This window comes from Shewanella colwelliana ATCC 39565, assembly GCF_000518705.1.
Taxonomy (GTDB): domain Bacteria; phylum Pseudomonadota; class Gammaproteobacteria; order Enterobacterales; family Shewanellaceae; genus Shewanella; species Shewanella colwelliana.
Window position 1 is genome coordinate 1 of sequence record NZ_KI912479.1, and the last position, 115343, is coordinate 115343.

The window sequence follows — 115343 nt, forward strand, 5'->3', positions numbered from 1 at the left end:
ACTTTCTATTTGTCTCGTTTTCGATAAAAAGTCCCTGTTTAATTTTTCTGGTTAGCATCAGTCTGTGTGGTTAATGCCAAGCAGCCGTTGGCATTACTCTTTGCACCATATTGGTCGAGTCTTCGACTAATTCACTACCACAACACACTGAATTAGCGCTCGCTGTTAGACGTTTGTCTGATAGACGTTTTGCTAATGTTTCTTTTTTGTTAACTCCGTCATATTCATTATGATAATAATGATTAGGGAGAAAACAGATGAAACAAGCAAAACTATCACTGATAAGCGCTGCAACCTTGTTGGCTTTGAGCTCAACAGCTGTCGCTGGTGATACTGAGTTTAAGTTTGGTGGTTATGTAAAAGCGGATGTGATGTTTAGTGATTACAGCAATGGTGCCCCTGACTCAGGTAACCTATCGCGCCAATTTTACGTGCCAGGAACAATTTATGGTACGCCAGGTAACGGTGAGCAAGTGGTTGACTTTCAGGCCCGAGAATCACGGTTTAACTTTAAGACCAGTACCGATGTTGGTGGCCATAAACTCAGTGGTTTTATTGAACTTGATTTTATGACCCACGCAGATGGTAATGAGCGTGTCTCTAATAGTTACTCTCCACGTATTCGTCATGCATTTGTGAGTTTCGATAATTGGACTGTGGGACAAACGTGGTCGACATTCCAAAACCCAGGTGCATTGCCAGAAAACTTAGATTTTGTTGGTGCAGCCGAAGGTACGCCGTTTGTGCGTCAAACCCAGGTTCGTTATACCAATGGCGGCTTTCAGTTTGCCATAGAAAACCCAGAAACCACATTAACACCAAACGGTGGTGGCTCGCGAATGACGAGCGGTAGTGGCATGGTGCCAGATTTTGTCGCCCGCTATAACTTTAAGACTGAGGGAGGCGCTAAATTTACGGTTGCAGGTTTAGCGCGCCAACTGAATATTGAAAATGCAAGTTATGACTCGCAAACCATGGGCTATGGTGTGAGCTTTACGGGTGTGATCCCTGTGGGAAATGATGATATTAAGCTGTCAGCGACTGCTGGTGATGGTATGGGCCGTTATATGGCGCTTAACTATGCCAATGCCGGTGTATTAGATGCTAACGGCGATATCAAGACTATTAGTTCTTATGGAGGCTTTGCCTCCTATCGTCACTGGTGGAATGATAAGTGGCGCTCTAGCTTCACCCTGTCAGGGTTTAAGGCTGATAATGATGTCGCCTTAACGGGTGGATCGGTTAACGAGGAGTCTTACTCTGGATACATCAATTTACTGTATTCACCCGTTAAACCTATGACGGTTGGTGTTGAATATATGTATGCCGAGAACACTAAGCAAAATGGTGATAAAGGTGAGTTAAATCGAGTGATGTTCTCAGTGAAGTACGTACTTTAGAAATAATAAAAAAGGAGGCGTAAGCCTCCTTTTTTATACCTAACTTTGATTAAAGCAGGTTATTGTCACGTACATATTGTTCGAACTCAGTACAACCGCCGACATGAACTTGGTCTACAAAAATTTGCGGCACAGTTTCAACTGGCTTACCAACCGTTTTTTCAAGATCGGCCTTACTGATCCCTTCTGCGTGAATATCGACATATTTAAATTTAAAATCATCACGAGCTTCAACAAGTTGCTCTGATAACTGGACAGCTCTAACGCAGTACGGACAGCCTGGACGGCCAAAGATTACAACAAACATATAAGCTCCTGAAAAAGTAGTTCGGCTCTTTATACCATAGGCTTGAGCTGATTGCATATTCAGAATCAGACAAACTTATTCTCGCTGTGATACCGACCTTGATAATCAAAGAATCGTTCGACTAACTCCCAGCCTTTCTTGCCTTTTTTTAATAGAAGTAGATCGGGTTTTCTGAAGCTGGATTCAGCAGAAATAACATCCTCAATGGCCTTAAAATGTGGTTGCTTATAGCCTGGGGTACGCGTATGAGTGTGGACAAAAATCCCATAGAAGGCGCGGATTTGAGCCGGTGTTTCAAAATTAAAGTAACAGTTAAAATCATTTCCCTCACTATCGATATAGCGGACTTTTAATTTGTCCTTCTCTTTTTCTAACAGCATATCCTGGCAGCGAAATAGGTGGTGATGTTTCTGCTGTAATACCTCTTTCAGGCGCTTGTCTGGGTCTACCAGTACGCAGTCACAGTGCTGGCAGATTTTGGCTGCAATATCATTTTCCTCTCCACAATTTGGGCAAGATTTAGAGCGAAAGCGAAAGTCGCATTGCTGCTTACCATGACTTGTTTCAAGCACTGCTTGGCAACGTCGGCCAAAGTGTTCAATGAGGTCACCGTCATCATCGACTAATCCCCAAAACACATTGGCAAATTGGCACACAGGGCAGTGGACTTGTACTGGCACACTTTTGCTATTTGGCCGCACTTGGCCAACTTCAGGAAAAAATAGATCGTAGCCATTTGCGGCATAGTCGATGATTAAACAATCATGTTTACCTTCACAAATTCGCAGCCCTCGACCGACCATCTGTTGAAATAGGCTGACCGATGCCGTCGGCCTTAATATGGCAATGAGATCGACATGGGGGGCATCAAAGCCTGTGGTCAGAACAGCAACATTAACCAAGTATTTAAGCTGACGTTGTTTAAAGCGATCAATGATAAGGTCTCTATCATCAGATGAGGTTGTGGCAGTAATTAATCCCGCTTGCTCACTGTCTAGTAGTGCCATGATCTCTTGCGCATGCCTAACGGTCGCGGCAAAGATGATAGTGCCTTGCTTATGTTGTGACAGTTCCACAATCTGTCTAGTGATAGCTTGGGTAGCCCGGCCTGCAACATTAAGGAGTGCGTTAACTTCCTGTTCGCGATACTCACCACTGTTTGAGGCTTGAAGATCACTGAAGTCGTACTGCGCGGATAGACCATCAAACAGTTTAGGTGTGGTTAAAAAGCCTTGTTTAATCAGCGGCCTCATTGGTAGCTCGAAAATACACTGTTCGAATGCGGGTTTGTCGGCATTTCCCATTTTGCCATGATAGTGGTGGCGATAAATCCAACCAGAGTCTAATCGGTAGGGCGTAGCGGTAAGGCCCAATAGTTTAAGCTGTGGGTTTTGTTGTATCAGGTGCTTTAGGAGTTGTTGATATTGGCTATCATCGGTTGCAGAGACCCGGTGGCATTCATCAATGATCACAAGCGAGTAGGGTTCATTAAACGCTTGTGGACTCTTTACCGCCGATTGAATGCTTGCAACCACCGTTTTATTGGTGGTTGATTTCTGCTTGAGTCCAGCTGAAAAGATACTCGCTTCATTAGTCAGTAGGCCGACTTTCTCTGCATTTTGGGCCACCAGCTCTTTGACATGGGTGAGCACTAACACTCGACCTTTCGCAATGCGAGCAAGCTCGGCAATGACAATACTCTTGCCTGCACCAGTCGGTAGGACGAGAACCGCCGAATCATTGCTGACTTTAAAGTGGTTGATAGCGGCATCAACCGATTGTTGTTGATAGTCTCGAAGTTGCACGTGGATTGATTTAATAGCTTAATATGAGCTACAGAATAACAGTGTGCTTTGGCGACGACCAGCAGTGGTGGCATAAAAAAGCCCCTCATTGGAGGGGCTAATAGAATCATTTTTGTTTCATCGCTCAGTGATTATTCGCTGCGGTTAAGTCTGCTTTCAATCAAGGTGTCGATAACCGCAGGATCAGCCAAGGTTGATGAGTCACCTAAGTTGGTCACCTCATTGGCTGCAATCTTACGCAAGAAGCGGCGCATAATTTTTCCTGAACGAGTTTTAGGTAACCCACCTGCCCATTGAATAAGATCTGGTGTTGCCAATGCGCCAATCTCTTTACGTACCCACTGGCGTAGTGCTTGACGAAGCTCTTCACTCTCTACAGTGCCCTTAGTTAGCGTGACGTAAGCGTAGATGCCTTGACCTTTAATGTCATGGGGGTAACCCACAACGGCGGCTTCAGCAACATGCTCGTGAGCCACCAAGGCGCTTTCAACTTCTGCGGTCCCTAAGCGGTGACCCGATACGTTAATCACATCATCAACACGGCCCGTGATCCAGTAGTAACCGTCTTCATCTCGGCGGGCACCGTCACCGGTAAAGTACATGCCACGGAAGGTTTTAAAGTAAGTTAAGGCAAAACGGTCATGATCGCCAAACACGGTACGCATCTGGCCTGGCCATGAATCGAGAATGACTAAGTTACCTTCGGTCGCGCCGTCAACGATGTTCCCCATGTTGTCGACCAATGCAGGCTGTACACCAAAGAATGGGCGGGTGGCAGAGCCAGGTTTTGTGTCGGTTGCGCCCGGCAGAGGACTGATCAGAATGCCGCCCGTCTCAGTTTGCCACCAAGTATCGACAATTGGGCACTGTTCGTGACCAATGACCTCATGGTACCAACGCCATGCTTCAGGGTTAATGGGCTCACCTACCGAACCCATTATGCGCAAAGAGCTGCCATCGAAGTTATCAAATTGCTCTTTGCCTTCAGCCATCAAGGCACGAATAAGCGTGGGAGCTGTATAGAGAATATTGACCTTATGACGGTCGACCATTTCACCTAAACGGGCAGGGGTGGGATAATTAGGTACGCCTTCATGGATAAGTACCGTTGCACCGTTTGCTAGTGGACCGTACACCATATAAGAGTGCCCCGTGATCCAACCGACATCGGCGGTACACCAGTAGACTTCACCCTCTTTGTAGTCAAAGACATACTCATGTGTCATCGACGCATAAACCATGTAACCACCCGTGGTGTGTAACACTCCTTTAGGGTTACCGGTTGACCCTGAGGTGTAAAGCAAGAAGAGGGGATCTTCCGCGCCCATCTCTTCTGGGATACAGTGCTCAGAAGCGGTATCCATTAGTGAGTTCCACTTAATATCACGACCTTCTACCCAGTTGACATCGTTGCCTGTGCGTTCATACACAATTACCTTTTCTACGCAGGTAACATCAGGATGCGATAATGCCTCATCGATGTTGGCCTTGAGCGGAATGATGCGTCCACCACGTATACCTTCATCGGCGGTGATAACCACTTTTGATTTACCATCGATAACTCGCGATGCGATAGAATCTGGTGAGAAACCACCAAATACCACAGAATGAATAGCACCTATGCGGGCACAAGCTAACATGACAACTGCGGCTTCTGGCACCATTGGCATGTAAACTGTCACCACATCACCACGGCGTACGCCTTGGCTACGCAGGGCATTAGCAAACTTACACACTTCAGTGTGAAGCTCGCCATAGGTTAGGGTACGTTGATCGACTGCGTCATCGCCTTCCCAAATGATAGCAACTTTGTCGGCACTTTTTTCTAGGTGTCTATCAAGGCAGTTAGCTGAGGCATTCAATGTGCCGTCATAAAACCAATTAATAGAGAGATTATGATCATCAAAAGAGGTTTTTTTCACTTTAGTGAAAGGCTTTATCCAATCGATGCGTTGGCCATGCTCTCTCCAGAAACCTTCAGGATTTACCACTGACTCCTGATACATTTTTTTGTATTGTTCTTCATTAATGTGTGCTTGGTTTGCTATGTCACTTGGAACTTTATAGAGAGACTGCGTACTCATCTGGAATCCTTTATTTCAATTGTGCGTGGTCAAAGTATGGAATGCTTAGGCTAGTGAGCTCTATTAGACCTTGGTCTAGTAAAAAAATATCCTTTATTTTTAGACTGTTGTGAATATATTAGCACTAGATTTACAAGCCCATTTAGCGCAGAATAATTAAAAAACAGGAAAATCGATGAATCTGACCATCATTGTGGGTGTGATTGCCGTTCTCTATGTCTCCTTGCTGTTTCTACTAGCGTGGGGGGCGGAGCGTTGGTTTGGCGGCATTACCAAGAAAATTCAAACATGGATTTATGGGTTGAGTTTGGCGGTATATTGCTCATCTTGGAGCTTCTTGGGCACTGTCGGTCAGTCGGCCCAGGATTTATGGTCGTTTCTGCCTATCTTTCTTGGGCCGATACTCATTTTTACCTTCGGCTTTGGGCTGTTGCGAAAAATGGTCATCGTCTCTAAGGCGCAAAACATCACCTCGGTGGCAGACTTTATTGCCGCACGTTATGGTAAGTCACAAACGATTGCCGCTATCGTTACCCTTATCGCGCTGTTTGGCATCATGCCCTATATTGCGTTGCAGCTTAAAGCCATGGTGTTCAGTCTAAACCTATTTCAGCCAGACGATTCGCCTTACGACGGGGCGCGTGTCTCGTTAATTGTTACCGCTCTGCTGGCCATATTTGCCATCTTATTTGGCACACGAAAACTAGATGCTACAGAACACAACCCGGGAATGATGTTGGCGATTGCCTTTGAATCCTTGGTAAAGCTTGGCGCATTTCTACTGGTGGGGATAGTGGTCAGTTTTGGGGTGTTTGATGGTTTTGGCGATATCTGGCAGCAAGCCACTGAACGTGATTTGATCAGCCACCCCGAGTTGAGGCTCGAGAACCTGATGCCGCAATTATTGGTTGGGATGGCGGCATTTTTATGTATGCCGCGCCAATTTCACGTGATGATGGTGGAGTGTAGCGATGAAAACACCTTACTCAAGGCGAGATGGATGTTTCCGCTCTACCTGCTGTTGTTTGGATTGTTTGTTGCCCCGCTAGCGCTGGCTGGCAAAATTGTTTTGGGTGATAGCGTCGCTGCTGACACCTATGTCATCAATTTACCTCTGGCATTAGAGCAGCCTGTGGTGGCGGTGATCGCGCTACTTGGTACCTTATCGGCTGCAACAGGTATGGTTATTGTGGCCGTGGTGACGATTAGTGTGATGGTGAGCAATGAGTGGCTGGTGCCTCTGATGCTGCGCTCCGGTAAAATCCGCCAGAAAAACTTTAGCCAATTTTCACAGTTTCTCCTAAACGCACGGCGAATCGCTATCGTGCTGATTTTAGGCTTGGGTTATTTTAGTTACCTCAGTTTTATCGACAGCGACTCGTTATCAGCGCTGGGGATGCTCTCTTTTGGTGCCTTTGCGCAATTAGCCCCCGCCCTGATTGGTGGTATGTACTGGAAGCATGGTAACCGCGGTGGCGTGTATTTAGGTCTAATCGTTGGCTTTGGGCTGTGGTGTTACATCTTAGTGCAAGGGATAAGCGATACTCATGGCCTATTTGGTAGCGAGTTGCCGCTGCTTGATTCGATTAACCCCAATGTACGGGATATTTTAACAGCGTTATTGGCTAACCTGGCTTGCTATATTCTTGGTTCACTCTGGTTTAGGGCAGGGGTATCCGAACGTATTCAAGCCAGTGCATTTGTGACGCCCGGTCAGCTTAAAAACAACGCCAACCGCAAAAGCTCGCCTATTTCGCAGCAAGATCTCTTGATCTTGGCCAGCCGATTTGTCAGTCCCACTCGAGCTTACGAAAGTTTTTCCCGTTTCTCTGAAGAAGCAGTGAGAAGTGATAGTTGGCATAAAGTGGCGCCACCCGAGTTAATTGCCCACACCGAACATATGCTTGCTGGGGTTCTCGGGGGCTCTAGTGCATCTTTGGTGATGGACTCAGTGTTACAAGGGCGAGATCTGGCTCTTGATGAGGTATTTAACTTAGTCGATGAAGCTTCATCGAAAATCATTCTCAGCCAAGATATGTTGCGAGGCGCTATAGAGCACGCATACGAAGGGATGAGTGTGGTTGATAAAGAGCTAAACTTGGTGGCTTGGAACTATAAATACGCTGAACTATATGATTACCCAGAGGATTTTCTTCAGGCCGGAATGCCAATTGCCGATGTAGTGCGATTTAATGCGAAGCGAGGTTATTGCGGCGTTGGAGAAATAGAGGAGCAGGTCGCTAAGCGGGTTGAGCATATGCGTAACGGCAGTGCCCATGTGTCTGAGCGGGAACGCCAAGATGGTAAAGTGATCAAAATCCAAGGTAATCCAATGCCAAGTGGTGGTTTTGTCATGACCTTTACCGACATTACCCAATATCGGGCCCAAGCCAAGGCGCTGCAAGAGGTGAATGAGAACCTTGAGGCGCGCGTTAAAGAGCGCACCTATGAGCTGGCACTGCTCAATAGCCAACTGCTTGAAGCCAAGGCGCAAGAGGAAAATGCCAACGCGTCTAAGAGCCGATTTTTAGCCGCCGTCGGCCATGATTTAATGCAGCCATTGAATGCGGCAAGATTATTTACTGCGTCCCTAGCGCAATATCCAAATTTGGATCAGGAAGGGCGAACCACTCTGTCTCACGTCAATAGCTCATTAAAAATCGCCGGTGAACTGTTAACCGACCTTTTGGATATCTCAAAACTTGACTCCGGCATGGTCGATGTTAATCAAAGGGACTTCTCGGTAGCGGATCTGCTCGATGGACTAGCCGTAGAGTTTGATGCCATGGCGAAAGACTACGCGATCAAATTTTCTATGGTGCCAAGCAATGTCACTATTAGCTCAGATCTCTCCTTATTGCGCCGCGTATTGCAAAACTTTCTGACCAACGCTTACCGTTATGCCAAAGGTAATCGAGTGTTACTTGGCTGTCGTCATCGTCCGGGGGCGTTGGAGATTCAAGTTATTGATACTGGTTGTGGCATTGATGACAGAGAGGTGAGCGAAATCTTTAAGGAGTTTAAGCGCTTAGACAACCCACAGAGTAAAAGTGTCAGCGGCCTAGGGTTAGGTTTGGCGATAGCTGACCGTATTGCCAGAGTATTGCAACATGATATTCGTGTGGTATCTAAATTGGGCCAAGGTTCTTTGTTCTCAATCATAGTGCCTCTTGGCGAGAAGACCAACCTTGCCGCGCCCAAGAAGTCAAACATGGTGATGCAGCCGCTCGCGGGCGTAAAAGTCTTATGTATTGATAACGAAGAGGCGATTCTTGCTGGTTTAGAAAGCCTACTGAGTCGTTGGCAATGTGAGGTTATCTGCGCCACTGATTTGGCAGATGCGCGCATAAAATTGGGGTTAAAAGGGGTTGCTCCAGATATCGTGTTGGCCGACTATCATTTGGATAATGACCAAAATGGTGTGGATGCAATGGACGGTATCCGTGCACTTTATGGAGAGCACCTGCCTGGTATTTTGATCACAGCCAATACTCGTAAAGAGATTGTCGATGATGTGCAGCAGCGAGGCTACCATTACATGGCGAAGATGGTAAAGCCGGCCGCATTGCGCGCACTGATCTCGAGTTTAGTTAAATAGTTAAATGACAATTATTTGTAAGGTATAGCGCCTATTTTAAGGCGTATGGAGTCTAGAGTGAATCAAGTATTGTGTGATGGCATGCCCATCACTCCGAGTAAAATCGTCTGTGTGGGACGTAATTATGTTGAGCATATTAAGGAACTCAATAACGACGTTCCCGAGCAGATGGTGCTGTTTGTTAAACCTAATTCGGCAATTTCCTCGGTACTCATGAGTCAGCACCAAGAACCACTGCACTACGAGGCCGAACTCTGTTTCATGGTGGCAGATGGCGCTTTTAAGGCTGTCGGCTTAGGGTTAGATCTTACTAAACGGCAATTACAAAGTGAGCTAAAAGCAAAAGGCCTGCCGTGGGAGCGCGCCAAGGCGTTTGATGGTTCTGCGCTGTTTAGTGAGTTTGTCACTATTGCCCAAGATAGCGATAAACTCTCCTTTACCCTGCATGTGGATGGGGCGTTGCGTCAACAGGGGGATATTGGGTTGATGATCCATAAACCCGATGCCATTTATAAAGAAATCAGCGAGTTTATGACACTCAACGATGGAGATATTGTAATGACTGGTACCCCAAAAGGCGTTGGAGTGATTAATCCTGGCGAGCAGTTTGAGATGAGGCTCCAATTGGATCAACTCCCCCTCGTTGAGCATTCATGGTCGGTGATCTAAACCTGGTTAACACTATCATGGCCTGAGCTGCAATAAAAAGGGCGGTCAATGACGATTGACCGCCGATAGAGATATTTAGTCGTTAGGGTGAAAGTGGCCTCGTTGTGAGCCCTGTCCCCGCATTGTCTAACGCACCGTAAAAGTAGGATGATTGATCGCCGCGCTGCAGATCATGAATGTTCTCATTACCTAGTCCCACGCCCACTTTCAATAATCTCGCAATATCGCCAAATGCTGTGCGTCTGCCACTTAAGCCTGGTCCTCCTGCCGATGAGTAACTCGAGTAGGCGGCCTTAAGCGTGAAACCAAACTTGCCAGGTTCAGCGAGGAAGCGTCCCACTTTTTTGAGCATGCCAGAGTTACGAGGGAAGAATTTACCCGCGACAGCACCGCCAATGGCCCCCGTGATACCTCCAATGATCACGCCTTGTGCAACGGGGAGAAAGAGGTTTTCAACGCCGCCACAGCCAGTGGCACATGCAATGGCCTGTTCAAGCCCTCCAGCCGCTGCACCAACTAGAGCTCCTGCGGCAACGGTACCGGCAAAGGACGTTATGCCGCCTGCAAAGAAGAGTGACGGTGCAAAAGCTACTGGAATTGCGGCGCCTACCAGCGCCCCTAGCACCAGTCCCGTGCCGGCCGCCTGCCAAAATGCGCCAGTATCGACGGTTTTACCCTGAGACAATGCAATGCCGCCAAAGGTGGCAAATCCGGCCGCAGCCCCAAGCCCGCCAAAGGCTGCAATCGCCCCTAAACCGCCACCTGCAGCGATAGCCGCTAATCCTCCTGTTGCCACCACCACCACCACGATTAACACCACTACAGCAATGATAGCGATGACGGTGAGGATTTCTGCGGCATGATCGGCAATCCAGTTTCCTGCATCCTCAAAGGCACCAGGTAATGTATCGGTAAAGAAATCGCCCACCGACGACCAGAAACTCCTACCCGTTGGGTCGACGAACTGTATCGGGTTGCCTCCAGAGAAGGCGTAGCGGTTAAAGGTGCGTGGGTCATTAAGGTCGGCTACCACTGTGTCGGCACTCATGAAGCGGCCCAGCTCAGAGTCATAATAACGAGCTTTGAAATTGTATAAGCCGGTATCGTCATTGAACTGTTGCCCTTGGAAGGTTTGTAACACTTCACGTGGGCCAGCGTTTGCACCTTGCCAATCGATAGGATCACCATAGGGGCGATAATCTCGTTGCGCCGATATTTCAGCGTCTTCGTCTGTGACGATGTTTACGCTACCAAGATGATTTGCATGGTAATAAAATCGCTGTTCACTGTCTAAATCTGTGCTTGTATCGCCTCTGGCAATACTTGGCGATGTTGAGATAGCGATCACCAAGATTAAGGCAATTTTTTGCGGATTATCCCGACAGGTATTAACACATGCCCAGAGCTGTTGACGAGTGGTTGCACTCATTTTGAAATAGCCCCACAGCAACAATAGCAAACTAGCTATACTGGGAATGCCCGCCATGTACAGCTCGCTATAGTCAGGAGCGTGGGCTGCGCTAATGAGCTCAACATGCGTTTTAGGGGTAATCACGGTGGCAACCAGTAATGTGCCTGCGTGTATGTGCCTTGAAACGTGAGTTTTTCCCTCTTCATAGAGTCCGTCAATGTAAATGGTTTTCTCGTTCCTATCTTGTTTAACAATTAGGGCGCCGCTAGCATCATAGCGATTGATCTCAATGGTTCGTCCTTTTTTGTCAGTGGAGCGAACCAGTCGATTCTCATTGTCGTAACCATAGCCTTTTTCACCCTTAGCAATGACATTGCCTCTGCCATCATACTCAATGGCAAATGCACGGGTGATGCTCGCCAGATCGATGCCCGCAATGGCCTCAACACATGGGTCAAAACTGTGTTTATTGGCTTTCTTCCCTTTCGCCGCCTTGCCTGTGGTTGTGGTGCCAAGTTGCGCGGCGCACACTGCACGTTGTGGGGAGAGGGGGTCATGACTAAAGTAGAGATCGCCTTTTTTCACAAGGTTACCGACGGCATCATAGGCATAGGTTTCTTCGCCGTAGTTACCATTGGCTTTAATTAAGCGATTGGCTTCATCGTATTCAAATGATTGATTGTTGCCCGAGGCCAGATTGTTCATCGACAGCACATTATTGGCCGCATCATATTGATAGGTCAGCTCTTGCAGTGTAATGCCAGCTTGAGTCTGGGTTTGCGAAGCTAACATGCGCGCCATCACATCGTAGTGATAGTTGGTGTTGACGCCGTTACCAAAGTCAAACTCTGTAATGCGTTGCGAAGCGTTGTACTTAAACCCAGCGGCAATGGGCTGATTGTCATCGTCGGTGATTTCGGCCAAATTGTTGCCAGCATCGTAGCGATAATGCGCTACAAACCCATCGGGATAGATAATTTGGCGAATACGATTCATCGAGTCATACACAAGCCCGGTGACATAGGTTTTATTATCGACAGTACGTCGACGTTCAATGACGCGTCCGCGAGTGTCGTAAAACAGTTCCATGGTGCCAGACATGTCGATCACTTTGACCAGCTGTCCCAAGGCGTTAGGCATATCACCCGTGCCATAAATAAACTGTTGACGTGTGCCGTCGGCAAATTGCTTTTCGACGAGCTGACCATTTGCCGAGTAGTGCATCACAGTGGTTTTACCATCTGGGGCCGTTTCATGGGTTAACCGGCCTTCGGCATCGTAGCCGTATTGATAGGTTCCGCTGTTGGGGTCAACTAACTTGGTTTTTCTGGCTAAGCCATCATATTCAAGCAGTGTTTCATGGCCCAGAGCATCAATTACGGTTAACAAGCGCCCTGAGCTATCGTATTTGTATTGGGTCGTTTGAGTTTGTCCATCAACGCTTAACACGATGAGTTCAGGGTTGCCTGCGGGATCAACGGTCGATTGTGTGGTGTTGCCACGGCCGTCAAGAATATTAATTTGGAACCCCTCATAACTCATTTGAATTTGTTGATTGAGTGGGTCGGTTATCTTGACGATGCGACCCAAGTCATCCCGCTCAGAGGTGAGCATTTCAGGTGTATCGCCATCAAAGTAGGGCAGTGATGATGCACTCGCTTGGCCATCATTGCCAAACTCCACCACCATGACAATCGGCACACCATCAGCACCTTCTTGCTCGGTGCGGTAGACTTTACCGAGTGCATCGAAATAGGTCTTTTCTTCAAATACTTCACTGGTCCCTGCATTTTCTGTACTGAGTTGTGTGTAGAATTGCGCGTTGGGATCGCCTATCGGGGAATATTGATAACTGACAGTACCAAAGGGAGAGGCTTCATCGCCAGGGGCGGTTATTTTTACCTTACGTCCAAAGGTATCATAGTCTGTCGTGGTGGCATTGCCGTCTGCATCGATGTCGACTATCAGGGTACCAAAGCCTGAGTCATATAGGCTGCGCCTGATATGGCCCAATGGGTCGGTGGCCTGTACGCGAAAACGGCCCGTGGCATCATAAGCAAATTGGGTTGTTTGGCCAGTTCTGTCAGTTACTGTGGTGACATTGCCATATTCATCATAGGCAATTTGGGTTTCAACAAATTGATCGTCTTTAATCCACTCCTTACTCGAAATGGGCAAGCCTTGTGCATTGTATGCGGTGATGGCTTGAGACATCTGATTGTTGTTACCATCGAACGCTGTCACTTTGCTGATTGACGCCCAAAAGCCCAATGGGATGCCTGTGCTCGTTTGATGCCATTCATATCGCGCGGTGCTTTCATCGCCGATAACTTCTTCGCGAAGATCGTTATATACCGACAAGGGCTGCATAAAGGCATCATAGGTGCGGTCTACCCAAGAGGTGGTCGTCAAAGCTCCCGTATTGGAAAAGCGCTGGGTTTTGGTTGATTTCAACATCACTTGTGTAATACCCGTGCCGCCAGCACGCACTAAGGTGTCTGATTCACTTAACGCGCGCAGCACATTTTGCGAATCAAATGAACGAATTTCGTAGGGCTGGAAAGTACGGTTAGTATCTTGGTAAAAATAGGTTTCTGTGGCAAGACCAGCAGAGGGGTGTTGTTTCACCACGCTGAAGCCTAAAAATCCTTCACTGGTGTACTGGCCACCTTGGTAGTCAAGTTGGGCACTAAAACTGTTGCCGCGGCCATCTGCGCGTATCACTTGTCTGACAAGCGACAAGGTAACAGGCAGTGTTTGGACACCATTGTTAGTGTGGGTAAATTGTGTAGAGGGCACCCAAGTGATCTCTGTTGTTTGTCCCAATGCAGACACCGCACGCGTGAGCTTACCTGAGCGCAAATTATCACCCAGTAAAATACGATTGGTTTCGGCTTCTTTTGCCACGATAAGGTCGACAATGCCATTACCATCGACGTCGGCCATGGTTGATCCGGTTGCTTTGCCATCGCTGTCTACAAACTTAACATTGCTGCTTTGCAATAGGCTCGACATTGTCGCATCAAACTGCCATGAGGTTCCTGTATTGCGATACACTTGGCTGTCGCTGCCACCTTTGGCTCGCATATAATCCACAAGACCATCATCGTTAAAGTCGATAGGGATTAACCCTTGGCTGCCAAAGTCGCTGTCTAGTGCAAATAAAGACTGGCTTGTCATGGCGTCGGTATAACCCGAGTCGAAATGCCAACCAGCTCCGTTACTGAGATAGACCGCTTGTTTATTTTCTATCGAGCGAATGATGTCGGCTAAACCATCGCCATTGACATCCATAAATGAGTAGCCTTCATAGGCATTTTCAACCACAAATGCACCCGCTGCGCCATCTTGATTTGTTAACACGTTGGCCAGGGCACCCGATAAGCTATCACTTTGATACCAACCTAAATGTTCGTTGCCGCCATTCAGGAAAATGGCTCTGATAATACGTGGGGTTTCGGCTAAGAAGGTCGATTGGTCAAACTTGAGTGACCAGATGATATCGACACGGCCATCGGCATTAACATCAGCGAATTCAACGCCTGTTGATTCGCCCAGTTCACCCACAAGCGAGAAAGGTTCGGTGGCAGGCGAAGAGTAGTTTGGTGAGCTTTCACAAAATGGGGCCGCCGTTTCCCCCTCTTCAAGCGTTAAGCAATCATCAGGATCTGTCTCTTCATCGCCGCTACAATAGGGCGCAGAGCAACCTGCTGGTGCGGATGAGCCAAAACTAGAACAAAGCGGTGCCCGACAATCGGTTGAGGCGCCGGCATCCACCAGTGCAATGGAGAGCGCAGACAAGTTGGCTAAATTACTGCTCCAAGCGCTGCTCTGCTGCCAACCGCTACCTGTATTAAGCCAGACTTCTGTTCGAGTGGGGGTTGCGACTAAAATATCGACTCTGGCATCACCATCCACATCTAAAAAGCGCACGCCAGTGTCGATCCCCTCATTATCGACAATACTCGCGTCTGCATTGATAAGCGAATTGCTCCATAGGCTGCTGTTACTGAAATCGCCTTGGCCATTCCCCAAGAATACGGCAAGACCATTGTTAATGATGTCGGCAAAGCCATCGCCGTTCACATCCATCAGCTGTGCCCCTGTGCTACTTGCCTCGGCATCAGCTAAGTCAACAGGGAGATTAACTGGGCCATTGATGGCACTCCAGTTTAAGTCACGCTCACTGTAACTGAGCGTGCGTAGAGTGATTGCCGACACTTGGTCTCGGCCAATGAGTTGTACCGTACTTAATAGCGATATACCCTGCTGATATTGAGCGTAATCAAGACGGTATGCTCTAACAAATTGTCCCTCAGCATAGATTGATACCTGCTTTAGTCTGAGGTTTTGTGCTTCGCGAACACCGCGGTTGTAGGCGACCTTGATGTCGGGTCTGGGTTCATATTCAAAGGTCACGCGGTTAGCGCCGGTATCATTGGTTGGCGCGTAACCTGTGTAATTGATTTCGCTAAGAAAGCGGGACTGGTTTTCACTGTCGCAAGCAGCCCCGGCAATGGTTAATTCGCATTCACTGCTGTAGCCATAGGTAATGGTGTTTCCTGAGGGGTCTTGAACAGTATCAATGAGCCACGCTTGACCATCAATACGGCTGCTGGCAACGCTACCAAATAGATAGCTAACGCCTTGGCCATCATACATCTGCCAGCCGTCTGCTATCTTCTTAAACGGGCGATAAACACTTTCAATGCGTGCGCGGTAAACACCGTCATTGTCTTCATCATGCAGTTCACCACCAGCACCCGCTAACGAGTAGGAAAACCTATCATTATTAGTGCCGTCGATAATGGCGTTGACACTGGGCGTCCCGTTTCCACGCCAACGTTCAATGCTACCTATGCCCATTGCCCAACCTTGTCCGGCAATCCCACTCCCCCCTAAAGAGCTGTAGGTCAGGCTTAAGTTGGGCTTCATTCCACGCCTGCCTGTGGGGACATCTATAGCGATACGATCGGAGACCGAACCCATAGCACCTGAGATCCCAACACTATTGGGTTGTCCAAAAGCTTTGGGTAATGGCACCTGTATGTCACTGGATGTGTTGATGTTTGCCCCTGCCGAGAAGGAGATGAGCATTGCCAGTAATGCGCCGCGTTTAAACTTGGCGTGGTGCGGTGGAAAGCGCGATGGACTGAAGGAGGCAATAGGAGTGACATGGTGATGATTGTTGGCGACGATTGATGATCTAGCCATTAGGGTTGCCTTTAATGTTGGCGTTAACGTATGACTAAAAAGTATAGAAGAGGGAACTTAGGCTGGATGAAAAATGAACAACTATTTTGGCAATGCCTTTGCCTGCAGCGGCTTAGCAGTGAAAATACCATCCCTAATGGTATGACAGGCTGGCACGGTTAGGTATGGCAAGGGGGCAGATAAAGGTCATTGATCGCCAGTATTTCTCCTAGTTGACCTGCGATTGAACTTCTATATACTCAAATAACAAACACCTTTGTAAAAAATATAAAACAAAGCTTTCGCCGAGCAACTTAGGAGCCTTAATGTCATTACCGCGCTGCAATTCTTACTACAACGCCACCATCAACCAAGAAACTGATTTCGACCAACTACAAGGCGAGGTAGATGTTGACGTCGTTATTATTGGCGGTGGGTTTACTGGGGTAGCCACCGCCGTTGAGCTGTCGGAGCAAGGCTATAAAGTGGCCATTGTTGAGGCGAATAAAATCGGTTGGGGCGCAACGGGGCGTAATGGTGGCCAGGTCACTGGCAGCCTATCTGGCGACGGGGCGATAACCAAGCAACTGCGTAATCAAATTGGCACTGAGGCAGAGGATTTTGTGTGGAACCTGCGCTGGCGAGGTCACGACATTATTAAAAACCGCGTGGCCAAATATGGTATCGATTGCGATCTTAAATTTGGCCACCTGCACACGGCTTATAAATTTGCTCATATGGGCGAAATGCAAAAGACTTTTGATGAAGGCGTGAACCGCGGCATGGGCGATGAACTGATTTTATTATCAAAAGCCGATATTCCTCAGTATTTAGACACGCCGCTTTATCATGGTGGCTTACTCAATAAACGCAATATGCATCTGCATTCGGTCAACCTATGCATTGGCGAGGCGAGGGCCGCAGTGGGCAATGGGGCGCAGATTTTTGAACACTCAACAGTGCTTGATATTATTGAGGGTGATCGTCCAGTGGTGAAAACGGCCAAAGGGCAGATCACTGCTAATAGTGTGGTACTGGCGGGTAATGCTTACCATAAGTTAGCGCGCAAAAAATTAAGTGGTTTACTCTTTCCAGCATCGCTGGGTAACTGTGCCACGGTTAAGTTAGACTCAGCCCTGGCCAAGCAACTCAATCCTCATGATGTCGCCGTGTATGACAGTCGCTTTGTGCTCGACTATTACCGTATGACTGCAGACCATCGCTTAATGTTTGGCGGTGGGACTAACTATTCTGGCCGCGATTCAAAAGATGTGGCGGCAGAGCTTCGCCCCGCGCTAGAGCGCACTTTTCCCCAGTTAAAAGGGGTAGAGATTGAGTTTGATTGGACTGGCATGGCGGGCATTGTGGTTAACCGTATTCCACAGCTTGGTAAAGTATCTCCCAATGTATTTTACTGCCAAGGCTATTCCGGTCACGGCGTGGCAACTTCGCATATTATGGGGGAGATCATGGCCGCAGCAGTGGTGGGGCAGCATAAAGAGTTTGACCTGTTTGCCAACATGAAGCAGATCCGCCTGCCTGTCGGCGAATGGTTGGGTAATCAAGGCATGGCGATTGGTATGCTGTATTACCGCATGATGGAGAATTTTCGCTAATTGACGCGATAGCTCGATCTTCGAATGAAGGTGTTGGCATTTTTGTGGTTTAACATTTGGCTGAATTAGTGTTGGTAGAGTGTCTTTGAAATTTGTATCTTCACTGTAACTAATCGCCTGTCCGGCGAGGAATGTGCAGATACTGCTGCTACACGGAGAGTTTGGCAACAGCCATATGCTTGCGAACGAGAGACAGGGATTGTCGAACTGGCTTTTAGATAGGGATATCGTTGTGAATCCTCCGTGGAGGCTCGACGATGGCATCTGAAGTGAATGGATTCACAAATGCCGCGATGACATGGATGTCAGAGAGCGGCCATGCCATCAACGTTCGCACCCGCATCTACACAGGGTCATTTTGTCTCTTCGATTTAGCTTCATTTCATGCGAGTAGCTAGTTAAAAAGCTAACTCGGTTTTGGACAGAAATGTGTTGGCCTTCGAATGAAGGGGCTGGCATTTTTGGCTTATAACATTTGACGAAGTTGTTTTTATTTATTGATGGTAGCGTTGACTTTCATTGTTTTGAATTGCTTGCAGCAGGCTATTCGTGCAGGTACTTCTGTGACACGCCGCAAGTACGTTCCCTGTAGGCTCTGCCGTGACATCCATGTCACGGAAGGCCACAGCCGCACCTACACCCAGTTTCCATTCTCTTCGATTTAGCCTTATTAGTATGACTTAGGCAATCACAAGTTAAATCGTTTTTGGACAGAAATTGGTTAGAGTCAAAGCTCTTAAAGTGATGATTCTTATTAGGGAAAGTATGGCAAGCTGATATACGGTAACGCTACGTTACGCGGCAAATAATAGCAGGCTAAAATGTGTGAGGCACGAACAACAGCCAGCTGTTATTTGTCCATTTTAACGCCTTGTTAGTTGCTGATTACTGACTTACTCGTCGTTATTTTTTTCTTGTTTTTTCTTTTGTTCTAAGGCTATAGCGGCGCCAATTGCAATCCCAATCCCAATCCCTAGAGCTAGATTTCCAAGAGCTACACCAATACCAGAACCAATAGCGATCCCTATACCAAGACCAAATGCTACTGGATTCTTTTTAGTACGACAATCTTTGTTCCAATTACCCATTTGAATTCCCTAAGCAACTAACGCCCTGTTAACAGAAAAAAATAGTTGGTTAAAATTAGCGACGAAGGAGCAAAACCAACTGTTTTTTGTCCTTTTTTAACAGCTTGTTAGCTCTCTATTGCTTATAGGTATCAATATCTATAAGTGCCCCGATTTCACCGAGAAAGCTTATTGTACTTGGCTCAAAGCCTATTGCAGGAGTTGAATGTTTTTCATTAACTGAAAACCATAATACAACTTCAAGCCTAGGAACCAAGTTATACGTTTCAATTACACGTTTAAGCTTGTCTTTTATTGGCATAAGAGTATCAGTAATAGATTCTGCCATAGAAAATACGTCAATGTACTCGTTAACTATATTCTCCGTAGATAACTCCCAAGAATTTTTAGCCGGAAGTTTATTAGGAACTTTGGATCCTTTTATCTTCACAGACGTTGGCAATATGCCTAAAAGTTCTGTGACAACATCAGGCTCAAAGTCATCACCATCAAGTGCGAAATAAACCCTACCTTCGTTTGTTGCCAAACTTGCCTCCTACTCCTAGAGAGCTAACGCCCTGTTCTAGGGAATCCCCAGATAATTTCTTTTACAATCAATTAGTAGACACGCATGGTGCTGTTTGATCTAATCAATTTCGCCAAAAACAAACTAGAACAACACCATGCGCGACATTACAATACTACATGACTCTCTTAGCAATCAATGCTCTTCCATCCACAAAAAACGTCTTAATTCTCTTATGGTTGCCACTAAATCATTACTAGATTGCTGCCAGTCATTGATGCCGAGTTTAAGCGCCTTGAAGACGCTGGCGAGCTCAGTGATATCATCGAGGCGGCTGAGACTCGAGTGATTGCACACCAGCTTTTACAGTAATAGGGGCTGCCCCACTGTACCAGTATACATAGTGGTATCGTTTTTGGCCGAGTAGGACAGCGTTATCGAGTCCAGTAAAATCACTTAACATCCCTTGCTCAAAAAGTGCTGTGCCCAATACGCCCGTTTTGCCATGAACGTTTTGCTAAGCGTGGCATTTATAATCTAGATAGTAGTATTGCTCTGCTTGTTATTTGCTAAGCTTTGTTTATGTCGTTGTAAGAGCATTGGCTTACAAGCCTTTGCTAGGTTGCACTGTTTTCTCTAAATTGAATCTTGGCCTTAAAGTAAGGGAAACGTTTGAAAATTATATTTGCTTGCTGCGCTTTATTGCTGGTGCTGATAACTCAGGCTGCCTGCGCTGCTGATAGTCCGCTACAGACAAGCTACCGGTTTGCGTCTATTGAGTATTTGATAGAGCAAGAAGTGGCGCATGAAGTGATCCCTCAGATTTATCGAGGCTTAGACATTAAGGTCGATATATTACCTTTGCCTGGCAACCGTGCTCAATACGCTGCAGTGTCGGGAAAAATGGATGGCGAAGTAATGCGAATATGGAGCTATGGGGAAGACAACCCCAGCATGTTACGCGTGCCAACCCCCTATTATTATCTTGAAACCATGCCTTTTGTGCGTGCTGATAGTGGTATTTTGATCCGTGAACCCAAGGATCTGCAACCATATCGCGTGGTGAAAGTGAGGGGGGTTAAGCATACCAATAATATTACTGAAGGCCTGCCATATGTGAGAGACGTTGACAGTACCAAGATGATGTTTGAGTTATTGCAGAATCATCAGGCTGATGTTGCATTGACGAATAATCTAGATGGGCAGATCATGATACAGCGCTACCATTTTGACGATATTGCCGTTATGCCAAATCATCTGGGTCGCCTTGCGCTTTACCATTATTTGCATCCTAAGCATGCTAGCTTGCTACCTGTGATTGATGCAGAGCTGAAACGTCTTAAAGCGTTGCCAACCCTTAATAATATCATTAAGGCGGCTGAGATCCGTGTTATAGAACGACAACTCTTATTTGAATAACCTTCCTTTGTGGATGCCAAGCCATCTCGTGAGTCAGATGCCCGAATAACGACTTTGGGGTCAATCAGTATTCATCGCCCTAACCTAACTCTTTTCTGCTGCCTCACTCTGATATAGCGCCACTATTAAGGTAATTTCGCAGCTAGGAAATCGACCATTAATCGTACTTTTGGTGATAAATGACGATTATGAGGGTAGAGCGCCCATACGCCTTCGTTGGGTTCTTGGTATGAATTTAACACAGGCACCAGTGCGCCAGTTTCTAGATCATGACTTATGTAGTAATTGGGCAACTGTGCTAAGCCTAATCCTTTTAGCGCCGCGTCTCGCAGGCCGTGACCAGTGTTGCATTGTAGTGTGCCCGCCACTTTAATCTGCCGTTCACTCCCTTGGTCAATGAATCGCCAATAGTCATGATTACCCATTAAACAGTTGTGTTGACTCAGCTCTGATAGCGTATGAGGTTCGCCAAAACGTTTAAGGTAGGCTGGGGAGGCGCACACAAAGTTTATTCGCTGGCTAATGCGTTTTGCCATTAGGGTCGAATCTGCCAATTTTCCAATTCTAATAGCAAGGTCGATACCCGCATCAATCAAATTAACTTGCCGGTTTGTCAGCTCCACATTGATATCCACACTGGGGTAATTAAGCATGAAGTCATTGACGATAGGCAGTATATACTTTTCCCCGTAAGCCACTGGCGCGGTTATTTTTAGTAACCCTTGAGGCGTACCTTTTAAGCTGCTTAGGGCTCGTTCTGCTTCATCTAAGCCGTCGAGCACCTGCCGACAATGACGGTAGTATAGGGAACCTTCTTCGGTTAGCGATACTTTTCGTGTCGTGCGATACAAGAGCTTGGTATCTAGCCTGCGCTCCAATGCGCCGACTTGGCGGCTAACTTGCGCAGTGGAGATCCCAAGCCGTTTAGCCGCAGCAGTAAAGCTATCTGTTTCTGCGACCGCAACGAATTCACATACTCCTTCCCAACTTTGCATTGTTACTGTCTCGTAAAAATCATTTGCAGATTGACTAGATTATCATTCATATAGAAACAAATACAATAGGTGTCATCGTAAGACCAGAAATACTCAGTCAATTGCCACACCGGTTGCTCACAAAGCGACTAAATTGTAGGTGGCGCATCTACATCATCGAGGGAGTTAGAACCATGTCAGATAAATTTATTAAGTCAAAAGCCGCTATTGCTTGGGGCCCAGGTCAGCCGCTATCGGTAGAAGAGGTGGATGTAATGCTGCCTCGTGCTGGTGAAGTGTTGGTGAAGATTGTGGCAACAGGTGTTTGTCATACCGATGCATTTACCCTCTCGGGTGATGATCCCGAAGGCGTTTTTCCTGCTATTTTAGGTCATGAGGGTGGCGGTATCGTTGAGATGGTGGGTGAAGGTGTCACTAGCGTAAAAGTGGGGGATCACGTCATTCCGCTTTACACCCCAGAATGTGGTGAGTGTAAGTTCTGTAAATCGGGTAAGACCAACCTGTGTCAGAAAATCCGTGAAACTCAAGGTAAGGGGTTAATGCCCGATGGCACCACTCGTTTCTATAAAGATGGTGAGCCTATTTTCCATTACATGGGTTGCTCTACGTTCTCTGAGTACACGGTTTTACCTGAGATCTCATTAGCAAAGGTGAACCCTGAAGCCCCGCTTGAAGAGGTATGTTTACTAGGCTGTGGCGTAACAACCGGCATGGGTGCTGTATTGAATACCGCCAAGGTTGAGCCGGGTGCGAGCGTGGCGATATTTGGTATTGGCGGTATTGGTCTGTCTGCCATCATTGGAGCCACCATGGCAGGTGCTACGCGCATTATTGCCGTTGATATTAATGACAGTAAGTTTGAACTGGCACGCCAACTTGGTGCCACAGATTGCATCAACCCAAAAGACTATGACAAAGCTATTCAAGAGGTGATTGTTGAGCTAACCGATGGTGGCGTTGATTACTCTTTTGAATGTATTGGTAATGTCGATGTTATGCGCAGCGCGTTAGAGTGTTGTCATAAAGGCTGGGGCGAGTCGGTTGTTATTGGTGTGGCCGGTGCAGGGCAAGAGATCTCAACGCGTCCATTCCAGTTAGTGACAGGCCGCGTGTGGCGTGGTAGTGCCTTTGGTGGCGTAAAAGGGCGCTCAGAGCTGCCTGAGATTGTTGAAAAATACTTGCGTGGCGATTTCAAGTTGAGCGATTTCATTACCCACACTATGCCGCTTGAAGAGATTAACAGCGCTTTTGATCTGATGCATGAAGGCAAGAGTATTCGCTCTGTGGTGCACTTTGATAAATAACCGTTAAGCGTTAACCCCGAGCGCGACCGGTGAAATGTTGGTCGCGCAAGGTTAGGGACAGAAAATGACGATAGAAAATATTAGTAGTACTAAGAGTTTTGCCGGGTGGCATAAACAATATCATCACCAGTCGGGTGTGCTTAATTGTCAGATGCGCTTTGCGATTTACTTGCCACCTCAGGCGAGTGAGCGCAAGGTGCCTGTGCTGTATTGGTTATCAGGCTTAACCTGCACCGATGAGAACTTTATGCAAAAAGCGGGGGCTATGCGCATTGCCGCAGAGCTTGGCATCGCCATTGTGGCGCCAGATACCAGTCCGCGCGGACAAGGTGTTGCCGATGACCCTTCTGAGAGTTATGACTTGGGCTTAGGCGCAGGTTTTTACCTGAATGCCACACAAGCGCCATGGCGTGAGCATTATCAGATGTATGACTATGTTGTGCAGGAGTTACCTGAACTAATTGAACAACATTTTCCTGTCAGTAATGTCAGAGCCATTGCTGGGCATTCGATGGGCGGCCATGGCGCGTTAGTTGCTGGTTTACGTAACCCTGAGCGTTATCAGTCGATATCGGCATTTAGCCCGATAGTTAATCCGATAAACTGTCCATGGGGTCACAAAGCGTTTTTAAACTACTTAGGTAAAAACCGCGATAGTTGGATGCAGTACGATGCTTGTGAGTTGATGAAAGCGTCAAGCAGCGATATACCAGTGTTGGTGGATCAGGGAACAAGTGACAATTTTCTTGAAGAACAGCTTAAGCCCCATGCGTTAATCGAGGCGGCAGCGATAAATGAATACCCGTTAATCTTGCGTATGCAGGAGGGCTATGATCATAGCTACTACTTTATCGCGAGTTTTATTGAAGAGCATTTACGCTTTCATGCTAAGCACATGGGATAAGGGTTATCTGGTCATTAAAAAGCCGAACTAAAGTTCGGCTTTTTTGTATCGGGTACACGATAAACGATAGGTTTTAGCGGTTAAATTTCCACTCTGTCCATCTCAAGTTGTTGTAGCGCTATCACAGCTTGGGTGCGGTTGCGTACGCCAAGCTTTCTAAAAATTGCCGTAGCATGGGCCTTAATGGTGGCTTCAGAGACGCCTAAATCGTAGGCTATCTGTTTGTTTAGCAAACCTTCTGCAAACATCTGCAACACTTTATATTGCTGAGGCGTTAGGTCGGCAAGTTTGGCTGCCATCTGATCGGTGGCATCTTCATCTATCTGCTGCAGCTCCACATTGGCAGGTAACCAGATATCTCCGTATAACACGGCCGTGAGTGCATCGGCCAAGGTTTCCATTGATGATGATTTGGGAATAAACCCAGCACTGCCGTAATGCACCGCTCGACTGATTGTCATGGCATCTTCATGGGCTGAAATTACCACTACGGGTAACTCAGGAAAATGTGTGCGCAGATGAATGAGGGTCGAGTAGCCGTGGGACCCTGGCATCTGCAGATCCAATAACACTAGATCGTATGGGGCGTCAGTTTGCTCTAACAAGGTTTGCAGTGCGTCAGCACTATCTGCTTCAAACCAGTTGGTTTGCGCAAATGATCCACTTAATGCTTGCCGTAGGGCGTTTCTAAAAAGTGGATGATCATCGGCGATGATGATATTTAAATTTTCTAGCTTCATTGCTTTTTGATTATCTTTGTTGCACGTGAAGGTGAACACAATGTAACAGATAACAGGCTTAATATTCTACGGATTTTGATTGCGCTGAGGATAAATTTTAAAACAACATCTCAACCATCAGACTTAAGTCTAATGGTTGAGATGTTAAATGGGGAGTGGTTTTGCTAGGAGTCGGTCACCGCGTGATTAGCTGGATGCTAATGTGTTTAAGCACCCGTCCAGACTTTAGTCGGTTTACGCTCCTCATCGACGGCAACAAAGGTAAATACACCGCGAATAGCGTGTTCACGCAAGTCTTGATACATATCTTCGACAAAAATATTAACTTCGACTTTTAGTGAGGTGTTACCCACATGGATAACTTTGGCGATGATCTCTGCTAAGGTGCCCGCAGGAATCGCCTTATTAAAATCGATTCGGTCAGAACTTACTGTGACTAGAGGTTTGCGGCAAAATCGAGTGGCAGCAATAAACGCCGTTTCATCCATCCAAGCTAAGGCTTCACCGCCAAATAAGGTGTTGTGGTGGTTAGTGATTGAGGGAAATATCGCTTTAATAACGCGAGCTTCTGATTGCTCAATACGAGCGCTAACCGCGTCAGAAAATTGAGGCGGTGTTTGAGTTAGGGGCATACGGCAACCTATAGGTTATGCATTAAATACATTTCAAGGTTTAGACACTAAACACTTGCTGGGTATACAAGGACAAAAGGCTTCGATTAAGAAGCCTTATATTGGGATCACTAAGATTAAGCGAGCTTATTGATACGATGACGAGAGGCTTTGGCGAGTTTGCGCAGCAAAGTTTCAGACTCGCTCCAGTTTAAGCATGCATCAGTGATGCTTTTGCCATAAACCAGTGGTTCGCCTGCTACCACTTTTTGATTACCCTCTTCGATGAAGCTCTCAGCCATGATACCGGCAATGGCTGTTGAGCCATTTTCCATTTGGCGAATAATCTCATCAGCGACAACCAGTTGTTGTTGGTGCTGCTTTTGACTGTTGCCGTGGCTAAAGTCAACCACCATACGGTGAGAAACACCTACAGCGGTAAGCTGATCTGCAGCGGCTTCAATGTCGGCTTCATGGTAATTGGGTTGCTTGCCACCACGTAAAATAATGTGGCCATAGGGGTTACCACTGGTGCGGTACACTGCCATGGCACCATCTTTATCTGGCGAGTAGAAGATATGTGGCTCTTTAGCGGCGCGTACAGCATCGATAGCAATATTGATATTACCGTCAGTACCGTTTTTAAAGCCTACAGGGCAAGACAGCGCTGACGCCATCTCTCGGTGAATTTGGCTTTCAGTGGTGCGTGCACCCACTGCACCCCAAGTGATCAAGTCGGCTATATACTGGCCGTTTACCATGTCTAAGAATTCAGTCGCAATAGGCAGCTTAAGCTCGGTGATCTGCTGCAGCAGATGACGTGCTAGACGCAGACCCTTGTTGGCGTTAAAGCTGCCATCAAGATCAGGGTCGGATATCAAGCCTTTCCAACCGACTGTGGTGCGTGGCTTCTCAAAGTAGACGCGCATCAAGATACATAAATCATCTTTGAGCTCGTTATGTAGCACAGCTAAACGTTGAGCGTAATCAATCGCGGCATCAGTATCATGGATAGAGCAGGGGCCAATGATCACTAGAAGGCGCTTATCGTCGCCCGTAAGAATTGCTTCAACTTCTCGTCGTTGTTGTACTAAGTAGTCGGCGGCGTCTTGAGTAAGCGGGTATTCAGATGCGAGTTTTGCAGGTGAAATGGCCTTACATAGTAATGTGGTGCGTAGTTCGTCTGTTTTAATGGTCATTCAGTATACCGAGCATGTGTCTTGGCATTTCGCCTTATTGCCTCGGATTATAACCAATAGTTTGATGCTGCACAGTGCCTAAAACATGAAAATTACCAGTATTTGTAGACAACTGTGCAGTTGGGCGAAGATTTTTGGCTAATTTGGCTACCAAATTTGATGCCAATTTAAAACATGTGACGAGCCAACCCGGTTTTGTCGAGGATCTTGGTAGCGATCTCTTCAACTGAGTGATTGGTCGTATTAACAAAGGGAATTCGTTCCCGTTTGTACATCATTTCGACCTCTTTGACCTCAATACGACATTGGCGCAATGACGAGTAGCGGCTGTTTTCCATGCGGCTTTGACGGATCTCATGCAAGCGGACTGGATCGATCGTTAGACCAAATAGTTTGTGTTTATTCTTTTTTAACGCCTCTGGCAGTTTTAAGTTGTCCATATCATCTTCGATAAAAGGATAGTTTGCGGCTTTTATCCCAAACTGCATTGACAGATAGAGGCTACTTGGGGTCTTACCACAGCGTGAAACGCCCAATAACACTAGGTCTGCCTTGTCTATATGTTTGAGTGTTTGGCCATCATCATTTTCCATAGCGAAATTAATCGCATCGATACGAGCCTCATAACTATGATTGCCTTTACCGTGGGTACGATGCACCACAGGCGAGGCTTTGACACCGAGTTGATCCTCTAATGGGGCGACGAAAGTGTTCAAAAAATCATAATCTATGCATTCGCTACTATAGATGATGTCTCTGATCTCCGCTTTTACAATAGAATGGAATACAAGTGGTCGTTCACCTGTTGTAATAAAACAATCATTTATTTGGGCCTTCACGGATTCAGCTTTCTTAACTGTCTCTACAAATGGAATGGTAAGCGCTTCAAATTCAACTGGAAATTGAGATAGAACGGCGTGACCAAAAACCTCTGCTGTGATCGCCGTCCCATCTGAGATATAAAAGACTTTACGTAACATTCTGACCTCTTGTAGTAATAAAATTACAAATAAAATTATACATTTACGCGTGTTGTTAGGGAGTGTAAAATGCCGCTGCCCTCGTGTGAAGGGCCACACTGAAATAAACTTGCGGAGATAGAACTGTGCAGCAATATGTACTCTGGTATCAAGAATTAGGCATGGGTGACGTCAACAAGGTCGGCGGTAAAAACGCTTCTCTTGGGGAGATGATCAGCAATCTAGCTAATGCAGGTGTTCAAGTGCCTGGTGGCTTTGCGACCACCTCTTTTGCGTTCAATGAATTTCTTGAACAAAGCGGACTTAACCAGAAGATATACGACATTCTAGACGCTCTAGATGTAGATGACGTGAATGCACTCGCTACAGCCGGTGCACAGATCAGACAGTGGGTTATCGATACCCCATTCCATAGTGAATTCGAGCAGGTTGTACGTGAGTCGTATGACAAGCTTTCTTCAGAAACTCAAGATGCATCTTTCGCCGTGCGTTCATCAGCAACCGCTGAAGATATGCCAGATGCTTCTTTTGCCGGTCAACAAGAAACATTCCTGAACGTGAAAGGTTATGATTCTGTACTGGTCGCAATTAAACACGTATTTGCATCGTTATTTAATGACCGAGCGATCTCATACCGTGTACACCAAGGCTATGACCATAAAGGCGTAGCACTTTCTGCAGGTGTACAGCGTATGGTTCGCTCAGATACCGCAGCATCGGGTGTAATGTTTACCATGGATACTGAGTCGGGTAACAACGATGTGGTATTTATTACATCATCATTTGGCCTAGGTGAAATGGTAGTGCAGGGTGCGGTTAACCCTGATGAGTTTTATGTACATAAGCCAAGTCTAACTGCTGGTCACATGTCAGTGGTTCGTCGTAACATCGGTAGCAAGCTGATTCAGATGGTTTACTCAGATGACTTAAGTCATGGTAAGCAAGTTAAGATTGAAGATGTTGCTGCTGAAAAGCGTCGCCAATTCTCCATCAATGATGAAGAAGTCATGGAGCTTGCTAAACAAGCGATGGTCATCGAAAAGCACTACGGTCGTCCAATGGATATCGAGTGGGCAAAAGATGGCAATGACGGCAAACTTTATATCGTTCAGGCTCGCCCTGAAACTGTCCGTTCTCGCGAAGATGTGCAACTCATTGAACGCTACCACCTTAAAACTAAAGGTGATGTGATTGGTGAAGGTCGCTCAATTGGTCATAAAATTGGTAACGGTACTGCTAAGGTACTGGCTTCTATTGAAGATATGGACCAAATCCAAGAAGGCGATGTACTGGTTACCGACATGACTGACCCAGATTGGGAGCCAATCATGAAGCGTGCTAGTGCGATTGTCACGAATCGTGGCGGCCGTACTTGTCATGCCGCGATTATCGCGCGTGAACTAGGTGTACCTGCAGTTGTGGGTTGTGGCGACATCACTGACAAGATTAAACATGGTCAAGAAGTCACGGTATCTTGTGCTGAAGGCGACACTGGTTTTATCTACGAAGGTATTCAAGATTTCGAAGTGATGTCATCACGTGTCGATTCAATGCCTGAATTGCCAATGAAAATCATGATGAACGTGGGTAACCCTGACCGAGCGTTTGACTTTGCTCGTCTGCCTAATGAAGGTGTTGGTCTTGCGCGTCTTGAATTTATCATCAACCGTATGATCGGTATTCATCCGAAGGCCTTGCTAGAGTTCAACGACCAAACTGCTGAGCTACAACAAGAGATCCACGAGATGATCGCAGGTTATGAATCGCCTGTTGAATACTACGTAGCGCGTCTGGTTGAAGGTATTGCGACTATCGCATCGGCTTTCCATCCGAAGAAAGTGATTGTACGTATGTCAGACTTTAAGTCTAACGAGTACGCTAACTTAGTCGGTGGTGACCGTTACGAGCCAGAAGAAGAGAACCCAATGTTGGGATTCCGCGGTGCGAGCCGTTATATCTCTGAGTCGTTCCGTGACTGTTTTGCTCTTGAGTGTGAAGCGATTAAGCGTGTACGTGGTGAGATGGGTCTGACGAACGTTGAGATCATGATCCCATTCGTACGTACCCTTGAAGAAGCGGCGCAAGTGATTGAGCTACTTAAAGAGGAAGGCCTTGAGCGTGGTAAAGATGGCCTACGCGTCATCATGATGTGTGAACTACCGTCAAACGCCTTGCTTGCTGATCAGTTCCTTGAGTATTTCGATGGTTTCTCTATCGGTTCTAACGATTTAACTCAGTTGACCCTTGGTCTTGACCGTGACTCAGGCATCATCAGCCACCTGTTTGATGAGCGTAACCCAGCGGTGAAAGCCCTATTAGCGATGGCAATTAAGTCGGCTAAAGCGAAAGGTGCTTATGTTGGGATTTGTGGTCAAGGGCCTTCAGATCACGCTGACTTTGCAGTATGGCTAGTTGAACAAGGTATCGATACTGTATCACTAAACCCTGATACCGTTATCGACACTTGGTTATACCTAGGTGAAGCTCACGGATAATTATTCTTGAAATAGAATAAGCTAATTCGATAAAAGCCGCTTTTTAGCGGCTTTTTTTTGTTTATAATGGCTGCACTATTTTAATAACGATAAAGACAGAAACCACCATGCTACCTAAGTTATCTCATCAACAAACGCTTGAGCCTGTGTATTTCGATTTTCTCGACGCATTGGCCGAGAGTGGCTTTACGGGCGATATCGATAAACGCTATAGCGCGCGTCTTGCTCAGGCAACGGATAACTCTGTCTATCAATTTTTACCTCAAGCGGTACTCTATCCAAGAAATCAAACCGATATACGCATAGCACTCAAGCTGGCGGCCTCTGTTGAATTTGAAAAAGTGGTCTTCAGTGCGCGTGGTGGCGGCACGGGAACCAATGGCCAGTCATTGACTCATGGGTTGATCTTGGACTTGTCGCGATACATGAACCGCGTGCTTGAAGTGAATGCTGATGAGGGCTGGGTGAGGGTAGAAGCAGGCGTCATTAAAGATGCGCTCAATGATGCGCTGCGTCCACACGGTTTTTTCTTTAGCCCTGACTTGTCGACCTCAAACCGCGCAACCTTGGGGGGCATGATCAATACCGATGCATCTGGGGCGGGTTCACTGGTATATGGTAAAACCTCGGATCATGTATTGGCGCTTTCAAGCGTGCTTTATGATGGTAGTGTATTGGAAACCGGACCGTTGAACCATGAGGCGTTACAACTGCTCGAGCAAAATGCCTCGCCATCGCTGGGTCAGCGTTTGCAAAGGGATATTGCTAACTTGACGCTGCAACATCGTGATGAAGTTGCGGCGCGATTTCCTAAGCTTAACCGTTTTTTAACCGGTTACGATTTAAAAAATGTGTGGAATGAGTCATATGATGAGTTCAATCTTTCACGCATTTTGACGGGGTCAGAAGGGACCCTCGCGGTGATCACCGAAGCTAGGTTAGATATCACGCCGCTGCCAACAACGCGCATGATGGTGAATATTAAGTATGACTCGTTTCAATCGGCGTTGCGCCATGCTCCCGATCTGGTGAAAGCCAAAGCGACCGTGGTTGAAACGGTTGACTCAAAAGTGCTTAATCTCGCCAAGCAAGACATTATTTGGCATTCAGTTTCGTCATTGATAGAAGAGGTGCCAGGCAAGTCTATCGACGGTTTAAACATGGTCGAATTTGCGGGAGAGACTCAAGAGGTCGAAGATAAGGTCAAGCGCTTGTGTGAGCGGCTTGATACACAGATTGAAGCCCAAACTACGGGGCTGCTGGGTTATCAGATCACCGCCGATAAAGGCTCTATCAATACTATTTATGCCATGCGTAAAAAGGCGGTAGGCTTGCTGGGCGCTACCAAAGGCAGCCGCAAGCCAATAGCTTTTGCAGAAGATACAGCGGTACCACCAGAAAAACTGGCAGATTTTATCATGGAGTTTAGGGCCCTGCTCGATAGCCACAACTTACAATATGGCATGTTCGGTCACGTCGATGCTGGTGTGTTGCATGTACGTCCCGCATTAGACATGTGTGATCCCGCTGATGAGCGGTTGCTTAAAACTGTATCGGATCAAGTGGCGGCCTTAACCCTTAAATACGGCGGCTTAATGTGGGGCGAGCATGGTAAAGGCGTTCGCGGTGAATACGGCCCTGCCGTGTTTGGTGACACGTTGTTTGGTGTGCTCGAAGAGGTCAAGGGCCTGTTCGATCCGCTCAATAAACTTAATCCTGGTAAGTTAGTTGCACCCAAAGAGAGTGGCGCACTGTATTACAACGTAGACAGCGCTAAGCGTGGTGCTTTTGATCGACAAATTCCAGTTAATACTCGCGAAGCCTTTCCTGATGTGATGAACTGCAATGGCAATGGATTGTGTTTTAATTACAGCGTCTACTCGCCTATGTGTCCTTCGTTTAAAGTCACTGGAGATCGAGTGCAATCGCCTAAAGGGCGTGCAGGGTTAATGCGCGAGTGGTTGCGCTTATTAGAGTCAGAAGGCGTGGATGTTGAGGCGTTGGCAAAAGCTAAGCCATTAGGCTGGCTACAACGCACTCAAAACACGTTAAAGATGGACAGAGAGTATGATTATTCTCATGAGGTGATGGAGTCATTAAAAGGTTGTTTAGCCTGTAAGGCTTGCTCTTCTCAGTGTCCCGTTAAGGTCGATGTACCAAAGTTCAGAGCGCAGTTCTTTAATATTTATTATCAGCGTTACCTGCGTCCAGCTAAAGATTACCTTGTTGCGGGGATTGAGGACTCTTTGCCTTTGATGGCGATGATGCCAAAGATCACCAATGCCGTGTCGCAAAATCCGCTTAGCCAATGGGTCATTAAAAAGTCTTTAGGCTATGTTGATGCACCTGCTTTATCAGTACCAACACTGAAACAGAAACTTGAAAACCATTCTTGTCGTGGTTATGACCTCGCGGCACTTAATCAGATCCCAAGCGGTGAGCGGGATAAATATGTGCTGGTGGTTCAAGATCCATTTAATAGCTTCTATGAAGCTGAGACGGTTTATCACTTTATTAAACTGATAGAGAAACTGGGCTATAACCCTGTGCTGTTGCCGTTTAAACCCAATGGTAAACCAATACATATCAAAGGTTTTTTATCAAAATTTGCCAAGACCGCCCAGTCGAGTGCCGATTTTCTTAATCAGGTGTTTTCTCTTGGTATGCCAATGGTTGGTGTCGATCCTGCGATGGTGCTTTGCTATCGCGACGAGTACCAAGAGGTGCTGGGTGATCACCGAGGAGAGTTCAATGTGCTACTGGCCAATGAGTGGTTACTTAAGGTGGTTAATGAGCGACCAAAGAGTAAGGAGATAACACGTAACTTTACCTGGTTCAGCCATTGTACTGAGTCCACTACAAAACCCAATACTGGTAATGAGTGGAAAGTTATCTTTGAAAACTTGGGCGCAACACTTAGTACGGTCAATCTTGGTTGTTGCGGTATGGCGGGTACCTATGGCCATGAGAGTGATAACCAGACACGTTCTAAAGCATTGTTTGATATGTCCTGGGATAGCGCCATAAAACAGCTTCCGAGGGAGCAAATCTTGGTATCGGGCTATTCATGTCGTAGCCAAGTGAAACGGTTTGGTGGCTTTAAACCTCAGCATCCAGTACAGGCGCTCTTAGCACTACTAAATGATGAATGATAACAATTCGGCTCAGCATCAGTTGCAAACACTGATGTCGAGCCAAAACTTATGTCATGAGCAAGCGCTGTTTGAGATTGATGCACAAGGCAACTGGTTCTATCAGCAAGGCCCACTGCCTGACAAGTTCAGTCGGCTATTTTACTCTATTTTACACGGTATCGATGGGCAGTTTTTATTGATCACGCCAGTTGAGCGGGTAAGGGTAGAGGTGGCGGCATTTCCATTACTGATTGTCGATTACAATGTGGTTCAAGACGGGCGACTGTGTTTGACAACATCTATTGGCACTGAGTTTATCGTCGAAAATCATCATGCCTTTGAGATCCAAGCGCAAGATATCTTCGTATCATTACCAAGAGGATTGTCGGCAAAGCTTGGCCGTGCTTGTTACTATCGATTTGTAGATGAGTACCTGCTCGATAGCGATTAGCGCGACTGTTGACAATATTTATCTTGATTTAAGGTTAGGTAAGTTGCTCTTTGATAAGACTAATGGATTTCGTTACCAAATTTGTTGCCATCTTACCTAGTTTCTTGATCATCAAGTGGTAATATTAAATGAAATCTATGGATTTTAGGTGGGAGGTGCTGATTGAAACATTATGAAAGTTTGGGGTACTTAGTGTCTCACCTCAATATCGAGCTTCAAAAGGCGTTGGATGAGCGACTTAAGTGCTATGAATTAGACATCAAGTTATGGCCTGTGCTGTTTGCCCTATGGCAAGAGGAGGGGATAACGCAAACTGAACTGTCTAAGCGTTGTGATGTGGCAAACTACACAATGACGCGGCTCTTGGATCAATTACAGGTGCAGGGGTTAGTGACACGTCATCAAGAAGCAGACAATCGTCGTGCTTTTCAAATTTTCCTGACAGACAGCGGTAAAGCATTAGAGCAAGATTTAGTCCGTGAAGCTGAACGCGTCAATGAGCTGTTTTTAGCCAATTTAACCTCAGAAGAGTCTGTCGATTTTATTCGTTTATTGAACAAGGTGAATCGACTTAAGGCTGATGACACTCAATAGTCTCTATGACGATTGAGTAAATGCAAGAGCGTTATGTATGCCGCTTTAATTGTTTTTGTCCTGTAGAAATGACAGAGTAGACAGTCATTTTTGATTGTACTAAAAGGAATGTTTGAGATGATGAAATGCTTTGGTGTGGCGCTACTGGCAGTATCTTTGTGTGGTTGCTCAGTGAATATTAATAAACCTGCTAAGCAAAAGTCCAGCAGTGAAGTCGTGCAAGCTGACACAGGTTACAGCCAAGCGCTGACGTTGGCCAATGGTTACAGCTTAGTGGTGTCAGAAGGCGCCCTTGAGCCACGCTCTATAGGTAGTGTTACTGTGGCGCTCTATCGAGATTTAAGTGTGGGTGACTTTGTGTCTGCGGTCTCCTTTATGCGAGATGGCAGTGTATTGAAATCAAGTTTGGTTGAAAATGGTTCAGATAGACAAAAGATTACAGTCACCATGGCGACTACTGGCAGCGGAAATTATCAAAATAGCCAAAGTGTTTGTGTGGTGAATCAAGGGGTGTCGCTTTGCTAATGATATGGATGCTTGTCTGCGAGCAAGGTTAGGCTTCGACCTTGCTTCTGCTGTTTAGCTGATGTTGTCTAACTCAAGAGCAGAAATCCTAAGCTCGAAATTGCACAAAACATGACCGCACCTTGAAGTAGCTGCCTGCTGTGCAATAAACTCTCTTTTCCTTGCTTGATGCTGGCGATTAAACGATTTTGTTTGTAGATGCGGCAGATCATCTGGTCACTGCTTGGGTCAATAAGTAATTGAAATTTACAAGGGTTCCCATCGTGTAGCTGGACTTGGTGCTCACTGTTCTGACCGAAATTAAGCTTACTAGACACGCGTTTCCCATTGACATAGACCTGCTCTAATCCACTCCAGTTGCTGGCCTGTAATTCGACCAAGTCTTGGTTGAAATCATATTTGAAACTGACCATTAGCGTTCCTTGTCGATGATGTCGAGCCTCTAAGTCAAGCAGAGGATTATGACATTTACCAGTACGGTTTTATGAAAAAAATGTGTCCAAAGTTTATCCCTTTGGCAGCAATAGGAAATATGCCTTTATCATTTTTTTACCCTTTTTTGGCATTACTTATTCCTTGTGGATTCAAAATAAACAGGTTTAATTGGGAGATGAAAGACTTATATCCATGAGTATGAGCTCTGATTGTTTAGCGAGAGTTTAGCGGGTTTGAAGCAAGGTCCTTAATGGCTCCTCGGATCTAGCATCCTCGGTAATCACTCCATGCGTTACCCTACCTTCTAAATCCTAAATCCCTTTAGTGGTGCTTCGCCCTATTACCTATATCCATATAGTCGTGTTTTAAAGGTATTTAGCAACGAGTGAGAAGATGGCATCGGGTGGGCTAAAATTTACCTTTTAGACGTATTTGGGGCTATCTATTTCTGCGTTGAATAGGCTCACAAGGGAGTAACCTGTCTATCATCAGTCGTTGCCACAAACACACACTGAGTCGATCACATTCTTGTTCTGATTGGTATTAGGTTGACTCGTCTCATTTTAAGCTTGGCTATCGCGTTATTAGAGATGAAAAAAGCCACAGCAATGATCGCTGTGGCTTCTACTGTTTTGTCCCAGCGGCTAATAGCTTAGCGTGTTAGCCGTTAATAATTGCTCGTGCAAGTTCATCTGCAACATCTGCAGTGGTGCGGTTCTGCGAATCAGACATTTCAAAAACTTTGAGCAGTGTGTTGTAGATCTCTTCCACTTTTTTAGTCGATTTCTGCTCGTCGTAGTCTTTTTCAAATGACACATTGATAATGCCACCAGCGTTGATCACATAATCTGGCGCATACAGAATACCAAGTTCTTTAAGTTTCTCACCGTGACGGCTTTCAGCTAGTTGATTATTGGCACAGCCAGCAACGATTTTAGCCTTAAGCAGCGGGATGGTGGTGTCATTAATGGTGGCACCTAATGCACAAGGCGCATAAATATCGACATCTTGATGGTAGATATCTTGTGGCGCAACAACTGTGGCCCCAAACTCGGTAGCAACCTTGTCTAGTGAAGACTGGTGAATGTCAGTCACGATTAACTCAGCGCCCTCTTCATGGAGATGACGGCAGAGGTAGTATCCAACATGACCTACGCCTTGTATCGCGATTTTTAGCCCTTTTAGACTATCGATACCACGTTGATGCTTAACAGCTGCTTTAATACCTAGATACGTACCTAGTGCAGTAAATGGAGATGGATCGCCACTCTTGCCTTCAAGACCCGCCATGTAAGGTGTTTCTTGGTGCGCAATCATAATGTCACTGGTGGAAACGCCAACATCTTCTGCTGAATAATATTTGCCGCCAAGTGTATGAATACAACGACCGAATGCACGGAAAAGGGCTTCTCTATTTTCGACTTTAGGATCGGCGATAATCACAGACTTGCCACCGCCCATCGCCAAGCCAGCCAAGGCATTTTTATAGGTCATGCCACGAGATAGGCGCAATACATCCGTCAATGCTTCGTCATCTGATTCGTAATTCCACATTCTACACCCGCCAACGGCTGGGCCTAGGTTGGTATTGTGGATAGCAATGATAGCGCGCAAGCCGCTTTCTTTGTCATGACAAAATACGACCTGTTCATGATCGTCAAATGAGATATGGTTGAATACTGCCACTGAGTGTTCTCCGCTTGGGAATTAAAACGCCGAGCAGCAAAAAATGCCTGTTCGACGGCTTGTTATATTTATTGCAGAACGATAGCATTTAGCGATACTCTCACAAAGTAAAGATTTGGATTAATTGTGATCTGCGTGGCAATTTAGGTTTCCACCTTACGTTAACGTAAAGTCGGTGGTTGTTTTCGTCTGAAAACTACTATAGCCATAGTCTCGATAGCCAGTTCACAACATAACTATAAAAACAGGAAGTAGTATGACGGAACAAGCAGTCGATCAAACTCAACCTTTGAGTGAAGAACAAAGAGAAGCGCTGACTCAGCAGTGGATTAAAGAGCATTTTCAAAAAGCGAATCGCTTTCTGGCTGAGCAAGGTGTGATCCCAAGCAAGGTGATTGCTGAAGATAGCCGTTATCTTGCGCCGCTGCTTGCGGTGTGGAAGATGGAGTCTAAGCAACCTAAAGCACAGACGTTTTGGGTGATGTCTGGCGATTTACCTTCTGATTATGTGGATGTGAAAGTCGCTACTACAGCCCGTGACGCGATTCGTCACTTTTCGATGATGTGGCAATTGAAAGCGGAAAATTTGACGAATTCTGGTGCGATTAAAGATAAAACTCAAGCACAGTTTGCACAACTGTTAGTGTCTCGTGCTGAAAGCTTGTACCAGATCCACAATGACGAAAAACTGTGGAAAGAATCTTAAGTTATAGGTTCTGTTTTAAACAGGGATTGACAGGTTTTAGTTGTTAGAATGAAAATGGAAAGGCCGCCGTCTAGTCGTTAGATGGCGGCCTTTTTTATTGATTGATATAACTATGCCAGATAGGCGTAACCTTGATTGACTAGCCATAAAAAGTAGTCGGTTAACGTTTTATTGCTGCATAACGCCAATGCTTGTTGATGATCAAAGCTAAATTGATTTGCCAGTGTATCAAGCATCTCGTCAGTGAGGCCTTCAAGCGGGTATATCTCGCCGTTAATAAACAGACGTTGAACACTATCACCTTCAAGGCGAATGACTTTCAGGCCACCAATCCGTTGTAACAGCGCCCCTTCTTCGAAGGCTTCTAGCAGCTCATCTTGGCTGTATGGACCCTCTTGTTCACAGATATCTAATTCAAAGCGGTTTTGGCTTAATAGCTGTCCTAGCACCTGTTGATAGTGTTGAGGTTGGCTAAGTAACTCACTTAATAAGTTAACCATGCCCGATTGCTGCGCTTGAGTGAGCAAGCCTGCAGTGCTTGGCTCTGACAGAGAGGTAAAACGTTTCAGCCCAGTATTATTGTCGATTAAGTGATCGGCAATGCTGCTCATGAGTTCTTGCTGACTAGGCGCTCGAAAGCCAATGGAGTAACTTAGTGCAGTTTCGATGGTTTCACCACGATGAGGGAAGCCTGGCGGGATATAGAGCATATCGCCTGGCTCAAGAACCACATCGATCATTGGCTCAAAATCATCGATAAGTGCAGTATGTGTGTCTCCTCCACGCGGCGAATATTGCCCCAAAGGACCCACTTTCCAACGACGTTGGCCTTCACCTTGTAGTAGAAACACATCATAGTTGTCGATATGAGGGCCGACTCCGCCGCCAGGGGTGGCAAAAGAGACCATCAAATCATCAAAGCGCCAGTCTGGAATAAAGCGAAAAGACTCAACTAATGGGGCGCTATCTGGAAACCAATGGTTAACAGCTTGCACTAGCAGTTGCCAGTTATTTTCACCAAATGGTGTGTAGTCTTCGATAGGGCCTTGAATGATCTCCCAGTTATTGCCTTTGGTTAAGATGATCCGTGAGCTGATCTCCTCTTCACATGCTAGACCGGCCAGCTCTTCGGCTGTAATCGGATCGCTAAAGTTAGGAAACGCATTTTTGATCACTACAGGTTGCTTTTGCCAGTAGTGTTCAAGGAAGTCTGCATGGTCGAGATTGAGTGTGTACATGGTGTTTTTGGCTCACAGTAATAAGAGTGCACTGAGGGTAGTAGAGTATAAAACAATAAAGGCGGTAAGCATGTGCTCACCGCCTTTATTAACAAACGCCCAAAGGGTTTACTTTAACTCGTCGACAAACGCTTCAGCGCGGCCGATGTAGTTAGCTGGGGTCATTTTTTTCAGTTCAGCTTTAACCGCTTCAGGTAGTTCTAGGTTATCAATAAACTGGGCTAGTTGCTCACCATCGATACGTTTACCACGCGTAAGCTCTTTGAGCTTCTCATATGGCTTTTCGATGCCGTAGCGACGCATAACCGTTTGTACAGGCTCTGCTAAGACTTCCCAATTTTGATCAAGCTCATTGCGAAGTTGAGTTTCGTTCACTTCAAGCTTGCTGATCCCTTTAAGAGTGGCTTGGTAGGCGATAAGTGCATGAGCCATACCGACACCTAAGTTACGCAGAACGGTAGAATCGGTAAGGTCACGTTGCCATCTTGACACTGGTAGTTTGGCGGCAAGGTGCTGCATTAATGCGTTAGCAATGCCGAGGTTACCTTCAGAGTTTTCAAAGTCGATTGGGTTCACTTTATGCGGCATGGTTGAAGAACCAATTTCGCCAGCAATGGTTTTTTGCTTAAAGTGGCCAAGAGCAATATAACCCCAGATATCACGGTCAAAATCGATAAGCACTGTATTAAAGCGCGCGACAGCATCAAATAACTCGGCAATATAGTCATGAGGCTCGATTTGGGTCGTGTAGGGATTCCAGTTTAGACCTAGGCTGGTGACAAAACGCTGTGATAGCGCATGCCAATCGACTTCAGGGTAGGCTGAAAGGTGTGCGTTGTAGTTACCGACGGCACCGTTAATTTTACCCATCACTTCAACAGCTTGGATTTGCTTAAGTTGACGCTCTAAACGCACGGCTACGTTAGCCATCTCTTTACCTAACGTCGAAGGAGAGGCTGGCTGACCATGGGTACGAGACATGAGAGGGACTGAGCGGTACTCAGTTGCTAGATTTTTAATGGCATCAACAATCTGCTGGCAATATGGCACTAATACTTGCTCGCGCGCTTCAGACAACATTAAACCATGAGATAGGTTATTAATATCTTCTGAGGTGCAGGCAAAGTGGACGAATTCGTCAATGGCAACAAGTTCTGCATTGCCAGCAATTTTCTCTTTGATAAAGTACTCAACCGCTTTAACGTCATGGTTGGTCGTGGCTTCGATGGCTTTAACGCGCAGTGCGTCTTGCTCACTAAAGTTATCTTTGATTTGATCGAGAAGGGCTAATGCTGCTTCGCTAAATGGTGGAACTTCTTCAATTTCTGGGCAGCTAGAAAGCAGCTTTAACCAGTTGATTTCGACTTGAACACGGTATTTGGTCAGGCTGTACTCGCTGAAAATCCCTCGTAATGAGGCGGTTTTACTACCATAACGACCGTCTACCGGAGAGATAGCAGTTAGTGCGGAAAGTTCCATTAGAAGCTCCTTTAATGAACTTGACTTATTATTTATAGGGTGAGGCTTTTATTAGCTATGTCGACTATTGTTTTTCTTGAGAAGACAAGGTGTCTACGCTTGCCTCCTAATTGGCGCCATAATACGGCACTGCGCATGGCAGCAAGTAATAGAGCGCGTATTTTTTGTTGTACTAGCGGTTGTTTAAGAAATTCAGGGTTACCTGCTATCTGTATTTTTGGGCCCAAATTACTAATGATATCGCTGTATATTCCAGCAAAATTACCGACAACCTGATCATCAGTAATGGCAAAGTGATGCAGCTGACGATGTACCTGATTGATGCGCTCGCTGAGCATACCCATAGAGTTTGAAGCTCTAGATAGTTTACGCTCTAGGGCTAAAATGCCGATTAAATAGCGAGTGATCTCAACATCTTTTTGCTTATCATCACCAAGTTGATTAATGATTAGCTGATAGCCCTGCTTCAGTGACACCTTATCGGCATAAACATCGCTAGTATTGTCTGGGTTAGTGACTAATATGGTATTTAAACAGGCGGCGAGGGCTTCGCCATCGGCTTGACCGTGACGGGCAACGCGCTGCACCTGCGAGATGGCTTGCAGGATACCCGCAAAAGCCATGGTTCTGTCGAAAATTGGCTCGCTCACGTTTTACTCTCTTATCAACGAATCGATAATACTGCCACCAAGGCAGACTTCACCATCATAAAAGACCGCTGATTGGCCAGGTGTAACCGCGGCAACAGGCTCATCGAAAATGACTTTTATTCTATCATCGCTTTCATAGGTCAATGTGCAGGCAACATCTTGCTGACGGTAGCGGGTTTTAACGGTGATTTTAGCGCCATCAGCTGGCCCTTTTCTGTCGACCCAGTGCAGTTGGTCGGCATAAAAGCCGATCGACATTAGGCGCGGGTGTTGACCACCTTGCCCGACAACTAAGACATTACGCTGTAAATCTTTGTCGACGACATACCAAGGATCGTCGTTACTGTTCTTCATGCCACCAATGCCCAGACCTTTGCGTTGGCCTAAGGTGTGGTACATCAGTCCTTGGTGTTCGCCAATGACTTCACCTTCTGCGGTTTCGATTTTACCCGGTTGGGCTGGCAGGAAGGTTTGCAGAAAATCGGTAAATTTGCGCTCACCGATAAAACAGATGCCGGTACTGTCTTTCTTGTCGTGAGTGATAAGCCCCATCTCTTTGGCGATGTCGCGAACTTCACTTTTTTGCAACTCGCCGACAGGAAACAGCGAACGAGCGACTTGCTCATGGCTGAGTGTGTAAAGAAAATAACTTTGGTCTTTATTGCTATCAACCCCACGCAGCATCTGGCTTTGACCCGATGCGTCGCTACGTCGTACATAGTGCCCCATAGCGATATAATCGGCATCTAAGATTTCGTCAGCGAACTCAAGAAACGCTTTAAATTTGATCTCTTTGTTGCACATGATATCGGGATTAGGAGTACGTCCAGCTTTATATTCAGCTAAAAAGTACTCAAAAACATTGTCCCAATATTCGGCTGCAAAGTTAACGGTATGCAGGGTGATCCCCAATTTGTCACAGACAGCCTGAGCATCTTTTAAATCGTCAGCGGCAGCACAATACTCATCGGTATCGTCTTCTTCCCAGTTTTTCATAAACAGGCCTTCCACTTGGTAGCCCTGTTTCATCAGCAAATATGCTGAAACAGATGAATCAACACCACCAGACATGCCGACGATGACTTTTTTTCCGTTTGGATTGGGTTCGATTAATGCCATAGATCCTAAAAACCGTTTAAAAATAATGTTGCTACGGCACCCTTAGTAAGTGACTAACACTTACATTAAATGGCTAATCTCCTCGACTCAATTGTCTTGGATTTTAGCGACCTAAATTGCCGTAATATGCGGGGGCGTATTCTATCATGCATTATGCGTTGGAGCTAACTACAGAAACTGACAATTAACAATTTCTGCAGAAAATTGTTTTCCAGATAAGTGGTCATCGATGCAATGCAGTACCAATGGACTCCGTAGCTGCGGCGCTAAGACTTTTATTTCTGCATAACTTAACCATAGGGCCTGGTTAATCGCCTTGTCTTGTGGTTTAGGTATGGGGCAACTTTCAAGCTCGCAAAAATAGGTGAATCTCAAAAATGCCTGTTCGCTAGATGCCTGAAACTGATAGATGCCAAGCAGGCTCTGCGGTGTCAGTTCAATACCGGTTTCTTCCAGTACTTCGCGTTGACATGCATCAATCAGCGATTCGTTTGGCTCTAAATGACCGGCGGGTTGATTGTATTGCAGTTGGTCATCAATCAACTCTTCGACCATTAAATATTTATCCTGTGATTTAATCACACAGGCTACAGTGACGTTGGGTTTATAACGTTCCATTTAATCCCCTTTAAATCGGTCAGCAATCATTTGCGCTGAGCTAAGGCTCAATGACGCGATATTCGCCGTTGGCGATATCGTCTAGGCTCCATTGACCTATTTTATAACGAATCAATCTTAATGTTGGGTAGCCCACATGAGCGGTCATGCGTCGTACTTGTCGGTTACGCCCCTCACAAATCTCTATGGCTAGCCAAGTAGTTGGGATGTTGGCACGCTCTCGGATAGGGGGGTGTCTTGGCCAAACCGCAGGGGCATTCATAACATTGACCTTCGCAGGTAGGGTTGGCCCATCTTTAAGTTTGATACCTTGGCGTAAGGCGTTAAGCGCCTCAAGTGTCGGCTCACCTTCAACTTGTACCCAATAGGTTTTAAAGGTCTTCTTTTTAGGCTCAGTAATCCGCGACTGAAGCTGACCGTCGTTAGTTAACAGCAGTAATCCTTCGCTGTCTCGGTCTAATCTTCCGGCGGCGTAAACCTCTTTAATAGGGATAAAATCTTTTAATGTTTGGCGCCCTTGTTCATCGGTAAATTGGCACAGCACATCAAATGGTTTGTTAAACAGAACTATCAGCGGCTTTTCTGCACGCGGCTTTTGTGGTTTTCTGCCACCCTTATGCCGTAAGGCTTGGCTGGCGGAAGACTTGGGCTTCTGCCTAGCGATAGGAGAAGCATGAGTAGACTTGGCTCGGTGGGATGAATTCACGAATAAAACTTCTGGCTTAGTGTATTCCAATCATGACATTGTACGTGGCATTCGCCCTTAGTGGAATTTGAATATTACTGCGAATGATTTATGATGTCGGCCATCAAATGTGATCGATAACAAAACCTTTGTGGGTTTTGAGATGTAAAACGCAGGTGCCGCAATGCAGTAAATTGGCGGTAATGCCACAAGGCAAGCCCTGCTACAAAGCTTGATGGCTGATGCCATTAGCGACAAAACTATTATAAAAATTAAAATAATCTTTCGATTTATTAACGCTTTATTTTACAATTACGTAGGACACAAAATGAACGACAATCCAACGATTATCTATACCGAAACGGATGAAGCTCCGGCCCTAGCAACGCTCTCTTTACTGCCAATTATCGAAAGTTTTACTGCGGCAGCAGGTGTGGGGGTTGAAACTCGCGATATCTCTTTATCTGGTCGTGTAATCGCTAATTTCCCTGACTACCTAACGCCAGAGCAACAGATCTCTGATGCATTAAGTGAGTTAGGTGAATTAGCAACAACGCCTGAAGCTAACATCATTAAGCTACCTAATATCAGTGCCTCAATTCCACAGCTAAAAGCGTGTATTAAAGAGTTACAAGCTAAAGGCTACGCACTACCTAATTATCCTGATGAACCACAGAATGACACAGAGCGTGATGTACAAGCACGTTACGACAAGATCAAAGGTAGTGCGGTAAACCCTGTATTACGTGAAGGTAACTCAGATCGTCGTGCCCCGGGTTCAGTTAAAAATTATGCCAAGAAAAATCCCCATTCAATGGGTGCGTGGGCAAGTGACTCTAAGTCACACGTTGCGCACATGGATGCAGATGACTTTTATGGTAGCGAGCAGTCGGTAACGCTAGAGAAAGCGACCTCTGTCGATATCATACTCGAATCTAGCACTGGTGAAACGCAGAGACTTAAAACAGGTTTAGCGCTGCAAGTGGGCGAAGTGATTGATGCGTCAACCATGAGCCAAAAAGCGTTAGTGGCTTACATGGAAAAAGAGATCCAAGCAGCTAAAGCCGAAGATGTTCTGCTCTCTTTGCACCTTAAAGCCACTATGATGAAGGTCTCAGATCCAATCTTGTTTGGTCATGCCGTAAAAGTCTACTATAAAGACCTTTTCGCCAAGTATGGCGAGTTGTTTGCTGAATTAGGTGTGGATGTTAACAATGGTTTTGGTGATGTTTATGCCAAAATCGCAACACTTCCAACAACAAAGCAAGCCGAAATTGAAGCGGACATTGCAACTATTTATGCTGAGCGTCCTGCATTAGCTATGGTTGACTCAGACCGCGGTATTACCAACTTACATGTACCAAGTGATGTGATCATTGATGCCTCTATGCCAGCTGCGATTCGCTCTTCTGGTCAGATGTGGGGACCTGATGGCAAGCTGAAAGATACCAAGGCGCTGATTCCAGATCGCTGCTATGCCGGCGTTTATCAAGAAACCATTCAGTTCTGCAAAGAGCACGGTGCGTTCAACCCAACAACAATGGGCAGCGTGCCTAACGTTGGTTTGATGGCGCAAAAAGCTGAAGAGTACGGTAGTCACGACAAGACTTTTGAAATCGCTACAGATGGTGTTGTTTCTGTTAAAGACAGCGATGGCAACGTTTTGCTATCTCATGCGGTTGCTGCAGGTGATATTTGGAGAATGTGTCAGGTTAAAGACGCACCCATTCGCGACTGGGTTAAACTGGCCGTTAATCGTTCACGCCTTTCATCAACACCAGCTGTGTTCTGGTTAGACGCTGCACGTGCACACGATGCGCAACTTATTACCAAAGTGAATCAGTACTTGCTTGAGCATGACACTGATGGACTTGAACTGCATATCATGTCTCCAGTTGAAGCAACGCGTTTCACATTAAAACGTACCAAAGAGGGGCTAGATACCATCTCTGTGACGGGTAACGTATTGCGTGATTATCTCACCGATCTGTTTCCAATTTTAGAGTTGGGCACCAGTGCTAAAATGCTGTCTATTGTACCGCTAATGAATGGTGGTGGATTATTTGAAACTGGTGCGGGTGGTAGTGCGCCAAAGCATGTGCAACAAGTCGAGAAAGAGGGTCACCTTCGTTGGGGTTCACTCGGTGAGTTTTTAGCATTAGGGGCTTCGTTAGAGCATCTAAGCCAAAACTACAATAACCCTAAAGCACAGGTGTTGGCTGATACGCTAGACCTTGCTATTGGTCAGTTCCTTGATGAGAACCGTTCTCCATCACGCCGTGTGGGTGAACTGGATAATCGTGGCAGCCATTTCTATCTTGCTATGTTCTGGGCACAAGCACTTGCAGCGCAAGACAGTGATGCGGCATTAAAAGCACACTTCGCTCCAGTAGCAAAAGCTTTGAGCGACAATGAAGTACAAATTGTTGCAGAGCTTAATGATGCACAAGGTGAAGCGGTCGATTTAGGTGGCTATTACCGTTTAGATGCAGCTAAAGCCGTTGCAGCAATGCGTCCAAGCGCGACGCTTAATGCAATATTTTGCTAATTAGCGCTAATGTTTAAAAAGGAGCCTAGTGCTCCTTTTTTGTTGCTAAAATTTGCTGGTAAAGTCGCTGTATGACGATAGGTAACTTATAGGTACTCAGAGCCGATGGCTAAAAGGCCTAATATCTGGTTGGTATCGTTATTTTCGGTTCTGAATTCATTGGCGTTAGAGCAATAAAAAAGGCAGGGATAACCCTGCCTTTTTTTAACTTTCACCAACTATTTTGTTGGCGAAATCGCTGACGCGTGCATACCTTTTGGCCCCTGTTCGACCTCGAATTGGACTGGTTGGCCTGCTTTTAGAGTTCGATAGCCTTCCATTTCGATGGTAGAATAGTGTGCGAAAACGTCTTCACCACCAGCTTCAGGGCAGATAAACCCGAATCCTTTGGCGTTGTTGAACCATTTAACAGTTCCGTTTGCCATACTTCCACTTCCTTCTGTTGTTTACTGACCAGTAAGATAGTAAAACTAATGATGCGGGGATAATTCACCGCTCGACAAACAGAATGAAACCAGTGAAAGCGTATGTCAAGAGTAATTTAACAAAGAGGCAACATTTGGCTAAAAAACTAAGAACAATTGGTTTTATTGGTCCGATGACTGTTATGTTTAGTTGTAGTGAAGATCAACATTTGGTAGAAGCCAAAACTAGAGGCTAATATTTAAAGATGGGTAAAGCAGGAAATATTGAACATATTGAAGAACGCGTTGAATCAGAAATTGCTCCGCCTTCAATGTATAAAGTGATTCTCAACAATGATGATTATACCCCGATGGATTTTGTTATTGAGGTATTACAACTCTTTTTTAAAAAGAATGAGCAAGAAGCAACAGACATCATGTTGGCAATACATCATCAAGGTAAGGGAATATGCGGTGTTTTTCCTTTTGGTATTGCCGAGACTAAGGTGGCTCAGGTAAATCAGTTTGCAAGACAAAACCAACATCCGTTACTGTGTTCATTAGAGAAAGCCTGAATCTCGAAGTTGTGTGATTAATTTAGGGGGTGCTTATGCTAAATAAAGATCTTGAGGTCACTTTGAATCTGGCATTTCAACAAGCCAGAGACGCGCGCCATGAGTACATGACTGTAGAGCATCTGCTACTGGCTTTGATTGATAATCCCGCTGCACAAGAGGCGCTGGTCGCCTGTGGAGCGAATCTTGATAAACTTAGGGAAGAGGTTGCTAATTTTATTGAGCAAACTACGCCGATCATTGCAGATCCTGAAGATGAGCGAGAAACTCAGCCCACGTTAGGTTTCCAACGCGTTCTGCAGCGCGCTGTATTCCATGTTCAGTCATCGGGGCGGAATGAAGTAACTGGTGCAAATGTGCTGGTGGCAATCTTCAGTGAACAAGAGTCTCAAGCGGTTTACTTGCTGAGAAATGGTGAGATAACACGTTTAGATGTAGTTAATTTTATCTCGCACGGTGTGGGCAGGGATGAGATTGATAATCCTCAAGAGCAGGAGCAAATTGAGGATCAGAGTGAAACTGAAGAGCGCAGCAAATTATCTCAGTTCACCGCTAATTTGAACGAAGAAGCGCGCAAGGGGAATATCGATCCGCTGATCGGTCGCAGCGATGAAATTGAACGTTCTATTCAAATCTTGTGTCGCCGTCGCAAGAATAACCCATTACTTGTCGGTGAAGCTGGTGTTGGTAAGACGGCGATAGCGGAAGGTTTAGCCTATCGCATCGTAAATGAAGAAGTACCTGAAGTGATGCTGGCCGCGACGGTCTATTCTTTAGACTTGGGTGCATTATTGGCTGGTACCAAATATCGTGGTGATTTCGAAAAACGTTTTAAGAGCTTATTGCGTGAACTTGCCCAAGATGAACATGCCATTTTATTTATCGATGAAATCCACACCATTATTGGTGCTGGGGCTGCATCGGGGGGGGTCATGGATGCCTCTAATCTCCTGAAGCCACTATTATCGAGTGGTAACTTACGCTGCATGGGTTCTACCACATTCCAAGAGTATCAAAGTATTTTTGAGAAGGACCGTGCGTTAGCTCGTCGTTTCCAAAAGGTCGATATCAATGAGCCATCGGTGGCTGAAACCACCAAGATTCTTCAAGGGCTCAAGTCCAAGTATGAAGAGCATCATGGAGTGCGGTATACCTTGGCAGCACTGAGCGTCGCGGCACGTTTATCGGATAAACATATTAATGATAGACACTTACCCGATAAAGCCATTGATGTTATTGATGAAGCGGGGGCACGCATGGCGATGCAACCTGCAAGTAAGCGTAAGAAAACTATCGGTCAGGGTGAAATAGAAGCCATTATCGCTAAAATGGCTCGCATTCCTGAAAAATCCGTATCTGCTACTGATAAAGATATGCTTAAGAATTTAGAGCGTAATCTGAAGATGGTCGTCTTTGGTCAAGATAAAGCCATTGAAGCCTTGAGCTCGGCGATACGGCTATCTCGTAGTGGATTGAGCGGTGAAGGTAAGCCTGTGGGGAGTTTCTTATTTGCCGGACCTACTGGTGTTGGTAAAACAGAAGTGACTAGTCAGCTTGCCGTGTGCTTAGGGCTTAACTTGGTGCGCTTTGATATGTCTGAATACATGGAAAGCCATACGGTGTCACGTTTGATTGGCGCACCGCCAGGTTATGTGGGTTACGATCAAGGTGGATTGTTAACTGATGCAGTGATTAAGAATCCTCATTGTGTCGTGCTCCTCGATGAAATTGAGAAAGCGCATCCCGATGTCTATAACTTGCTGTTGCAGGTGATGGATCACGGTACCTTGACCGATAACAATGGCCGCAAAGCTGATTTCAGGCATGTGACCTTGGTGATGACGACCAATGCTGGCGTGCAGGAAACCGTGCGTAAATCAATTGGCTTTAAGCAACAAGATCATAGCCAAGATGCGTTGTCTGAAATTAACCGTGTCTTCTCGCCAGAATTCAGAAATCGCCTGGATGAGATTATCTGGTTTAATCACTTAGATATGACTGTTATTGCTAAGGTCGTAGATAAGTTCTTGGTTGAGTTACAGGCACAGCTTGATGACAAAGCCGTTGTATTAGAAGTCAGTGACGAAGCTAGAACTTTATTAGCAGAAAAAGGCTATGACAAGGCGATGGGGGCACGACCAATGTCTAGAGTGGTCACTGAATTAATTAAGCGACCATTGGCAGATGAGATATTGTTTGGCCGATTAGAGAAAGGTGGGGTGGCTCATGTCGATATCGATGGCCAAGAGATTGTCATCAATATTGAACAACCTGAAAAAGTCACTTAACCGGTTTTAAGTTGATAAAAAAGGCTGCAATTGCAGCCTTTTTTTTATGGCAAATCTCATCTGTTCTTATCTTAAGCCTTGGATGATTTCACTTCATCACACAAGACTTTAAGGCACTAGGTTTAGCCAATAAAAAAAACCGGCAATGCCGGTTTTTTATAATATCGTTAGCTAACTTTAGCGTGAACGGAAGACGATGCGCCCTTTGCTCAAATCATAAGGGGTCAGCTGAACTGTGACCTTGTCACCCGTAAGAATACGGATGTAGTTTTTACGCATTTTGCCTGAGATATGGGCGATTACTACATGTCCATTCTCTAGCTCTACTCGAAACATTGTATTTGGCAAGGTCTCAAGAATAGTGCCTTGCATCTCAATGTTGTCTTCTTTCGCCATTAATCAGTTATCCTGTTAGCCTTCAAATATTAAATCGGGCGTATCATGCCGTAAATTACGCCCGCTGTAAAGGGGAGCTTAGTTTTCCTCTTAAATAATTCCATGTGGATCATCGCTTTTACAATACACTTAGTTGCCATCCTTTGCTGGTAAGGATCTCATTGGGCTGGTACGACTTTTTGTAATTCATTTTCCGTGAATCATCAATTTGATAGCCCAAATAGAGATAGTTTTTTCCCATCAGCTTAGCTAAACGACATTGCAGTAGGATCATTAACGACCCTAAAGAGCGTTTGTCTTCACTGGGGGCAAAAAAACTGTAGATGGCCGAGAGACTGTTAGGCAGTTGATCTGTCACTGCAACGCCTATAAGCCGTCCTTGTACACGTAACTCAATTAAAAGCGGCTGATGCCAACTGCATTGAATAAATTGCTCGTACTGCTCTTTGGATGCGGGATACATAGGGCCATCATAGTGTCGCTCATTGATGTACTGTTCATACAATTGATATTGCTCTGGAGTGCTCTGAGCAACAATGGCGAAGGAGATATCTCGGTTATTCTTCAAATTACGCTTTTGTCTACGTGATGGTTGGAACTGTTTAACCGGAACACGTATTGGCAAGCACGCCTGACACGCAGGGCAGTGAGGTTTATATATCATCTGCCCGCTACGACGAAATCCCAGTGCTAATAAGCGCTCGAATAGATCTACGTCTAGAGTTTCTTCCTGTAAAACTAGTAACTGTTCCAGTTGGTTTGCAAGATAACTACAAGGGAAGGCATTGGTCATCCCGACTTGGATAGTGTCTGAATTAGAGCTCAAGATAAACCTCAGTGGGATGCCAAGTATCGCTAGCGACTTCAATATCTCTAAAGCGCTTTAATAGATTAATGAAGTCTGATCGTTTGAGCGACTTAGCACCTAAAGATGCGAGGTGGGGATTCATTACCTGGGCATCAATTAATCGAAAATTATGGGCCAGTAGGTGTTGATGTAGCATTACCATGGCCGCCTTTGATGCATTGGTTTGCCGGTGAAACATAGATTCACCACAAAAAACTTGGCCAATAGCAATGCCATATAACCCACCAATAAGCCGGTTTTGATCCCAGACCTCTATTGAATGGGCTCTTTTCTGTCGGTGCAGTACCTTGTAAGCTTGCTGGATTTCGCTTGTTATCCAAGTGCCTTCCTGTCCGTCTCGAGTGGTTGCACAGTGCTCTATGACACGATCGAAGGCCTGGTTAACACTAAAACGCCAATTTACTTTTTTTAGATGACGTTTCAGACTCCTGCTTATGTTCATTGAGCCCGGAACGAATACCGCACGAGGGTCTGGTGACCACCAAAGGATGGGGTCATTTTCATTGAACCATGGAAAAATGCCATCATAATAGGCGCTGAGTAAGCGTTTAGGGTGAAGGTCACCACCGATAGCCAATAAACCATTTGGATCGGTCAGTGCAAATTCTGGCGATGGAAACTGAGCCAGCTCATGATTTAAATAGGACAGTGAGTTCACAATTGAGTAAAATTAGTAAATGGCCTCTTTATAAGTTAGCGGAAAATGCCCCATGTTGAAACCTAGATTGTCTTTCTTTAGCTATGTTCGCTTAGTTTTTATCAGTTTCTTCTTAGCGGGGAGTAGCAATGTGTCATCGGCACCCTATGAGCGTGATCAGGCGGTACCCGTCGAAAAGGTTGTATATGGTCATGTTGTGTCTGTGCGTAACATCACACAGCAGCAGTTGGTAGAGGACCGTAATCGGGGGTGGAAGACATTTGGTGGAGCCCTCGTGGGTGGGGTGATTGGTCATCAGTTTGGTGGTGGTACAGGCCAAGATGTCGCAACAGTGCTGGGGGCACTGCTTGGTGCTGGTGCTGCTAACCGCTACAGCAGTGATTACTATGAGCAGCTCCTCTTAGTCGAGATGATGATTAAGTTCGAAGATGGCGAACAAGTGATGGTTATCCAAGATCGCGATCCTGGGATGATATTTAATGTTGATGATGAGGTGAGGGTGGTTTACCTGCCAGGAAGAGTCAGGGTCGACATCGCTATGTAATAAAAAAGGCGCTTTAAGCGCCTTTTTTATTTGAACTGTCATGCTTATTTAAAAACCGCGAGGTAACTGATCTTTACCTGCTAGCTTAGCACGCCATAGTTCTTTGGGTGTCATACCATTACCTGATGAGGCGGTTGTTGCCTCCTTCTTATCAGCCTTTGGCTTTGCAGCTTTTTTAGGTGCAGCTTTAGGTTGCTCTGATTTGGCTGTTGCTGCTGGGGCGTCGCCACCTAATTCAGCAAGCATAGTTTCTAGATCGCTAAAACGAAGCGACTTACCACCATCGATTTTATACCAGCTTCCTTTCTGCTCGATCGTCACGCTTTTGCCTTGTGCCTGACTCAGGGCAGACTCTAGCGCGTTGATCACCTCTTCTTTGGTCAACTTAGACATAGTATTAACCTATTTCTTTTAATGTGTAATTGAAGGTTTCGGCTAATTTTATAGGTTAAACTGTCAAAAAGTCCAATTTTCACAGAAATTCAACGTATTTCTATGAACTGGAACCCATATATGGCTAGACTAAACACGTATATTTACTGTTAATATTGATAAAAATATTCTCATTTAGCCCGTCAATTGCCAATTTATAAGTGATTGGGACTAGGTGAATTTGGTTAGGAGCACCAATGACACGTTCAGAATTAACCCAATATCTAACGCAATTTTTACATGTTTCAGATTACAAAGACTATGCGCCGAATGGCTTACAGGTTGAGGGATGCAACGAGATTGCCACCATAGTGACAGGGGTAACAGCATGCCAAGCGTTAATCGATCGTGCGGTAGCGCTGAATGCCGATGCGTTATTGGTACATCACGGCTTTTTTTGGAAAGGTGAAAGTGAAGTGATCACTGGCATGAAGCATCGGCGAATCAAGGCGCTCATTAATCATGATATCAATTTGTATGGTTATCATTTGCCGCTCGATGGGCACCCTATGCTGGGCAATAATGCTGAGCTTGCCAGAGAGTTGGCTATTATTGATGCAGAGTCTATCGAGGGCGTTGCGCAAGGTTTAGTGTGGCAAGGGCGTTTGGATGTGCCAATGTCCGTCACGGCTTTTCAAACTAAATTAAATCATGTGCTTGGGCGTGAAGCGTTACATCTGGGTGACACTAATAAGCCGATTCAGCATTTAGCTTGGTGTAGCGGCGGTGCGCAGGATTATATCGATATTGCAGTGGATCTCGGTGTCGATGCCTTTATCAGCGGTGAAGTGTCAGAAAGAACCTTCCACAGTGCAGTCGAGCAAGATATTCACTATTTTGCTGCGGGGCATCATGCGACAGAGCGGTTTGGTATTAAGGCGTTGGGAGAGCATTTGGCGCAGAAATTTGAGCTAACCCATCACTTTGTGGATATTGATAATCCAGTTTAAGCGGTGCATGGCTCAATATGAAAACATGAACCAACATTAAGTGCTGTTTATCGCCTTACTGTGGTCACAATTACGCCGTGTGAATATAAGTTAGTAATAAAAAAGGCCGCTAAGCGGCCTTTTTATGGGTTGCAGTTAATTGATGTTACTTAACACGCATACCTGGCTGAGCGCCTTCATGGGGCTCTAGAATCCACAAATCTTTCTTTCCGGGGCCAGCGGCAAGCACCATCCCTTCAGATAGGCCAAAACGCATCTTGCGTGGCGCAAGGTTAGCAACCATAACAGTGAGCTTACCTTCTAGATCTTCAGGTGCATAGGCTGACTTAATGCCAGCAAAGACCTGTTTGGTTTCGCCACCTAAATCCAGCTGAAGTTTAAGGAGCTTGTTGGCTTCTGGTACATGCTCAGCTTTAGCAATTCTTGCAATACGTAGATCAAGCTTCGCGAAATCATCGAAACTTATCTCTTCGCTGATTGGGTCAAGATCCAGTTGGCTTTTTGGTGCTTCTGTGACTTGTAAGTTTTCGGTTGAAGCGTCGATAATTGCTTCAATACTCTTCATTTCAACACGTTGCATCAAGGCCTTGAAGGTGGCTATTTCATGTCCTGCGAGGTCGCGACCTAAGTCTTCCCAAGTCAACGATAGCTGCAAGAAGGCTTCCACATCTTTGGCAAGCTGAGGCAGTACAGGCTTAAGGTAGGTCATCAGGATACGGAACAGGTTGATCGCATTACTGCATACCTGATGGGCTTCACCTTGCTTGTCGTCTTGCTTAATTAGTTGCCATGGCGCTGCATCGGCAACATAAGCGTTGGCCAGATCGGCTAAGGCCATGATTTCACGCATCGCCTTACCAAATTCTCGAGTTTCATAAAATTCGGCAATCGCCGCTTCTTTAGCCAAGAAGGTGTTAGTCAGAGAGGTATTTTCAATTTTGGCTAGCTTACCGTCAAAACGTTTACCGATGAAACCTGCCGTGCGTGAGGCTAAGTTAACCAGTTTACCGACAAGATCTGAATTAACGCGTTGAGCAAAATCTTCAAGGTTAAGGTCAAGGTCATCAATGCGGCTGCTAAGTTTAGCGGCATAGTAATAACGCAGGTACTCAGGGTTTAAATTATCTAAGTAGGTGCGAGCCTTAATAAAGGTACCTTTAGACTTAGACATTTTCGCACCATTAACGGTGACATAACCGTGGGCATACACGCTATTGGGTTTACGGAATCCCGCACCTTCTAGCATCGCTGGCCAGAATAGGCTGTGGAAGTAGACGATATCTTTACCGATGAAGTGATACACCTCTGCGGTAGAGTCTTTTGCCCAGAAATCGTCGAAATTGAGATCGTCACGTCGGTCACAAAGGTTTTTAAATGACCCCATGTAGCCGATAGGTGCGTCTAGCCATACATAGAAGAACTTCCCAGGAGCATCGGGGATCTCAAACCCAAAATAGGGAGCATCACGTGTTATGTCCCATTGCTGCAAGCCCTGTTCAAACCACTCACCAAGTTTGTTGGCCATCTCTTGCTGCAATGAACCGGAACGGGTCCACGCTTTAAGCATCTCTTCAAAGGCCGGAAGGTCAAAGAAAAAGTGCTCAGTGTCTTTCATGACCGGTGTCGCGCCAGATACCGCTGACTTAGGGTCGATAAGCTCCGTAGGGCTGTAGGTTGCACCACAGCTATCGCAGTTATCACCATATTGGTCGACAGATTTACACTTAGGGCAGGTGCCTTTGACAAAACGATCGGGCAGGAACATCGACTTTTCTGGATCGAAAAGCTGAGAGATCGTCTTTGATTTTATGTAGCCACCGTCACGTAATTTTAGGTAAATTTCGCTAGCTAACACACGGTTTTCTTCGCTGTGTGTGCTGTGAAAGTTATCAAACTCAATGTTAAAGTCGGCGAAATCCTGTTGATGCTCTTTTTGCACCTGAGCAATCATCTCTTCTGGCTCAATACCAAGTTGCTGTGCCTTCAACATGATTGGAGTGCCGTGGGCATCATCGGCACAGATATAGCGACATTCGTGGCCACGAAGCTTTTGGAAGCGAGCCCAAATATCAGTTTGAATATACTCTAGCATGTGACCTAAATGGATCGGTCCATTTGCGTATGGAAGTGCGCTGGTCACGAGAATTTTACGTTGTGAAGTTGCCATCTTGTCTCAAAATCAGTAAGTGCCCAAAAAGAATGGCATAGATACTAACCGATCATAGTGAAAGTTTCATCAAAAGCTGCGTTAACTGGACTAAAACTACCCGAATATTATGAGATTTTCTGATACACTTAGCCAAATTATTTATAGGGGGTAGTCGTTTTGTCTTCAGCTTCTTCGCAATATCATCTCAGTGATGAACTTCTTCAGCCAGTTTTGGCTATTTTGGATGCGTATCAAGATCCATATTTATTACAAGGTTTAGTGACCGCGGGTTGTGTCACTAAGCTCGATATTGAAGGCAAGCGCCTGCAACTCGGTCTGTGTTATCCCTACCCCTGCCAGAGCCTTTATCGCGACACAGTTATGGCTATCACCAATAAGCTGGCCGTTCTTGATGCTATTGATGAAGTTGAGTGTGAAATTGATTTTCAGCCTGCGGTGATCTCCGCAGGTGCCGTCGACCCCCTCCCAAATGTAAAGCAAGTGATAGCGGTTGCCTCGGGCAAAGGTGGCGTGGGTAAATCGACCACCTCGGTTAACCTTGCGTTAGCCCTTGCCGCAGAAGGTGCCAAAGTGGGTATTTTAGATGCTGACATATACGGCCCATCGATGCCGATTATGTTGGGTGTCCCCGATTTCAATCCAGTGTCGCCAGATGGCAAAATGATGACCGCTGCGACGGCTCATGGTATTGCGGCTCAATCAATAGGATTTATGTTGGGTGGCGATGAAGCGGCCGTATGGCGTGGCCCGATGGCAGCTGGGGCATTGGCTCAGCTGCTTAATGAAACCCTTTGGCCTGAACTCGATTACTTGGTGATTGATATGCCACCAGGAACCGGTGATATTCAGTTAACCTTGTCGCAAAAAGTGCCAGTCAGTGGCGCAGTGATTGTGACCACGCCTCAAGATATCGCATTGGCCGATGCGAAAAAAGGGGTAAGCATGTTCCAGAAAGTTAATATTCCGGTACTGGGAATTGTTGAGAACATGAGCTTCCATCTTTGCAGTGAATGCGGTCATAAAGAACATCTTTTTGGTGAAGATGGCGGCGTAAAAATGGCACAACGATATGGCGTACCGCTGCTTGGTCAGTTGCCGTTAAAGCTAAATATTCGTGAGGATGTAGATAAAGGTATTCCAACAGTCGTTGCCGACAGTGAAGGCGATGTGGCCAATATCTATAAAGAGATCGCTAGACGGGTTGGTGCGCAGCTAGCACTGACTCAGACACAGAGTGTCGTTTCAATTTCAATTTCAGATGATGAGTAAGGTTTAATCGATGAATTCACAATGTGTCATTATTGCCATTGCTGGTGCGTCAGCGTCAGGTAAAAGCTTAATAGCGAAAACTATTTTTGAAGAACTGTGTCGTGATTTAGGAACAGATCAAATTGGCGTTATCGCTGAAGATGCTTACTACAAGGATCAGAGCCATCTTTCGATGGATGAACGTGTACTGACGAATTACGATCACCCTAAAGCACTTGATCACCTTTTATTGAGCCAGCACCTTGAAGCGCTTAAAAATGGTGAGGCGGTCGATATTCCACAATACAGTTATACCGAGCACACCCGTATGGCTGAAACTGTCACAATGACACCGAAGAAAGTGATCATCCTAGAAGGGATTTTGTTGCTGACAGATCCGGTACTGAGAGAGAAGATGGATGCAAGCGTATTTATGGATACGCCATTGGATATCTGCTTTATGCGCCGATTGACGCGAGATGTTGCAGAGCGAGGTAGAACCATGGAGTCAGTGATGCAACAGTATACGCAAACGGTACGACCTATGTTTCTGCAATTTATTGATCCATCGAAGCAATATGCCGATATTATCGTTCCTCGCGGCGGTAAAAATCGTATTGCTACCGATATCCTCAAGGCCAGAATTCAACACCTGTTAGCAAAATAATAGGGCTGGGAGTTCAAAAGGGATGCGTTTGACTGAAGTTGAGGTGAAATCCAGTGTACATGGCACAATGGTTATAGAGCCGTGTTTTGATGCTGATGCCATTAACTGTGTCGGTGTAGATATCATATCAGGCGAACAATTCCCCGTATCTCAATACAATACCGTTTCTTCAGTCGATTTCAGTGGTCTGATTGAAGCGGTACATATGGCACTTGAGTATGTGATGAGTGATAAAATGGTTATCTCTGAACGCGATGCGTTATGTTGGTGTCCCGCTGAGGTGGCGTTAACTATACCCAATGCAAACGCCATCTGGTCACCTGATACCACATGTTTTGCTAGGCCAAGTCATGTCTGATATGTGGATTAATGGCATTCGCCAGAATCTTATCAGTGGCAGTGATAGAGGCCTTGCTTATGGCGATGGGCTTTTTGCGACAATGCGTTGCGGCGAAACGGGGATCAAATTTCGGCAATTGCACCTTGAGCGTTTATCCCAAAGTGCACAACGCCTTGGTTTTGTGTGGCAAGCATCGCCAGCACTGCTATTGCAACTTGATGAGATAAGCTCGCACAGTTTTGTCCAGTTTGGTCAAGACTTCTGCATCAAATTGCTGATATCACGCGGTTCAGGTGGGCGGGGATATCAAGCGCCACAGCAGCCAGATATCAGTGAAATCGTATCGGTCCACGCAATTCCCGCGCACTACAGCACTTTGCAACAGCAAGGTGTTGCACTGCAAACGAGTCCGATAAGGCTGGCCAAGCAACCTCGTTTAGCGGGCATGAAACACCTAAATCGTTTAGAACAGGTGTTAATAAAATCTCAAATGTTGACGACAGGCTTTGATGATTGGTTGGTACTCGACAGTGATGAAAAGGTCATAGAGTCCTCGATGGCTAATCTATTTTGCATCAAAGATGAACAAGTCGTTACCCCTGCGTTATCGGCGTCAGGTGTTGCTGGAGTGATGCGTGAGCAGCTTATCTATTGGTTGAACGACGCTGGTTACTGTGTGCAGATGCGAACTGTCGATGTCGCAGAACTTGAACAGTTTGATCATCTATTTATTAGTAATAGCCTGTTTGGCGTGATAAGCGTTAATCAGGTTAATCAGTTTCATTTTACGTCGAGTCCGATAGTGAGTCGAGCAAGGGAAGCGTTGTCATTATCACTATGAGAAAATTATTAATAGGGGCTTCGGCCTCACTGTTTACGTTATTAACGATTGCAGCTATCGGCTTGTATTGGGGCTATCAAAGTGTCGTGAGTTTCAGTCAGGCACCACTCAATATTGATGCCGAGCAAGAACTGGAGATTAAACGTGGTAGCTCATTCCATCAGGTTGCGGCCACACTAGTTGAACGTGGTGCGATCAACGATTTGTGGAAATTAAAGTTACTGGTTAAGTTACGTCCAGAACTGAGCCAAATTCGCAGTGGCCTATATCAGATAGAGACCACCGATACGGTGTCGAGTTTACTTGATAAGTTAACCCAAGGTCGAGTGATGGTCTTTAATGCTACGCTGATTGAAGGTAAGACGATTAAAGAGTGGCAGGCCGAGCTAAAGCAGCTACCAAGAATAAACTGGCAAGATGATGTTTTTAACATAGTACTTAAAGCGAATGGCGACGACTCAGGACTGCCAGAAGGAAAATTCTTCCCAGATACTTATCACTACTCAGCGGGCGATGAACTGAGCGTGATTGTTGAGCAAAGCTATCAAAAAATGCAGCAGCAATTAAAGGTAGCATGGGAAGGGCGAGATAAAGATATCCCACTAGCGTCACCCTATGAGTTATTGATCATGGCGTCAATTATCGAAAAGGAGACGGGTAAGGCGAGCGAGCGCCCGTGGATATCGGCAGTATTTACTAATCGATTGCGTAAAGGGATGCGATTGCAGACAGATCCGACTGTTATTTACGGCATGGGCGACCGGTTTGACGGTAATATTCGTCGAAAAGATCTGCGTGAAATGACCCCTTTTAATACCTACCGCATCAATGGCTTGACTCCAACACCGATAGCCGCACCCAGTGGGGCATCATTGCTGGCCGCCGCGCATCCTGCCGACGTGGATTACCTTTATTTCGTATCAAAAAATGACGGCAGTCATATATTTTCTAAATCACTGGCTGAGCACAATCGCGCAGTCAACCAGTATCAGAGAAATCGATGAATAGACCTAATAACGCTAAATTTGTCGTCATTGAAGGGTTAGAGGGCGCAGGAAAATCCAGCGCTATCGCTTTAGTGAGAGACTTCATAGAAAAACATACCGCGCAAGCACCAGTATGTACGCGTGAGCCTGGTGGCACCCCACTGGCAGAGAAAATGCGTGATTTGGTGAAGATTGCCGACGACACAGACCCTTTATGTGACGAGTCTGAATGCTTACTGATTTATGCTGCACGTGCTCAATTAGTCGCCAACGTGATCAAGCCAGCCTTGAATCAAGGTCAATGGGTATTAGGGGATCGTCATAATCTATCTTCGCTCGCTTATCAAGGTGGTGGACGGGGGTTAATGTCATTGGTTGAGGCGGTCAGTGATGCAACATTAAAGGGGTTTAAACCTGACTTAACCATCTATTTGGATATCGAACCAGGCTTAGGCCTACAACGCGCTGCAGATCGTGGTGCACTTGACCGTATTGAGCAGCAGGCGCTTAGCTTTTTTGAGCGAGCTCGTACGACCTATTTAGCGCTTGCTGAAAGCGATGACACCATTGCGGTGATCGACGCAAGTCAAAGCATGGCGGACGTGCACAAAGATATCATCTCTTTGTTGCAAGCCCAGCGGTGGTAGGATGAGCGACATTCCTTGGTTGTCACCCGTTATCGATCAGTTTACGCAACAGGTTATGGCGGGGGCGAATGGTCATGCTTATTTAATCGGCATGCATCAAGGTTATGGCGCGTGGTCGCTAACACTTGCACTGGCAAAAACAGCCTTATGTCTATCACCAACGCCTGACGGCGCATGTGGTCATTGTAAAGCATGCTTGTTGGTGGCCGCTGATTGCCACCCAGATCTTTACAGTGTTGAGGCCGATGGTAACCAGATTAAAGTCGATCAAATCCGAACACTGTGCAGCAGTTTAACCTCGACAGCACAACAGGGTGGCCGACGCGTAGCAATCATCAAAAGCAGCGAAAAGCTAAATACTGCAGCGGCAAATGCACTGCTTAAAACACTCGAAGAACCCGGCCGTGACACACTGATTTTTTTGCAAACGGACACACCCAGCAGGCTAATGGCAACAATTAGCAGCCGCTGTCAGCGGTTACATTTTCAATTGCCTTCGCCTGATACGCTTAGGCATTGGATCGCTGCACAAATAACGTGTGATCACGACGTAACTTGGTGTTTACCCGCGATGGGCGGACCCATAGAGTTACTTAGTGCTTTGCAGAGCGAACGTTACCAGCAGCTGCTTATGTATCGAAAAGGTTGGATACAAAGTTTGTCGTCTGGGCACCTGTGTGCTAGTTTAACTAATATAGATGAAAAGCAAGTTTCTGATGCGCTTAAGGTTTTATATCTGGTTTTACGATATAAATTGGTTAAACAGAAAAATGCTGATGCCCTAGTTAACGTGAAGTTAGTGACATTTGCAGGCCAAGTGATGGAGACCTATCATCGTCTTAACACTATGCCAAACGTGAATGTGATGGCGGTTTTTCAAGCGTTTATATTAGAGTATGAGTCGCTAACAACAAGATAAATTAATATGGTCGATCTCGTGATTAATTTTGATACCTTACATCAGCTTTATCGAGCCTACATGCCGTTTATTCAGCCTGCGGGCTTGTTTGTGGCGACGACTGAAAGTCACTATTTAGGCCAAGAGATTTCAATTGCCTATCAGCTACCGGGCTCAACAGTACGCCATGAGTTTCAAGGCGTGGTTGTGTGGATTAACCCGCTGGGCGCATCTGGTGGACGACCTGCTGGTATTGGGGTTAAGATCATCACTGACGCTCCCACCCATAAGCATCACATTGAGAACCTCCTTTCAAGAGAGCTTTCCTCTAGCGATTTGACCTGCACTATGTAGCTCTGTATTCTTTGCCTCCTTTTTACCGTTAACTTGGATACTCGCAGTGCTCATCGATTCACATTGCCACCTCGATAGGCTAAAAGCCGCGCCCGATCAACTCAGTTTACGTCAGCTCATTGAACAAGCTAAATCTCGCGGCGTCGATTACTTTTTATGTGTCAATGTTCGTCAGCAAGGGTTTCGCGCCATGCAGGCGAAAATGGCCGAGTTCGAGCAGATTTTTTTATCGGCAGGTGTTCATCCGTTGGATGTCCAAGATGGCTTAGATACCACGAAAATTCACGACTACCTTAACGATCCCAAAGTGGTCGCAATTGGTGAGACTGGGCTTGATTACTTCTATGCTAACGAAACTAAAGCACTGCAACAGCAATGTTTTGAGCAACAGATCGCCTTAGCCGTAGAGGTAAATAAGCCGCTTATTGTGCATACTCGTGATGCAAGAGAAGATACCATCGCTTTTTTAAAACAAGGGCATGCTGATAAAGTAGGCGGTGTACTGCACTGTTTTACTGAAAACTGGGAGATGGCCAAAGCCGCCATTGATCTCGGTTTCTATATTTCGGTTTCTGGTATCGTGACGTTTAAAAATGCCGGTGATTTACGCACCGTTATCCGCAAGGTGCCAAAAGATAGGTTGTTAGTTGAAACCGATGCACCTTATTTGGCGCCCGTTCCCCATCGTGGGCAAGAGAATCAACCTGCATATGTTCGCGATGTGGCTGAATTTGTTGCGCAGCTACGTGGTGAGTCTTATGAAGAGCTAGCCGATTACACGTCTAGTAACTTTTTTAGTCTGTTTAAAGATGCGGCGAAGTTAGTCGGTCGATAAATACAGGCAAGAAAAGACACGCAAAAAAAGACCCAAAACTATTCCAATTGTTCTGGGTCTAGGGGAATGGCTCTTTTCAGAGCCGTGCGCTACTGTTTGAGATGTTACCTCGAATGACTCTCAGAACTTTAGTGTAGTCAAGGCAGGCAGTAGCGCATGAACTGTTTGGATTTTAATTACTTTCATTTGTAACAAGATGTTTCATTTGTTGGCGTCGTGTCTCTGCTGGCAAATTTACACGATGTTTGGCGTCGAAGAACTTATCTTATCTTTAACTAGATCTCTGGGTAAGCTGTTTTTCAGCTTATTGCCCAAGTGTTTCACCACGCCTATTGGGACGTTGTGATAACAGACAATGGTTTCACCTTGCGGCGTAACTTTTTCGTCTAACATGATGTCTCGTCCCATCAGAAACTGTGTTGCTTGTTTTTCTGTTAATGGATAACCCAAATCAGCTCGTCCAAGTGCGACAATGGCTTCGTGGCGTACTTTAAATCCTTTTTTAATAGCATCAGCCAGCTTTAAACCAATCCGTTGAAAACGCATTTTGCCGATAAGTGATTCAACATGATATGGAAGCAACCAATATTCATCGTCGCGACTCATGATGAGTCCCATACCATCGAGTTCAATATTAAAACTCTGTTTAAAGTATGCATGAATGGCGGCTAACTGCTTGGTGCTAGTCTGGTTAAATGGAAAATTTTTCTGTGGCTTAGGAGCAGGTTTGGCACGCTCGATATCCATCGTTTTTCGAATTTTGGCGATAAAGAAACCTTCGCTGTCATAGATTTGTGGCCAAACATGTAAAAAGCCTTCTGAAGTCAATGCTTTATTTGCACCCGGAAACAAATCGGCTAATGATTCAAACTCAACAGCATCACCGTAGCGTTGTTTGAGATAGTTACAAACAGCTTGATTTTCGGTGGTGTTAAGTGTGCAGGTTGAGTAAACCAAGCTGCCACCCGTTTTGAGTGCTAAAAAGGCTGAGTCAATTAGATCACGTTGAGTGGCTGCAATCGCTTCAATCTCAGCATAGTCCCAATGTTTTAACGCATCAGGGTCTTTGCGTATAGTGCCTTCACCACTACAAGGGGCATCTAGCAGCACGGCGTCAAAGGTATCATACAAGTACTCACCGAATACGCGGGCATTAAAATGGGTGAGGGCACAGTTTTTACCGCCCATTCGCAATACGTTGGCATGCAGCACTTTTACCCGGCTGGATGAGTATTCATTAGCAACTAACAGGCCGTTGTTGGTCATCATTGCCGAGAGTTGAGTCGTCTTTGAACCTGGTGCTGAAGCCATGTCTAGCACTGTTAACTGACTCGCATCGTCAATGGTTTTTGGAAATAACGCGTGGGGAGGCAGCATTGAGCTCGCCTCTTGGATATAAAACAGCCCTTGAATGTGCTCAATGGTATTGCCTAACTGGATTTGACTATCCGTTGTGATCCAAAATCCATCGTCGCTCCAAGGGATGGGTTCAAATTGCCACCCTTTGGCGGTCATCAGCGCAGTAAAATCTGCTGAGGATATTTTAAGGGTATTGACCCTTATAGAGGGTCGAAGTGGCAATGCACTGAATGCGATAAAATCTTCCATCGTAAGATGAGGTGGAAGATCTTTAGCGATACTGTCGATAAAATTTTGATTTAATTGGACCATAAGAATGAAAAACAAGATATTGTTATGGTGCAGTATATCACAATCGGTGATCGGCCTTTGATTAAAGGTTAAGTGAAGGAGTTTGCGTGTTAAATCGGATATGGGTGGCATTTTTTGTCACTGCATTAGCGGCCATTATGGTGCAGCTTTTCATGGGACATTGGTCTGTTTTAGCTGATGCTGTCAATGCACTATTTTCCAGCGCTAAGCTTGCCGCAGAGATTGCACTGGGTTTAATCGGGGTGTTGGCGTTGTGGATGGGCCTTATGCGAGTGGGTGAGAAAGCTGGGGTCGTCAGTGTATTTGCTAGGCTGTTTGAACCCTTGCTCAGCAGGCTAATGCCTGAAGTTCCTCGAGGCCACCGAGCTTACGGTAGTGTTACCATGAACCTTACTGCAAATGTACTGGGGCTCGACAATGCTGCTACACCATTAGGACTCAAGGCTATGCAAGATCTGCAGCAGCTTAACCCTAATAAGTCTGTTGCCACTAATGCACAAATTCTATTTTTAGTCCTCAATACGTCCTCAGTAACCTTAGTGCCCGTGACCGTTTTTTTGTACCGGGCACAGCAGGGCGCGGCGGCACCAGCAGATATCTTTCTGCCAATTTTGTTAGCGACAACCGCTTCTACATTAGTTGGCATACTTGTGGTCGCCTTGTTTCAGCGCATCTCGCTACTTAATAGCGTCATACTTGCATACGGTGGTCTATTTTTTGCGGGGATTTCTGCTTTAGTTTTTTATTTAGGCACACTATCGGTAGCCGCGATTGGTGAGCTATCTACGGCGCTCGGCAACGGCATACTCTTGTTGTTGGTATTTAGTTTTATTCTTGTGGCTGGGCTTCGTAAGGTCGCTGTTTACGATGAGTTTGTGGCAGGAGCCAAAGAGGGATTTGAACAAGCAATTAAGTTGATCCCCTATCTATTGGCCATGTTATTAGCCATTGCGCTCTTGCGTGCCTCTGGTGCGTTAGATTATCTGTTGAGTGTTATCGCTGCACTAGTTCAGTTACTTGGTGGTGACACGCGTTTTATTGACGCTCTGCCGACAGCCATTATGAAACCTTTTAGCGGCTCTGGCGCACGAGCGATGATGTTAGAGACTATGCAGCATCATGGTGTTGACTCCTTTGCTGGTCGCTTGGCTGCAATTGTTCAAGGCAGTACCGAAACTACATTCTATGTATTAGCTGTCTATTTTGGAGCCGTAGGTATACGAAACGGACGTCATGCCCTTGCGTGTGGACTAACTGCTGATATTGCGGGGATTTGTGCCGCTATCTTTGTTTGCTATCAATTCTATGGCTAAAAATCTATTAGCATGAATTGTTGCCTAATGTCGGGGGCGAGTGATATGAGAGGGGATGATTGAGCTCTGTTGAGTGATGGAGAGTGCTACAGTCGATGGTTAAGTCATGGCGAGTGTGCCATAGCGTTTTATGGCACACCCAGGTTAATCATTAACAGACGTTAGAATTGATAGCTCACTGATAACATTGGGCCAATAAAGCTGTAGTAGAGATTATAATCGGCGATTTTTGTATCGATGCGATCAGCATTATGATGAAAATCTACATCAACTTTGTAGTAGTTAAAGGCGGCTGTCATATGCCAGTTTTCAGTTATCTCCGCCTCTACCCCCGCTCTTATATCGACAAGGCTGCCTTTAACGTCATCAAGCTCAATGTAAAAGTACTGTGCATGAGCATTAAAGACAAAACCAGGTACAAACTCATAGTTACCAAACAAGCCGATATCAGGTAGCGGTGCAGTGACCTCTTCTTCGACAAATTTAGGGGTTGAAGTTGAACCACATTGCTCAATATTCTCCCCTTCGATACATACACCTATGTCACCGTCAAAAGCGGTTTTGATGAACATGGTATGCAAGCCAATGCTCACGCCTAAGTCGTAATTGTTGCCCTGATAGAAGCGATAGTTGTATCCCAGGCGAGCGATATCGATATTTAAGGTAGTGTCTAAACGCGCTCCAGCTTGAATGTCATAAACTTTGTCATTGAGAGATACTTGAAAAGGGACGGTGAGCTTTTTTACTTCAGCACTGCGATGTAACTGCTTCCAGTCTAGATAAACAGAGTGCTTGCTATTGAAGTGGTGAATAACCTCAAAGAAAGGTAAAAACTGTGACTCTTCTAATTTCAAATCTTTTTCAAAATCGATTTTGAAGTCTTCACCTCGTAATGGATCTGTAACATCCATGCTGGAATTTGAGTTGGAGTAGAAGCCACCAACGCGAATAATCGTTTTACTGGTGTCGGTGGTGTTTTGAATGACGGGTGCATTATCGCTTTCTGCTGCGGTGGCGGAAAAACTGAGTAATGCCAATGCGACTAATGTAAAATATTTGGCTGCCAAAGAGGACCTCATCAAACTTTAATTATTATAACTATCTGATTTTTATCTAAATGAATATTTAAGCGTTAATCATTCTATCAGGATATTTCTAATTGTGAATGATTTGTATCAATAAATGTCAATAAAGGCTGGGAATTTTGTAAAAGCAGGAGGGAGATCGCGGTAATTGGTGCGCAGTTAGGTTTACCCACTACGCACCGATAGAACGCTTAGAAGTAATGAGTAAAGAGAATGACAGCCCAAGTAACTCCGCATAACGCAAGGCTCATAAACACTGCAGCAGAAGCGATATCCTTAGCTTGACCACTTAGTGGGTGAATTTCATCGCCAATTCTATCTACCACAGCTTCGATGGCTGAGTTGAGTAGCTCGACAATGAGTACGATAAATAGCGTCATGATAAGCAGCAGGCGTTCAACGGTAGGAACATCGACTAAGAGTGCAATAGGTAGCATTACCGCTGCAAGCATTAACTCTTGTCTAAAGGCAGCCTCAAATTGCCAAGCTTGTTTTAACCCTTGCATAGAAAAACCAGTGGCTCTGAAAATGCGTTTAATTCCGTGGTTATTTTCCGGTTTCATAGTATTCCAGTGAAAAATGGCTAACAGTTTAGTAGCGCAAAAAGTGATTTTGGCAAAAGTATAACATCACTATAACGATCATGACATTGACCTTTAACCAATTGGTCTAAACTTACTTAGTTCATGTCAATGTTGCTCATGGAGGAGCCAATGAAAATCCTATCATCTATCTTTGTTGTTTTACTGACAAGCTGTTTAATGTTTTCGGCGAAAACCTTTTCTGAGTCACCAAGCGTTAAAAAGCCTTCACTTCAGCATGCTGCGGCATCTTCTCCTCAACTGCCAGTGTCACAATACTTAGCGAGCGAAAAACTCGATGGTGTTCGCGGGCGCTGGACTGGACGTCGTATGTTGACGCGAAGTGGGCGAGAGGTCGCCTTACCAAAGTGGTTTACCCAGGAGTTCCCCTCCAGTGCACTTGATGGTGAGCTATGGATAGCGCGAGGTAAGTTTGATGCTGTATCGGCATTAGTGCGTCATCACTCTCCTGACCAAGAGCGCTGGCGAGCCGTTAAATTCATGGTCTTTGATTTACCTCATTCGGCATTGCCCTTTGAAAGGCGCTATCAACTGTTGTTGCAAAAATATGCCAATCTATCGCCCTATTTGAAAATAGTTGAGCAACGAAGTTATGACTCGATGGCGCTACTTGACGAACAGCTTAGCGCTTTGGTCAAGCAAGGTGCAGAGGGGATGATGTTACATCGTAAAACAGCATACTATAGCGTGGGGCGAACCATGGATTTGGTTAAGTTAAAGCCCTATGAAGATGCTGAAGCCATTGTCGTTGCCCACCTGCCGGGAAAGGGAAAGTATTTTGGTATGTTAGGTGCATTACAGGTCAAAACCGATGACGGACGCATATTTAAACTTGGCAGTGGTTTGAGCGATGAGCAACGACTGCATCCACCCGAAATTGGCTCAACCGTGACCTACAAATACTATGGTTTGACTAAAACAGGCTTACCTAGGTTTGCTACGTTTCTTAGGGTAAGGTTAACGCAGTAAATACAATGGTAGATAGGGAATATGACTAGAATTACATCGGTACTTTTTATTTGTATGGGAAACATCTGCCGCTCGCCCAGTGCTGAAGCGGTATTTAGGACAAAGGCGCGGGAGCAGGGGGTAGAGATAAGCAGTGATTCAGCCGGCACGATCGCTTATCATCAAGGTGAAAGCCCTGATACCCGTGCTAGAGCTGCAGGTGAGCGCCGTGGATTCGATTTCAGTGGCATCACAGCAAGAGCTGTAACCAATGATGATTTTGAACAATTTGACCTTATTTTAGCGGCTGACGAAGCAAATTTAGCCGATTTGAAACAGCGATGCCCGGCGCATCTGCAATATAAACTTCGCTTGATCTTGTCTTATATTGATGGTGGCTATACAGAAGTGCCCGATCCCTATTATGGGGGAGATAAGGGGTTTGAATTGGTTTTGGATCTCTTGGAGCAGAGCTGTGATGCGCTGATAGCCAGCCTAAAATGAGACTGCGGGTACTTGGCCCCGCAGTCTCACATTAAATAGCTTAATCGTTATTGTTGTGACGCACGCCAGAGCGTTTTAGCCTTTCGGCTTCGAGCTTAGCCTGTTTAATGGCCTCTTTCTCTGCCAATATTCTCGCCACTTCAGCTTTTTCAATCTCAGCCATTTCGGGGGTCTCTAATGATAGTAACCCGATTTTCCCTGAGCGATATTCATGCAACAAAAGCTCAGAAGCTTTGTGCAGGTCGATGCGCCCACCTGGTCTTAACGCACCACGTTTACGGCCAATAGCTTCCAGTAGCCCAATGTCGTCTTTAGGTAACGCTTTAAGCTTGTAACGTTCAAGCATTGCATCTGGATAAGCCTTAAGGAAATATTCGGCGGCAAACATGGCTACGTCTCCATATTCCATCGCGGTATCTTTGATTGCGCCAGTTACTGCTAAGCGGTAGCTACTAGACTCATTGTCTACTTTTGGCCATAGAATTCCGGGTGTATCAGAGAGAACGATACCGTTTTTTAAGTTTATTCGCTGTTGTCTTTTGGTCACGGCGGGCTCGTTACCTGTTTTAGCGATAACGCGTCCTGCAAGGGTGTTGATGATGGTGGATTTCCCCACGTTGGGGATACCCATGATCATGGTGCGGATATCTTTTTCTGTTGTATCTCTACTCGGTACTAATTTACGGCATAAATCGGGGATTTTGCGCACTTGGCTTGCTTGTAAGGTGGTAATTGCCATCGCTTTTACACCTTGTTCAAGCTCCAAATATTCAACCCATTTTTGCGTGGTGACAGGATCGGCTAAATCTGATTTATTTAATAGCTTGATACAAGGCTTATCACCGCGAAGTGTTTTGACCATTGGGTTTTCACTGCTAAAGGGAATACGGGCATCGAGCACCTCAATCACGAGATCGATTTGAGGCATAACCTCTTCAATCTCTTTACGCGCTTTGTGCATGTGACCGGGATACCACTGAATAGCCATGTTATTACTCTACCTTTAGCTGAAGTTGGCGGGATTTTACCTTGATATGTCAGAAAAATCACAAATAAAAAGCGCCAAATGGCGCTTTTTATTAAGAGACTTAAGGCTAGATGACCCCAAGTTCTCTTAAACGTTCCATCAAGTAACTGTCTGCAGTATAGCGCTCAGACAGCACAACTTCTGGCTTTGGGTGTAAAAACAGCGGTAGCGAGATACGTGAGCGACTTGTATCTGTGCCTTTAGGGTTAACTACTCGATGGGTTGTAGAAGGGAAGTAGCCACCCGAAGCCTCTTGTAACATATCACCGATATTGATGATGATATTGCCAAAATCACTGGGTACGTCTAACCATTCACCAGATTTAGTTTTGACTTGTAAGCCAGGTTCATTGGCTGCTGGGAGTACGGTTAATAAGTTAATATCTTCATGTGCGGCAGCACGGATAGCACCCAATTCTTCGTCACCCGTCATTGGTGGATAGTGAAGGATGCGCAGTAGCGTCTTATTGCTGTCTTCAATCATTTTGGGTAGGGCGATGGAGTAATTGACTGCAACATCGGCTGGCGTATGGGCTTCGACCCAAGAGAGCAGTTCTGCGGCGAGCGCGTTGGCTTCTTGGTAATACTTGAGGATATTACTGCGTAAACTGTCAGGAATACGACCCCATGGGTAAACGTGATAGTACTCTTTAATATCTTTAACGCTATGGCCTTTGGCTGTTTCTGAAATTTCAGCAGGGAAAAAACCATCTTGAGTCTCTGGTTTAAACAGAAAATCGTGCTTATCTTCACCGTTGAAAAAAGCCTGCCATTCTTGGTAGATACTTTCTACTAGCTCTTTGTTAATTGGGTGGTTAGACAGTACACCAAACCCAGTTTCTCTTAGTGACTCCACGAAGCGCTGAGCACTATCGCTTGATTGGTAATCAATTGTTTCTAATTTCATTTTTTTAATTTCTTGTTATTAAACCCCAGAGCAAGTTTACCTATGGACTTAACCTAGAGCAAATAAGTGTGAGGTAAATCACGCTACGATTGTTTGTGTTAAAGATTGATGGTTAGGTCTGGGGGTGTTAATCATTGCTTATTCAATCATTAGCGTAAAAACAGGGGGTTAAAAATTAGTGATTTGAAATATCAGAGTTAATTACTCGGTCTTTAATCTGGTATCTTTAATCGTAATAGGTTGGCATGAATGTGGGCTTAGTCGTAAATCGTAACGTACTAGGTCAATAGAAAGTTCGCTGTAGAGGTTGAGAAATAATGCGTGAGTTAACTGAATTTGAACAATATGTCATTGAAGACAAGGGCACCGAACGCCCATTTAGTGGCGAATATGACAAACATGATGCTCAAGGTGTATATCACTGTAAGCGTTGTGACGCACCACTATATCGTTCGGAGCACAAGTTTAATGCTCATTGTGGCTGGCCAGCGTTTGATGATGAAATAGCGGGCGCCGTCACGCGACGGGCTGACGCTGATGGTCGACGTGTGGAGATTGTCTGTAGCCAGTGTCAGGGACATTTAGGCCATGTGTTTGAGGGCGAATACCTCACCGACAAAAATATTCGTCACTGTATTAACTCAGTGTCCATGGTATTTAAAGGCATTGAAGCGAACACCGCGTCGACAAATGGTTTCGCGACATTAGGTGGTGGTTGTTTTTGGTGTTTAGAAGCCATTTTTTCACAACTAAAAGGCGTGATTGCGGTGCGGTCTGGTTATAGCGGTGGTGATGAAACGACTGCTAATTACAAAGCGGTTTGCAGTGGACAAACCCATCATGCCGAAGTGGTGCATATAGAGTTTGATGAAGCGGTGATTGGCTTTAAAGAGCTACTGGAAGTCTTTTGGCAGAGCCATGATCCCACCACATTGAATCGTCAAGGAAATGATGTCGGTCCACAGTATCGTTCGGTGATTTTTGCCCATAATGCCGAGCAGATTGATATTGCCAGTGAGATGATCGCCAGACTGACTGAGTCCAAGGTTTGGGATGCGCCCATTGTGACCGAGTTGGTGGCCTATAAAATCTTCTACCCGGCAGAAACCTATCATGATGATTATTATGCAAACAATGGCCAACAGCCCTATTGTCAGATGGTTGTACGCCCCAAAGTCGATAAGGTGAAAGCACTGTTTAAGGACAAGCTAAAGAGTGAGGGGGCTTAACAAAAAAAGGCGCTTAAAGCGCCTTTTTACTGGGTCATGACCCCTTGTTAATGGTTACGAATCTAATTTGTCGTCTGCCACTTTATAATGTGGATCTTCGATTAGGTTCACTTCAACCAGATCACCAGCCTTATGCAGAAGCTGTTTACAGTCATGACTCAAGTGACGTAGGTGCAGTTTTTTCCCCGCACTGACATAACGCTCGGCTAAGGTGTCGATAGCATCTAATGCAGAATGGTCACAAACTCTTGAGTTCTGGAAGTCTACAATCACATCTTCAGGATCAGTTTTAGCATGAAACAGCTCAAGGAAGTCTGCTACTGAACCAAAGAATAGTGGGCCATTAAGTTTATAGACTTTCCAGCCATTGTTATCTTCACTAATTTCAACATTAATGTGTTTAGCGTGTTCCCATGCAAACACCAGTGCCGATACAATTACACCAACGAAGACAGCAAAAGCAAGATCGGTAAATACGGTGACAACCGTGACTAATACGATGACAAATGCATCATGCTTAGGCACTTTTCTCATCACATTGAAACTAGCCCATTCAAATGTACCGAGTACGACCATAAACATTACGCCGACTAACGCTGCAAGGGGGATCATCTCAATAAAGGATGAGCCAAAGAGAATGAATGCAAGTAGGGCGAGCGCGGCAGTAATACCCGATAAACGGCCTCGTCCACCTGAGTTGATGTTGATCATGGACTGACCTATCATCGCACAACCACCCATAGCGCCAAAGAAACCACTCGTGATGTTACCGATACCTTGGCCAACACACTCTTTGTTGCCTTTACCACGAGTGCCCGTCATTTCATCAATAACCGTTAAAGTCAGTAGTGATTCAATAAGGCCTACAGCCGCTAGGATAAAAGAGTAAGGCAAAATGATGTAAAGTGTTTCTAGGTTAAAGGCGACCGATGGAATTGAGAACGTCGGCAAAGAACCAGCAATCGTGGCGTTGTCATCACCACTCATTGATTTAAGAAAGTCCAATACAGTACGGGTGTCTAAATCCAGCAACACAACAATTGCTGTAACCGTTAATATTGCTGCCAAAGAGGAAGGAAATGCGGTGGTCAGTTTGGGCAAGAAGTGAATGATTGCCATGGTTAATGCAACTAGTCCAAGCATTAGCATAAGCTGGTCTTGTGGTAACCAACTTAATATCCCATTTGCATCCGGAGCCTTAAACTGCCCAAGTTGTGCCAGGAAGATAACGATCGCTAGACCATTAACGAAACCTATCATCACAGGGTAGGGAACGATGCGAATGAATTTACCTAGTTTGAGGAGTCCAAAGCTGACCTGGATCAGTCCAGCAAGGACAACAGCAGCGAAAAGGTACTGCACGCCATGTTCAGCGACCAAGGCTACCATGACGACAGCCATCGCACCTGTCGCACCAGAAATCATACCAGGGCGCCCGCCAATCAGTGCGGTAACTAATCCCATAATAAATGCGGCATATAGACCAACCATCGGCTCTACACCTGCGACAAATGCAAATGCAACAGCTTCAGGAACAAGTGCCAAGGCTACAGTTAACCCTGAAAGTAAATCAGCTCGGTGGCTGGCGGTTTTGTGACGAATAAGATCGAACATTTAGCCTCTGTTGTATATTTGTTATTTGATTGGTGTGCGGCCGCGCATACTAGCAAAATTTTGACCGCAATAAAATAAAAAGCCATGCATTAGAGCATGGCTTTTAGGGTTTATAACGCTAATTATAAACTAGGGACGAGCCATTTCCGAATCGGCACTATTGCCGCGAGTCGCAGAGGTTTTCACTTCTTTCGACTCTGTTTCATATTGGCGTCCAGCAGGGACTTCAACGTGTTCTCTGCTCTCAACTGTAGGCTTGGTCGTGGTCGATGTCACCATAGAACCAAAGCGACTGGTGGCAACCTTAGGGGTTGCAACGGTTTCAGGTGCTACCGCTACCTGAGCTACCACATTAGCCGTAACAGGAATCGCTGCCACAGGCTTGGCAATGGCCGCAGGTTTGGCCATCGGTGCAGATGCTGAGGTCGCTTCAGCTACGTCGACTGATTTTGCCTTGGTCTTGACCTCTGGCTGAGCTTTAGTGTCGACCGTCTCAGTGATAACCGCTGTTTCGGCAGGAGCGTTCACTTTAGCTTCAACAACTGGCGCAGGTTCAATCTCTTTGGCTGTGACCTCAACGATATCAGCATCAGCTTCAACAACTTCAACCTTTTCAGGTTTAGCTGCTGCAACGTCGGCAACGATTTCTGTTACTGGTTCAGCCGCAGGCGCTTCTACCGCGAGAGTTTCAACTTCAGCGACAGGTTGGTCAGCGACTTCGCTGCTTTGCGCTTTAGCGGGAGCGCTAGCAGTGGAAGCGGCAGAAGAGGAAGACGACACACGGCGCTTAGCTTTTGCTGGTGCTTGTGGCTTCTCTTCAACCTTAACCTCAACCTCGACGCTAGCATCGACGCTTACCGGCACTGCAGTGGTTTGCGTCTCTGCAACCGTTGTTGTGTCGACTGCGGCCGCATCGGCTGATGCTTGTTCAAAATCTTGATCAAGTACTGGTGCAGTTTCTACGTCATTGGGGATAAAAGCAGGTTGCGTTGGTTCACCGTTCGTTTCACCATTAGGCTCTTCGTCACGACGTCTACGTTGTCCAGCGGCTCTTAAGTGACGCGGACTACGACGGCTACGACGTTGGCCATCTCTAGGCTCGCGTTTACCTTCGCTATCTTGCTCGTCAGCCTCTGTTGCAACGGCATCAACAGTTTGCTCTGCAACGGCTTCAGTTTCAACCGTACTGGCTTTTGCTTCCGTATGAATAACGGTTTTTGGTTCGGTCGATTCAGTCGCTTCTGCTTCAACACCAACATCGGTGCTTTGCGTGTCAGACTCTGCAACTTTCTCCTGTTTTGGCTTTGCTTTACGTGGCTGACGGCGAGTGCGGGTAGATTTGCCTTCACTCTTAGGTGCAGACTCTTCAGCCGCTGTATCGGCAGGAGCGACTACTTCAGCTGTTTGCGCCTCTAGTGCTAGCTTTGCTTCTTCAGCTGCTTGCTGTTCAGTTTGAACTCGTACTTTTCTACGCATATTTCTGCGTTGACGACGTTCGCGTGCAGCTTCTTGCTTAGGTTGCAACTCTTGCGAATCATCCTGCGACTTTTGCGCTGGACGTGACTTTGCATCATCACGCTTAGGCCTTTTAGTCTCATTACGGCCCTTAGAGGCGTTGGTGTCATTCGTTTCATTTCTAGGGTTGCGAGTGCGCTTGTTGTCGTTTGACTTAGACTCATTGTCCTCACGCCCTTTACGGTTGTCATTGCGACTGTCGTTGCGGCGAGTGTTACGACGACCATTTCGGTTTTGTGTATTACGACGTGGTTGTTCTTGTGTCTTTTTCTCTTCTTGTTTTGGTTCGTCAGAACTGAAGAGTTTGCCGATAGCTGACAGCAGTTTGGAAACTAAACCAGGCTCAGCGGTTTTTGTTTCTGCTTTTGATGCCGTTTTAGGCGCTGGTGTCGGCGTTGAATCTGCTTCTGTTTTAACTGGTGCTGCAAAACCTTTCAATGCTGGTTCTGGCGACGCTGCACGTTCTAGCTTACGTGGTTCGTAAAGTTTGCTTTCTGGCTGTTCGAGTAGTTTATAGCTCGATTCGCTGATCTGGTCATCTTTACGATGACGCGTCACACGGTAGTCTGGCGTGGTCATGTTTGGATCTGGGATCACATAGACCTCAACATCGTGACGCTGCTCGGTAATACGAATGGCTTTACGTTTTTCGTTAAGCAAGAAGGCTGCGACATCAACAGGTACTACCGCTTCGATTTGAGAAGTGTTCTCTTTAATCGCTTCCTCTTCCATTAGGCGAAGAATCGACAGTGCTAATGATTCAGTGCCGCGGATAGTGCCTTGGCCATGGCAGCGAGGACATAAGTGTGCAGCAGACTCTTCAAGCGAAGGACGTAGGCGCTGACGAGACATCTCCATTAGGCCAAAGCGTGAAATGCGTCCAAGTTGAACGCGTGCTCTGTCGTGATGTACTGCGTCACGCATTCTGTTCTCAACTTCACGTTGATGTCTGACTGGCGTCATATCGATGAAATCGATAACCACAAGACCACCTAAATCACGTAGGCGTAATTGACGCGCAATCTCGTCTGCGGCTTCTAAGTTGGTATTGAGTGCCGTTTCTTCGATATCGCCGCCTTTTGTCGCTCGGGCTGAGTTGATATCAATTGACGTTAACGCTTCTGTTGGATCGATAACAATTGAGCCACCAGATGGAAGTCGCACTTCGCGTTGGAAGGCCGATTCAATTTGAGTTTCGATTTGGAAATGAGTGAATAGTGGAACTTCGGCTTCATAACGCTTAATACGGTCGACAAAGTCTGGACGAACTAATGCAACATGTTGCTTAGCTTGCTCATAAATGCGCTCATGATCGATAAGAACTTCACCCACGTCGCGACGTAAATAGTCACGAATCGCACGCACTATGACGTTGCTTTCTTGGTGAATAAGAAAAGGAGCTGGACGGGTCTGTGCTGCTTCTTCAATAGCAGCCCAATGGTGCTGAAGTACCTTCAAATCCCACTTTAGTTCAGCCGCATCTTTACCTACACCAGCAGTACGCACGATGAGCCCCATTCCTTGAGGAACATCAAGCTCAGACATAGCCGCTTTAAGTTCAGTGCGCTCATCGCCTTCGATTCGACGAGAAATACCGCCTGCACGAGGGTTGTTTGGCATTAAGACAAGGTATGAACCTGCTAGGCTGATAAACGTAGTGAGTGCCGCGCCTTTGTTGCCGCGCTCCTCTTTATCAATCTGCACGATAACTTCTTGGCCTTCTTTGATCACCTCTTTGATGTTGGGGCGACCTTGGAAAGAATAACCTTTAGGGAAGTATTCGCGAGCAATCTCTTTTAATGGCAGGAAACCATGGCGTTCAGCGCCATAATCCACAAACGCTGCTTCAAGTGAAGGCTCTACTCGGGTGATTTTACCTTTGTAGATATTGGCTTTTTTCTGTTCGTGACCAGGACTTTCGATATCTAGATCATACAGTTGTTGCCCATCAACTAGGGCTACGCGCAACTCTTCAGATTGAGTCGCATTAATTAACATCCGTTTCATGATGACGTATTTCTTCTTAAAATAGGGTCATCAAACCAAGCTATTTCGTTGCATTACGGGCTCAGAGTTAGTCATTAAAGCCTCACGGCTTTAAGTCTGAGCAAGGTGCGCAATTTATGTAAGACGCATTCGCTGCGTGTCGCATCCTATTTATGGCTTATTTTTTAATGTTCTAAAAACAAGGAATTCGTTGTAAAACGTCAACCAACCCCATAAATTCTAATGTACTTTCCGGTAATGCCAAAATCGATAAGCGTTCGTCTGACGACAAGTTAAAATTAAACTTCGAATTTGGGGCGCTATTCTTGGAGAAACCACGTTGAAATGTGGCATTAATACTGGGTTTAGTTGTTCAAACTCGTTTTCTCGGTTTATTTTAATGCAACAACTTGCAAATCAATGGTTTGCTACTCAGTAAAAATGTCTTTTAGTCTCCGCTCTTCACGCATGCTGTGGGGGTTTTATGAACACTTTATTCATCTTTTATCCCCAATCGCGTGGCAAATATAGCAACAATCCATAAATTCAGCAAATGGAAAGGCACAAAAGTTATTAGATGTTGTACAATACGCAGCTTGAATGACACAAGGCGCAGTATGAATAATCCACAAACTCCTAGTAAGGTTGAACTGGTCACCATTGATGAAGACCATTTAGGCCAACGAATCGATAATTTTCTCGTGACGAAGCTAAAAGGCGTTCCTAAAAGCATGATTTATAGAATCGTGCGTAAGGGAGAAGTGCGGGTCAATAAAAAGCGAATTAAGCCAGAATATAAACTTCAGGACGGTGATGTTGTTCGCATTCCACCTGTTAGAGTTTCTGCCGGCGATGATAAGCCTGCGCCAAGTGCAAAGCTTACCAAGGTGTCACAACTAGAAGAACGTATCGTATTTGAAGACAATGCGTTAATTGTGCTGAACAAGCCGTCTGGTATTGCTGTACATGGTGGCAGTGGTGTGGATTTTGGTGTGATTGAAGCGATGCGCTCACTGCGTCCTCAGCAGAAGTTCTTAGAGCTTGTGCACCGCTTAGACAAAGAAACATCCGGTGTGTTGTTGATTGCTAAAAAACGCAGTGCGTTAAAACACTTGCATGACCAACTGCGTTATAAAAAGATGCAGAAGGATTATTTTGCACTAGTAAGAGGTGATTGGCAGTCTCATGACAAAGTTGTCAATGCGCCGTTACTTAAGCTCACGTTGAAATCTGGCGAACGTATAGTGCGGGTTAATCAAGAAGGTAAGCAGTCGGAAACGCGCTTTAAGATTAAACAGCGCTACAAAGGGGCCACGTTGGTGCAGGCAAGCCCTGTTACTGGAAGAACCCATCAAATTCGTGTGCATTGCCAATATACTGGCCATCCTATCGCTTGCGATGATAAATACAGTGAGCAGAAGTTTGATGATTCAATGCGGGCGCTTGGGCTTAATCGACTTTTCTTGCATGCGGCGCAACTTAAATTTACCCATCCTATTACCGAAGAGGTGATGCAGGTAAAAGCACCACTAGATAAGGCGTTAGAAAACCTGTTATTGAAATTGGAAAGAGTATGAATCGTTACGACTTAGTCATTTTTGATTGGGATGGCACCTTGATGGATTCGGTTGGAAAGATAGTTGCGTGTATGCAGCAGACCGCCAACCTACTTGATATGGCTATCCCTAGCGAAGCATCTATTCGAGATATCATAGGCCTATCAATGAACGAGGCGCTCAATGTGCTTCATCCTGCGGCGTGTGAGGTTACGCGTCAGCAGATGATAGATGTGTATAGAGAGCAGTATTTACAGCTTAATCAAACACCAAGCCCTCTGTTTGATGGTACAGAGCAGTTACTGCTGACATTAAAGAAGTCAGGCCATCACCTTGCGGTAGCAACTGGCAAGGCACGAGCGGGGTTAGATCGTGTGCTGAATGAAACTGGCTTTAGACAACATTTTAATGCCAGCCGCTGTGCAGACGAAGCACAAAGTAAGCCGCATCCACAGATGTTGTCTCAGCTACTTGATGAGTTAAAGGTAGCCCCTAATCGAGCGGTCATGATTGGAGATTCGATTCACGATCTCAATATGGCCAATAATGCGGGCATCGACGCGATTGGCGTAAGTTACGGGGCACATAGTGCTGTAAAGCTAGCTGAGGCGTCACCCGTAGCTATTGTGACCAGTCCAATCGCATTACTTGACGTGATTTTGCCGTCTAAATAGACTTTGCGTAGACTCATTTAGCTGCTTTTTACGTTTGTTGCTGTACATGGATTTATCTGCCTGGCAAATGAGTGCTGAGATATCACGCTCATCAGGCGGTATCCAGTAGTAGCCCATACTGGCCGTTAAACGCAGCGAACTGCCATTTAGGCTAACTTGTTCATTTAGTTGGTGGTTCAGAGTGTCGCAAAACTGCACTAGCTCTTGGTCGCGTGACTCAATATCCTGATGAGCGAAGTTGTGTACGATGATAAACTCATCCCCGCCGATCCGCGCCACAATCTCACTAGTATCACACATTCGATTAAGCACATTAGCGACTTGCTGCAACACCTCATCGCCTGCCAAATGGTCATAACTATCATTGATTTCTTTAAAGTTATCTAAATCAAGATAGATGATGGCTAATGCTTTGGTTGTTTGCGGGGTATTGATAAGGCTTGAGATCCGCTGAAACAGTGCTAACCGGTTAGGTAATGATGTGAGCGCATCGTGAAAGGCAAGGTATTCGGTTTGTTGCTTTGCTTTTTGAATCTCGGTGATGTTGTGCGCCGATACGATACTGCCTAATACTAACCCTTGTTCATCAATATAGGGGTTGTGGTGGACATTTAAATGCAATGGCTCATCTAAGTGAGGAGGGTGGATGAGTGTTTGGGTGTGCACAGATTGCCCTGATAAGCTGGCATCTAATAAAGGTTTTAGATGGTGGGTAAAGACCTCTTCTCCATGAAGCTCTCGTACGTGTTTTCCTATGATGTCGTTAGCGGAGCAGTCAAAGAGCGTTTCATAGCCCTTTGAGACGACTTGATAGCGGTAGTTGCTATCAACGAAGGACATCAATTGTCGTGTTGAAGCGATCATTTGTTTATGTACGGCCAGCTCTCTAGCGATGAGTAAGCGCTTATATTCAATCCCAATTCGTTGGGCGAGTAACCTAAAAAACTCGCGAGATTTAGTGCTCTCACTTTGGGGCAGCGGATCCATGACAAGTATATGGCCAATGGGAAATCCATCGTTGTCGAGAATCAGTTCAGCCTGATAACTGACCGCGCCAAGATCCTTAATGAGCTGAAAGTTGGGAAATCGCTGTTGTAAATCATTCGGGTAGATAAGGTGCGTGTCAGGATAGCGCATCTGGTAGATGATTTCGCACGGAGAGCCTTCTAGATTGAACTCAAAACCTGGGATACTCTGCTTTAAGTCACAAAAGGCAATTACCTCAGCCATCCCTTCATTCGCTGAAGGGCGTCCGAATGCCGCCCAACGACACTGGGTGACCAGCGCTAGGGCTTTGAGGGCGCGTTGGAAAAATCGCTCATCGGTACAGGGGGCTGCCAGCAATGCTAAGGCTTCTTCTAAATCCGTCATCTAGATACTCATTGTTGTTTTCTATAGACCTCCATGTCGTTACTGTTCTGTTTTCACCTCATCAAGGTACCGCAATTCTTTGTTAACGCGAGCCTGATAGCTGCTGTTTTACTCATAATGCGGTGGTTGTCAGCCGCCGTGACCCGTGCTCACTCATTTTTAGCGCTTGACTCTGCGAGTACGTCAACACCGAAGCTGGATAGCATCTCTACTAAGGTGATGAGTGGCAAGCCAATCAAGGTGTTTGGGTCGCGCCCTTCTAGTTGGGTAAATAGGCTGATACCCAGGCCCTCACATTTAAAGCTTCCTGCACAATAGAGGGGTTGTTCCTGTTTAATATAGTAGGTTATTTGCTCAAGGGTTAGTTCTCTAAAGTGGACCATAAAGGGTTCATAACGACTGTTCATCTGCTGGGTAGCAATATCATACAGGGCGATACCAGTATAAAAGGTCACCGTTTTTCCCGATACGCTTTGTAGCTGGGCGATAGCATTTTCTGTCGTTAATGGTTTGCCTACGATTAGGCCATCAACAACTGCAACTTGATCAGAACCAATAATCAAACCCGTTTGCCAATCCGCTGCACATGCCATGGCTTTTTGTTCGGCTAACCTTACGACTAATTGTGCTGCACTTTCATCGGAGAATGGCGTTTCATCGATATTTGGCGAGCAGGTTTCAAACGGGAGACAGAGCTTTTCCAATAATGCTTTTCGAAAAGGGGAGGTTGAAGCCAAGATAAGCGGTTTATTCATTTTAAAACCTTTTATGGAATGGAAGTTAAGTAGGCGTTTTGTGACTCAATAGGACCAGCCTAGTTGGTATTATTGTACCTTTCTCCCATAATGAGTACACAGGTGTTGGGTTCTATCGCAATTAGTCAGCCAATACTTGCATGAATGCTTCTATTTTAATCGTTGGGGGCTTGAGTATCCATCTGTGCTTGGGTAGAATTTTGCCTCCGACAAATTTTGATATTTCGATGAGTTTTTAGGGAATCGTTACCTTGATCGTGAAAGGGACTCATTTTTCCTTTGACTCGGAGTAATTCAAACTATAATATGCGCGCCTTATGCAAACAGTAAAGATACCGGTTTCAATTGATCCTAACCGCGCGGCGGCAAGTAAGCTTTCTTATGAAGGTTTAATTCCTGGTGTGCAGTTAAAACGATTAAATGAGTTATGTGCCGGCGACTGTTCCAATGTGGCAGTGTCGCTTGAATGTGGCGAAGATATACAGGGGATAGTCTACCTGAAAGGGAAGGCTGTGACGGAGCTCACTCTGAATTGTCAACGTTGTATGACACTATTTACCACTGAGGTTACGGTCGACTTTTGTTTTAGCCCTTGCGGGTCTGAGGCAGAAATCGATGAGCTCCCGGATGCGTATGACCCTATTGAGTGCGATGAAATAGGTGAAGTTCGTCTGCATCAATTGATTGAAGATGAATTAATTGTCGCTATGCCTTTGATTCCGATGCATACAGAAGAAAGTTGTAGCAAAGGCGATCAAGATATAGTTGTAGGCGAGATTGAACCCGCTCAAGAGGAGCGTCCAAATCCGTTTGCAGTGTTAGAAAAACTGAAGAGCAAGTAATCTAGGAGACAGGTCAAATGGCTGTACAACAGAATAAAAAATCTCGTTCAAAGCGCGGAATGCGTCGTTCACATGATTCATTGAGCACTGCTCAATTATCAGTGGATGCAACGAGTGGTGAGTTACACCGTCGTCACAACGTGACAGCAGACGGTTTCTACCGTGGTCAAAAGGTTATCAACAAGTAATTTGTTGGTATCCCTATGACTAATCTGACGCTTGCGTTAGATGCGATGGGGGGCGATTTTGGCCCCCGCATCACAGTGCCTGCAACCCTGCAGGCACTTCGCTTATCCCCCTTTCTAAAAGTCATTATGGTTGGTGATCGCTCTGATATTGAGCCGTTGCTAAATCAATGCGAACCGAGTGTTCTTTCCCGAATAGAACTGCTTCACACCACTGAAGTAGTAAAAATGTCTGACAGACCTGTACACGCGCTGCGTAATTGTAAGCAAAGCTCAATGCGCTTAGCGGTAGAGTTGGTGAGAGACAATAGGGCACAGGCTTGCTTAAGTGCCGGTAATACAGGCGCATTAATGGCAATCTCTAAGGTATTGCTTAAAACTCTGCCAGGGATCGATCGACCCGCATTGGTCAGTTGCCTGCCAGCGGTCAACCATAAGCCTGTTTATCTACTCGATCTGGGGGCCAATGTCTCCTGCTGCAGTGAAACTCTGTTTCAGTTTGCTGTCATGGGATCAGTGTTGTGTGAAGCCGTCGACAAGAATCCAGCACCAAAAGTCGCATTACTGAATGTCGGTATCGAAGAGATTAAAGGTAACGATCAGGTACAGCAGGCTGGGCGATTACTGCAACAATCGCCACAACTCAATTATACTGGATTCATTGAAGGCGATGATATCTATTCTGGTAATGTTGATGTGATCGTTTGTGACGGTTTTGTCGGCAACATCACGCTTAAAACTTCAGAGGGCATCGCAAGGCTCCTCGTCCATCAGTTAAAGAAAGGATTAACTCAAGGCTTTTTTGTACGATTAATGGCCAAGTTAATCGCGCCGCGCATTAATAGTGTTTTAAATCAGATGAACCCCGACCACTATAACGGAGCAAGTCTGATAGGATTGCGCGGAATTGTAGTAAAAAGTCATGGAAGTGCTGATGAATCTGCCTATTTACAAGCAATTAGTTTGGCAGTGACCGAAGCGCAACGTCGACTCCCCAAGATGATCGAAGAGCGTCTTGAGTCGATTCTTTTAGACATAAAATAACTGATATCTCCTTATGCATACAAAAATTCTCGGAACTGGTAGTTATTTGCCAGCGCAAGTCCGTAGCAATCTCGATCTGGAAAAAATGGTGGAAACCAGTGACCAGTGGATTGTTGAACGCACCGGTATCTCAGAGCGCAGAATAGCGGCAAAAGACGAATCTGTGTCAACCATGGGTTATCAAGCCGCGTTGAAAGCGCTTGAGATGGCTGGGATCGACGCAAGTGAACTGGATATGATTGTTTGTGGTACCACTAGTGCCAGTAACGCATTTCCCGCTGCAGCCTGTGAAATCCAAGCGTTACTGGGTGTACATACTATTCCAGCCTTTGACATCGCAGCAGCTTGTTCAGGCTTCGTTTATGCATTGTCTGTCGCCGATCAGTTTGTGAAAACCGGTGCGGCCAAAAAGGTGTTGGTTATTGGGGCGGATGTGCTTTCACGTTTATGTGAGCCTGAAGATCGTTCAACCATTATTCTCTTTGGTGATGGTGCCGGTGCGGCCGTCATTGGCGTATCTGACACCCCCGGTATTCTATCGACGCATATTTATGCCGATGGTCGTCAGGGCGATCTGCTTAAGTGTTCTTTCCCACCCAGAGCGGGTGAAACCTCTGAGGCCGTTGGCTATATGACCATGAAAGGCAATGATGTGTTTAAAGTTGCCGTGACACAGCTTTCTCATGTCGTAACAGAGACATTGCGTATCAATCAGATTGATAAATCTGAAATTGATTGGTTAGTGCCACATCAAGCTAATTTCCGCATTATCAAAGCAACGGCTAAGAAGTTAGACATGAGCTTAGATAAGGTTGTTTTGACGTTAGCTAAGCATGGCAATACATCGGCCGCATCAGTGCCTATTGCACTGGATGAAGCGGTTCGTGATGGTCGCATCCAACGCGGTCAGCTCTTATTATTAGAAGCCTTTGGCGCAGGGTTTGCCTGGGGCAGTGCATTGGTTCGTTTTTAGTGTTGTTAATATAACAGCACAGTGATTTAGCAAAGGTATTAAAAATGGAAAAAGTCGCTTATGTTTTTCCTGGCCAAGGTTCTCAGGCCGTAGGAATGTTGGCCGATTTGGCTAACGATAATGAGATTGTGGCGCAAACATTTGCACAGGCAAGTGATGCCCTTGGATATGACTTGTGGGCGTTAGTGTCACAAGGACCGGCAGAGCAACTCAATCAGACTGATAAAACTCAACCTGCGTTGTTAACCGCAAGTGTTGCGATTTGGCGAGCGATTGAACAAACTGGCGCTGTAAAACCAACTATTTTGGCGGGTCATAGCTTAGGCGAGTATTCTGCATTGGTTTGTGCTGGTGTGATTGAGTTTGCCGATGCGGTTAAGCTAGTTGAACTACGAGGTCAACTGATGCAAGAGGCAGTACCGGCGGGTACTGGTGCAATGTACGCTATTATTGGCCTTGATAACGATGGGATTCAAAAAGCGTGCGATGATTCGGCGCAAGGGGCGGTAGTTAGCCCTGTTAACTACAATAGCCCTGGTCAAGTCGTTATTGCTGGTGAGAAAGAGGCGGTAGAGCGCGCAGCGCAGGCGTGTAAAGATGCAGGAGCCAAAATGGCTGTAGCCTTGCCTGTGAGTGTGCCATCACACTGTCAGTTAATGAAACCTGCTGCCGACAGATTGGCGCAAGCGTTAGCGGCTATCGAGTTCTCGACACCAGCGATTAAGGTTATCAATAATGTTGACGTCGCATGTCCTGACAGTGCCGAGGCGATCAAAGACGCATTAGTGCGCCAACTTTATTGTCCGGTACGCTGGTCTGAAACCGTCGAGGCGATTGCGGCAGAGGGGATCACCCAGTTAGTTGAAGTCGGGCCAGGTAAAGTATTAACCGGACTTGCTAAAAGAATTAATCGATCGCTCAGTGCTAAAGTGGCAAATGATTCAGCCACTGTTGCAGCTTTGAGCGAATAAAGGAGTTATTGATGAGTTTCAATATTGATTTAACAGGTAAAGTTGCCTTAGTCACTGGTGCTAGCCGTGGTATTGGCCGTTCTGTAGCCGAAACGCTACTTGCTGCTGGTGCGACGGTCATTGGTACTGCAACAAGTGAACGTGGTGCTGAGGCGATACAGGCTTATCTAGGTGATAAGGGACACGGTTTAGTGCTCAATGTCACAGATGCTGATTCTATTGCAGAATTATTTGCCTCGATCAAAGAAAAAGCTGGCGATGTTGATATTCTAGTCAACAATGCAGGTATCACCCGTGATAATCTGCTGATGCGCATGAAAGAAGATGAATGGGTTGATATCATCGATACTAACCTAACATCTCTTTATCGTACCTCAAAGCAGGTGATGCGCTCGATGATGAAGAAACGTAACGGTCGTATCATTAACATCGGCTCAGTTGTAGGTACAATGGGCAATGCAGGTCAAACAAACTACTGCGCGGCAAAGGCTGGTTTGATCGGATTTACAAAATCTCTTGCAAGAGAGGTTGCATCTCGTCAAATAACAGTGAATGCTATTGCTCCTGGATTTATCCAGACTGATATGACAGATGAGCTGACTGAAGAGCAGCAAAAAGGTATTATGTCTCAAGTTCCGATGGAACGATTAGGGCAGCCGCAAGAAATTGCGAATGCTGTACTATTTTTGGCCTCGGATTCAGCTGCTTACATTACAGGGGAAACTCTACATGTAAACGGCGGCATGTACATGGTTTAATCGTTAGTTAAAATAACTGACTGATTTTGATTGAATTTGGGCGTAAATTTACGTAGGTTTTGTGGTTAGACCACAAAAGTTAAGCTTGCATTGTGTGCCAAATTGAATAAACTACTCGCAATCTTACGCAAGTGCGTAATTTGAATAGGAAAGAAAACTAATGAGCAACATCGAAGAACGTGTAAAGAAAATCATTATCGAGCAACTGGGCGTTAAAGAAGAAGACGTAAAACCAGCAGCATCTTTCGTTGACGACCTAGGTGCAGATTCTCTGGACACCGTTGAGTTGGTAATGGCTCTAGAAGAAGAGTTTGACACTGAGATCCCTGATGAAGAAGCTGAAAAGATCACTACTGTTCAAGCAGCGATCGATTACGTTTCTAAGAATCAGTAATACTGAATTCTAGAAAACAGGCAGCATTTATGCTGCCTGTTTTTGTTTGTGGCTTAAGCTTTTGTTGTAACGTCTAGTGCGCATAGGCGACAGTTATCCTCTCCTCTGTGCTATAAATAATTTAAGCCTACCAATTTCTCATCTCATCACGAGATGCAACGTCAAAATAAACAGTCAAAAGGTGAAAACGTGTCTAAACGTCGTGTAGTCGTAACAGGTCTTGGTCTCGTCACTCCTGTAGGCAATACCGTCGATGCGTCCTGGAATGCTTTAGTTTCAGGACAGAGCGGTATTGCCCCTATAACAAAATTTGATGCTACTGAGTTTTCTACTCGCTTTAGTGGTTCAGTTAAAGACTTTGATGTAGAGCAGTACCTGCCGAAGAAAGAAGCGCGCAAGATGGATCTTTTTATTCAGTACGGTATGGCCGCAGGTATTCAAGCAATTGAAGACGCAGGTCTTAACATGGAGCTGGAAGATCCCTCACGTGTTGGTACCGCTATTGGTGCTGGAATGGGAGGCATGCCTCTTATCGAAGCGGCACACTCAGCATTGCTAAAAGGCGGCCCACGTAAAATCTCGCCATTTTTTGTACCAAGCACCATTATCAATATGATAGCGGGTCATTTATCGATTAAGTATGGCATGACCGGACCTAACTTTGCTGTCACGACCGCCTGTACTACTGGTGTGCATAACATTGGTTTTGCTGCTCGTACTATCGCCTATGGCGATGCAGATGTGATGGTCGCTGGTGGTGCAGAAGACGTGACTTGTCCACTCGCTGTCGGCGGTTTTGGTTCTGCAAAAGCGCTTTCTACTCGCAATGATGATCCCACTGCTGCCAGTCGTCCTTGGGACAAAGACAGAGATGGATTCGTTATCGGTGACGGCGCTGGTGTGATGGTGATGGAAGAGTACGAGCATGCGAAAGCGCGTGGAGTAACCATTTACGGAGAGCTCGTTGGTTTTGGGATGAGCGGTGATGCGTTCCATATGACTTCACCCCCAGCAGATGGCAGCGGTGCCGCGGCGGCGATGGAAAATGCGATTAAAGATGCTGGCATTGAGAAAACAGCGATTGGTTATATCAATGCACACGGTACATCGACTCCTGCAGGTGATAGAGCCGAAGCGGCAGCGGTTAAGTCAGTATTCGACAAACATGCCTATGACTTGCTTGTGAGCTCCACAAAATCAATGACAGGTCACCTTCTTGGTGCGGCGGGGTCAGTTGAAGCGATCTTTACTATTTTGGCGTTACGTGACCAAATAGTGCCGCCAACACTGAATCTCGATAATCCTGACGAAGGGTGCGATTTAGATTTTGTTCCCCATACAGCGCGTAAGCATCAATTTGACTATGCACTGTGCAACTCATTTGGGTTTGGCGGTACAAACGGCTCATTGCTGTTCAAGCGCGGTGAGTAATATCGCCTGCATAGACGCAATGGTTATGTTGGCTGCCAACAGGGTTAATTGACATAATCAGGATAAGCGACAAATTATGAATAAAAAGCGCCTAACGGCGCTTTTTTTGTCCCAACAATTTTATGTTTTAAGACGAGAACTATGGGGATGCAATATTTCAACCTGTTAGCTTATAAGCTGCAACATCTGTGCAGCAAGGTTTACCGCATAGATGGTGAATATATTAAGCTTGGTTAATGGTTGTGTTTTCTGCTTGGTTAACGACTTATGTAGGCGCGATAATAGCGCGAAGCTTTCATTAAGTTACCTTTGCATTATCTGAGGATTCGATATGTTAAACCTTGCAGTGTTACCATTTATGCCCATTGTTGGTGCAATGACGGCCAACCTTAGTCAGTTGATTAGGGGAGAGAATACTCGAAAAATCAGTGTGGGTTTAAAAACATTCATTACAGCATGTGCCGCATTTGCATCAGTCTGGTTTCTATTGCTGGTTACTGCCATCTACACTGGCGGTGATACCAATACCGCAGCAGGCGTTGAAGTGCTTGCGCTATTTGTCGCTGGTCTAGCCGTGTTTTCAATATTTAAATTGGACCGTTTTATTGGCGAACGCACCCAAGTGTGGTTATACCGTCTTGCGTTACCCATTATGGTCATCTCCTGTTTGACAGTGAGCCTATTTGGCTAGCACTTTTTATAGAAGTAGTACTTTGAAGATGATTTAATGCGTTCCTTTAAGGTAAATATGATTGCAGTGTAAGCTTTTTACTTAATCAGCTAAGTCATCCTCTTCAGCATTAGACGAAATAGATTGAATTTGAGTAAATAGTCAAGCTCATAAGGTCAACAGGCCGTAATCTTAGATACTCGCCTTGTTAAAATTGGAGTACACTTTAGCTATCTATCTTTATAGGGTGAGTACCGATGGCTGGAAAGGAAAGAGCGATCACGTTACGTTTTTTGGCAGAGCCTGCCGATGTGAACTTTGGTGGTAAGGTCCATGGTGGAGCGGTAATGAAATGGATCGATCTCGCGGCTTATGCTTGCTCTGCAGCGTGGAGTGGTAAGTATTGCATTACCGCCTATGCCGGGGGGATACGTTTTGTTAAGCCTATTCATGTAGGCAACATCGTAGAGGTCAGCGCTAAAGTCATTTATACCGGCCGATCCTCAATGCATTTAGGGATTGATGTTAAAGCTGGTGACCCTAAAAATCCCGAACGCCATTTAACTACCCATTGTATTGTGATTATGGTTGCTGTGGATGACTCTGGACAGCCGACAGAAGTCCCTGAATGGGTGCCTGAGTCGGAAAATGACATTCAGATGCGCGAATCGGCAATCCGCCTCATGGAAATGCGTAAGAAGATTGGTGCTGAGATGGAAGCCCATCTAAAACCCTAATACTGTAAAAAGGCGCATCTCTGCGCCTTTTTTATTTAGTTGGCTGGACTGAGCAAGACTCATATCGATGACTGACAATCCCTACTTTTTAGCACTGGATTACGGCACTCAAAGCGTACGCGCGTTAGTGTTTGATCTGCATGGCTCTTTAATCGCTAAGGCACAAATAATCGTTGACCCCTATATTGACGATGAGGCAGGGGCGGCGATTCAGGAACCTGACTACTGTTATCGCCAATTGGTTGATGTGGTCGTGGATCTGTTTGCAAACAGTCAAGTAACACCCAATCAAATCAAGGCGGTGGCATTAACGACACAGCGAGCTTGCACCGTACTTTTTGATGATGCGGGTAACGCGATATCCCCCATCTATATGTGGTCAGACAGAAGGCTCGCGTCGAGACCTTTACCTAAAATGTCGTGGTATTTTCGACTGGGTTTCGCCATTAGTGGACTTTCAAGACGTATTAAATATCTTCGTAGCGCGGCGAAAGTTAACTTTATCCATCAAGTTGAGCCACAGAAGCTTACCCACGCCGCTAAAGTTGGTATGTTTAGTGGTTATTTACTGCAAAGAATGACCGGACACCTCATCGATAGCCGTGCAAGTCAGGTTGGATATTTGCCTTTTGACTATAAACGCCAAGCGTGGGCGTCGACACGCAGTTGGCGTTGGCAGGCATTGGCAGTTAGACCTAATCAAATGGTGTCATTAATCTCGCCCGCTGAGTGCGCAGGTGATGTCGCTGAGCACTTTGCGCAAGATTCAGGTTTACCGACTCATCTACCAATTTTTGCTGCCGGGGGAGACAAAGCGTGTGAGATGTTTGCCACCGGCTGCGGTGAGGCTGGCGTTGTGACAGTCAGCTTGGGAAGTGCAGCTGTGATCGCGTTAGGAACAAATCAATACCGTGAAGCGTATCGCTATTTGCCGGCATTTCCCTCCTTAAAACCACAAGCATTTATGACCGAGTTGCAATTGGAGCGTGGTTTTTGGTTACTAAGTTGGCTAATCAAAGAGTTTGGTCAAGCTGAGGTGATAGAATCTCAACGATTAGGCATCAGTGCAGAGCAATTAATTTCTCGTTTAATTGACGACGTACCTATTGGTGCTAAAGGCTTGATGTTGAGCCCAACTTGGGCGCAAGGGGTTATTTACCCAGGCCCCGAAGCACGAGGTAGCATTGTTGGTTTTACGCCAGAGCATAATAGGCTGTGTTTATATCGCGCTGCGATTGAGGGCATACTCTTGACCTTGAAATCAGCTCTAATACGCTTAAGCAAAATAAGCCAAGCGCCGATCAACTTGATTAGAGTCAGTGGCGGCGGCGCACAAAGTGATATCATCATGCAGATGTGCGCCGATGTGTTCGACTTACCGGTTGAACGATTACATATTTATGAGGCATCGGGACTAGGGGCTGCGATGTGCTGTGCGGTGGGCGCTGGCTATTATGACGATGTTGAAGCCGCTCGTCGTGAGATGACCCATATTGGCCAGCGGTTTGAGCCGATCGCCACCCATGTTGTGCAATATCAGCACATATTTAAGATTTATAAAACGCTGTACCCACAAATAAAGCCTTTTTATAAGGCACAATCATAAAATTTGGTTAATAAACAAATATAGGACTTGAGATGGCGAAAGTAGCATTTATTGGCTTAGGCGTGATGGGATACCCGATGGCGGGACATCTCGCTAAACATGGACATGAAGTCACTGTTTATAATCGTACCACTGAGAAAGCGGCTAAGTGGGCCCAAGAGTTTGGTGGACGTTACTGCGAAACGCCTTTCGAAGCGGCAAAAGCGCAACAATTTGTGTTTGTCTGCGTTGGTAATGATGATGATCTACGCTCTGTCGTTGTGGGTGAAAAAGGAGCGTTGGCGGCAATGAGCCAAGGTACGGTGCTGGTTGACCATACAACCGCCTCCGCTGATGTGGCGCGTGAAATAGGGGCAGCTGCTATGGCTAAGGGCGTAGGTTTTCTTGATGCGCCAGTTTCCGGTGGTCAAGCAGGTGCTGAGAACGGTGTGTTAACCGTCATGCTTGGTGGTGAAATGTCGGTTTTTGAATCGGTTAAGCCTGTGATACAAGCTTATGCTCGTTGCGCTGAGTTACTCGGCCCAATAGGCAGTGGACAGCTGACAAAAATGGTTAATCAGATCTGTATTGCTGGCGTTGTTCAGGGCTTAGCGGAAGGGTTGCATTTTGCGCGTAGTGCAGGGCTTGACGGTGAGAAGGTTGTCGAAGTCATCAGCAAAGGCGCCGCACAATCTTGGCAGATGGAAAACCGCTATCAAACAATGTGGCAAGGCGAGTATAACCTAGGCTTTGCGGTGGATTGGATGCGTAAAGACTTAGGCATTGCCTTAGATGAAGCTCGTCGCAATGGTTCACAATTACCGCTCACAGCCCTTGTGGATCAATTCTACGCCGATGTACAACAGCAGGGCGGAAATCGCTGGGATACTTCCAGTTTACTGGCGAGATTAGAAAAAAATAGAAAATAGTGAGATATAAAAAGGACTGGTTACCAGTCCTTTTTATTAGCTGTGGTGCTTAAGCGGATTATCGTGAACCCATGTTAACAACACTTACACGGGATCGACGACGATATGTTCCAGTTCGACAACCGCAACGGCATGCAGTGCATCCATAGTGGCACCGACTAATGAAATTTTACCTTTACCAGACTCAATAAGCACAGCGCGATTGATTTCACTGAAATCGCGATTATGACGTGACATTGTCGACAGTGCCATTTGCATCGGTAGCATCGACGGGTTAAATGCTGCATTTTCGGCGTAACGCCCGCAGAAGGTTTGGCCATCTTTGGTTTCTAGTACGACAGCGGCATAACTACCGGTATACGGCGCATAACTCAAACTCGCTTGGTCGAGTGCTTCGATCACCATAGGGTCAGCACTTTCTAGTGCAAACTCCTGTTGCTGCTTAGACAGCAGTGGCGCAGTGATATCGAGATCACTTGGGCCAAACGCATACGGCAAGTAATGAGACAGTGGTTGTATCGCCTGATCGGGGAGATGGATCTTAATGCTCTGACCTGAGACCAACTCATTCATAAATTGACGGCAGTGTCCGCATGGTGAGAAGTTAACGATGACATCTTCGATAACTGTTTCACCACTTAACCAGGCATGACTAATAGCACTTTGCTCTGCATGAACACTGTGAAAGAGTGCTTCGCCATTGAGTTCCATATTGGCACCCATGTAGATATCACCGCTTTGACCTTTAGCGATAGCGCCGACATAAAACTCACTGATTGGTGGTTTTGCGAGTGCCGCGGCCACTGGCAACATGGCAAGCAAAAGCTGATCCGTGGTCATATTGGTGGCAGCACAGAGATCGGCAACTTGCTGGGCATCGATGTGGCCACAAAAATCTTGGTGTAATAGTGGTACCAAGTTATCTGCAAGTGCTTGAGGCAATTGAGCTATGCAGTTAACAAATCTATCTTGCATGAGCTTGATCCTTAATTGTTAAGCTATTGGAAAATCATTCTAGTAATTTAGTTACAATCTAAATGAGATCTCGCTCCCATTTTTTGGCGCTAAACCCCTAGAGATTGCGAAGATAATGACATAAAGCCGCTAATAACTTCTGCTTTTCTTCATCTGCAGCAGTATCGTTAAGCAGATTTTCAAGTTTGAGCATGTAATCGGGATCACTGAGTCTTGTTTGGCAAAACTCTCTCCAGCGATACTGTTCAGCGTCATCTAATGTTTGTGGATAGTTACGTGCTCGATAGCGAAACAGCATCTCTTTCAATCTAGGATCGTCAAAATGCAGGTCCAATGCAGCTAAGTTATGGGGTTGAGTATGACGGATAATTTCCATCTTATTTTTATCTGCACTGCTAAAGAAGCCGCCGCTATAGAGCTGCAAATCGGGATCGCTGATCTCATTACTGTGCTCAACATCAAACACTGCAACCAGTTTTTCTCGTAATTCTGGGTGTTGACGTAGGCGTTTGTATTGCTGACGGGCAAACGCTTTATCGATTGATAAACGCTCAGCATTTTCATCAGTTAAGGTTTTTGCCGGTGAGATAAAAGGACACTTGTTAATATGGATCTGCTTGAGGCCAATTGGCGGTTCATCGGGGGCCAGGTCCGAGCGAGGCGTATACATGCGGGTGCGAATTTGCTCTATGTCGAGTTCAATTAACGGCGAGATATCCATGGCCAAATTTACACAGATAATGGCGTTTTTATTAGTGCTGTGATGTGCCACTGGTGCAATAATCGTAGTGCAACCGTTGAGCGCACTAATTTTGGAGCTCACATGCACTAGCGGCTGCATGTTAAGCACATCTATCTGTTTGTTGACCTCATTTTTCTGGCGCAGGCTAAAGTAGTACTCGAAGAGTTTTGGCTGCACTGACTTAATCAATTTTGCCATTGCAATGGTTGCATAGACATCAGACATCGCGTCATGGGCTTTCTCATGGGCCAGCCCATTGGCTTGACTAAGGTGTTCCAATTTAAAGCTCGGGCTACCATCTTCCTTTGTCGGCCAATTAATGCCATCTGGGCGCAGTGCATAACAAGCTCTGACTAAGTCTATGATGTCCCAGCGTGAGTTTCCCTGTTGCCATTCGCGTGCGTAAGGGTCATAGAAGTTACGATAAAAACCGTAACGACTGACTTCATCATCAAAACGGATAGAGTTGTAACCCGCGACACAGGTGTGGGGCTGAGAAAACAGTTCATGGATTTTGCCCATAAACTCTGCTTCTGGAACCCCTTTAAGGTTAGCGAGTTGCGGTGTGATGCCAGTGATCAGTATCGCTTCTGGTGAGGGCAAATAGTCGTTTGCTACTTTACAATAAAAGGTCACTGGCTCAGAAATAATGTTGAGATCTAAATCGGTTCTGATCCCCGCAAATTGAGACGGTCTATCTTTGGCCGGATTGGCACCAAAGGTCTCATAATCGTGCCAGAAGATAGAGGCTGAATTGGATGCTGACATAGAGAGAAACTAAAGAGTTAAAGTTATCGGTATCATAGCACTCAGGCTCTAGTCTGTACCAACTCAAGCGTATAAATTAGCTATTTGGTTGAATTAGCGTCATTTTGAAGTTGGAGGTTATTGGCTTCAGCGGTACAATAGCCGCTCTATATAGGGAGCATCCATGTTTGAGCCGTTACTCACTCAACCCAAAGTTATTGAAGTGACCGAAAAGACACAATTTGTTGTTAAGTTATGCGACTCTGTCAGTGACTTTAGTCTATTGCAGGCGATGGGAGGGCATGTTGCAGAGTGCATTGTGATTGCTAGTGAGCCTAATCACATGGGCGTCTTAGTGCGTATTCATCCCTTTCTCACTCTCGATATCTTGCCGGCAGTCACGCACAGCGACAGCACTCTTGGACGATCTTCGTCAATTGAACGGTGTGTTGGACAGGGGTTTCGCTTGTTCAGTGCATTAGGTGCTTCTCCGGCCATGTGCGCAAACCTGCTAAGGCAAGGATTGTCGTTTGAGGTCTCTTATATAGAAAACGGAGATATCGCTTTTTGTCCATTATTTGAAAGTAAATGGCAACTTGTTGCACTCGAAAATGATCTGCGTTTATTTGGCGGCCCGATAGAAATTAGGCGTGCAAAAAGTATCTTGGCACGCCAGTTAGATTTAGACGTCAACAGTGAAAGCCTGCTATTAGAGTTAAGCGAGATTGAAACTGTCCGCAATGATTTAAGGCACTTTGTGAGTGATAGTAGTCATGCTCGACACCGTGCATTGGTTAATGAAATCTCTGAGCTCGATAACCAACTATTGCAAAAAAAGCAGCTAATTTCACGTTACTATCATCAAGCTATAGAACGTCCGAATTGGCAACGAGCCGCTAATCATGTTGAAAATAACGATGATCTGCTACGAAAGCTTGCCTACTATCAATTGCTCGCACCGCAGGAGCTTAACACTATGGTTGAGCAGATGTTTTTAGATGAAACTCAGATTGTTTGATTTAGCGCGCCCACTATAAATATATTACTTGGAAAGATTGATGAATTACCGTTGCCCCCTGTGTCAGCATCCCTTGTTGTTGAACGATAGAGTTTGGTGCTGTGACAATAACCATAGGTTTGACTGTGCTAAAGAGGGCTATGTCAATTTGTTGCCTGTACAAAAAAACGCTCTAAAGACCCTGGCGATAATAAAGAGATGATGTTTGCCCGCAGGGAGTTTCTCAATAAGGGGTATTACCAGTGCATGAGCGATCGTGTTAATGCACTAGCACAAGAATACGCACCAAGTGCGTCGCAGGGATTGGATGTTGGATGTGGGGAAGGTTATTACTCTCATCGTCTGCATGAGGTGATGAATCAACAGGGGCCTTTTAACTTAAATGGTGTTGATATCAGTAAGTCGGCATTGAAGTATGCCGCTAAACGCTATCCAGAGATCCGTTTTTGTGTTGCCAGTAGTTTTGAAATGCCTTTCGAAGCAGAAAGCTTTGATTTTATGCTGCGCATATACGCGCCTTCGTTAGATGATGAACTGCGCCGAGTCGCTAAACCAGGTGCGACACTGATAACCGTGTCGGCAGGGCCGCAACATCATTTTGCATTGAAAAAACTTATTTATGATCAGCCTAGGCCACATCCTGATATTGAAAGCCAAATCGCGGGGTTCGAGTTACGTCATAGCGAACGGGTGCAGCAGACCTTAACGCTAAATGATGCGGCGGACATCCAACATTTCTTAGCCATGACGCCTTACAATTGGAAGTTTACGGTGGATCAAAAGCAGCACCTTATGGAAAATGAATTGCGCTGTGAATTGGATTTTAAAATTGAAGTCTTTTACGCAATTTAATTTATTACCCCTTGTTTAAACTATCTATTTTTTGCAAATGAAAACCATTTAGTGTTTTTACACAAAAAAATATGCCAGTTTTTTTAATCAACTGACAGAAAATTAAGTAAAAAATAGGTTTTACTCGGAGTAATGGCTGTTGACATACTGTCAGAATGATTTATAGTAATCGCAGCTTGAAGGTTGGGCTTAACTTTATGTGTTCAATACGACCAGTTCGTCCTGTTAACATAAGTAATACCGGCATTTTCCAGCTCTACTGCCGTTTAAGGCTTTATTTTATTTAGTTACAGGATTTATATCATGTCTCAAGTTACTGGCGTTGTTAAGTGGTTCAACTCTGACAAAGGTTTTGGATTTATCGAGCAAGAGTCTGGCCCAGACGTTTTCGTACACTTCCGTGCGATCAACTCTGACGGTTTCAAAACTCTTGACGAAGGTCAGAAAGTGCAGTTCACTGTGACTCAAGGTCAAAAAGGTCCACAAGCTGAGAACGTTACTGTTCTTTAAGCTGACCTTTAGTAGCATTTAGCTACTAAAAAAGAATTCTAAGAGCTGCGATTTATCGTGGCTCTTTTTTTTGTATTAATTTTTTATTCAGTACCTTCACACTGACTGACTGACTGACTGACTGACTGACTGCCTGACTGCCTGCCTGACTGCCTGCCTGACTGCCTGACTGCGCTGCACTTTATACCTATCAATATAAAGCTCTGATCGCTCAGTGAGAGTTTAGCGCGTCGGAGGTGAGGCAAGGAGTGAGGTGCATAGCCTCTCAAGGTTTAAGCTCACTGCATCGAGTACGCTTAAACTCGCCTTTGAGGTGCATTTTTGGCTGTCAGTTGAATAGCCTTACAAGGAAGTATCGGTTCTATTATCTATTCGCCTTGTGCGAGCTGCCAAAAAACATGTTGAGTCGATCCCATTCTTATATTGGTTGGTATTATTCTCATGTGCGTTGGCAGGTAATAATCATTGCCCACTCATTGGCTCAAGAGTCTCACGACTCATATTCTCACGCCCTAATGGATTATTGGTTATTTACTATCGAACAAGGCGGTGGGTATCATTGTCGCTCGCTCATAGCTGTGACAGCGTCTTTGGCGCAGAAAAAAGCCAGTAGTGGTTGCTACTGGCTTGAGTAGAGGCGATCTTTGAGCCTTATACTAATAAGCGTTAGGAGAATAATTTGTCTTCTAGGGTACGGCCACGTTGCAGCGTGTGGTATTGCCACTGGTGTGTGGCGAACAGTTCGAATAACTTTAATTCAAATTGATAACCAGCGTGCTTTGTATATTGGATCACAAACTCATTGTGTTGGCTATTCTTGACAGATAGTACCTCGGGGAGAGCATTAATTAGGCTGTTGAATTGTTCATTGTCGCAATCATGCATAGATACCGTGAGATAGTCATCGGCTTGTGCATCTTTTATTGATACAGATTGATTTAATTCGCCTTGGTCAAGATAAAGCACCTTGTCACACAGTTTTTCAAGCTCATCTAGATTATGAGAACTAATCACAAAGGTGGTGTGGACCGACTGAGCGGTCACCAGTTCTCTAATCGCTTTGGCATTGGCAGGATCTAACCCTGCAGTGGGCTCATCAAGTAGAACCAGCTTAGGCTGCCCGATTAAAGCTTGGGCAATCGAGACTCGTTTACTCATGCCATGGCTCAACGAGAGCGGCTTTTGTGCGGCCACATCGGCTAAGCCCACCAAAGCGAGTACTCTCAGTGATTCTGCTTTGGCCTGTTTGTTGTTAAAGCCTTGCAGCTGCGCGAACAACACAAGTTGTGCTAGTACAGTCAGATTGGGATCAAGGCGTGCATCTTGTGGCAAGGCGGCAATTTGTCCCAGTAATGCCGTACTGTTCGGTCGCTCCCCAAATATTTTCACTTGGCCATCAGTTGGACTGATATAGCCACAAAGCAGCGAGAATAGTGTGGTTTTACCGGCACCATTTGGACCAACCAGCGCAATGGGCGCACCAGCTTCAATGGTAAAGCTGACGTTATTTAGTGCACGTTTACTGCCGTAGGATTTACCGACACTTTCACAGGTAATTAGGCTCATAATGCGATCCTCGCCATGTAGGTTCTTCCAACTAGCAGTAGTACAGCAGCTTGGATCAAAGGGATGGGGGCAAAGGCTAAGCTGCCCAGGCCGCTCGTATTAATCATCATAGATAGCTGTGCACCAGGAAGTACCCACTGCATTACACTATCAAGGCCTGGTAGGTAGTAGTTTAAAATGGCACTAACGATAGAGAATCCAGCCCAGAGTAATACGGCATAGATTGTGGCTCTCATTGCCGAGTTGGCATACAAGGACAAAATTGCCATGGTGGCGGTAAAGGGGAGCAGCACTATCATAATATTGATGAAAATAAATAAACTAGATGAGATTGCCGGCAGTAGTAATGAGGCATCACGGAACGCCACCAGTATCAATGTTGCGCCTAAAGTAAAGAGTAACAGTATTGCCTGAATAAGCATGTAACCGACAAAACGTCCGAAAAATAGCGTATCTCGACTAGCACGTAGCGTTAGAAAACGAAAAGTTCCTCTGGCTCTATCTGATGCAAATTGATCGGCACTCACTGAGATACTGAACAAGGGGAACAGATATAAGGCGGCTATCCAGACGATTGCCATTTCGGCAACGGGCCAAGAAAACAGTTCGCTCACTGAGGACTCACCAAAGAGCGCGGCCAGAAATTGTTTAAAATCAGGTGAAAAAAGATAAATGGATGCTTGTTTGACCGGGTACCATAAGATCAGAAACCACACTAATGCAAAGGCCGCCAAGGCAATAAGCCCACGGGTATTAAACAAAATTTTCTTCAGCTCAAATTTAGCGACGAGCAGTGTCGCACCCAATGAGCTAATTGGCTTAACAGTGTCCAAAGGTATTTCCTTTTCCTATTATTAATTTTGTTACACTATCACTAAATTGTGTTCTAGACAGTGTCAGTGTGTACTCAAATGTTACAACTGATTATCAATGAGTTGCGCAACTAAGTGTTTGAGTTCTGCAACCTCTTGCTCGAGCTGTTCAACTCTCCTTGGGAGTGTGTCACTGTGATGGTGTTCTGAAGGCGTTGAGGCATCTGCATTAACACTAACCTGAGCAATGTGGTGTTCAGTGTCGCTGAGCAGTTCTGCAAAACGACACTCGCGTTTACCTGGTTCTCGTGCCAGTTGCGTAACCATGGGGCTGTCGAGCGTTGCCAGCGCATGAAGTGTCTGCTCTACTTCGGCCACATCATTAAAATGATGCAATCTATTACTGCGGGTACGAAGCTCTCCTGCAGTTTGTGGACCCCGAAGGAGTAATAAGCAGATCACAGCAACTTGACCGCCATTAAGTTGTAACTGACTAAATTCGGTATTACAAAAACGGTGCTTATATTTGATCACTCTAGAGCCAAACCCCGTCTGCTCAGAGATAAGGCGTTTTTTGGTCAATGAATCAATAGCAATTTGTACTTCTGTTTCACTCAGGTTCATGACAGGCTCTCGGCTAGATTTTTGATTACAGGCTAGCGTCAGGCCGTTGAGGGATAGGGGATATTGCTCTGGGGTGGTTTTTTCTTTTTCTAATAGACAACCGATAATGCGCGCTTCGTGAGAGTTAAAGTTCATACTTACTGAATCCACATAAAAAAAGCATAGCTTGTTATAACAGAGCTATGCTTTTATTCAAAGGTTATCCTAGGAGCAACTTTGTTATTGCTTAACTTCTAGTCAACAAGACGAATGCCATCGCTATCGATACTAATCTTTTGCATCTTGTATAATCCGCCGATGCTTTTCTTGAAGGCTTTTTTACTCATTGCCAGCTCGGCGTAAATTTTCTCTGCATCGGTTTTATCTGTGAGTGGCAGAAAACCTCCTGCTTGCTTGAGCTTAAAGATAATCGTATTGGCGTGCTTGTCGAGTTCCTCTTTCACACCACGCTGTAAAACCAAATCGATTTTATCATCGGTGCGAACTCGTTTGATGAAGCCTTTAAGCCGCTGACCGAAGCGTAATTCACGAAAGACTTCATTTTTATAGATAACACCCCAATGGGCGTGATCGATAATGGCTTTATAGCCAAGATCAGTGGTGCCACCAATGATCAAGTTAACTTCTTGGTCATTACGGTAAGGCGGTGGGGTTAAATCGAGAAACTTTTCGACTTTTGATGAAGCAACGATACGATCATCAGCTTTATTGATAAAGACATAGACGAGGTATGAGCGGCCAACTTCAATCTCTTTATGTTGTTCGCCAAAGGGTAAAAACAGATCCTTGTCGAGCCCCCAATCTAAAAATGCACCATAAGGACCGGTAGCGATAGCTTTTAGATAGGCAAATTGCCCTACCTGAACTAAGGGTTTTTTAGTTGTGGCTATGACCTTATCTTCTGAGTCTAGGTAAAGAAATACATCGACACTGTCACCCACTGCGCACTGCTTTGGCATGACTTTTTTAGGCAGTAATACTTGGCCTAATTCATGTGCATTTAAATACACACCAAAATCAACATTTTTGACAACTTCTAGGGTACAGGATTTTCCTATCTCAACCATGGGACTCTCTATCACAATAGCGTACAAATTCGACTGCGGATTATAGTGGAAAATTGTGTATTATGCTGTAACTCTATTTGATTAAGGCAGTTAATTTCACACTATTATCGGCTTAGGTGGTGTAATTGCGCATTTTGTTGATGAATTCGAACGATAAATGCGGGATAAATCTTGCAATAAATTAATGTGATAATGATACTTGCAATTAGTTAATTTCAGGGGTTTAATTGCGCGCCTTTTTTTACTTTAGAAAAAAGTGAAATCAAAGCGTGAAACGGCAGACCTTCGCAGCGTTAAGCGGGTGAGTTTTTGCCCATCGAATCGATGTTGATATTGCAGCTTGCTTCAAAGTGAGAGTGCGGTATCGAGAGACATTAATGTGTTGGTAGGTGCGCACCTACTGAATATCAATGTACACACACAGGTTGAGAAAATATGAGTAATTGGTCTATTAAAGATGCTTATGCAGGTTATAACGTAAACTACTGGAGCTCAGGGCTCTATGGCATAAGCGAGACCGGTGAGGTGACGGTATCGCCCGATCCGAATCATCCTGAGCATGCAATCGGCTTAAATGCACTGGCTAACGATATGGTTAAGTCTGGTGTCGCATTGCCCGTATTGGTGCGCTTTCCGCAGATCCTCCATCATAGAGTGAATAGCTTGTGTCATGCATTTAACCAAGCGATTCAAAAGTATGACTATCAGTCTGATTACCTGCTGGTTTACCCCATTAAAGTGAACCAACAACAAACCGTGGTTGAAGAGATCTTGGCGAGCCAAGTATCAAAAGAGGTACCACAGTTAGGGTTAGAAGCGGGCAGTAAGCCCGAGTTGATGGCTGTATTAGCCATGGCTCAAAAGGCCAGTTCAGTGATTATCTGTAACGGTTATAAGGACGTCGAGTATATCCGTCTTGCACTGATTGGTGAAAAATTAGGCCATAGTGTTTACATCGTATTAGAGAAGTTATCCGAGCTAAAAATCATCTTAGCGGAAGCGAAGAAACTGGGCGTTACTCCAAGACTGGGTCTTCGTGTGCGCTTAGCGTTTCAAGGTAAAGGTAAGTGGCAGGCCAGTGGCGGTGAAAAATCAAAATTTGGTCTTTCTGCGGCGCAAGTGTTGACCGTTATCGATTCACTAAAGCAAAACGATATGCTTGATTGCTTGCAGTTATTGCACTTCCACCTCGGCTCGCAGATTGCCAATATTCGCGATATCAGAAGTGGTGTGAGTGAAGCGGGTCGCTTCTATTGCGAACTTCAAAAACTGGGTGCAAATGTTAAGTGCTTCGATGTTGGTGGGGGGTTAGCGGTCGATTATGACGGAACTCGAAGCCAAAGCAGTAACTCAATGAACTACGGTTTAACTGAGTATGCTAATAACATCGTTAGTGTGCTAACAGATATGTGTAATGAGTACGAGCAGCCCATGCCGCGGTTGATTTCTGAATCGGGTCGTTATTTAACTGCCCATCACGCGGTATTGATCACTGACGTTATCGGCACCGAAGCCTATAAACCAGAAGAGGTCGTGGCCCCCGATGACGAAGCACCTCAGCAGCTGAAAAACATGTGGCAATCGTGGACAGAGGTCAGTGCGCGCGCCGATCAACGTGCCTTGATTGAAATCTACCATGATGTGCAAAGTGATTTAACTGAAGTCCATTCACTGTTCGCTTTAGGACAAATGAGCCTAAATGACAGAGCTTGGGCTGAACAGATGAACCTGCGTGTGTGTTATGAGCTTAAAGGTGTGATGAGCGGTAAGTATCGTTTTCACCGTCCGGTAATTGATGAGCTCAATGAGAAGTTAGCCGATAAGTTCTTTGTGAACTTCTCACTGTTCCAATCGCTGCCAGATGCATGGGGTATCGATCAAGTGTTCCCTGTTATGCCATTAAGCGGGCTTGATAAGGAGCCTGAGCGCCGCGCAGTGATGCTAGATATAACCTGTGACTCAGATGGTATTGTGGATCAATATGTCGATGGTCAAGGGATTGAAACGACCTTACCAGTGCCTGCATGGAGTGCAGAAAGCCCTTATTTGATTGGTTTCTTCCTAGTGGGAGCCTACCAAGAGATTTTAGGTGATATGCATAACCTGTTTGGTGACACCAATTCAGCCGTAGTGCGTTTGGATGACGACGGGCTTGTGAATATTGAGTCGGTACTGGCTGGTGACACTGTCGCGGATGTGTTGCGTTACGTGAACCTTGATGCCGTGTCGTTTATGCGTACCTATGAAGAACTAGTTAATCTGCATATTCAAGAAGATGAACGCGCAAACATCCTTGAAGAGCTGCAAGTCGGCCTGAAAGGTTACACTTATTTAGAAGACTTCTCGTAGCCGAAAAGTGATAGTGTGAGTGACCACAAAGCCAGTTTTAAGTTTACTTAAAGCTGGCTTCTACAGTTTTAAGTGACTGGACATCAATTTATATGTTTTTTGAGGGCTCAGAAAAGAGAATCGAAATCGTTGTGAATGGCGACAGCCAATCGCTGCGATCCTTTGGCGATTCATTTTGGCAGCAAGCCGTTGCTAAAGCTGGCGCAGATGTGCTCTCTAAAATTAGTAACTCAGGCTGTGATGCGTACCTCTTAAGTGAGTCGAGTTTGTTTGTTTGGGACAAACGGCTAGTCATGCTCACGTGCGGCAATACCAACTTAGTCGATGCTGCGTTGTTTATGATTGATCAACTCAATAGCGTGAATATAGCGTGGTTAAGTTATCAGCGTAAGAGTGAATTTCTGTCGCATCTGCAATCGAGCCATTTTGAAGACGATATACAGCGACTCAATGAGGTGATGATTGGACGGGCGTATCGCATCGGTCATCTCGATGGACATCATCACTATTTTTATTGCAGCCAAAAAGGTGAATCGGCAAGTGTGAGCCGGAGTATGCAGATGTATCATATTGATGGCCAAGTGGCTGACTATTTACGCGGTGATACACTGGATGCCATGTCGATTAGACAGCGCCTAAAGTTAGCCCCCCTGTTTTGTGATTTTGAGTTTGACGACCATCTGTTTAATCCTTTTGGATATTCGATAAACGGGATCAGACATAATGACTATTTTACGATTCACATAACACCGCAAGAGAGAAGCTCTTATGTGAGTATTGAAACTAACTTGAATTCTGCACTCGAAGCGTCCAGTATATTTTGCGAGCTGTTAAATATTCTGAACCCAAGAGTGTGGGATGTGATTGGATTTAATGGGCAGCTGGTTGTTGATGCATTCCCGCCACATATTGATTTGGCTGATTGCAATGTGTCACTCAACCAGGCCGATACACTTTATATCAACCATTACAAACAGGCCAAGCGCGAGCGCTTAGTGGCCGAAGCTTTGTGATAATAATTTAGATTATATGGAGCACCTATGACCACTTTTGCAGACAAGCCTGATTATTCGCTTTATTCCAATGCATTTGGTTATTTAAGACAGCCGCTGGATTTTAAACCACTAGAAAGTGATGCCGACGTAGTGGTGCTAGGCTTGCCATTTGATATGGCTACCACTGGGCGCTCAGGCGGCCGTATGGGGCCTGGTGCGATACGTCAAGCATCGGTGAATCTGGCCTGGGAAGAAACACGTTGGCCATGGGATTTCAAACTCAGTGACCATCTAAAGATGGTTGATGCGGGTGACTTAGTGTACGACTGTGGTGACTCAGCAGATTTTACTCAACGAGTTGAAGACTTTGCCACTGCAATCGTTGAGTCAGGCAAAGCGATGTTAAGCTTTGGTGGTGATCATTTTGTGACTTTACCACTGCTGCGCGCCCATTATAAAAAGCACGGTAAGATGGCATTGCTGCACTTTGATGCTCATACCGATACCTATAGCCAGGGCAGTAAGTATGACCATGGCACCATGTTCTTCCATGCCCCGAACGAGGGGATTATCGATGCTGCACATTCAATTCAAATTGGCATCCGTACTGAATATGATAAGAGCAGTCATCTCTTTAAGGTGATTGATGCAGCGACGGCGAATGATCTCACGGCAGACGAGATCGTGGCGCAAATTAAGCAAAGAGTCGGTGATATGCCACTTTACGTCACGTTCGATATCGATTGTTTAGACCCAGCGTTTGCCCCAGGTACGGGGACGCCTGTTTGTGGTGGTTTAACAAGCGATAAGGCGATGAAGATTATCCGTGGCTTGAGGGGCATGAACGTCGTCGGTATGGATGTGGTTGAAGTGGCGCCTGCTTATGATTCGGCAGAAATTACGGCGTTGGCTGGTGCTACCTTAGGCCTTGAAATGCTTCATGTTTGGGCGTCAGCTAACAAGAAGTAGTCGACCACAAATTAAAAGCCGTTATCGTGCTGTGTATTAGCGGTTTGACTGCAGTGGAGGCGATGATCAAACGTCAGCTTTCACTAGGCTTTTAAGACGGTAAAACTGCTAACAAGCATAGCGTTTATGTTTAGGTCACTCACATCATTGACTGCGAGCTAAACTTGAAAGATAAGCCGCAGTCATTAGTTAGGGAAATAAGATGTCCAATTTAAGTGATATTAGGCGTGAATATACCTTAGGGGGATTGCATCGGGAGGATCTGCCTGAGGAGCCGATGGCACTGTTTGCTAAATGGTTGGAAGAGGTGCGTGATGCCGATGTGTTGCCAGATCCTACTGCGATGTCAGTGGCAACGGTTGATGAAACCGGGCAGCCTTTTCAGCGTATCGTGTTACTAAAACGTTTTGACAATAATGGCTTTGTCTTCTTTACCAACTTAGAAAGTCGTAAGGCGGAGCAAATAGCCCACAACAGTAAAGTGAGCCTACTGTTTCCTTGGCATGCTTTAGAGCGCCAAGTGGCCATCACTGGTGTTGCCGAGCCGTTATCGACGGCTGAGGTGCTTAAGTATTTTATTACGCGTCCTAAAGAGAGCCAGATAGCGGCTTGGGTATCAAAACAGTCGAGTAAAATTTCAGCCCGCCAAGCCCTTGAGAGTAAATTTGCCGAGATGAAAGCGAAATTTAGTCAGGGTGAAGTGCCTTTACCTAAGTTTTGGGGCGGCTACTTAGTCCGTCCATCAAGCATTGAATTTTGGCAAGGTGGTGAACACCGCTTACATGACCGGTTTCTATATAGTGAAGAGGCTGGTGGTTGGGACATTTCTCGTTTAGCGCCATAATGCCTTATCACTCTGCTTAAAACTAAAAAACCACCCTGTTAAGGGTGGTTTTTTTATGTCATACGACTCTTACCATTTCTTTTTAGGCTGGAACAACACGTCAATATCATCTTCATCATTTTTTTGCTGCGGCGCATTAGGGGCCGACAGTTTCTGAGCCCCCATGATTTCATCTAATAACGCTTTTGCTTCTTCGACTTTTCTGCTGATAAACGGATCATTCGGGGTAAGGGCCTTTATGGTATGCAGGGTGGAGAGCGCTTTAGTGACCATCTGTTTGGATGAACCATATTGCTTCATAAAGCTGGCCGTTCGTGCTCTTGACAGCATAGAGTCGACATTGATACGCAGTTGTAAGCTATCAACGCGAGCTTCCTCTTGGGCAAAAATTGTGGGATCGATTTTCCCCTTGTTATGTTCGGCTCTTAAGATTGCTTTTAATTTTTTCAGCACTTGCACTAAGGTCAAAATCTGTTTGTCTGTATCAGGAAGGCGAAACCCTTCGACGGTGGGAGCTTGTTTTGGAGCTTGTTGTAAAGTCTCTATCTGGGCATTTAAATCAGCTAAACGGCGTTGATAATCAGCCGTTTGATTACCGCCCAAGTTGACAGATAGTGTTAAGGCTTCTTGCACTCGCTTATACAAAATGAGAACGATATTGGTCGAGCAAGGAAACATGCCAGTGCTTGATAAAACGGTTTCAGTTTCATCAATAATAGCGCGTTGTCTCGCCATTTCTGTCCGTCTTTCTGCCTCAGCGCGCTCTTTCTGCTGTTGAATAACATTGATACCGATGACGAGTAACAGCAGTGCGCCGATTAAGATAAGAACCAAAGTAAATATCATAGGTCTACCATTCTTTATGCAATTCCGTTAATGCTACTATAAATCAATACGCTAGCATAGTTATCTTAGACTAGCTTTTGGGTTATGTCGTGTGATACTTCGCAACTCTGTGCTATATTCCTGTTTGATTTAATTTTCTGTGTGTACTATAACCAATAATTATACTTAATCTCCAAACTAGGACTGTAAACAGTAGCATGGATTACAGGCCCCTTCGAAGGATAGACGATGAAGCTGCAGCAACTTAGATATATCGCAGAAGTGGTTAATCATAACCTGAATGTTTCAGCGACGGCTGAAAATTTATACACTTCTCAGCCTGGGATCAGTAAGCAAGTACGAATGCTTGAAGATGAGCTGGGGATTCAAATATTCGGACGTAGCGGCAAACATCTTACTCATGTGACGCCAGCGGGTCTTCAAGTTATCAGTATTGCCAACGATATACTGGGCAAAGTTGAGAGTATTAAGAAGGTTGCAGAAGAGTACACTAAGCCAGATCAGGGTGAACTTAATATTGCCACAACCGATACCCAAGCGCGTTATGCATTACCGCATATTATTCGTGGCTTTATTGACCGATATCCTAAAGTTAATTTACACATGCACCAGGGCACGCCTTCGCAGATCAGTGAGTTAGCGGCAAGAGGGGATGCAGATTTTGCCATCGCCACTGAGGGGATGCATCTCTACTCAGATTTGATCATGTTGCCATGTTACCACTGGAATCGCTCAATTGTCGTCACGAAAGACCACCCGTTAGCATCGAGAACCCAGATAAGTATTGAGGACTTGGGTCGGTTCCCACTGGTGACTTATGTCTTTGGCTTCGATAGAGAGTCTGAAATTGAGAAATCGTTTAATCGTGCAGGCATAGAACCAAGGGTTGTATTTACCGCCACCAGTGCCGATGTGTTAAAAACTTATGTACGTTTAGGGTTAGGTGTAGGCGTTATCGCATCGATGGCGATAGATCCTGTTATAGACAAAGATTTAGTGGCGATCGATGCCAGTCACCTGTTTGCGCACAGTACTACCAAAATCGGTTTCCGTAAGGGGAACTTCCTTCGTACCTATATGTATGAATTTATCGAGCATTTCGCACCGCATCTAACTAAAGAAGTCGTGGAAAAAGCGGTTGGTCTGCGAGACCCTCAATTGATAGAAAACTTGTTTACTGATGTGGAATTGCCGATTCGATAGTGCAGCTTGAAACAAAAAACTCGCCAAATGGCGAGTTTTTTATTACTTAATTTAACATTCGACAATGTTAACCGCTAAGCCGCCTTTGGCGGTTTCTTTATATTTGCTACGCATATCTTTACCGGTTTCCATCATGGTCTTAATCACTTTATCGAGTGAGACCTTATGATTGCCGTCGCCGCGTAGTGCAAGCCTAGATGCATTGATGGCTTTGACTGCTCCCATCGCATTACGCTCAATACAAGGAACTTGTACCAAACCGCCAACAGGGTCACACGTTAGTCCAAGGTTATGTTCCATACCTATCTCTGCAGCATTTTCAACATGCTCGACCGTGCCGCCCATGATTTCGGTTAATGCCGCTGCAGCCATTGAACAAGCCACGCCAACTTCTCCTTGGCAACCCACTTCGGCACCTGAGATAGAGGCATTTTTCTTGTATAGAATACCTATAGCAGCGGCTGTGAGCAGGTACTGACAACATAGTTCAATATCGACCTCTTGAACAAAGGTATCGTAGTAGCATAAAACTGCAGGGATAATACCCGCAGCGCCATTGGTTGGCGCGGTGACTACCCGATCACCCGCTGCATTCTGTTCATTAACCGCCAGTGCAAAGAGATCGACCCAATCCATGGCCGTTAGTGGGTCAATACAGTTTTTACCTTCAGCCTTAAGGCGACGATAAAGTCCTGGGGCTCTACGGCGAAGTTTTAGGCCGCCTGGCAATATGCCTTCCTTCTGATAACCGCGTTCAACGCAGGTTTTCATGGTCTGCCATATATGCCACAGGCGTGCTTTTACTTCTTGCTCATCGGCAATAGAAAGCTCATTGGCCATCATCAGTGCAGAAATACTTAACCCGTTTTCCGTGCACATGGTAAGCAGTTCGGCGGCACTATTAAAGTCATAAGGTGCTGACTTTATCGGTGCAGCAGGGGAGGCGTTTTTGGCTAAAATTTCGTCTTCATCGAGAATGAAGCCACCCCCGACAGAGTAGTATGTGCGCTGATAAATACATTCGCCTTTAGCAAAAGCATACAGGGTCATGGCATTGGCATGAGCGGGTAAGCTTTTGCGCCTGTGGTAGGTGACCCCATTATCCCGTGAAAAAATAACCTGTTTGTTATCAGCCATATTTAGGGTCTGGGTAGCGTGAACATCAGCGAGAACCGCGTCAATTTTATCGGTATCAACGGTCTCAGGCTCTTCGCCCATCAAGCCAAGGATCACCGCTTTACCGGTTCCGTGGCCTTTACCCGTTTGTCCGAGTGAGCCGAAAAGCTCAGATCTTAATTCATCAGTGGCAGTCAGATGACCATGCTTTTCCAAATCTTTGACAAAGATATTGCCCGCTTTCATCGGTCCTACAGTATGGGAGCTAGATGGCCCGATACCGATTTTAAACATGTCAAATACACTAATCATTTTATAACCCTGCTTGTTTTCATTGTTATCGTTATGCAATCTCTGTGATTTTAGGTCAAATAGTTACATCACGCCGTGTTCAAGAGTTATCATCGCTGTAATATGATAATCTTAGCGGCCAATTAAGATTGATTGAACGCGAGTATCTCATACTTTATGCTTGGCTTTCGCATTAGTTTTTTTCAACATCTATTTTCGGATTAGCCAATCTAGTGCATAACGGAGTATGCTGAGTCGGATTCGTGTTTTATTTGTTTTTTTATTATTTTATTTCAATTATTTATACTCGTTGATTGGTTTCTGTCCTTTCATGGTTTTATTCATTATTAACGAGATTTTATAGTTTTTTTAGGGGGTAGGGTGAGCTATTTAATGATGGATTTGTTATCCACAGAGATAACAGAGCATGAAGCGGAACAGTTAAAACATCCCATGGTCGGTGGACTGATTTTGTTCTCGCGTAACTACCAGAGCCGTGATCAACTTATTGCTTTAATTAAATCAGTTAGAGCGGTAAACCCCGATTTACTGATAGCCGTTGACCATGAAGGTGGTCGCGTTCAACGGTTTGTTGATGGCTTTACTAAAATTCCTGCGATGGGCGAACTACTGCCCAGTGCTAAAGGTGATATGGCATTAGCCAAATATTGGGCAAAAGAGCTTGGGTTTGTGATGGCCGTGGAGCTACTTAGCTGTGATATTGATTTGAGTTTTGCACCTGTATTGGATCTTAATGGTATTAGCCAAGTGATTGGTACGCGTGCATTCAGTGCTAGGCCAAATGAGGTAATTGAGCTGGCTAACAGTTTTATTACAGGGATGAATGAAGCTGGCATGGCGGCCGTGGGTAAGCATTTTCCTGGCCATGGCAGCGTCGCTGCGGATTCCCATATCGCCCAACCAGTTGACTCTCGAAGCGAAGCACAGATCCGTGAACTGGATATGGTGCCATTTGAGCATCTGATCTCTCACCAGCGCCTTCAAGGCGTTATGCCTGCACATGTGATTTTTGATCAAGTCGACCCAAACCCTGCCGGATTCTCTGCCTTTTGGCTACAATCAGTCTTAAGACAAGAGCTAGGGTTTGACGGAGTGATTTTTTCTGATGACTTAGGCATGAAAGGGGCGGGGGTCGTCGGCGGCTACCAAGCGCGTGCTCAGGCAGCAATTGAAGCCGGTTGCGATATGATTCTACTGTGTAATGATGCAGATGGCCTCAATGAGCTGTTGAGTGAGTTCAAGTGGCCTTTAAGCCTGCCATCTACGCCAGCTAAGCAATTGCGCGCCAATACACAACAAGTTGCCAGCGCACTGCAAGATGAGCAACGATGGTTAACCGCTAAATCGATAGCGCAGCAGTTAGTTATGGACTAACTTTGATGTAGCGCAAAATACCCATGTTGTGAGTTAGCTACAGTTAATGTACAGAAATTATTGATAGGTGCCAGGATGATCCTCTATTTTCATGGTTTTGATGCGACTAGCCCAGGTAATCACGAGAAAATGCGCCAGTTGCAGTTTGTGGACAATGACGTGCGTTTGGTTAGCTACAGTACCTTGCATCCAAAGCACGATATGCAGTATCTATTAAATGAGGTGAGTCGCCAGCTAAAGCAAAGTGACGACCCTAATCCGCTTGCGATTGGTGTGGGTTTAGGCGCTTACTGGGCGGAACGGATTGGTTTTTTGAACCAAATAAAAACCGTCCTTGTTAACCCCAATCTGCATCCGCAAGACAATATGGTGGGCAAGATTGATAGGCCAGAAGAGTATGCGGATATTGGTAGTAAGTGCGTGAGCCAATTTCGTGATAAAAACCGCGGTAAAGGCTTATGCATATTATCTCGTCATGATGAAGTGCTCGATAGTCATGCCTCGGCCGAACTGGTAAGTCCCTATTATGAGGTGGTTTGGGATGAAGAGCAGCGCCATAAGTTCGCATCATTAGCCGCACACCTTAGCCAGATTAAGGCGTTTAAGGCAAAGTAATACACAGGCTAAGAATGCAATAAGCAGGCACTTTAATGGTCGATAGAAGAGTTAGCGACGAGCAGCCTTGGCGCTAACTTTTATTATTGCTATTACTGACGTTGACTAATCTGAGCTATCAGCCACAAGCTGAGGCCGTATATCTCTGTTTTAATTCGCTACTGAGTCTTCGTCACTCTCTTTTCCCTTTTTGTCTACTCCTTTCAATAACTCCCATTTATCACCGTTTCGGTTTCGTTTGTTCAGTTATTTCAATAGATATTGTTTGATTTTTCACCTACTCAATCTGGAAAGATATCTTTAAGGCGGTTTAGGGAGATTTTTCTGTTGCGGAAGTAGCACAGCTTCACTGTTTGTGATACAAAATGATACATATCGTTTCAAATGGTCTATCAGACCTTTCCCAGTTTGCGTATGTCGCCCGATGCAGCTAACCACATATTAGTTAGCTGTTTTTTTTGTCTATTTTTTGCCCATTAGCTCACTATGCGTTATCTTCAAAGGGCGCATAAATTGATAATGAGGTTTGAATGAAGCGGGTATTGCTAACCATAACGGGGAAAGTTCAAGGGGTCTGCTTTAGACGCTATTGTCAAAGTAAGGCATTGGAGTTTGGATTGACTGGTTTTGCCAAGAATCTCGATAATGGCGCGGTGTCGGTTTTACTGCAAGGAGGGAGTGCCGCGGTTGATCGATTTATTCTTTGGAGTAACGAAGGCTCGCCACAATCACAAGTCGATAATGTGTTGGTTGAAGAGGATGAGGCAGACGATATCTACCTCGATTTTTCAATACTTTAGCTAGTTAAAAAGTGCTTTACGCTGTTGGAAGCTCTACCCCACGTTTGCAGGGTATCTCTCGCTCAGTTTAAACGGCCTCGCCCTGCCTCTGCTTGTTATTGGCTCACCATTGATTCCGCAGCTGCCATTTCACTGGGTTGTTTCATCTTTCTAATTTGAAGGATCATGCCCATATTAGGGTGGTCAAAATAGTGTATCTCATCACTTTTCACCCGTTTGTTCTGTGACATCCAGATGCTATAGAGAAACGGCATAGGCGTTGTCTGGGCTTGCTCAATCACAGCCGTCGAGTAGTCCTCTTGCATTGGTACCTGCTTACTTCCCTCTTCACGAAGTTTTATTGCCGACTCGACGTATAGGTAGTGGTCGAGGTAAATCTTGATGGCGCCATCGACTTGCCAAATAGGAGGCACTGCCGCTTTAGTGCTTAATGCCGAACTAAAATCAAACTGCGGTATGACAGTGTCATTGACTTGATTGGCAATATAGCCCGCTTGGGTGTAGCGGCTAGAAAAATCATCGCCAGCAAATAGGTGTACTGGTTTAGCCCGATGTCGCGGCAGCATAGATTGTTGCCATGTCATATGTAGTAAGCTTTTGTGGCCGCGCTCGCGAGACAACTTAGCAATAATATCTCCTAACTTTGCTTGAGATTGGGACAGCAATACCGTCGATTCACCCGGTTGGGCGTAGGTCTCTTCTGTTGCACCAATGGCAAAAGGAATATGGCTTGGATGGCTCACCTGTACAGAGCTTAACTGCTGGTTACATAGCTCGGGGGTTTCTAGCCATGCTTGGGCGCTACACCCCTCTAAGCCTAAGCTTGCCCCAGTGATGTCAGTGCTAAACAGGGGCGAGATCATATCCACAGCTTGTCGTTGCTGATGACGGGTGACATGATCAACCACTTCTTCAAAAGGCGTGCCTTGACGTTCAAACAGATACACTTCGACTTCGAACCAACGTTCTTCATTTGCTTGGCTAATAAAAGGCAGCGAGAGTAGTGCAATAACTAATAAAATACGCTTCTTAAACACGTGGTTCTCCAAGGCGATGTTGAGTAAGTTGCGAGATCAAAAGCTCAAGTAGTTTGAGTCTATCTTTATCTGTTTCTGCAGGAATGAGGAATTTTAGCTTACTTGGCCCATCCATACGATAGTTTTGTGGCTGACTCTGTAATAGTCCAATAATAAAGCCCGGATCGACGATATGATTGTCATTAAACTCCATACTACCGCCTTTAGCATGCATCTCGATTTTCGCGATGCCAAGCCCTGTGGCTTGATGCTTGTAAAGTGACAACTCCAGTAAGTTCTTCGCGGCTTGTGGCAGCAAGCCGAAACGGTCGATTAGCTCGACCTTCAGCTCATCTAAGGCTTTTTCACTGTTACAATTAGCGATGCGTTTGTATAACGACAAGCGAATATTGACATCATTGACATAGTCTTCAGGCAGCAGTGCAGGGATGCGCAGGTCAACTTCACATTGACCTCTTAACATCTGCTCAAGTGAAGGCTCCTTACCTTCTTTTAGTGATTTAACTGCGTCTTCAAGCATCTCCATATACAGGGTAAAACCAATTTTTGAAATATGACCACTTTGCTCATCGCCTAGCAGTTCACCAGCTCCACGGATCTCTAAGTCTTGTGTGGCTAACATAAAACCAGCGCCTAAATCTTCAAGTGCACCAATGGCTTCCAAACGCTTGCGCGCATCTTTGGTCATCCGTTTTGGGTGTGGCGTCATCAGATAAGCATAGGCTTGGTGATGAGAGCGGCCGACACGTCCGCGTAATTGGTGCAGTTGTGCTAATCCAAAATGATCAGCACGTTCAATCACAATGGTGTTGGCCGTCGGGACATCAATACCCGTTTCAATAATCGTGGTACACACCAAAACATTATATTTTTGGTGATAGAAATCAGACATCACCTTTTCTAGATCGCGTTCACGCATCTGACCGTGGGCAGTGATCACTCGGGCCTCTGGCAATAGGACTTCTAGCTCTCTGGCGCGTTTTTCGATGGTCTCGACACTGTTGTGTAGAAAGTAGACTTGCCCACCCCTTAAAATCTCACGCAGCAAAGCTTCCCGTACCGTTGCATCGTCGTATTCACGCACAAAGGTTTTGACAGCCAGTCGTTTCGCGGGTGGGGTGGCGATGATTGACAGATCACGCATGCCTGACATCGCCATGTTTAAGGTACGTGGAATTGGCGTTGCCGTGAGGGTTAAAATATCGATATTGGCTCTGAGCGCTTTGATCTTCTCTTTTTGCCTGACACCAAAGCGATGCTCTTCATCAATAATCAGTAGCCCTAGGTTTTCAAATTTAGCTTCTGATTGCAGAAGTTTGTGAGTCCCGATAACGATATCAACTTGGCCTTTTTCAAGCTGTGCTAATACCGCTTGTTGCTCTTTAGCGGTTTTAAAGCGAGACATCACCTCAATTTTAATTGGCCAATCTGCAAAGCGATCGCTAAAGTTCTCAAAATGTTGCTGTGCAAGTAAGGTGGTTGGCACGAGTATAGCGACCTGTTTAGCATCGTTTACTGCGACGAAGGCAGCACGCATCGCCACTTCTGTTTTACCAAAACCCACATCACCACACACTAGCCTATCCATGGAGATTGGCGAGCACATATCGGTTAGCACGGCATCAATGGCCGTTTCTTGATCGACGGTTTCTTCAAATGGAAAACTGCCAGCAAACTGCGCATATTCCTCTTGAACTAACTTACATGCGTCTCCTGGCCGAGCTTGGCGCCTAGCATAAACATCAAGTAACTCGGCTGCGACGTCGCGGATCTTCTCAATTGCTTTGCGTTTGGCTTTACTCCATGTCTCGTTGCCCAACTTGTTTAGGTGAGCTTCCTCATCGGGACCGACGCTGTAGCGGCTAATAAGGTTGAGTGAAGAGACTGGCACATAAAGCTTATCACCGCCCGCGTATTCGAGTTTGAGGTACTCTGCGACCAAACCGCCCGTGTCTAAGGTTTCTAAGCCTTGATAGTGAGCCACTCCGTGATCAAGATGGACGATGGGCTGGCCTACTTTTAATTCGGCTAAATCTTTGACCAGTGCATCGCTGCTAATTTGACGTTGTTTATCGCGGCGCCGTTGCTGTGAGATACGTTGACCAAACAGTTCCGTTTCGCAGATTATCGCCCACTGCTTTTTATTGGCGTCGGTGATCAGTGCACCTTGAGACAGCGGCGATACAATTAAACCAAATGCTGATGGCTGTGCGACATAGTGCTCAAAGTGCTGATATAACTGCGGCTTGATATCTATTTTGGCTAATAGTTCAAGCAGTGCTTCGCGTCGTCCTTCAGATTCGGCACAAAACAAAATTGGGGTACCAGACTTTGCGTACTCTTGCAGGGCGAGCAGCGGCTGCTTGAGTTTATGGTTAGAGGCGACATCCGGCAAGGTGGCG

100 protein-coding genes and 1 pseudogene (1 of these 101 running past the window's edge) are annotated in these 115343 nt (G+C 45.6%); 56 read left to right on the forward strand and 45 right to left on the reverse strand.

Annotation, left to right across the window (positions count from 1 at the left end; all coding sequences use genetic code 11):
* Positions 1-257 precede the first annotated feature (257 nt).
* Entirely contained in the window at positions 258-1400 is a 1143-nt protein-coding gene (locus L876_RS0116335; RefSeq protein WP_028764772.1) for a DcaP family trimeric outer membrane transporter, read from the forward strand.
* A gap of 49 nt (positions 1401-1449) precedes the next feature.
* On the opposite strand, the gene L876_RS0116340 is transcribed toward L876_RS0116335, so the two are convergent.
* The 3 genes from L876_RS0116340 to acs all read right to left on the reverse strand — a co-directional run bounded on the left by L876_RS0116340 (position 1450) and on the right by acs (position 5596).
* Entirely contained in the window at positions 1450-1707 is a 258-nt protein-coding gene (locus L876_RS0116340) for a GrxA family glutaredoxin (RefSeq protein WP_028764773.1), read from the reverse strand.
* A gap of 65 nt (positions 1708-1772) precedes the next feature.
* On the reverse strand, positions 1773-3518 hold the full coding sequence (gene radD, locus L876_RS0116345; RefSeq protein ID WP_487042789.1) for a DNA repair helicase RadD: 1746 nt from the start codon (positions 3516-3518) through the stop codon (positions 1773-1775).
* Between the two features lie 125 nt (positions 3519-3643).
* On the reverse strand, positions 3644-5596 hold the full coding sequence (gene acs, locus L876_RS0116350) for an acetate--CoA ligase (protein ID WP_028764775.1): 1953 nt from the start codon (positions 5594-5596) through the stop codon (positions 3644-3646).
* Positions 5597-5771: 175 nt separating this feature from the next.
* Between acs and L876_RS0116355 the strand changes: the two genes are divergently transcribed.
* Both L876_RS0116355 and L876_RS0116360 read left to right on the forward strand, forming a co-directional pair.
* Complete coding sequence (locus L876_RS0116355; protein ID WP_028764776.1) at positions 5772-9194, forward strand: hybrid sensor histidine kinase/response regulator; 3423 nt, start codon at positions 5772-5774, stop codon at positions 9192-9194.
* A 57-nt stretch (positions 9195-9251) separates the two neighbouring features.
* A complete protein-coding gene (locus L876_RS0116360; protein ID WP_028764777.1) occupies positions 9252-9863 on the forward strand; it encodes a fumarylacetoacetate hydrolase family protein in 612 nt (203 codons plus the stop codon).
* Positions 9864-9945: 82 nt separating this feature from the next.
* Here L876_RS0116360 and L876_RS0116365 read toward each other — a convergent pair whose 3' ends face one another.
* The gene (locus L876_RS0116365) at positions 9946-16488 is read right to left on the reverse strand and encodes an RHS repeat-associated core domain-containing protein (protein ID WP_028764778.1); all 6543 of its coding nucleotides are present in this window, start codon (positions 16486-16488) and stop codon (positions 9946-9948) included.
* Between the two features lie 305 nt (positions 16489-16793).
* On the opposite strand from L876_RS0116365, the gene L876_RS0116370 reads away from it, so the two are divergent.
* Entirely contained in the window at positions 16794-18083 is a 1290-nt protein-coding gene (locus tag L876_RS0116370; RefSeq protein ID WP_028764779.1) for an NAD(P)/FAD-dependent oxidoreductase, read from the forward strand.
* 494 nt (positions 18084-18577) lie between these two features.
* Here L876_RS0116370 and L876_RS23210 read toward each other — a convergent pair whose 3' ends face one another.
* From L876_RS23210 to L876_RS0116380, 3 genes are all read right to left on the reverse strand, one after another.
* On the reverse strand, positions 18578-18709 hold the full coding sequence (locus L876_RS23210; protein ID WP_259651127.1) for a hypothetical protein: 132 nt from the start codon (positions 18707-18709) through the stop codon (positions 18578-18580).
* A gap of 267 nt (positions 18710-18976) precedes the next feature.
* Positions 18977-19171, reverse strand: coding sequence for a glycine zipper domain-containing protein (locus L876_RS0116375; RefSeq protein ID WP_028764780.1), 195 nt, complete (start codon positions 19169-19171; stop codon positions 18977-18979).
* Positions 19172-19286: 115 nt separating this feature from the next.
* Positions 19287-19697, reverse strand: a complete 411-nt coding sequence (locus L876_RS0116380; protein ID WP_028764781.1) for a DUF4279 domain-containing protein — start codon at positions 19695-19697, stop codon at positions 19287-19289.
* A gap of 651 nt (positions 19698-20348) precedes the next feature.
* Between L876_RS0116380 and L876_RS22345 the strand changes: the two genes are divergently transcribed.
* A complete protein-coding gene (locus tag L876_RS22345; protein ID WP_245686923.1) occupies positions 20349-21095 on the forward strand; it encodes a substrate-binding periplasmic protein in 747 nt (248 codons plus the stop codon).
* 125 nt (positions 21096-21220) lie between these two features.
* Here the strand turns inward: L876_RS22345 and L876_RS0116395 are convergent, their stop codons facing one another.
* Positions 21221-22090, reverse strand: a complete 870-nt coding sequence (locus tag L876_RS0116395) for a LysR family transcriptional regulator (protein WP_028764782.1) — start codon at positions 22088-22090, stop codon at positions 21221-21223.
* Between the two features lie 173 nt (positions 22091-22263).
* Here L876_RS0116395 and L876_RS0116400 point away from each other — a divergent pair, with 173 nt between their 5' ends.
* The gene (locus L876_RS0116400) at positions 22264-23394 is read left to right on the forward strand and encodes an S-(hydroxymethyl)glutathione dehydrogenase/class III alcohol dehydrogenase (RefSeq protein WP_028764783.1); all 1131 of its coding nucleotides are present in this window, start codon (positions 22264-22266) and stop codon (positions 23392-23394) included.
* Between the two features lie 64 nt (positions 23395-23458).
* Complete coding sequence (gene fghA / locus L876_RS0116405; protein ID WP_028764784.1) at positions 23459-24298, forward strand: S-formylglutathione hydrolase; 840 nt, start codon at positions 23459-23461, stop codon at positions 24296-24298.
* A gap of 80 nt (positions 24299-24378) precedes the next feature.
* Here fghA and L876_RS0116410 read toward each other — a convergent pair whose 3' ends face one another.
* From L876_RS0116410 to ppsR, 4 genes are all read right to left on the reverse strand, one after another.
* Entirely contained in the window at positions 24379-25038 is a 660-nt protein-coding gene (locus tag L876_RS0116410) for a response regulator transcription factor (protein ID WP_028764785.1), read from the reverse strand.
* A gap of 206 nt (positions 25039-25244) precedes the next feature.
* Complete coding sequence (locus tag L876_RS0116415) at positions 25245-25670, reverse strand: acyl-CoA thioesterase (RefSeq protein WP_028764786.1); 426 nt, start codon at positions 25668-25670, stop codon at positions 25245-25247.
* Between the two features lie 116 nt (positions 25671-25786).
* Positions 25787-26848: a 3-deoxy-7-phosphoheptulonate synthase gene (locus L876_RS0116420; RefSeq protein WP_028764787.1), complete on the reverse strand. Its 1062-nt coding sequence runs from the start codon at positions 26846-26848 to the stop codon at positions 25787-25789.
* A 167-nt stretch (positions 26849-27015) separates the two neighbouring features.
* On the reverse strand, positions 27016-27828 hold the full coding sequence (gene ppsR, locus L876_RS0116425; RefSeq protein WP_028764788.1) for a posphoenolpyruvate synthetase regulatory kinase/phosphorylase PpsR: 813 nt from the start codon (positions 27826-27828) through the stop codon (positions 27016-27018).
* A gap of 125 nt (positions 27829-27953) precedes the next feature.
* On the opposite strand from ppsR, the gene ppsA reads away from it, so the two are divergent.
* The 5 genes from ppsA (at position 27954) to L876_RS0116450 (ending at position 35027) form a co-directional block, all read left to right on the forward strand.
* Positions 27954-30323: a phosphoenolpyruvate synthase gene (ppsA, locus tag L876_RS0116430; protein WP_028764789.1), complete on the forward strand. Its 2370-nt coding sequence runs from the start codon at positions 27954-27956 to the stop codon at positions 30321-30323.
* Positions 30324-30430: 107 nt separating this feature from the next.
* Positions 30431-33475 carry a D-2-hydroxyglutarate dehydrogenase YdiJ gene (ydiJ, locus tag L876_RS0116435; RefSeq protein WP_028764790.1) on the forward strand — a complete coding sequence of 1015 codons (3045 nt, stop codon included), beginning with the start codon at positions 30431-30433 and terminating at the stop codon, positions 33473-33475.
* The gene (locus L876_RS0116440) at positions 33465-33908 is read left to right on the forward strand and encodes a DUF1285 domain-containing protein (RefSeq protein WP_156029447.1); all 444 of its coding nucleotides are present in this window, start codon (positions 33465-33467) and stop codon (positions 33906-33908) included. The genes ydiJ and L876_RS0116440 overlap by 11 nt, the downstream gene beginning before the upstream one ends.
* A gap of 162 nt (positions 33909-34070) precedes the next feature.
* Entirely contained in the window at positions 34071-34502 is a 432-nt protein-coding gene (locus tag L876_RS0116445) for a MarR family winged helix-turn-helix transcriptional regulator (protein WP_028764792.1), read from the forward strand.
* A 117-nt stretch (positions 34503-34619) separates the two neighbouring features.
* Positions 34620-35027 carry a PliI family lysozyme inhibitor of I-type lysozyme gene (locus L876_RS0116450; RefSeq protein ID WP_248674649.1) on the forward strand — a complete coding sequence of 136 codons (408 nt, stop codon included), beginning with the start codon at positions 34620-34622 and terminating at the stop codon, positions 35025-35027.
* Between the two features lie 68 nt (positions 35028-35095).
* Here the strand turns inward: L876_RS0116450 and L876_RS0116455 are convergent, their stop codons facing one another.
* Entirely contained in the window at positions 35096-35440 is a 345-nt protein-coding gene (locus L876_RS0116455) for a hypothetical protein (protein WP_028764794.1), read from the reverse strand.
* Positions 35441-36122: 682 nt separating this feature from the next.
* Positions 36123-37148: a Glu/Leu/Phe/Val dehydrogenase dimerization domain-containing protein gene (locus L876_RS0116460; RefSeq protein WP_028764795.1), complete on the reverse strand. Its 1026-nt coding sequence runs from the start codon at positions 37146-37148 to the stop codon at positions 36123-36125.
* Positions 37149-37404: 256 nt separating this feature from the next.
* On the opposite strand from L876_RS0116460, the gene L876_RS0116465 reads away from it, so the two are divergent.
* Positions 37405-37854, forward strand: a complete 450-nt coding sequence (locus tag L876_RS0116465; protein WP_028764796.1) for a DUF4826 family protein — start codon at positions 37405-37407, stop codon at positions 37852-37854.
* 110 nt (positions 37855-37964) lie between these two features.
* Here L876_RS0116465 and L876_RS0116470 read toward each other — a convergent pair whose 3' ends face one another.
* The 6 genes from L876_RS0116470 to L876_RS21985 all read right to left on the reverse strand — a co-directional run bounded on the left by L876_RS0116470 (position 37965) and on the right by L876_RS21985 (position 43664).
* A complete protein-coding gene (locus L876_RS0116470) occupies positions 37965-39092 on the reverse strand; it encodes a ribosomal protein uL16 3-hydroxylase (RefSeq protein ID WP_028764797.1) in 1128 nt (375 codons plus the stop codon).
* A gap of 108 nt (positions 39093-39200) precedes the next feature.
* A complete protein-coding gene (gene purB / locus L876_RS0116475) occupies positions 39201-40571 on the reverse strand; it encodes an adenylosuccinate lyase (protein ID WP_028764798.1) in 1371 nt (456 codons plus the stop codon).
* 32 nt (positions 40572-40603) lie between these two features.
* Positions 40604-41221 (reverse strand): high frequency lysogenization protein HflD, encoded by a 618-nt coding sequence (hflD, locus tag L876_RS0116480; RefSeq protein ID WP_028764799.1) that lies wholly within the window; start codon positions 41219-41221, stop codon positions 40604-40606.
* Between the two features lie 3 nt (positions 41222-41224).
* Positions 41225-42340 carry a tRNA 2-thiouridine(34) synthase MnmA gene (gene mnmA, locus L876_RS0116485; RefSeq protein ID WP_028764800.1) on the reverse strand — a complete coding sequence of 372 codons (1116 nt, stop codon included), beginning with the start codon at positions 42338-42340 and terminating at the stop codon, positions 41225-41227.
* 168 nt (positions 42341-42508) lie between these two features.
* Complete coding sequence (locus L876_RS0116490; RefSeq protein ID WP_028764801.1) at positions 42509-42958, reverse strand: NUDIX hydrolase; 450 nt, start codon at positions 42956-42958, stop codon at positions 42509-42511.
* A gap of 40 nt (positions 42959-42998) precedes the next feature.
* Positions 42999-43664: a pseudouridine synthase gene (locus L876_RS21985; RefSeq protein WP_211237669.1), complete on the reverse strand. Its 666-nt coding sequence runs from the start codon at positions 43662-43664 to the stop codon at positions 42999-43001.
* 307 nt (positions 43665-43971) lie between these two features.
* Here L876_RS21985 and L876_RS0116500 point away from each other — a divergent pair, with 307 nt between their 5' ends.
* Positions 43972-46191 carry an NADP-dependent isocitrate dehydrogenase gene (locus tag L876_RS0116500; RefSeq protein ID WP_028764802.1) on the forward strand — a complete coding sequence of 740 codons (2220 nt, stop codon included), beginning with the start codon at positions 43972-43974 and terminating at the stop codon, positions 46189-46191.
* Positions 46192-46409: 218 nt separating this feature from the next.
* On the opposite strand, the gene cspD is transcribed toward L876_RS0116500, so the two are convergent.
* Positions 46410-46616 (reverse strand): cold shock domain-containing protein CspD, encoded by a 207-nt coding sequence (gene cspD / locus L876_RS0116505; RefSeq protein WP_028764803.1) that lies wholly within the window; start codon positions 46614-46616, stop codon positions 46410-46412.
* A gap of 245 nt (positions 46617-46861) precedes the next feature.
* On the opposite strand from cspD, the gene clpS reads away from it, so the two are divergent.
* Both clpS and clpA read left to right on the forward strand, forming a co-directional pair.
* On the forward strand, positions 46862-47170 hold the full coding sequence (gene clpS / locus L876_RS0116510) for an ATP-dependent Clp protease adapter ClpS (RefSeq protein WP_028764804.1): 309 nt from the start codon (positions 46862-46864) through the stop codon (positions 47168-47170).
* A 35-nt stretch (positions 47171-47205) separates the two neighbouring features.
* A complete protein-coding gene (clpA, locus tag L876_RS0116515; protein WP_028764805.1) occupies positions 47206-49458 on the forward strand; it encodes an ATP-dependent Clp protease ATP-binding subunit ClpA in 2253 nt (750 codons plus the stop codon).
* A 177-nt stretch (positions 49459-49635) separates the two neighbouring features.
* Here the strand turns inward: clpA and infA are convergent, their stop codons facing one another.
* From infA to aat, 3 genes are all read right to left on the reverse strand, one after another.
* Positions 49636-49854, reverse strand: a complete 219-nt coding sequence (infA, locus tag L876_RS0116520) for a translation initiation factor IF-1 (RefSeq protein ID WP_011865366.1) — start codon at positions 49852-49854, stop codon at positions 49636-49638.
* A 118-nt stretch (positions 49855-49972) separates the two neighbouring features.
* Positions 49973-50680 carry an arginyltransferase gene (locus tag L876_RS0116525; protein WP_028764806.1) on the reverse strand — a complete coding sequence of 236 codons (708 nt, stop codon included), beginning with the start codon at positions 50678-50680 and terminating at the stop codon, positions 49973-49975.
* Complete coding sequence (gene aat, locus L876_RS0116530; protein ID WP_028764807.1) at positions 50670-51380, reverse strand: leucyl/phenylalanyl-tRNA--protein transferase; 711 nt, start codon at positions 51378-51380, stop codon at positions 50670-50672. The genes L876_RS0116525 and aat overlap by 11 nt, the downstream gene beginning before the upstream one ends.
* Before the next feature lie 52 nt (positions 51381-51432).
* Between aat and L876_RS0116535 the strand changes: the two genes are divergently transcribed.
* Positions 51433-51924, forward strand: a complete 492-nt coding sequence (locus L876_RS0116535; RefSeq protein ID WP_028764808.1) for an outer membrane lipoprotein — start codon at positions 51433-51435, stop codon at positions 51922-51924.
* Between the two features lie 48 nt (positions 51925-51972).
* Here the strand turns inward: L876_RS0116535 and L876_RS0116540 are convergent, their stop codons facing one another.
* The gene (locus tag L876_RS0116540) at positions 51973-52317 is read right to left on the reverse strand and encodes a hypothetical protein (RefSeq protein WP_028764809.1); all 345 of its coding nucleotides are present in this window, start codon (positions 52315-52317) and stop codon (positions 51973-51975) included.
* A gap of 236 nt (positions 52318-52553) precedes the next feature.
* Here L876_RS0116540 and L876_RS0116545 point away from each other — a divergent pair, with 236 nt between their 5' ends.
* Positions 52554-53306 (forward strand): Nif3-like dinuclear metal center hexameric protein, encoded by a 753-nt coding sequence (locus L876_RS0116545; protein WP_028764810.1) that lies wholly within the window; start codon positions 52554-52556, stop codon positions 53304-53306.
* Positions 53307-53451: 145 nt separating this feature from the next.
* Here L876_RS0116545 and metG read toward each other — a convergent pair whose 3' ends face one another.
* On the reverse strand, positions 53452-55473 hold the full coding sequence (gene metG / locus L876_RS0116550; RefSeq protein WP_028764811.1) for a methionine--tRNA ligase: 2022 nt from the start codon (positions 55471-55473) through the stop codon (positions 53452-53454).
* A gap of 159 nt (positions 55474-55632) precedes the next feature.
* On the opposite strand from metG, the gene apbC reads away from it, so the two are divergent.
* From apbC to L876_RS0116595, 9 genes are read left to right on the forward strand one after another with little or no spacing between them, the layout of a single operon-like run.
* Entirely contained in the window at positions 55633-56745 is a 1113-nt protein-coding gene (apbC, locus tag L876_RS0116555; protein WP_028764812.1) for an iron-sulfur cluster carrier protein ApbC, read from the forward strand.
* A gap of 10 nt (positions 56746-56755) precedes the next feature.
* Positions 56756-57391 (forward strand): uridine kinase, encoded by a 636-nt coding sequence (gene udk / locus L876_RS0116560; RefSeq protein ID WP_028764813.1) that lies wholly within the window; start codon positions 56756-56758, stop codon positions 57389-57391.
* A 22-nt stretch (positions 57392-57413) separates the two neighbouring features.
* Positions 57414-57749 carry a hypothetical protein gene (locus L876_RS21990; RefSeq protein WP_051413166.1) on the forward strand — a complete coding sequence of 112 codons (336 nt, stop codon included), beginning with the start codon at positions 57414-57416 and terminating at the stop codon, positions 57747-57749.
* On the forward strand, positions 57742-58572 hold the full coding sequence (pabC, locus tag L876_RS0116570; protein ID WP_028764814.1) for an aminodeoxychorismate lyase: 831 nt from the start codon (positions 57742-57744) through the stop codon (positions 58570-58572). Before L876_RS21990 ends, pabC begins: the two co-directional genes overlap by 8 nt.
* A complete protein-coding gene (mltG, locus tag L876_RS0116575; protein ID WP_028764815.1) occupies positions 58569-59576 on the forward strand; it encodes an endolytic transglycosylase MltG in 1008 nt (335 codons plus the stop codon). Before pabC ends, mltG begins: the two co-directional genes overlap by 4 nt.
* Positions 59573-60205: a dTMP kinase gene (gene tmk, locus L876_RS0116580; RefSeq protein ID WP_028764816.1), complete on the forward strand. Its 633-nt coding sequence runs from the start codon at positions 59573-59575 to the stop codon at positions 60203-60205. The genes mltG and tmk overlap by 4 nt, the downstream gene beginning before the upstream one ends.
* 1 nt (position 60206) lies before the next feature.
* Positions 60207-61124, forward strand: coding sequence for a DNA polymerase III subunit delta' (gene holB, locus L876_RS0116585; RefSeq protein WP_028764817.1), 918 nt, complete (start codon positions 60207-60209; stop codon positions 61122-61124).
* A gap of 6 nt (positions 61125-61130) precedes the next feature.
* On the forward strand, positions 61131-61457 hold the full coding sequence (locus tag L876_RS0116590) for a PilZ domain-containing protein (RefSeq protein WP_028764818.1): 327 nt from the start codon (positions 61131-61133) through the stop codon (positions 61455-61457).
* Positions 61458-61503: 46 nt separating this feature from the next.
* Positions 61504-62292, forward strand: a complete 789-nt coding sequence (locus L876_RS0116595; RefSeq protein WP_028764819.1) for a TatD family hydrolase — start codon at positions 61504-61506, stop codon at positions 62290-62292.
* Between the two features lie 234 nt (positions 62293-62526).
* On the opposite strand, the gene rsmF is transcribed toward L876_RS0116595, so the two are convergent.
* Positions 62527-63963 (reverse strand): 16S rRNA (cytosine(1407)-C(5))-methyltransferase RsmF, encoded by a 1437-nt coding sequence (gene rsmF, locus L876_RS0116600; protein ID WP_028764820.1) that lies wholly within the window; start codon positions 63961-63963, stop codon positions 62527-62529.
* A gap of 86 nt (positions 63964-64049) precedes the next feature.
* Between rsmF and L876_RS0116605 the strand changes: the two genes are divergently transcribed.
* Entirely contained in the window at positions 64050-65276 is a 1227-nt protein-coding gene (locus L876_RS0116605) for a nucleoside recognition domain-containing protein (protein ID WP_028764821.1), read from the forward strand.
* A gap of 161 nt (positions 65277-65437) precedes the next feature.
* On the opposite strand, the gene L876_RS0116610 is transcribed toward L876_RS0116605, so the two are convergent.
* Positions 65438-66259 carry a hypothetical protein gene (locus L876_RS0116610; protein WP_245686924.1) on the reverse strand — a complete coding sequence of 274 codons (822 nt, stop codon included), beginning with the start codon at positions 66257-66259 and terminating at the stop codon, positions 65438-65440.
* A gap of 293 nt (positions 66260-66552) precedes the next feature.
* Entirely contained in the window at positions 66553-66924 is a 372-nt protein-coding gene (locus L876_RS0116615) for a diacylglycerol kinase (RefSeq protein WP_028764823.1), read from the reverse strand.
* Positions 66925-67074: 150 nt separating this feature from the next.
* On the opposite strand from L876_RS0116615, the gene L876_RS0116620 reads away from it, so the two are divergent.
* Together L876_RS0116620 and L876_RS0116625 are read left to right on the forward strand one after the other, a co-directional pair.
* The gene (locus tag L876_RS0116620) at positions 67075-67932 is read left to right on the forward strand and encodes a DNA ligase (RefSeq protein WP_081730734.1); all 858 of its coding nucleotides are present in this window, start codon (positions 67075-67077) and stop codon (positions 67930-67932) included.
* Between the two features lie 21 nt (positions 67933-67953).
* Positions 67954-68415 carry a low molecular weight protein-tyrosine-phosphatase gene (locus tag L876_RS0116625; RefSeq protein ID WP_028764825.1) on the forward strand — a complete coding sequence of 154 codons (462 nt, stop codon included), beginning with the start codon at positions 67954-67956 and terminating at the stop codon, positions 68413-68415.
* Between the two features lie 40 nt (positions 68416-68455).
* On the opposite strand, the gene ylqF is transcribed toward L876_RS0116625, so the two are convergent.
* Together ylqF and L876_RS0116635 are read right to left on the reverse strand one after the other, a co-directional pair.
* Positions 68456-69403, reverse strand: a complete 948-nt coding sequence (gene ylqF, locus L876_RS0116630) for a ribosome biogenesis GTPase YlqF (RefSeq protein WP_028764826.1) — start codon at positions 69401-69403, stop codon at positions 68456-68458.
* A 106-nt stretch (positions 69404-69509) separates the two neighbouring features.
* A complete protein-coding gene (locus tag L876_RS0116635) occupies positions 69510-70349 on the reverse strand; it encodes an isopenicillin N synthase family dioxygenase (RefSeq protein ID WP_028764827.1) in 840 nt (279 codons plus the stop codon).
* A 317-nt stretch (positions 70350-70666) separates the two neighbouring features.
* Between L876_RS0116635 and L876_RS0116640 the strand changes: the two genes are divergently transcribed.
* A complete protein-coding gene (locus L876_RS0116640; RefSeq protein WP_028764828.1) occupies positions 70667-71578 on the forward strand; it encodes a bifunctional methionine sulfoxide reductase B/A protein in 912 nt (303 codons plus the stop codon).
* Between the two features lie 54 nt (positions 71579-71632).
* Here L876_RS0116640 and L876_RS0116645 read toward each other — a convergent pair whose 3' ends face one another.
* Together L876_RS0116645 and rne are read right to left on the reverse strand one after the other, a co-directional pair.
* Positions 71633-73192: a SulP family inorganic anion transporter gene (locus tag L876_RS0116645; RefSeq protein WP_028764829.1), complete on the reverse strand. Its 1560-nt coding sequence runs from the start codon at positions 73190-73192 to the stop codon at positions 71633-71635.
* A gap of 129 nt (positions 73193-73321) precedes the next feature.
* Entirely contained in the window at positions 73322-76714 is a 3393-nt protein-coding gene (rne, locus tag L876_RS0116650) for a ribonuclease E (protein ID WP_028764830.1), read from the reverse strand.
* A gap of 596 nt (positions 76715-77310) precedes the next feature.
* On the opposite strand from rne, the gene rluC reads away from it, so the two are divergent.
* Both rluC and L876_RS0116660 read left to right on the forward strand, forming a co-directional pair.
* Entirely contained in the window at positions 77311-78270 is a 960-nt protein-coding gene (gene rluC / locus L876_RS0116655) for a 23S rRNA pseudouridine(955/2504/2580) synthase RluC (protein ID WP_028764831.1), read from the forward strand.
* Positions 78267-78923, forward strand: coding sequence for an HAD family hydrolase (locus tag L876_RS0116660; RefSeq protein ID WP_028764832.1), 657 nt, complete (start codon positions 78267-78269; stop codon positions 78921-78923). Before rluC ends, L876_RS0116660 begins: the two co-directional genes overlap by 4 nt.
* On the opposite strand, the gene L876_RS0116665 is transcribed toward L876_RS0116660, so the two are convergent.
* Together L876_RS0116665 and L876_RS0116670 are read right to left on the reverse strand one after the other, a co-directional pair.
* Entirely contained in the window at positions 78894-80294 is a 1401-nt protein-coding gene (locus L876_RS0116665) for a sensor domain-containing diguanylate cyclase (protein WP_028764833.1), read from the reverse strand. The genes L876_RS0116660 and L876_RS0116665 overlap by 30 nt on opposite strands.
* A gap of 149 nt (positions 80295-80443) precedes the next feature.
* Positions 80444-81049, reverse strand: coding sequence for a Maf family protein (locus tag L876_RS0116670; RefSeq protein WP_028764834.1), 606 nt, complete (start codon positions 81047-81049; stop codon positions 80444-80446).
* Positions 81050-81366: 317 nt separating this feature from the next.
* On the opposite strand from L876_RS0116670, the gene yceD reads away from it, so the two are divergent.
* The 12 genes from yceD to L876_RS0116730 all read left to right on the forward strand — a co-directional run bounded on the left by yceD (position 81367) and on the right by L876_RS0116730 (position 91568).
* Complete coding sequence (gene yceD, locus L876_RS0116675) at positions 81367-81891, forward strand: 23S rRNA accumulation protein YceD (protein WP_028764835.1); 525 nt, start codon at positions 81367-81369, stop codon at positions 81889-81891.
* A 17-nt stretch (positions 81892-81908) separates the two neighbouring features.
* A complete protein-coding gene (gene rpmF / locus L876_RS0116680) occupies positions 81909-82079 on the forward strand; it encodes a 50S ribosomal protein L32 (RefSeq protein ID WP_020913118.1) in 171 nt (56 codons plus the stop codon).
* Between the two features lie 15 nt (positions 82080-82094).
* Positions 82095-83120 carry a phosphate acyltransferase PlsX gene (gene plsX, locus L876_RS0116685; protein WP_028764836.1) on the forward strand — a complete coding sequence of 342 codons (1026 nt, stop codon included), beginning with the start codon at positions 82095-82097 and terminating at the stop codon, positions 83118-83120.
* Positions 83121-83133: 13 nt separating this feature from the next.
* Positions 83134-84093: a beta-ketoacyl-ACP synthase III gene (locus tag L876_RS0116690; protein ID WP_028764837.1), complete on the forward strand. Its 960-nt coding sequence runs from the start codon at positions 83134-83136 to the stop codon at positions 84091-84093.
* A 44-nt stretch (positions 84094-84137) separates the two neighbouring features.
* On the forward strand, positions 84138-85064 hold the full coding sequence (fabD, locus tag L876_RS0116695) for an ACP S-malonyltransferase (RefSeq protein ID WP_028764838.1): 927 nt from the start codon (positions 84138-84140) through the stop codon (positions 85062-85064).
* A gap of 11 nt (positions 85065-85075) precedes the next feature.
* Positions 85076-85822, forward strand: coding sequence for a 3-oxoacyl-ACP reductase FabG (gene fabG / locus L876_RS0116700; RefSeq protein ID WP_028764839.1), 747 nt, complete (start codon positions 85076-85078; stop codon positions 85820-85822).
* 160 nt (positions 85823-85982) lie between these two features.
* Positions 85983-86216, forward strand: coding sequence for an acyl carrier protein (gene acpP, locus L876_RS0116705; RefSeq protein ID WP_011865403.1), 234 nt, complete (start codon positions 85983-85985; stop codon positions 86214-86216).
* Between the two features lie 189 nt (positions 86217-86405).
* Entirely contained in the window at positions 86406-87647 is a 1242-nt protein-coding gene (gene fabF / locus L876_RS0116710; RefSeq protein WP_028764840.1) for a beta-ketoacyl-ACP synthase II, read from the forward strand.
* 331 nt (positions 87648-87978) lie between these two features.
* Positions 87979-88338, forward strand: coding sequence for a hypothetical protein (locus L876_RS0116715; RefSeq protein WP_028764841.1), 360 nt, complete (start codon positions 87979-87981; stop codon positions 88336-88338).
* A gap of 236 nt (positions 88339-88574) precedes the next feature.
* A complete protein-coding gene (locus tag L876_RS0116720; protein WP_028764842.1) occupies positions 88575-89054 on the forward strand; it encodes an acyl-CoA thioesterase in 480 nt (159 codons plus the stop codon).
* Between the two features lie 67 nt (positions 89055-89121).
* Positions 89122-90660, forward strand: a complete 1539-nt coding sequence (locus tag L876_RS0116725) for an FGGY-family carbohydrate kinase (RefSeq protein ID WP_028764843.1) — start codon at positions 89122-89124, stop codon at positions 90658-90660.
* A 32-nt stretch (positions 90661-90692) separates the two neighbouring features.
* Positions 90693-91568: an NAD(P)-dependent oxidoreductase gene (locus tag L876_RS0116730; protein WP_028764844.1), complete on the forward strand. Its 876-nt coding sequence runs from the start codon at positions 90693-90695 to the stop codon at positions 91566-91568.
* 84 nt (positions 91569-91652) lie between these two features.
* Here L876_RS0116730 and cdd read toward each other — a convergent pair whose 3' ends face one another.
* A complete protein-coding gene (gene cdd, locus L876_RS0116735) occupies positions 91653-92543 on the reverse strand; it encodes a cytidine deaminase (protein WP_028764845.1) in 891 nt (296 codons plus the stop codon).
* A 97-nt stretch (positions 92544-92640) separates the two neighbouring features.
* Positions 92641-94053, reverse strand: a complete 1413-nt coding sequence (gene sbcB / locus L876_RS0116740; RefSeq protein WP_028764846.1) for an exodeoxyribonuclease I — start codon at positions 94051-94053, stop codon at positions 92641-92643.
* 163 nt (positions 94054-94216) lie between these two features.
* On the opposite strand from sbcB, the gene L876_RS0116745 reads away from it, so the two are divergent.
* From L876_RS0116745 to L876_RS0116755, 3 genes and pseudogenes are all read left to right on the forward strand, one after another.
* Complete coding sequence (locus L876_RS0116745; RefSeq protein ID WP_028764847.1) at positions 94217-95050, forward strand: hypothetical protein; 834 nt, start codon at positions 94217-94219, stop codon at positions 95048-95050.
* Between the two features lie 40 nt (positions 95051-95090).
* A pseudogene (rlmA, locus tag L876_RS21995) lies at positions 95091-95902 on the forward strand (23S rRNA (guanine(745)-N(1))-methyltransferase).
* A gap of 303 nt (positions 95903-96205) precedes the next feature.
* On the forward strand, positions 96206-96412 hold the full coding sequence (locus L876_RS0116755; protein ID WP_028764848.1) for a cold-shock protein: 207 nt from the start codon (positions 96206-96208) through the stop codon (positions 96410-96412).
* A gap of 666 nt (positions 96413-97078) precedes the next feature.
* Here the strand turns inward: L876_RS0116755 and L876_RS0116760 are convergent.
* The 4 genes from L876_RS0116760 to L876_RS0116775 form a co-directional block, all read right to left on the reverse strand.
* Positions 97079-97978 carry an ABC transporter ATP-binding protein gene (locus tag L876_RS0116760; RefSeq protein ID WP_028764849.1) on the reverse strand — a complete coding sequence of 300 codons (900 nt, stop codon included), beginning with the start codon at positions 97976-97978 and terminating at the stop codon, positions 97079-97081.
* Positions 97975-98811: an ABC transporter permease subunit gene (locus L876_RS0116765; RefSeq protein ID WP_051413167.1), complete on the reverse strand. Its 837-nt coding sequence runs from the start codon at positions 98809-98811 to the stop codon at positions 97975-97977. The genes L876_RS0116760 and L876_RS0116765 overlap by 4 nt, the downstream gene beginning before the upstream one ends.
* An 81-nt stretch (positions 98812-98892) precedes the next feature.
* Complete coding sequence (locus tag L876_RS0116770) at positions 98893-99549, reverse strand: YceH family protein (protein ID WP_028764851.1); 657 nt, start codon at positions 99547-99549, stop codon at positions 98893-98895.
* A gap of 98 nt (positions 99550-99647) precedes the next feature.
* Positions 99648-100481, reverse strand: a complete 834-nt coding sequence (locus tag L876_RS0116775) for a CvfB family protein (protein WP_028764852.1) — start codon at positions 100479-100481, stop codon at positions 99648-99650.
* A gap of 435 nt (positions 100482-100916) precedes the next feature.
* On the opposite strand from L876_RS0116775, the gene speA reads away from it, so the two are divergent.
* The 4 genes from speA to pdxH all read left to right on the forward strand — a co-directional run bounded on the left by speA (position 100917) and on the right by pdxH (position 105638).
* The gene (gene speA / locus L876_RS0116780; protein ID WP_028764853.1) at positions 100917-102830 is read left to right on the forward strand and encodes a biosynthetic arginine decarboxylase; all 1914 of its coding nucleotides are present in this window, start codon (positions 100917-100919) and stop codon (positions 102828-102830) included.
* Between the two features lie 92 nt (positions 102831-102922).
* Positions 102923-103843: an adenosylmethionine decarboxylase gene (locus tag L876_RS0116785; RefSeq protein ID WP_028764854.1), complete on the forward strand. Its 921-nt coding sequence runs from the start codon at positions 102923-102925 to the stop codon at positions 103841-103843.
* A gap of 27 nt (positions 103844-103870) precedes the next feature.
* Complete coding sequence (gene speB / locus L876_RS0116790; protein WP_028764855.1) at positions 103871-104794, forward strand: agmatinase; 924 nt, start codon at positions 103871-103873, stop codon at positions 104792-104794.
* A gap of 202 nt (positions 104795-104996) precedes the next feature.
* Complete coding sequence (gene pdxH / locus L876_RS0116795) at positions 104997-105638, forward strand: pyridoxamine 5'-phosphate oxidase (RefSeq protein ID WP_028764856.1); 642 nt, start codon at positions 104997-104999, stop codon at positions 105636-105638.
* A gap of 69 nt (positions 105639-105707) precedes the next feature.
* On the opposite strand, the gene L876_RS0116800 is transcribed toward pdxH, so the two are convergent.
* Positions 105708-106484 (reverse strand): hypothetical protein, encoded by a 777-nt coding sequence (locus tag L876_RS0116800; protein WP_028764857.1) that lies wholly within the window; start codon positions 106482-106484, stop codon positions 105708-105710.
* A 228-nt stretch (positions 106485-106712) separates the two neighbouring features.
* On the opposite strand from L876_RS0116800, the gene cysB reads away from it, so the two are divergent.
* Positions 106713-107687: an HTH-type transcriptional regulator CysB gene (gene cysB, locus L876_RS0116805; protein ID WP_028764858.1), complete on the forward strand. Its 975-nt coding sequence runs from the start codon at positions 106713-106715 to the stop codon at positions 107685-107687.
* A gap of 51 nt (positions 107688-107738) precedes the next feature.
* On the opposite strand, the gene L876_RS0116810 is transcribed toward cysB, so the two are convergent.
* Positions 107739-109115, reverse strand: a complete 1377-nt coding sequence (locus tag L876_RS0116810) for an L-serine ammonia-lyase (protein ID WP_028764859.1) — start codon at positions 109113-109115, stop codon at positions 107739-107741.
* Between the two features lie 360 nt (positions 109116-109475).
* Between L876_RS0116810 and nagZ the strand changes: the two genes are divergently transcribed.
* The 3 genes from nagZ (at position 109476) to L876_RS0116825 (ending at position 111904) form a co-directional block, all read left to right on the forward strand.
* Positions 109476-110489: a beta-N-acetylhexosaminidase gene (gene nagZ, locus L876_RS0116815; RefSeq protein WP_028764860.1), complete on the forward strand. Its 1014-nt coding sequence runs from the start codon at positions 109476-109478 to the stop codon at positions 110487-110489.
* A gap of 75 nt (positions 110490-110564) precedes the next feature.
* A complete protein-coding gene (gene ycfP, locus L876_RS0116820) occupies positions 110565-111104 on the forward strand; it encodes an alpha/beta hydrolase YcfP (RefSeq protein ID WP_028764861.1) in 540 nt (179 codons plus the stop codon).
* Between the two features lie 530 nt (positions 111105-111634).
* On the forward strand, positions 111635-111904 hold the full coding sequence (locus L876_RS0116825; protein WP_028764862.1) for an acylphosphatase: 270 nt from the start codon (positions 111635-111637) through the stop codon (positions 111902-111904).
* Positions 111905-111999: 95 nt separating this feature from the next.
* Here the strand turns inward: L876_RS0116825 and L876_RS0116830 are convergent, their stop codons facing one another.
* Positions 112000-112941, reverse strand: a complete 942-nt coding sequence (locus L876_RS0116830; protein ID WP_037429130.1) for a CsiV family protein — start codon at positions 112939-112941, stop codon at positions 112000-112002.
* A protein-coding gene (gene mfd, locus L876_RS0116835; RefSeq protein ID WP_028764864.1) for a transcription-repair coupling factor crosses the window boundary here: on the reverse strand, positions 112934-115343 show its 3' portion. Its footprint extends 1073 nt past the window's final position; only the last 2410 of its 3483 coding nucleotides appear in the window; its start codon lies beyond the right edge, outside the window — the gene reads right to left on this strand; its stop codon occupies positions 112934-112936. The genes L876_RS0116830 and mfd overlap by 8 nt, the downstream gene beginning before the upstream one ends.

Coding starts and splice junctions, on each gene's coding strand:
- speB (WP_028764855.1), top strand. CDS start 103,871: ATGACCACTTTTGCAGACAAGCCTGATTATTCGCTTTATTCCAATGCA.
- cdd (WP_028764845.1), bottom strand. CDS start 92,543: ATGCAAGATAGATTTGTTAACTGCATAGCTCAATTGCCTCAAGCACTT.
- L876_RS0116365 (WP_028764778.1), bottom strand. CDS start 16,488: ATGGCTAGATCATCAATCGTCGCCAACAATCATCACCATGTCACTCCT.
- L876_RS0116730 (WP_028764844.1), top strand. CDS start 90,693: ATGGCGAAAGTAGCATTTATTGGCTTAGGCGTGATGGGATACCCGATG.
- L876_RS0116415 (WP_028764786.1), bottom strand. CDS start 25,670: ATGCCCCTAACTCAAACACCGCCTCAATTTTCTGACGCGGTTAGCGCT.
- mnmA (WP_028764800.1), bottom strand. CDS start 42,340: ATGGCATTAATCGAACCCAATCCAAACGGAAAAAAAGTCATCGTCGGC.
- L876_RS0116745 (WP_028764847.1), top strand. CDS start 94,217: ATGTTTGAGCCGTTACTCACTCAACCCAAAGTTATTGAAGTGACCGAA.
- L876_RS0116825 (WP_028764862.1), top strand. CDS start 111,635: ATGAAGCGGGTATTGCTAACCATAACGGGGAAAGTTCAAGGGGTCTGC.
- fabG (WP_028764839.1), top strand. CDS start 85,076: ATGAGTTTCAATATTGATTTAACAGGTAAAGTTGCCTTAGTCACTGGT.
- L876_RS0116725 (WP_028764843.1), top strand. CDS start 89,122: ATGACTGACAATCCCTACTTTTTAGCACTGGATTACGGCACTCAAAGC.
- L876_RS0116540 (WP_028764809.1), bottom strand. CDS start 52,317: ATGTCTAAGTTGACCAAAGAAGAGGTGATCAACGCGCTAGAGTCTGCC.
- L876_RS0116400 (WP_028764783.1), top strand. CDS start 22,264: ATGTCAGATAAATTTATTAAGTCAAAAGCCGCTATTGCTTGGGGCCCA.
- clpA (WP_028764805.1), top strand. CDS start 47,206: ATGCTAAATAAAGATCTTGAGGTCACTTTGAATCTGGCATTTCAACAA.
- L876_RS0116635 (WP_028764827.1), bottom strand. CDS start 70,349: ATGAAATTAGAAACAATTGATTACCAATCAAGCGATAGTGCTCAGCGC.
- fghA (WP_028764784.1), top strand. CDS start 23,459: ATGACGATAGAAAATATTAGTAGTACTAAGAGTTTTGCCGGGTGGCAT.
- yceD (WP_028764835.1), top strand. CDS start 81,367: ATGCAAACAGTAAAGATACCGGTTTCAATTGATCCTAACCGCGCGGCG.
- L876_RS0116410 (WP_028764785.1), bottom strand. CDS start 25,038: ATGAAGCTAGAAAATTTAAATATCATCATCGCCGATGATCATCCACTT.
- L876_RS0116775 (WP_028764852.1), bottom strand. CDS start 100,481: ATGGTTGAGATAGGAAAATCCTGTACCCTAGAAGTTGTCAAAAATGTT.
- L876_RS0116490 (WP_028764801.1), bottom strand. CDS start 42,958: ATGGAACGTTATAAACCCAACGTCACTGTAGCCTGTGTGATTAAATCA.
- L876_RS0116620 (WP_081730734.1), top strand. CDS start 67,075: ATGAAAATCCTATCATCTATCTTTGTTGTTTTACTGACAAGCTGTTTA.
- acs (WP_028764775.1), bottom strand. CDS start 5,596: ATGAGTACGCAGTCTCTCTATAAAGTTCCAAGTGACATAGCAAACCAA.
- ppsR (WP_028764788.1), bottom strand. CDS start 27,828: ATGTTACGTAAAGTCTTTTATATCTCAGATGGGACGGCGATCACAGCA.
- L876_RS0116625 (WP_028764825.1), top strand. CDS start 67,954: ATGACTAGAATTACATCGGTACTTTTTATTTGTATGGGAAACATCTGC.
- cysB (WP_028764858.1), top strand. CDS start 106,713: ATGAAGCTGCAGCAACTTAGATATATCGCAGAAGTGGTTAATCATAAC.
- holB (WP_028764817.1), top strand. CDS start 60,207: ATGAGCGACATTCCTTGGTTGTCACCCGTTATCGATCAGTTTACGCAA.
- L876_RS0116440 (WP_156029447.1), top strand. CDS start 33,465: ATGATGAATGATAACAATTCGGCTCAGCATCAGTTGCAAACACTGATG.
- L876_RS0116640 (WP_028764828.1), top strand. CDS start 70,667: ATGCGTGAGTTAACTGAATTTGAACAATATGTCATTGAAGACAAGGGC.
- L876_RS0116690 (WP_028764837.1), top strand. CDS start 83,134: ATGCATACAAAAATTCTCGGAACTGGTAGTTATTTGCCAGCGCAAGTC.
- L876_RS0116720 (WP_028764842.1), top strand. CDS start 88,575: ATGGCTGGAAAGGAAAGAGCGATCACGTTACGTTTTTTGGCAGAGCCT.
- udk (WP_028764813.1), top strand. CDS start 56,756: ATGAATTCACAATGTGTCATTATTGCCATTGCTGGTGCGTCAGCGTCA.
- L876_RS0116665 (WP_028764833.1), bottom strand. CDS start 80,294: ATGACGGATTTAGAAGAAGCCTTAGCATTGCTGGCAGCCCCCTGTACC.
- L876_RS0116395 (WP_028764782.1), bottom strand. CDS start 22,090: ATGCAAAGTTGGGAAGGAGTATGTGAATTCGTTGCGGTCGCAGAAACA.
- L876_RS0116535 (WP_028764808.1), top strand. CDS start 51,433: ATGTTGAAACCTAGATTGTCTTTCTTTAGCTATGTTCGCTTAGTTTTT.
- L876_RS0116715 (WP_028764841.1), top strand. CDS start 87,979: ATGTTAAACCTTGCAGTGTTACCATTTATGCCCATTGTTGGTGCAATG.
- sbcB (WP_028764846.1), bottom strand. CDS start 94,053: ATGTCAGCATCCAATTCAGCCTCTATCTTCTGGCACGATTATGAGACC.
- rsmF (WP_028764820.1), bottom strand. CDS start 63,963: ATGGTCCAATTAAATCAAAATTTTATCGACAGTATCGCTAAAGATCTT.
- tmk (WP_028764816.1), top strand. CDS start 59,573: ATGAATAGACCTAATAACGCTAAATTTGTCGTCATTGAAGGGTTAGAG.
- L876_RS0116450 (WP_248674649.1), top strand. CDS start 34,620: ATGATGAAATGCTTTGGTGTGGCGCTACTGGCAGTATCTTTGTGTGGT.
- L876_RS0116670 (WP_028764834.1), bottom strand. CDS start 81,049: ATGAATAAACCGCTTATCTTGGCTTCAACCTCCCCTTTTCGAAAAGCA.
- L876_RS0116660 (WP_028764832.1), top strand. CDS start 78,267: ATGAATCGTTACGACTTAGTCATTTTTGATTGGGATGGCACCTTGATG.
- L876_RS0116785 (WP_028764854.1), top strand. CDS start 102,923: ATGTTTTTTGAGGGCTCAGAAAAGAGAATCGAAATCGTTGTGAATGGC.
- mltG (WP_028764815.1), top strand. CDS start 58,569: ATGAGAAAATTATTAATAGGGGCTTCGGCCTCACTGTTTACGTTATTA.
- L876_RS0116465 (WP_028764796.1), top strand. CDS start 37,405: ATGACGGAACAAGCAGTCGATCAAACTCAACCTTTGAGTGAAGAACAA.
- L876_RS0116335 (WP_028764772.1), top strand. CDS start 258: ATGAAACAAGCAAAACTATCACTGATAAGCGCTGCAACCTTGTTGGCT.
- L876_RS0116420 (WP_028764787.1), bottom strand. CDS start 26,848: ATGACCATTAAAACAGACGAACTACGCACCACATTACTATGTAAGGCC.
- L876_RS0116615 (WP_028764823.1), bottom strand. CDS start 66,924: ATGAAACCGGAAAATAACCACGGAATTAAACGCATTTTCAGAGCCACT.
- plsX (WP_028764836.1), top strand. CDS start 82,095: ATGACTAATCTGACGCTTGCGTTAGATGCGATGGGGGGCGATTTTGGC.
- rluC (WP_028764831.1), top strand. CDS start 77,311: ATGAATAATCCACAAACTCCTAGTAAGGTTGAACTGGTCACCATTGAT.
- rpmF (WP_020913118.1), top strand. CDS start 81,909: ATGGCTGTACAACAGAATAAAAAATCTCGTTCAAAGCGCGGAATGCGT.
- pdxH (WP_028764856.1), top strand. CDS start 104,997: ATGTCCAATTTAAGTGATATTAGGCGTGAATATACCTTAGGGGGATTG.
- L876_RS0116755 (WP_028764848.1), top strand. CDS start 96,206: ATGTCTCAAGTTACTGGCGTTGTTAAGTGGTTCAACTCTGACAAAGGT.
- infA (WP_011865366.1), bottom strand. CDS start 49,854: ATGGCGAAAGAAGACAACATTGAGATGCAAGGCACTATTCTTGAGACC.
- acpP (WP_011865403.1), top strand. CDS start 85,983: ATGAGCAACATCGAAGAACGTGTAAAGAAAATCATTATCGAGCAACTG.
- cspD (WP_028764803.1), bottom strand. CDS start 46,616: ATGGCAAACGGAACTGTTAAATGGTTCAACAACGCCAAAGGATTCGGG.
- ycfP (WP_028764861.1), top strand. CDS start 110,565: ATGATCCTCTATTTTCATGGTTTTGATGCGACTAGCCCAGGTAATCAC.
- L876_RS0116500 (WP_028764802.1), top strand. CDS start 43,972: ATGAACGACAATCCAACGATTATCTATACCGAAACGGATGAAGCTCCG.
- L876_RS0116375 (WP_028764780.1), bottom strand. CDS start 19,171: ATGGGTAATTGGAACAAAGATTGTCGTACTAAAAAGAATCCAGTAGCA.
- ydiJ (WP_028764790.1), top strand. CDS start 30,431: ATGCTACCTAAGTTATCTCATCAACAAACGCTTGAGCCTGTGTATTTC.
- L876_RS0116760 (WP_028764849.1), bottom strand. CDS start 97,978: ATGAGCCTAATTACCTGTGAAAGTGTCGGTAAATCCTACGGCAGTAAA.
- metG (WP_028764811.1), bottom strand. CDS start 55,473: ATGGCAACTTCACAACGTAAAATTCTCGTGACCAGCGCACTTCCATAC.
- speA (WP_028764853.1), top strand. CDS start 100,917: ATGAGTAATTGGTCTATTAAAGATGCTTATGCAGGTTATAACGTAAAC.
- L876_RS0116545 (WP_028764810.1), top strand. CDS start 52,554: ATGACACGTTCAGAATTAACCCAATATCTAACGCAATTTTTACATGTT.
- L876_RS0116340 (WP_028764773.1), bottom strand. CDS start 1,707: ATGTTTGTTGTAATCTTTGGCCGTCCAGGCTGTCCGTACTGCGTTAGA.
- L876_RS0116770 (WP_028764851.1), bottom strand. CDS start 99,549: ATGAACTTTAACTCTCACGAAGCGCGCATTATCGGTTGTCTATTAGAA.
- L876_RS0116810 (WP_028764859.1), bottom strand. CDS start 109,115: ATGATTAGTGTATTTGACATGTTTAAAATCGGTATCGGGCCATCTAGC.
- L876_RS0116455 (WP_028764794.1), bottom strand. CDS start 35,440: ATGGTCAGTTTCAAATATGATTTCAACCAAGACTTGGTCGAATTACAG.
- clpS (WP_028764804.1), top strand. CDS start 46,862: ATGGGTAAAGCAGGAAATATTGAACATATTGAAGAACGCGTTGAATCA.
- pabC (WP_028764814.1), top strand. CDS start 57,742: ATGTCTGATATGTGGATTAATGGCATTCGCCAGAATCTTATCAGTGGC.
- L876_RS0116590 (WP_028764818.1), top strand. CDS start 61,131: ATGGTCGATCTCGTGATTAATTTTGATACCTTACATCAGCTTTATCGA.
- L876_RS0116470 (WP_028764797.1), bottom strand. CDS start 39,092: ATGTACACACTCAATCTCGACCATGCAGACTTCCTTGAACACTACTGG.
- purB (WP_028764798.1), bottom strand. CDS start 40,571: ATGGAACTTTCCGCACTAACTGCTATCTCTCCGGTAGACGGTCGTTAT.
- ylqF (WP_028764826.1), bottom strand. CDS start 69,403: ATGGCTATTCAGTGGTATCCCGGTCACATGCACAAAGCGCGTAAAGAG.
- L876_RS0116645 (WP_028764829.1), bottom strand. CDS start 73,192: ATGTTCGATCTTATTCGTCACAAAACCGCCAGCCACCGAGCTGATTTA.
- rne (WP_028764830.1), bottom strand. CDS start 76,714: ATGAAACGGATGTTAATTAATGCGACTCAATCTGAAGAGTTGCGCGTA.
- fabD (WP_028764838.1), top strand. CDS start 84,138: ATGGAAAAAGTCGCTTATGTTTTTCCTGGCCAAGGTTCTCAGGCCGTA.
- L876_RS21990 (WP_051413166.1), top strand. CDS start 57,414: ATGCGTTTGACTGAAGTTGAGGTGAAATCCAGTGTACATGGCACAATG.
- L876_RS0116355 (WP_028764776.1), top strand. CDS start 5,772: ATGAATCTGACCATCATTGTGGGTGTGATTGCCGTTCTCTATGTCTCC.
- L876_RS0116370 (WP_028764779.1), top strand. CDS start 16,794: ATGTCATTACCGCGCTGCAATTCTTACTACAACGCCACCATCAACCAA.
- L876_RS0116800 (WP_028764857.1), bottom strand. CDS start 106,484: ATGATATTTACTTTGGTTCTTATCTTAATCGGCGCACTGCTGTTACTC.